General features: G+C 70.5%; 76 protein-coding genes and 13 pseudogenes. 42 read left to right on the top strand and 47 right to left on the bottom strand.

Going from position 1 to position 100,268, the window contains the following annotated elements:
* Positions 1 to 141: 141 nt before the first annotated feature.
* Positions 142 to 3,426 carry a GH92 family glycosyl hydrolase gene (locus AB0L29_RS25895; RefSeq protein WP_365830140.1) on the bottom strand — a complete coding sequence of 1,095 codons (3,285 nt, stop codon included), beginning with the start codon at positions 3,424 to 3,426 and terminating at the stop codon, positions 142 to 144.
* Positions 3,427 to 4,588: 1,162 nt separating this feature from the next.
* Complete coding sequence (locus AB0L29_RS25890) at positions 4,589 to 5,536, bottom strand: SDR family NAD(P)-dependent oxidoreductase (RefSeq protein ID WP_365830139.1); 948 nt, start codon at positions 5,534 to 5,536, stop codon at positions 4,589 to 4,591.
* 109 nt (positions 5,537 to 5,645) lie between these two features.
* On the opposite strand from AB0L29_RS25890, the gene AB0L29_RS25885 reads away from it, so the two are divergent.
* The 4 genes from AB0L29_RS25885 (at position 5,646) to AB0L29_RS25870 (ending at position 9,658) form a co-directional block, all read left to right on the top strand.
* A complete protein-coding gene (locus AB0L29_RS25885; RefSeq protein ID WP_365830138.1) occupies positions 5,646 to 6,311 on the top strand; it encodes a TetR/AcrR family transcriptional regulator in 666 nt (221 codons plus the stop codon).
* A 136-nt stretch (positions 6,312 to 6,447) separates the two neighbouring features.
* Entirely contained in the window at positions 6,448 to 6,942 is a 495-nt protein-coding gene (locus tag AB0L29_RS25880; RefSeq protein WP_365830145.1) for an NAD(P)-dependent oxidoreductase, read from the top strand.
* 662 nt (positions 6,943 to 7,604) lie between these two features.
* Complete coding sequence (locus AB0L29_RS25875) at positions 7,605 to 8,549, top strand: EamA family transporter (RefSeq protein WP_365830137.1); 945 nt, start codon at positions 7,605 to 7,607, stop codon at positions 8,547 to 8,549.
* Between the two features lie 239 nt (positions 8,550 to 8,788).
* Complete coding sequence (locus AB0L29_RS25870) at positions 8,789 to 9,658, top strand: AraC family transcriptional regulator (protein ID WP_365830136.1); 870 nt, start codon at positions 8,789 to 8,791, stop codon at positions 9,656 to 9,658.
* 506 nt (positions 9,659 to 10,164) lie between these two features.
* Here the strand turns inward: AB0L29_RS25870 and AB0L29_RS25865 are convergent.
* The 4 genes from AB0L29_RS25865 to AB0L29_RS25850 form a co-directional block, all read right to left on the bottom strand.
* Positions 10,165 to 11,076: a carbohydrate ABC transporter permease gene (locus AB0L29_RS25865; protein ID WP_365830135.1), complete on the bottom strand. Its 912-nt coding sequence runs from the start codon at positions 11,074 to 11,076 to the stop codon at positions 10,165 to 10,167.
* A complete protein-coding gene (locus AB0L29_RS25860; protein WP_365830134.1) occupies positions 11,073 to 11,933 on the bottom strand; it encodes a sugar ABC transporter permease in 861 nt (286 codons plus the stop codon). The genes AB0L29_RS25865 and AB0L29_RS25860 overlap by 4 nt, the downstream gene beginning before the upstream one ends.
* Positions 11,934 to 12,048: 115 nt before the next feature.
* Positions 12,049 to 13,404 carry an ABC transporter substrate-binding protein gene (locus tag AB0L29_RS25855; protein ID WP_365830133.1) on the bottom strand — a complete coding sequence of 452 codons (1,356 nt, stop codon included), beginning with the start codon at positions 13,402 to 13,404 and terminating at the stop codon, positions 12,049 to 12,051.
* Positions 13,405 to 13,460: 56 nt separating this feature from the next.
* Entirely contained in the window at positions 13,461 to 14,966 is a 1,506-nt protein-coding gene (locus AB0L29_RS25850; protein WP_365830132.1) for an alpha-N-arabinofuranosidase, read from the bottom strand.
* A gap of 306 nt (positions 14,967 to 15,272) precedes the next feature.
* On the opposite strand from AB0L29_RS25850, the gene AB0L29_RS25845 reads away from it, so the two are divergent.
* The 3 genes and pseudogenes from AB0L29_RS25845 (at position 15,273) to AB0L29_RS25835 (ending at position 18,149) form a co-directional block, all read left to right on the top strand.
* Positions 15,273 to 16,292, top strand: a complete 1,020-nt coding sequence (locus AB0L29_RS25845) for a LacI family DNA-binding transcriptional regulator (RefSeq protein ID WP_365830131.1) — start codon at positions 15,273 to 15,275, stop codon at positions 16,290 to 16,292.
* 90 nt (positions 16,293 to 16,382) lie between these two features.
* Positions 16,383 to 16,798, top strand: a pseudogene (locus AB0L29_RS25840) (transposase); the annotation flags it as partial.
* Positions 16,799 to 17,159: 361 nt separating this feature from the next.
* A complete protein-coding gene (locus AB0L29_RS25835; RefSeq protein WP_365830130.1) occupies positions 17,160 to 18,149 on the top strand; it encodes an aldo/keto reductase in 990 nt (329 codons plus the stop codon).
* Positions 18,150 to 18,156: 7 nt separating this feature from the next.
* Here AB0L29_RS25835 and AB0L29_RS25830 read toward each other — a convergent pair.
* Positions 18,157 to 18,357 (bottom strand): annotated as a pseudogene (locus AB0L29_RS25830) (IS5/IS1182 family transposase); the annotation flags it as partial.
* A 43-nt stretch (positions 18,358 to 18,400) separates the two neighbouring features.
* Positions 18,401 to 19,264, bottom strand: a complete 864-nt coding sequence (locus AB0L29_RS25825) for an APC family permease (protein ID WP_365830129.1) — start codon at positions 19,262 to 19,264, stop codon at positions 18,401 to 18,403.
* Positions 19,265 to 19,283: 19 nt separating this feature from the next.
* Here AB0L29_RS25825 and AB0L29_RS25820 point away from each other — a divergent pair, with 19 nt between their 5' ends.
* The 6 genes from AB0L29_RS25820 (at position 19,284) to AB0L29_RS25795 (ending at position 23,925) form a co-directional block, all read left to right on the top strand.
* Positions 19,284 to 19,559 (top strand): hypothetical protein, encoded by a 276-nt coding sequence (locus AB0L29_RS25820; RefSeq protein WP_365830128.1) that lies wholly within the window; start codon positions 19,284 to 19,286, stop codon positions 19,557 to 19,559.
* 167 nt (positions 19,560 to 19,726) lie between these two features.
* Positions 19,727 to 20,563 carry an alpha/beta hydrolase gene (locus AB0L29_RS25815; RefSeq protein WP_365830127.1) on the top strand — a complete coding sequence of 279 codons (837 nt, stop codon included), beginning with the start codon at positions 19,727 to 19,729 and terminating at the stop codon, positions 20,561 to 20,563.
* A 260-nt stretch (positions 20,564 to 20,823) separates the two neighbouring features.
* A complete protein-coding gene (locus AB0L29_RS25810; protein WP_365830126.1) occupies positions 20,824 to 21,531 on the top strand; it encodes a type 1 glutamine amidotransferase domain-containing protein in 708 nt (235 codons plus the stop codon).
* Positions 21,528 to 21,860, top strand: a complete 333-nt coding sequence (locus AB0L29_RS25805) for a DUF1330 domain-containing protein (protein ID WP_365830125.1) — start codon at positions 21,528 to 21,530, stop codon at positions 21,858 to 21,860. The genes AB0L29_RS25810 and AB0L29_RS25805 overlap by 4 nt, the downstream gene beginning before the upstream one ends.
* Before the next feature lie 4 nt (positions 21,861 to 21,864).
* Positions 21,865 to 22,521 (top strand): NAD(P)-binding oxidoreductase, encoded by a 657-nt coding sequence (locus tag AB0L29_RS25800; protein WP_365830124.1) that lies wholly within the window; start codon positions 21,865 to 21,867, stop codon positions 22,519 to 22,521.
* Between the two features lie 108 nt (positions 22,522 to 22,629).
* A complete protein-coding gene (locus AB0L29_RS25795; RefSeq protein WP_365830123.1) occupies positions 22,630 to 23,925 on the top strand; it encodes an MFS transporter in 1,296 nt (431 codons plus the stop codon).
* Between the two features lie 32 nt (positions 23,926 to 23,957).
* On the opposite strand, the gene AB0L29_RS25790 is transcribed toward AB0L29_RS25795, so the two are convergent.
* Positions 23,958 to 25,181, bottom strand: coding sequence for a hypothetical protein (locus tag AB0L29_RS25790; protein ID WP_365830144.1), 1,224 nt, complete (start codon positions 25,179 to 25,181; stop codon positions 23,958 to 23,960).
* Positions 25,182 to 25,886: 705 nt separating this feature from the next.
* Between AB0L29_RS25790 and AB0L29_RS25785 the strand changes: the two genes are divergently transcribed.
* The 3 genes from AB0L29_RS25785 to AB0L29_RS25775 all read left to right on the top strand — a co-directional run bounded on the left by AB0L29_RS25785 (position 25,887) and on the right by AB0L29_RS25775 (position 29,143).
* A complete protein-coding gene (locus AB0L29_RS25785; protein ID WP_365830122.1) occupies positions 25,887 to 26,273 on the top strand; it encodes a hypothetical protein in 387 nt (128 codons plus the stop codon).
* 112 nt (positions 26,274 to 26,385) lie between these two features.
* Positions 26,386 to 27,585: an ABC transporter substrate-binding protein gene (locus AB0L29_RS25780; protein WP_365830121.1), complete on the top strand. Its 1,200-nt coding sequence runs from the start codon at positions 26,386 to 26,388 to the stop codon at positions 27,583 to 27,585.
* Positions 27,586 to 28,513: 928 nt separating this feature from the next.
* Positions 28,514 to 29,143, top strand: coding sequence for a TetR family transcriptional regulator (locus AB0L29_RS25775; RefSeq protein ID WP_365830120.1), 630 nt, complete (start codon positions 28,514 to 28,516; stop codon positions 29,141 to 29,143).
* Between the two features lie 262 nt (positions 29,144 to 29,405).
* Here the strand turns inward: AB0L29_RS25775 and AB0L29_RS25770 are convergent, their stop codons facing one another.
* The 5 genes and pseudogenes from AB0L29_RS25770 to AB0L29_RS25750 form a co-directional block, all read right to left on the bottom strand.
* Complete coding sequence (locus tag AB0L29_RS25770) at positions 29,406 to 29,678, bottom strand: hypothetical protein (RefSeq protein ID WP_365830119.1); 273 nt, start codon at positions 29,676 to 29,678, stop codon at positions 29,406 to 29,408.
* A 415-nt stretch (positions 29,679 to 30,093) separates the two neighbouring features.
* A pseudogene (locus tag AB0L29_RS25765) lies at positions 30,094 to 30,363 on the bottom strand (alpha/beta hydrolase); the annotation flags it as partial.
* 275 nt (positions 30,364 to 30,638) lie between these two features.
* Complete coding sequence (locus AB0L29_RS25760; protein ID WP_365830118.1) at positions 30,639 to 32,078, bottom strand: NAD(P)/FAD-dependent oxidoreductase; 1,440 nt, start codon at positions 32,076 to 32,078, stop codon at positions 30,639 to 30,641.
* 1 nt (position 32,079) lies between these two features.
* The gene (locus tag AB0L29_RS25755) at positions 32,080 to 32,643 is read right to left on the bottom strand and encodes a hypothetical protein (protein WP_365830117.1); all 564 of its coding nucleotides are present in this window, start codon (positions 32,641 to 32,643) and stop codon (positions 32,080 to 32,082) included.
* Between the two features lie 346 nt (positions 32,644 to 32,989).
* Positions 32,990 to 33,325 (bottom strand): hypothetical protein, encoded by a 336-nt coding sequence (locus tag AB0L29_RS25750; RefSeq protein ID WP_365830116.1) that lies wholly within the window; start codon positions 33,323 to 33,325, stop codon positions 32,990 to 32,992.
* A gap of 7 nt (positions 33,326 to 33,332) precedes the next feature.
* Here AB0L29_RS25750 and AB0L29_RS25745 point away from each other — a divergent pair, with 7 nt between their 5' ends.
* Both AB0L29_RS25745 and AB0L29_RS25740 read left to right on the top strand, forming a co-directional pair.
* Entirely contained in the window at positions 33,333 to 33,770 is a 438-nt protein-coding gene (locus AB0L29_RS25745; RefSeq protein WP_365830115.1) for a hypothetical protein, read from the top strand.
* A gap of 296 nt (positions 33,771 to 34,066) precedes the next feature.
* A pseudogene (locus AB0L29_RS25740) lies at positions 34,067 to 34,207 on the top strand (alpha/beta hydrolase); the annotation flags it as partial.
* Between the two features lie 139 nt (positions 34,208 to 34,346).
* Here AB0L29_RS25740 and AB0L29_RS25735 read toward each other — a convergent pair.
* The 6 genes from AB0L29_RS25735 to AB0L29_RS25710 form a co-directional block, all read right to left on the bottom strand.
* On the bottom strand, positions 34,347 to 34,862 hold the full coding sequence (locus AB0L29_RS25735; protein ID WP_365830114.1) for a GNAT family N-acetyltransferase: 516 nt from the start codon (positions 34,860 to 34,862) through the stop codon (positions 34,347 to 34,349).
* 616 nt (positions 34,863 to 35,478) lie between these two features.
* A complete protein-coding gene (locus AB0L29_RS25730) occupies positions 35,479 to 36,456 on the bottom strand; it encodes a ferric reductase-like transmembrane domain-containing protein (protein ID WP_365830113.1) in 978 nt (325 codons plus the stop codon).
* Between the two features lie 156 nt (positions 36,457 to 36,612).
* Positions 36,613 to 37,848 carry an MFS transporter gene (locus AB0L29_RS25725; RefSeq protein ID WP_365830112.1) on the bottom strand — a complete coding sequence of 412 codons (1,236 nt, stop codon included), beginning with the start codon at positions 37,846 to 37,848 and terminating at the stop codon, positions 36,613 to 36,615.
* Positions 37,848 to 39,065 carry an ATP-grasp domain-containing protein gene (locus tag AB0L29_RS25720; protein ID WP_365830111.1) on the bottom strand — a complete coding sequence of 406 codons (1,218 nt, stop codon included), beginning with the start codon at positions 39,063 to 39,065 and terminating at the stop codon, positions 37,848 to 37,850. The genes AB0L29_RS25725 and AB0L29_RS25720 overlap by 1 nt, the downstream gene beginning before the upstream one ends.
* Positions 39,062 to 40,147: a pyridoxal-phosphate dependent enzyme gene (locus AB0L29_RS25715; RefSeq protein ID WP_365830143.1), complete on the bottom strand. Its 1,086-nt coding sequence runs from the start codon at positions 40,145 to 40,147 to the stop codon at positions 39,062 to 39,064. Before AB0L29_RS25715 ends, AB0L29_RS25720 begins: the two co-directional genes overlap by 4 nt.
* Positions 40,148 to 40,433: 286 nt before the next feature.
* A complete protein-coding gene (locus tag AB0L29_RS25710) occupies positions 40,434 to 41,174 on the bottom strand; it encodes a class I SAM-dependent methyltransferase (protein ID WP_365830109.1) in 741 nt (246 codons plus the stop codon).
* Between the two features lie 284 nt (positions 41,175 to 41,458).
* Between AB0L29_RS25710 and AB0L29_RS25705 the strand changes: the two genes are divergently transcribed.
* Together AB0L29_RS25705 and AB0L29_RS25700 are read left to right on the top strand one after the other, a co-directional pair.
* On the top strand, positions 41,459 to 42,103 hold the full coding sequence (locus AB0L29_RS25705; RefSeq protein WP_365830108.1) for a hypothetical protein: 645 nt from the start codon (positions 41,459 to 41,461) through the stop codon (positions 42,101 to 42,103).
* Positions 42,104 to 42,266: 163 nt separating this feature from the next.
* Positions 42,267 to 42,809 (top strand): sigma-70 family RNA polymerase sigma factor, encoded by a 543-nt coding sequence (locus AB0L29_RS25700; RefSeq protein ID WP_365830107.1) that lies wholly within the window; start codon positions 42,267 to 42,269, stop codon positions 42,807 to 42,809.
* Between the two features lie 494 nt (positions 42,810 to 43,303).
* Here the strand turns inward: AB0L29_RS25700 and AB0L29_RS25695 are convergent, their stop codons facing one another.
* Positions 43,304 to 44,098 (bottom strand): APH(3'') family aminoglycoside O-phosphotransferase, encoded by a 795-nt coding sequence (locus AB0L29_RS25695; RefSeq protein ID WP_365830106.1) that lies wholly within the window; start codon positions 44,096 to 44,098, stop codon positions 43,304 to 43,306.
* A gap of 137 nt (positions 44,099 to 44,235) precedes the next feature.
* A pseudogene (locus tag AB0L29_RS25690) lies at positions 44,236 to 44,619 on the bottom strand (helix-turn-helix domain-containing protein); the annotation flags it as partial.
* Between the two features lie 158 nt (positions 44,620 to 44,777).
* Between AB0L29_RS25690 and AB0L29_RS25685 the strand changes: the two are divergent.
* Positions 44,778 to 45,506 (top strand): alpha/beta fold hydrolase, encoded by a 729-nt coding sequence (locus AB0L29_RS25685; protein ID WP_365830105.1) that lies wholly within the window; start codon positions 44,778 to 44,780, stop codon positions 45,504 to 45,506.
* A gap of 307 nt (positions 45,507 to 45,813) precedes the next feature.
* On the opposite strand, the gene AB0L29_RS25680 is transcribed toward AB0L29_RS25685, so the two are convergent.
* From AB0L29_RS25680 to AB0L29_RS25660, 5 genes and pseudogenes are all read right to left on the bottom strand, one after another.
* Positions 45,814 to 46,095, bottom strand: coding sequence for a hypothetical protein (locus AB0L29_RS25680; protein WP_365830104.1), 282 nt, complete (start codon positions 46,093 to 46,095; stop codon positions 45,814 to 45,816).
* Positions 46,096 to 46,434: 339 nt separating this feature from the next.
* Positions 46,435 to 54,882: a type I polyketide synthase gene (locus AB0L29_RS25675; RefSeq protein ID WP_365830103.1), complete on the bottom strand. Its 8,448-nt coding sequence runs from the start codon at positions 54,880 to 54,882 to the stop codon at positions 46,435 to 46,437.
* Between the two features lie 257 nt (positions 54,883 to 55,139).
* A pseudogene (locus AB0L29_RS25670) lies at positions 55,140 to 56,338 on the bottom strand (IS110 family transposase).
* Between the two features lie 716 nt (positions 56,339 to 57,054).
* On the bottom strand, positions 57,055 to 57,510 hold the full coding sequence (locus AB0L29_RS25665) for a hypothetical protein (RefSeq protein ID WP_365830102.1): 456 nt from the start codon (positions 57,508 to 57,510) through the stop codon (positions 57,055 to 57,057).
* Between the two features lie 197 nt (positions 57,511 to 57,707).
* Positions 57,708 to 57,914: pseudogene (locus AB0L29_RS25660) on the bottom strand (DddA-like double-stranded DNA deaminase toxin); the annotation flags it as partial.
* A gap of 326 nt (positions 57,915 to 58,240) precedes the next feature.
* On the opposite strand from AB0L29_RS25660, the gene AB0L29_RS25655 reads away from it, so the two are divergent.
* Positions 58,241 to 58,750, top strand: a complete 510-nt coding sequence (locus AB0L29_RS25655; protein WP_365830101.1) for an SUKH-4 family immunity protein — start codon at positions 58,241 to 58,243, stop codon at positions 58,748 to 58,750.
* 397 nt (positions 58,751 to 59,147) lie between these two features.
* On the opposite strand, the gene AB0L29_RS25650 is transcribed toward AB0L29_RS25655, so the two are convergent.
* Positions 59,148 to 59,549 carry a hypothetical protein gene (locus AB0L29_RS25650; protein WP_365830100.1) on the bottom strand — a complete coding sequence of 134 codons (402 nt, stop codon included), beginning with the start codon at positions 59,547 to 59,549 and terminating at the stop codon, positions 59,148 to 59,150.
* A 232-nt stretch (positions 59,550 to 59,781) separates the two neighbouring features.
* Here AB0L29_RS25650 and AB0L29_RS25645 point away from each other — a divergent pair.
* The 5 genes and pseudogenes from AB0L29_RS25645 (at position 59,782) to AB0L29_RS25625 (ending at position 64,015) form a co-directional block, all read left to right on the top strand.
* Positions 59,782 to 61,255: pseudogene (locus AB0L29_RS25645) on the top strand (NF041680 family putative transposase).
* A gap of 172 nt (positions 61,256 to 61,427) precedes the next feature.
* The gene (locus AB0L29_RS25640) at positions 61,428 to 61,589 is read left to right on the top strand and encodes a hypothetical protein (RefSeq protein WP_365830147.1); all 162 of its coding nucleotides are present in this window, start codon (positions 61,428 to 61,430) and stop codon (positions 61,587 to 61,589) included.
* A 247-nt stretch (positions 61,590 to 61,836) separates the two neighbouring features.
* The gene (locus AB0L29_RS25635; RefSeq protein WP_365830099.1) at positions 61,837 to 62,400 is read left to right on the top strand and encodes a hypothetical protein; all 564 of its coding nucleotides are present in this window, start codon (positions 61,837 to 61,839) and stop codon (positions 62,398 to 62,400) included.
* Positions 62,400 to 63,107 carry a hypothetical protein gene (locus AB0L29_RS25630; protein ID WP_365830098.1) on the top strand — a complete coding sequence of 236 codons (708 nt, stop codon included), beginning with the start codon at positions 62,400 to 62,402 and terminating at the stop codon, positions 63,105 to 63,107. Before AB0L29_RS25635 ends, AB0L29_RS25630 begins: the two co-directional genes overlap by 1 nt.
* Positions 63,108 to 63,466: 359 nt before the next feature.
* A complete protein-coding gene (locus AB0L29_RS25625; protein ID WP_365830097.1) occupies positions 63,467 to 64,015 on the top strand; it encodes an NUDIX hydrolase in 549 nt (182 codons plus the stop codon).
* Positions 64,016 to 64,076: 61 nt separating this feature from the next.
* Here the strand turns inward: AB0L29_RS25625 and AB0L29_RS25620 are convergent, their stop codons facing one another.
* Complete coding sequence (locus AB0L29_RS25620) at positions 64,077 to 64,994, bottom strand: transposase family protein (protein ID WP_365830096.1); 918 nt, start codon at positions 64,992 to 64,994, stop codon at positions 64,077 to 64,079.
* A 130-nt stretch (positions 64,995 to 65,124) separates the two neighbouring features.
* Positions 65,125 to 65,799, bottom strand: coding sequence for a histone-like nucleoid-structuring protein Lsr2 (locus tag AB0L29_RS25615; RefSeq protein WP_365830095.1), 675 nt, complete (start codon positions 65,797 to 65,799; stop codon positions 65,125 to 65,127).
* A gap of 54 nt (positions 65,800 to 65,853) precedes the next feature.
* Between AB0L29_RS25615 and AB0L29_RS25610 the strand changes: the two are divergent.
* Positions 65,854 to 66,614, top strand: a pseudogene (locus AB0L29_RS25610) (transposase).
* A 144-nt stretch (positions 66,615 to 66,758) separates the two neighbouring features.
* Positions 66,759 to 67,762 (top strand): annotated as a pseudogene (locus AB0L29_RS25605) (IS5 family transposase).
* A 155-nt stretch (positions 67,763 to 67,917) separates the two neighbouring features.
* Here AB0L29_RS25605 and AB0L29_RS25600 read toward each other — a convergent pair.
* Positions 67,918 to 68,577, bottom strand: coding sequence for a helix-turn-helix domain-containing protein (locus tag AB0L29_RS25600; RefSeq protein ID WP_365830094.1), 660 nt, complete (start codon positions 68,575 to 68,577; stop codon positions 67,918 to 67,920).
* A gap of 131 nt (positions 68,578 to 68,708) precedes the next feature.
* On the opposite strand from AB0L29_RS25600, the gene AB0L29_RS25595 reads away from it, so the two are divergent.
* A complete protein-coding gene (locus AB0L29_RS25595; protein ID WP_365830142.1) occupies positions 68,709 to 69,719 on the top strand; it encodes a hypothetical protein in 1,011 nt (336 codons plus the stop codon).
* Positions 69,720 to 69,781: 62 nt separating this feature from the next.
* On the opposite strand, the gene AB0L29_RS25590 is transcribed toward AB0L29_RS25595, so the two are convergent.
* Positions 69,782 to 70,315, bottom strand: a complete 534-nt coding sequence (locus tag AB0L29_RS25590; protein WP_365830141.1) for a TetR/AcrR family transcriptional regulator — start codon at positions 70,313 to 70,315, stop codon at positions 69,782 to 69,784.
* Positions 70,316 to 70,337: 22 nt separating this feature from the next.
* Positions 70,338 to 71,174 carry an alpha/beta hydrolase gene (locus tag AB0L29_RS25585; protein ID WP_365830093.1) on the bottom strand — a complete coding sequence of 279 codons (837 nt, stop codon included), beginning with the start codon at positions 71,172 to 71,174 and terminating at the stop codon, positions 70,338 to 70,340.
* Between the two features lie 266 nt (positions 71,175 to 71,440).
* Between AB0L29_RS25585 and AB0L29_RS25580 the strand changes: the two genes are divergently transcribed.
* Positions 71,441 to 71,683 (top strand): hypothetical protein, encoded by a 243-nt coding sequence (locus tag AB0L29_RS25580; protein WP_365830092.1) that lies wholly within the window; start codon positions 71,441 to 71,443, stop codon positions 71,681 to 71,683.
* On the top strand, positions 71,680 to 71,874 hold the full coding sequence (locus tag AB0L29_RS25575; protein WP_365830091.1) for a hypothetical protein: 195 nt from the start codon (positions 71,680 to 71,682) through the stop codon (positions 71,872 to 71,874). Before AB0L29_RS25580 ends, AB0L29_RS25575 begins: the two co-directional genes overlap by 4 nt.
* Before the next feature lie 206 nt (positions 71,875 to 72,080).
* On the opposite strand, the gene AB0L29_RS25570 is transcribed toward AB0L29_RS25575, so the two are convergent.
* Positions 72,081 to 72,221 (bottom strand): hypothetical protein, encoded by a 141-nt coding sequence (locus AB0L29_RS25570; RefSeq protein ID WP_365830146.1) that lies wholly within the window; start codon positions 72,219 to 72,221, stop codon positions 72,081 to 72,083.
* On the opposite strand from AB0L29_RS25570, the gene AB0L29_RS25565 reads away from it, so the two are divergent.
* On the top strand, positions 72,205 to 72,861 hold the full coding sequence (locus tag AB0L29_RS25565; protein ID WP_365830090.1) for an IS6 family transposase: 657 nt from the start codon (positions 72,205 to 72,207) through the stop codon (positions 72,859 to 72,861). The two genes, AB0L29_RS25570 and AB0L29_RS25565, sit on opposite strands and share 17 nt — an antisense overlap.
* 517 nt (positions 72,862 to 73,378) lie before the next feature.
* On the opposite strand, the gene AB0L29_RS25560 is transcribed toward AB0L29_RS25565, so the two are convergent.
* Both AB0L29_RS25560 and AB0L29_RS25555 read right to left on the bottom strand, forming a co-directional pair.
* Entirely contained in the window at positions 73,379 to 73,825 is a 447-nt protein-coding gene (locus AB0L29_RS25560; RefSeq protein WP_365830089.1) for a hypothetical protein, read from the bottom strand.
* A 30-nt stretch (positions 73,826 to 73,855) separates the two neighbouring features.
* Positions 73,856 to 77,764 carry a WD40 repeat domain-containing protein gene (locus AB0L29_RS25555; RefSeq protein ID WP_365830088.1) on the bottom strand — a complete coding sequence of 1,303 codons (3,909 nt, stop codon included), beginning with the start codon at positions 77,762 to 77,764 and terminating at the stop codon, positions 73,856 to 73,858.
* A gap of 275 nt (positions 77,765 to 78,039) precedes the next feature.
* Here AB0L29_RS25555 and AB0L29_RS25550 point away from each other — a divergent pair, with 275 nt between their 5' ends.
* The 3 genes from AB0L29_RS25550 (at position 78,040) to AB0L29_RS25540 (ending at position 81,054) form a co-directional block, all read left to right on the top strand.
* A complete protein-coding gene (locus AB0L29_RS25550; RefSeq protein WP_365830087.1) occupies positions 78,040 to 78,879 on the top strand; it encodes a glycoside hydrolase family 16 protein in 840 nt (279 codons plus the stop codon).
* Positions 78,880 to 78,908: 29 nt separating this feature from the next.
* A complete protein-coding gene (locus tag AB0L29_RS25545) occupies positions 78,909 to 79,325 on the top strand; it encodes a hypothetical protein (protein WP_365830086.1) in 417 nt (138 codons plus the stop codon).
* Between the two features lie 664 nt (positions 79,326 to 79,989).
* The gene (locus tag AB0L29_RS25540; protein ID WP_365830085.1) at positions 79,990 to 81,054 is read left to right on the top strand and encodes an acyl-CoA desaturase; all 1,065 of its coding nucleotides are present in this window, start codon (positions 79,990 to 79,992) and stop codon (positions 81,052 to 81,054) included.
* On the opposite strand, the gene AB0L29_RS25535 is transcribed toward AB0L29_RS25540, so the two are convergent.
* From AB0L29_RS25535 to AB0L29_RS25525, 3 genes are all read right to left on the bottom strand, one after another.
* On the bottom strand, positions 81,040 to 81,261 hold the full coding sequence (locus AB0L29_RS25535; RefSeq protein WP_365830084.1) for a DUF6207 family protein: 222 nt from the start codon (positions 81,259 to 81,261) through the stop codon (positions 81,040 to 81,042). The two genes, AB0L29_RS25540 and AB0L29_RS25535, sit on opposite strands and share 15 nt — an antisense overlap.
* A gap of 651 nt (positions 81,262 to 81,912) precedes the next feature.
* A complete protein-coding gene (locus tag AB0L29_RS25530; protein ID WP_365830083.1) occupies positions 81,913 to 82,374 on the bottom strand; it encodes an HIT family protein in 462 nt (153 codons plus the stop codon).
* A 412-nt stretch (positions 82,375 to 82,786) separates the two neighbouring features.
* On the bottom strand, positions 82,787 to 82,963 hold the full coding sequence (locus AB0L29_RS25525; protein ID WP_365830082.1) for a hypothetical protein: 177 nt from the start codon (positions 82,961 to 82,963) through the stop codon (positions 82,787 to 82,789).
* 572 nt (positions 82,964 to 83,535) lie between these two features.
* Between AB0L29_RS25525 and AB0L29_RS25520 the strand changes: the two genes are divergently transcribed.
* The gene (locus AB0L29_RS25520; RefSeq protein WP_365830081.1) at positions 83,536 to 84,036 is read left to right on the top strand and encodes a cold shock domain-containing protein; all 501 of its coding nucleotides are present in this window, start codon (positions 83,536 to 83,538) and stop codon (positions 84,034 to 84,036) included.
* Between the two features lie 493 nt (positions 84,037 to 84,529).
* On the opposite strand, the gene AB0L29_RS25515 is transcribed toward AB0L29_RS25520, so the two are convergent.
* Together AB0L29_RS25515 and AB0L29_RS25510 are read right to left on the bottom strand one after the other, a co-directional pair.
* Positions 84,530 to 85,885, bottom strand: coding sequence for an acyltransferase (locus tag AB0L29_RS25515; RefSeq protein WP_365830080.1), 1,356 nt, complete (start codon positions 85,883 to 85,885; stop codon positions 84,530 to 84,532).
* A gap of 378 nt (positions 85,886 to 86,263) precedes the next feature.
* Positions 86,264 to 87,103, bottom strand: a complete 840-nt coding sequence (locus AB0L29_RS25510; RefSeq protein ID WP_365830079.1) for a class I SAM-dependent methyltransferase — start codon at positions 87,101 to 87,103, stop codon at positions 86,264 to 86,266.
* A gap of 2,064 nt (positions 87,104 to 89,167) precedes the next feature.
* Between AB0L29_RS25510 and AB0L29_RS25505 the strand changes: the two genes are divergently transcribed.
* Positions 89,168 to 89,467, top strand: coding sequence for a hypothetical protein (locus AB0L29_RS25505; protein ID WP_365830078.1), 300 nt, complete (start codon positions 89,168 to 89,170; stop codon positions 89,465 to 89,467).
* 370 nt (positions 89,468 to 89,837) lie between these two features.
* Here the strand turns inward: AB0L29_RS25505 and AB0L29_RS25500 are convergent.
* Both AB0L29_RS25500 and AB0L29_RS25495 read right to left on the bottom strand, forming a co-directional pair.
* Positions 89,838 to 90,362, bottom strand: a pseudogene (locus tag AB0L29_RS25500) (transposase).
* 9 nt (positions 90,363 to 90,371) lie between these two features.
* A pseudogene (locus AB0L29_RS25495) lies at positions 90,372 to 90,836 on the bottom strand (winged helix-turn-helix domain-containing protein); the annotation flags it as partial.
* Between the two features lie 154 nt (positions 90,837 to 90,990).
* Between AB0L29_RS25495 and AB0L29_RS25490 the strand changes: the two are divergent.
* On the top strand, positions 90,991 to 92,523 hold the full coding sequence (locus AB0L29_RS25490; protein ID WP_365830077.1) for an MFS transporter: 1,533 nt from the start codon (positions 90,991 to 90,993) through the stop codon (positions 92,521 to 92,523).
* A 207-nt stretch (positions 92,524 to 92,730) separates the two neighbouring features.
* Here the strand turns inward: AB0L29_RS25490 and AB0L29_RS25485 are convergent.
* Positions 92,731 to 93,008 (bottom strand): annotated as a pseudogene (locus tag AB0L29_RS25485) (DDE-type integrase/transposase/recombinase); the annotation flags it as partial.
* A 163-nt stretch (positions 93,009 to 93,171) separates the two neighbouring features.
* Positions 93,172 to 94,128 (bottom strand): helix-turn-helix domain-containing protein, encoded by a 957-nt coding sequence (locus tag AB0L29_RS25480; RefSeq protein WP_365830076.1) that lies wholly within the window; start codon positions 94,126 to 94,128, stop codon positions 93,172 to 93,174.
* 263 nt (positions 94,129 to 94,391) lie between these two features.
* On the opposite strand from AB0L29_RS25480, the gene AB0L29_RS25475 reads away from it, so the two are divergent.
* Complete coding sequence (locus tag AB0L29_RS25475) at positions 94,392 to 94,772, top strand: hypothetical protein (protein ID WP_365830075.1); 381 nt, start codon at positions 94,392 to 94,394, stop codon at positions 94,770 to 94,772.
* Here the strand turns inward: AB0L29_RS25475 and AB0L29_RS25470 are convergent.
* Entirely contained in the window at positions 94,753 to 95,109 is a 357-nt protein-coding gene (locus AB0L29_RS25470; protein WP_365830074.1) for a hypothetical protein, read from the bottom strand. The genes AB0L29_RS25475 and AB0L29_RS25470 overlap by 20 nt on opposite strands.
* A 101-nt stretch (positions 95,110 to 95,210) precedes the next feature.
* Positions 95,211 to 97,766, bottom strand: a complete 2,556-nt coding sequence (locus AB0L29_RS25465; protein WP_365830073.1) for a Helicase associated domain protein — start codon at positions 97,764 to 97,766, stop codon at positions 95,211 to 95,213.
* 293 nt (positions 97,767 to 98,059) lie between these two features.
* On the opposite strand from AB0L29_RS25465, the gene AB0L29_RS25460 reads away from it, so the two are divergent.
* Positions 98,060 to 98,242: a hypothetical protein gene (locus AB0L29_RS25460; RefSeq protein WP_365830072.1), complete on the top strand. Its 183-nt coding sequence runs from the start codon at positions 98,060 to 98,062 to the stop codon at positions 98,240 to 98,242.
* Between the two features lie 76 nt (positions 98,243 to 98,318).
* Entirely contained in the window at positions 98,319 to 98,612 is a 294-nt protein-coding gene (locus AB0L29_RS25455) for a hypothetical protein (RefSeq protein WP_365830071.1), read from the top strand.
* Positions 98,613 to 100,268 lie beyond the last annotated feature (1,656 nt).

Here is a 100,268-nt window from a genome sequence, read left to right as displayed (position 1 = left end):
CCTGCCGGTCGGTGAGCTGGGGCAGGTCGGCCAGCAGGACGCGGGCGGCGCGGTGCAGCGCGCGCAGCGCGTCGGCGTCGATCAGCGCCGCCACCGGGTGGCCCCCGACCGGAAGGCGAGGGCCGGCGTATGTACGGGGTCCTACCTGAGGGTGATCGCGTAGATCTGCACCCGAGGATCGTTCCGCAGGCCGACGGAACGCACCGTCTTCGACGCGTCGAGGTCCGCGGAGGCACCGAACAGCCGCACCGGCGGGCCGTCCACGCCCTGTCCGCGCTTGATCCGGTGCGGCATCTCCAGTGCCACGGAGCCGCCCTGCGGCACCGCTCCCGCCCAGTCGCCCACGGTGACCGGCACTTCGGCGGTGGTTCCGTCGGTGTAGCGGACGGTGAGCGTGGTCGTCACCGGGCCGTGGTGGGCCGCGGCGACCAAGCGCAGCGCGCTGTACGACCCGGCCGGGAGCAGCACGGCCTGACCGCGGGTCTCGACGAAGTTCGCAGCCGTCCCGGACGGATCGGGAGCGTCGTAGGTCACGCCGTCCCAGACGACCGGACCCGCCGCGGGCAGCAGGTCGCCGTCGTAGCTCCATCCCGATCCGTCGAAGTCGCCCTCGCCGGAAGCTGCGACAGTCGCGGTTCCGTCGTGGTTCACCTCCTTGCCGAGGTCGACGGCACACTGCTCGTCGACGTCCGCCGCGCAGCGGGCCGCGGCGCGCACCTCGATGGTCGCGGCCCGTTCCACGGTCCTCACACCCTTCGCGGCCGCCGTGATGCGCACGGTGTACGAACCCGGCGCGGTTCCGGCCGGCACGCTCACGTCCACCGCCGCGGTCCGCTGGACCGGAAGCCGATGGGACGTGAGCGAGAAGGGCCCGGAGGTCTTCACGGTCCAGCCGCTGGGAGCCTTCGCGCCGACGTCCACCCGCAGCGTGCCGGGGAACTGGCCCAGCACGTCCAGTTCCAGGCGGACGCTCTGTGCGCTGTCAGCCGTCGGCAGGACGTCGGAGCCGGTGCGGAGCGAGGCGTCGAGGTGCCGGCGGGAATCGGCTGCCGCGCGGTTCACGGACGGCGGCTCGTCGCCCTTGCCCGTACCCCATGCCGATGGCTCGCCGGCCATCTCGAAGGCGAGGTTTCCCCCCTTGGCGACCGCGTCCCAGTCCAGCCAGGTGGCGCGCAGGCTCTTCCCGCCGAATCTCGCCTGCTTCACGTAGCGCCGGGTGTCGCTCGCACCCGGTGCCTCGACGGTCAGGGTGCCGCCTTGCTCGTTCCCGTAGGCGCCGATGCGGACGACCGCCGACGGGAACTGCGGGCTGGAGACGGCGAGGAAGTCGCCGCCGTTGGTCGTCGGGTACAGGCCCAGGGAGGAGAAGACGTACCACGCCGACATGGTGCCCAGGTCGTCGTTGCCGGTCATGCCGTCGGGCCCGTCGGTGAAGAGCGTCATCGCGGCGCGGACCACGGTGGCGGTCTTGGCAGGTGCGCCGGCCCACAGGTACATGTACGGGGAGTGCAGATCGGGCTCGTTGTTCGGGTTGTAGGTCGGCTTCCCGTAGTAGTCGTACGGCGCCGAGATCCAGTCCTTGCGAGCGGTTCCGGCAGGGTCCGCGAGGAGTTTGCCGTAGGCGAAGAAGGCGTCGAGCCGCTTCTCGGTCTGCCGCTTGCCGCCCATCAGGGAGACGAGCCCGGCCGGGTCCTGGGGCACCAGCCACTGGTACTGGTGGGCGCCGCCCTCATGGAACTGGTGGCCCGCTTCGACGGGGTCGTAGGGCGTCAGCCAGGTGCCGTCGGTCGTGCGCGGCCGGAACTGCTCGATGGAGGAGTCCCACAGGTTCCGGTACCACTGGCCGCGTGCCGCGAACACGCGGGCGTCCGCGGTGTGTCCCAGCCCTTCGGCCATCAGGGCCAGCGACGCGTCCGCCGCCGCGTACTCCAGGGTCGCCGAAGCGGGATGCCGGCAGTCGTTGTCGCCGCCCTTGTCCGGACAGTCCTTCCCCGGTTCCAGCCCGCTGGGTATGTAGCCACGCTCCTGGTACGCGGCGACTCCCGCACGGCCGTTGTAGGGGGAGTCGTCCGGCGGCGTGCCGAGGGCGTTCTTCCTGAGAAGCGCGTACGCCTCCTTCTCGTAGCCCTTGAGCAGGCCCTTGGACCACGCCTCGACCAGGAAGGGGGTCACCGGGTCGCCGGTCATGATGTTGGTCTCGCTGTTGGCGAGCGACCAGCGCGGCAGCCAGCCGCCGTCCCGTCCGATCGCGACGACCGACAGCGCGACATCGCGGGCGACCTTGGGCTGCAGCATCTGGAGCAGTTGGTTGTGCGGCCGGTGGGTGTCCCACAGCGACAGGTTCTGGTAGGGCGTGAACTCCGACGCGACATGGGTCTTGCCGTCGAAGCCCGCATACCGGCCGTCGACGTCTCCGGCGAGGTTCGGGTGCAGTTGCGCGTGGTAGAGGGCCGTGTAGAACGCGCGTTGCCGCTCGGCCGGCCCCCCGTCGATCCTGACAGCGGCGAGCTGGCGCTCCCAGGTCGCACGCAGCGCCGCGCGAGTGGCGTCGAAGTCGTACGAGTCCTCCGTCTCCGCCTTCAGGTTCTTCCGGGCGCCCTCGACACCCGTGTAGGAGAGCCCCACCTTGACGACGACGTCGCGGTCGGTGCCGGCGTCGAAGGTCACCCAGGCGCCGTTCCCGCCCTCGCCGGCCGCGTCCCGCTCACCGGGGGCGGGAGTGGTGCCGCGCCAGGTGCCGTGCGAGGCGAACGGCCTGTCGAAGGTCGCTGTGAAGTAGACGGTGTGCCGGTCCTTGCCCGCGCAGAAGTTGCCCGCCTCGACACGGCCCTCGACCGTCCGGTCACCGACGACATGCACCTCCGAGCCGTACACCTTCTGGTTGGCCTTGCCCGTGTTGAACAGGACGTTGGCGCGGTCGGTCGAGGGGAAGGTGTAGCGCTGCCATCCCGTGCGGGGTGTGGCGGTCAGCTCGGCGTCGATGTCGTACTTCTTCAACCCGACCCGGTAGTAACCGGGTTCGGCGTCCTCGTCGTCGTGAGAGTAGGCCGAGCGGTAGGCATCGGGGTCGACGCTGTCGACCGCTCCGGTCGTCGGCATGAGCGGCAGCTCGCCCATGACGGAGCAGCCGACGCCGGAGAGGTGGGTCTGGCTGAATCCGTGGATCTTGTCCTGCTGGTAGTCGTAGCCGCCCTGGCCGCCGGTGTCCGGGCTGACCTGGACCATGCCGAAGGGGGCACTCGCGCCGGGAAAGGTGTTGCCGAAGTTCTGTGTGCCGATGAACGGGTTGACCAGGGACGTGAGTCGAGGAGCGGCCGCGGGGGCCTGGGCGGCGGCCGGCGTCGGACCCAGGGCACCGCCGGCAACGAGCAGTGCGACGAGGACTGTTGACGCGCGGTTACGCAATCGGTGGAGGGGTCTGTGCATGGAAGCGGTCTCCTGTTCCTCACCCGTCATGTGCTGCGCGACATGAGAGGTGATCCCGGAGCGACGGACGGAGCGGCCGCATTCGACCGGCCACATGCGCGGCGCTCGGGCATGGGGTGCTGGGGTAGGGGATGATCGGTCTGTGTGCAGGCGTTCGCCGTGGACACGGCTGCTGCACGGTCCAGGCGCGCGAGACGCGCCCGCGGGCGCCGGACGCGTACGCCTCCGCATCGCAGGTGACAGCCCGCCGACGAAGGCTCCGTCCGTGGGCGAACGGGCGAGGCGCACGGGCGGGACGCACGGGATGGAGCGCCGGCCCGAGGGGCCCGGCGCTCGCGAATTCACTCGGTCTCATGCACGGGAGGGAAGCGGTGTGCAGGTCATCGCGGTGAGCCCTCCTTCGCAGCGCAATCAGCGGCACTCGGCTGGATGGAAGCGGACTAGATCACGCCTCTGACATCGTTGTCAAGGCTTCCGGTACCAGTTGGTGCCGGCACATCAACCCGGCCGTACTCGCTTATCCCTTCCTCGCCACGAGGGCCGCCGTGTCGATCGAGGGAAGGGCCGAAGAGCGGTTCCCGCCCTCTCGCGGCTCCCCTCCACGGCAGGAGTCCGAGGGCGCGTGGCAGCTTGCCGGCCCGGCTCGAAACCCGATCGGGTGCGGCTGGCTCATGCGTCGAACCGCTCCGGGCAGCACGCCGCACCAAGCCGGCGCCCGGCCCGGGAGGCGCCGGAGCGGACCAGGATCGACTGCGGCGAGCGAACCCACCCGAGCCGGACCATGTGGTCGAGATCGGCCCGGCGCCAAGCCGACGGGTCCGTGGATTCTTGGGGGGCCCGGGGAACCGGAGGGTGGTGCAGCTCGGGATGCCGTTGACGAGCGACGAACCAGGTGGCAAGTGACCTGCGAGTAACTTCCGGATCGAAGATTGGCCCCTCCAGGGACATGGCGAGGGGGCAAGTGATGTGCGCTTGTGCTCAGGTCGTCCGTTCCAGTTCGGGGTCGGTGGAGGCAGGGACCGCGAGCTGGAGGGGGCTGCCCATGTTCAGGCGCACCTCCCCGTGGGGCTGGATGCGCTGTTCCGGTATCGGCTCTTCTCGATCGCGCCGACCGTCGGGCGGCGGAGCGCCGCGACGAGCCGGCGCCTCCTGCCGGCGCGGGCTACATCGTGATGGCCGGTCCGGAGGGAAACGAGTTCTGCTGGGACTGAACGACGGGGAACTTCACGCCGGTGAGGTCTTCGGAGACGGCCCACAGCCGCTGCTGGACGGCTACTTCGTACGACTCCGGGCTGGAGGTGACCAGCCGGGGGTGGCCCTTGATCTCGTTGCGCCCGCCGGGACCGTAGTACTGGCCGCCGAGCGCGGCGGGGTCGGTGGCGGCGCGCAGGGTGGGCAGGGCGCCCATGGCCGGCGTCTGGGTGATCAGCGGCGCGAGCCAGGTGACGGGCAGGCGGAGCGCGGCGGGGGTGTTGCGGAGAAGGTCGGTGTTGGACACGCCGGGATGGGCGGCGACCGCGACGGTGGTGCCGTGCGAGGCGAGCCGGCGCTGCAGCTCGTATGTGAACATCAGGTTGGCCAGCTTGGACTGACCGTAGGCGGCGGTCCGGCTGTACGACCGCTCCCACTGCAGGTCGTCGAAGTGGATCGCGGCCCGGATGCGGTGGCCGGTGCTGCTGACCGTCACCACGCGCGAGCCGGGCACCGGCAGCATCAGGTCCAGCAGCAGCCCGGTGAGCGCGAAGTGGCCGAGGTGGTTGGTGCCGAACTGCATCTCGAAGCCGTCGGCGGTGGTCTGCTTCGGGGTGTACATCACGCCGGCGTTGTTGGTCAGCAGGTCGATCCGGTCGAGCCGGGACCGCAGCGCCGCCGCCGCGGTCCGGATGGAGTCGAGCGAGGTCAGGTCCAGCGCCTGCACGGTCACGTCGCCGGTCATGCGGGCCGCGGCCTGCTCGCCCTTCTCTACGTTGCGCACGGCGAGCACCACGGACGCCCCGTGCTCGGCGAGCGCCTTGGCGGTCTCGTAGCCCAGTCCGGTGTTGGCCCCGGTCACCACGGCCACCCGCCCGCGCTGGTCCGGAATGTTTGCTGTTGTCCACTTCTTGCCCATGTCAGGCTCCCAGCCATCTAAAGTACCGAAGGTATCTTGTGTTCTCGACGTTAAAGTACCTTCGGTACGTTGTCAACGTACCGAAGGTATCTAATTTAGACTGGGGAGCGTGACTTTCCAGCGGGCGCGAACCGAAGAGCAGCGGGAGATCCGCCGACGGGCGATCCTCGACACGGCGTCGGCGATGCTCGACGAGATGCCTGTGGCCGCGGTCACCCTGAACGAGCTCAGTCGCCGGGTAGGCCTGGCGAAGCCGAACGTGCTGCGCTACTTCGAGTCTCGCGAGGCGGTGTTGCTGGAGCTGCTCGACCGCTATCTGCGGGAGTGGCTGACGGAACTGGCAGGGGAGCTGGCCGCCGGCGTCGACGAAGACCTCCCCATGCCCGAGCGGGCGGCAGCGGTGGCCGAGATCCTCGGCCGCTCACTGTCCGGCCGAAAGGCGCTGTGCGAGCTCTTCGGCGCACAGGGCAGCGTCCTGGAGCACAACGTCTCCGTCGAGGTCGTGGCACGCTACAAGCGCGCCTCCCTGGACCGCCTGACAACCATGACCGCCCTGCTCCGGAAGTACCTGCCGGAGCTGGGCGAGAACGCGACACTGTTCAGCCTGCAGACCATGGTCATGGCCGGCGCGCTGTCGGCGTACAGCACGCCCCCGCCCAGCCTGCAGGCGGCCTACGAGGCCGAGCCCGACCTGGCCCGCTTCCACTTGGACCTGGAGGACTACTTGAAGCAGGCCTTGACCGCAACCCTCCTGGGCGTGCTGCCCCGCCGCTGACCAGCGTTGCACCGAACAGGCCGAACCTCTGTACCTCTCGCGCTCGACCGGCTCTCCCGCTCCGTGCTGCACCTGGTGACCCTCGGCGGGACGAGAACACCCCGGGCGACCCCGAAAGCCCTCTCGGCTTCCGTTTCTGCTGGAAAGGGAACTCGCCGCCGGCCCACTCGCCCACACCATCGTGCGCCCCGGCTTCGTGTACGGCGGCCCGGCCACCACCTCCCTGAGCGGACAGTGGTTCGCCGCGGCCGAAGCCGGAAAACCCGTCTTCTACGGCGACACCTCCAAGCACTACAGCTGGGTCCATGTCGACGACCTCGCCGACGCCTACGTCCGCATCCTCGACAACCCGGCGGCGGTCGACGGCGAAGTGTTCGTCATAGCCGACGACCAGCGTCTGAGGGCCTTGGACGTGCAGCGTGTCGCGGTCCGTGCCGCCGGCTACACCGGTGAGATCACCTTGGAGCCCGCGGAGGCGGGCGGCATGATGCAGGTGGCCGCCGACCAGGACGAGCTCGTCTCCAGCGCCAAGGCCCACCGCCTCCTCGGCTGGCGCCCCCGCCACTTCTCCTTCACCGACAACCCCGTACAGCATTACCGGGCGTGGAAGGCCGACCGGACGAGCGCCTGACAAGGACCGGTGGCGAAGGCGGAGGGGGTGGGGCAGGGCCACGTCTCGCAGGAGACGAGCACGCCGCGCCGGAGCATCACCTCCTCGGCCCCGCGGAAACCGAGCGGGAAGCGGAAGTACAGCCACACGCAGCGGGACATCATCCCGGCCGGGTACCGTGCCCCCGGTACGACGCCGGCGAGCTCTCCACGGACCCCCTCCTCCGTCAAGACCGGCTCGAAGGCTCTCCCGTACCACTCGCCAACGTGACAGTGCCGAGGGGAGCGACGGGGTGCGGCCCGACAGGTCACAGTTCGTGCTCCTCGTACGGCCGGCCCGCTGCGGGCCGGCCGTCGTCGACCACGCAGCGGGCCAGGCGCAGGCGTCCGGTCCCGGACAGGGGGGCGATTACGGTGGGGCACGAAGGTCTTTCTGACGGTGTGGACGCCGCAATCCACACCGAACCGGAAGGCCCTCACCCGTTCAAGGGCGGGGAGCCCTCCGGTGGGGGCGTGGACGCGCGGTGTCACAGACGGCCGTCGGTGAAGAAGCAGGGGCCCGTTGTCCTGGCGGCCCGCCCGCTGACCGGAAAGCACGGGTCCACGCGACGCGCCTCCCTACGATGCCCCCGGGTGGCCGTGGGCTGACGGACCGTCATACGTCGGCGGTGAGCTGGAGGGCATGTGGACGCTCGGAACGCGCGAGCCGGCGCCGCGGCGCCGGGGGAGGAGCACGAGACCGCGACACATCCGGCCCTGCAGCTCAGGGCCACCGCGATCGGCGCCGGGGCCGTGCTGCTGTGGGCGTCGCTGGCCCTGTTCACCACGCTGACCGGGCGGATTCCACCGTTCCAGCTCACCGCCATGGCGTTCGCGGTGGGCGGCGTCCTCGGACTGCCCCGGGCGCTGCGCGGCGGCGGAGCGCCGGCCCGCGCGGTACCCCGCGGGGCCTGGGCACTCGGCGTCGGCGGCCTGTTCGGCTACCACTTCTTCTACTTCGTGGCCCTGCGGAACGCCCCCGCGGTCGACGCGGGCCTCATCGCCTATCTGTGGCCGCTGCTGATCGTCGTGTTCTCCGCACTGCTGCCGGGTGAACGGCTGCGCTGGTGGCACGCGGCGGGCGCGGTGCTCGGACTCGGCGGCACTTTCCTGCTGGTCACCGGCGGGCAGGGCGTCCAGTTCCGCGAGGAGTACCTGCTCGGGTACGCGGCAGCCGCCGTCTGCGCGGTGGTGTGGTCGGCGTACTCGGTGGCCAACCGGCGGCATCCGGCAGTCCCGACGGACATGGTGGCGTTCTTCTGCCTGGCCACCGCGGTGCTCGCGGCCGTCTGCCATCTGCTGTTCGAGGACACGGTCCGGCCCGGCGGCGGCCAGTGGCTCGCGGTACTCGCGCTGGGCCTCGGGCCGGTCGGCGGCGCGTTCTACCTCTGGGACCACGGCACCAAGCACGGCGACATCCGGCTCCTGGGCACCCTGTCGTACTTCGCCCCGCTGCTGTCCACGGCCCTGCTGATCGCGACGGGACGGGCCGACGCGAGCTGGCCCGTCGCCGCCGCCTGCGTGCTGATCACCGGCGGCGCCGTGCTCGCCTCGGCGGACGCGCTGCGTGCGGCGCGCCGCCAGGGCTGAGCCGGCCGCGACCACGTCGCGAACCCGTCAGGCGTCCACGGGCCAGATCCCGCGACGGACCCTTTCGGTCACTCGGCCGATCACCATGCCTCGGACCACGCCGGCCTTGAGCAAGCGCTTGCCCGGCGGTATGGGCGCGGCCGGCTCGGTGTCCGTCCAGCAGCATGATCGGACCGGATCGCAACGGTCGGGTCCGGCCGGGGTGCTGCCAGGCAGGGTTGACATCGAAAGGAGGCCTCATGATCTCGGCACTCAACCGGCTTGTCGATCTCGTCGAGGAGCACCTCGCCGAGGAGCTCGACGTCCACGGACTGGCCGGGGAGCTCGGCACGACCGAATACCACCTGCGCCGTATGTTCTCGTCGTTGGCCGGCATGCCGCTGTCGGAATACATGCGCCGGCGCCGCATGACCGTCGCCGCTGCCGACGTGGTCCGGGGTGAGGACGATCTGCTGAGCATCGCCGTCCGGCACGGATACAGCTCGACCGAGGCGTTCGGACGCGCGTTCCGTGCGGTCCACGGCGCCGGCCTCAGCGACGTGCGCCGCGACGGAGGCCCCTTGCGCACACAACCGCAGCTCAGGTTCCACCTGACCGTCGAAGGGAGCGTCCCCATGGACACCCGCCTCATCGATCGCCCCGCGTTCCGGCTGGTCGGACACGCAGCCCGGGTTCCGCTCATCCACCAGGGCGTCAACCCGCACATCCAGCAGCACATCGCCGCACTGCCGCAAGAGGAGCACCTCCGGCTGAAGGCCCTCGGCGACACCGAACCGGGGGGCCTGCTGCAAGTGTGCGACGATCTCGACCCCGACGGGACGGAGGGGAGCGAACTGACCTACCTGCACGGGGTCGCCGTCTCCCGGGACACGCCGGTCCCCGACGACCTCGACGCCATCGAGGTATCGGCCGGCAAGTGGGCGGTCTTTTACACCGCCGGACCGTATCCGCAGGCCCTGCAGACGACCTGGGCCGCGACCGCGACGGAGTGGTTCCCCTCCAACCCGTGGCGTCTTCGGCCAGGTCCCTCGATCGTCGCGGTCCTCGAGCGCGTGGACGACTTCAGTACCGCGACCTGCGAGCTGTGGCTCCCCGTCGAACCGGCGTGACGGATTGCGGTCACGGAAATCACCCCGGGCCGCCGGCTGGTCCGTTCCGCTGATGCTCTCTGAGTGCGGCGGCACAGTGGACAGGCCCGCAGCGCCTTCCCCATCGGCGTTGTGGGCCTGAACCATGTGAACGGTCAGCGGTGGCCGGTCCGGGCGGCGTAGGCGCGCATCGGATCCGGCGCCGCCGGTCCCGCCTCGTTCATGCGCGGGCCGGAGAGGGCCTGGAAGTCCCTCATCGTGTCTGCGCGGTCGTGCGGGCGGCGGAGTCCGCGTGGTCATGCACCACACCGGATGCGGCCACGACGCTCGGGCCGGCGTCGCCTGCTCCTCATGCGGCGAGCCGCTGCGCCACACCGCACTGCGAACTCACTTCATGGAGGTCCCGGACGTTCGACGGCCGGACGTCGCGGGTGGAAGCCCGCGGTGAGGGAATCCAGGCCTGGCCCGGCCGCCGTCCTTGAAGACGCCGTCAAGGACGCCGTGCAAGAGCTGGGCGTGGACCCGGCTCAGCCCTTGAGACCCGATCGGGACACTCCCTCGATGACCCACCGCTGGGCCACGACGTAGAGCAGCAGGACCGGCACGCTGGCGATCACCGCGCCCGCCATCAGCAGGTCGTAGTGAATGCTGTTGGCGTTCTGGAAGTTGGCCAGCCCCGCGGGCAGGGTCAGCGACTCGGGACTGAGCAGCACGTACAACGGCCAGAGGAAGTCGTTCCAGTTGGCCAGGAAGGAGAGCATGCCCAGCGTGGTGAGCGCCGGCTTGGACAGGGGCAGGACCACCTTGACGAAGATCTGCCACCGGTTGCAGCCGTCGAGTTCGGCGGCCTCCTCCAGTTCGGCCGGAACCGTCAGGAAGAACTGGCGCAGGAAGAACACCCCGAACGCGCTCGCCGCGCCCGGCACGATCACCGCGGGCAGACTGTCCACCCAGGCCAGCTCGTTGACGATCAGGAAGTTCGGGATGAGCAGCACCATGGGCGGCACGAACAGCGTCGCGACGATCGAGGTGAAGAAGATCCCCCGGCCCTTGAACCGCATCCGCGCCAGCGCGTAGGCCGCGGGAGTCGCTGTGACCAGGACCAGACCGGCGTGGGCCGCGGCGGCGAGGACGCTGTTGAACAGCCATCGCCCGACCGGGCTGTCCGTGGCGGTGAGGATGTGCTCGTAGGCCTGCAAGGTGGCGGGGGAGGGGATCCACCGCGGATCGGTGGCGCCGGCCGCCTCCCTGGTCTTGAACGAGGTGGCCAGCATGTACAGCAGCGGGCTGAGGTACAGCGCCGCCACGACGGCCAGGACGAGGTGCAGCAGGGAACGGCGCAGGCGCCGGGCGGTGGCGGCCGAGGCCGGCCGCGGGGAGTGCCGTTGCTCGCGCGGGCCGCCGGCCCTCGGCCGGCCGGTGATCTCCGTGTGGGTCATCGCCCCTCCTGACGCTCGCGGAAGACGCGGAAGACCACGGCGCTGGCCGCCATCAGGGCCAGGGCCAGGACGAAGCTCATGGCGGACGCCGAGCCCATCTCGAACCGCCGCAGACCGGTCTCCGCGATGAGGAAGATGGCCGTCTTGGTCTCGTCCGCCGGCGCGCCGCCGGTGATGATGTACGACTGGCCGAACATGTTGGCCGAGGCCAGCAGCGTGGAGTTCACCACGAACAGGGCCACCGGCCGCAGCCCGGGCAGCGTGACGTGCACGAAGCGCTGCCAGGCGTTCGCCCCGTCGACCTTGGCCGACTCGTACAGCTCCGCCGGGATGTCCTGCAGACCGGCGAGGTAGATCACGGAGTTGAACCCGAGCGTCCACCACACCGTGACCAGGACGAGCGCCCACCAGGCGGCCGGGGTGTCGGTGGTCCACTGGATGTCGCCGGGCAGGCCGACGAGGCCCAGGTAGTGGTTGACCAGGCCGATGTTGCCGTCGAGCAGAAAACGCCACAGCAGGCCCACCACGGCCACCCCGAGGACATACGGGGCGAAATACACGGCTCGGTAGAGGTTGCGGCCCCGGAACCTGCCGTTCATCAGCAACGCCGTGAACAACGGCACGACCAGCAGGAACGGTGTCGACAGCAGGGTGAAGACGCCGGTGGCGCGCATGGCCCGCCAGAAGCGGGGGGCCTCCACCCCGTCCGGGTCGAACAGCTCCCGGTAGTTGGCCAGGCCCACGAAAGGCTTGGCGGGCAGGTTGATGTCCCACGCGTGCAGACTGATCCACAGTCCGTAGCCGATGGGGATCACCACGAAGGTGAGGAAGAGCACCAGGTACGGTGCCATGAACATGTAGGGGGTCCACCACCGGTAGGACCGTGAGACGGCCCGGACCGCGCCGCGGTCCGGGACTCGCGGTGCACTGGTGGCGGACGGCGGTGTCTTCAGCCGTCGCACCGACGTCGCCTCACTTCGCGTACTTCTGCTTGTTCTCGGCCAGGATCTTGTCGGCGGTCTTCACCCCGTCGGACAGTGCCTCGGCCGGCGGCTGCTGTCCCAGCACCGCCTTCTGGACGGCCAGTTCCAGCGCCTTGCTCTGCACGTCGCCCAGGCCGGGCAGCGCCGGCAGGAAGCGGAAGACATCCACGTCCTTCGCCAGCTGCGTCTGCGGCAGCCGGGCCACCCCGGCCTCGGCGCGGACACTGTTGCGTGCGGGGATCATGCCGGCCCGGGCCCACTCCGTGGACCGCTCGCTCATGTAGTCGATGAAGAACTTCGCGGCCTGAACCTTGTTCTTGTCCCGCCCGGCCTGGGAGGTCAGCACGAAGTTGTGGCTGGCGCTCCACACCGCGGGTGTGGAGCCGATGGTGGGGATGGATGCCATGTCCCACTTGATCTTCCCGGCCGTCGACTTCAGGTCGTTGATCTGCCAGATGCCGTCCCAGGTGAAACTGACCTTGTCGTTCTTGAAGGCGTTGTACTGGGCGTCCTGCGCGACCTGGCCGGGGCTGTAGCCCTTGCGGATCTGCTCGGTCATCCAGGCCAGGGCCTCCTCGCCGGCGTCCGAGCCCCACAGGGCCTTGGTGCCCTCCTCGTCGTACAGCTCACCGCCGAACTGCCACAACAGGCTCATGAACATCAGGTGGGCCGGCCACTTGTTCGGCATCCAGAAGGGCTGGGAGACACCCGCGGACTTCAGCTCCTTCAGCGCGTTCTCGTAACCCTCGCGGTCGGTCGGGGCCTTCTCCAGGCCCGCACGGGTCAGGTGGCGGACGTTCCAGTAGTCGGCGAGGCAGTGCACGTCGAGCGGGACGCTGTAGCGCTTGCCCTCGTAGACGCCGGCCTGCCACACCGCCGGGATGAAGTCCGACTCGGTGAGCTTCAGGGCCGACACGACGTCGTCCAGCGGTATGAGCGTGCCGCGCACCGCGAAGGTGGCGATCTGGTCGTTGTGGATGACGGCGACGTCCGGGCCCTTGCCGGCGCTGATGGCGGTCGGCATCGCCGGGTACAGGTCCTCCCAGCGCCGGGTGGTGTTCTTCACGGTGATGCGGCCCGCGTACTTCTCGTTGAAGGCGGCCAGCATGGCCTTCATGTGCGGGCCGTCGCCGCCGGTGAACCCGTTCCAGTACTCGAGGGTGACCTCGGGGCCGTCGTACTCGCCGCCGCCGAAGGCCGGGGCGTCACCGGTGTCGTTCTCCCCGGCTCCCACCTTGGTACCGCCGCTGCACGCCGTGAGGAAGCCGGCGGCCGTCACGCCGGCGGCCGCGCCGAGGAACGCTCTGCGCCGGACCGGGGGGATGGACGAAGTAGTGCTGCGCATTTCCTGCTCCTTGGATTCGGGCTCGTCGTCGGGCCCGTTGGACAGCGAGGGGTGGGTCAGGGGGCGGTGAGGCGGATCATGGTCCAGCTGACGGGCGGCAGACGGGTGCTGAGAACACCGTCGTCGATCTTGGTGCCCGCCACGTCGCGCGGCCGGACCCGGTCGGGTGCGGCCTCGGTGTTCGCCGCTGTCAGGTCCTCGTCGTGCAGGACCACGTGCTCGACGACGCGGTGGCGGGGGAAGGCGCGCAGGCCGACGGAGAGGGCCAGTTGCTCCCGGGAGCCGCGGTTCACCGCGAAGAGCACCACGTCGCCGCTCTCCTCGTCGTGCGTGGCGGTCGCCCAAAGGGCGGGTACCGGACCGTACTTGGCTGTGTCGACGACCGGTGAGTCCGGTTCGACGCGGAGCACCGTGCCCCTGGCGTGGCGCGCGGTGCGGGCGAAGGGGTGGAAGATCGTCTGTCGCCAGGCCGGGCCCTGGGGCCGGGTCATGATCGGCGCGATGACGTTCGCGAGCTGCGCCTGACAGGCGGCGCCCAGGCGGTCGGCATGCCGCAGCAGGGTGATCAGCAGGCTGCCCACGACCACCGCGTCGGTGACGTCGTAGACGTCCTCGATCAGTTCCGGCGCCTCGCGCCACGCCAGGGAGGACTCGCCGCCGAACCGGCTCTGGTACCAGACGTTCCACTCGTCGAAGGACAGCTTGATCTTCTTGCCGCTGCGCACCCGGGCGCCCACGTGGTCGGCGGTGGCGGTGATCGCGGAGATCATGCGGTCCATCTCCTCCCCGCTGGCCAGGAAGGAGTCGAGATCGCCGTTCTCGGGCTGGTAGTAGGCGTGCAGCGATATGTAGTCGACGAACTCGTAGGTGTGCTCCAGCACCGTGGCCTCCCACGAGGCGAAGGTGTCGATGTAAGCGTTGGAGCTGCCGCAGGCGACCAGTTGGAGACCGGGATCGAAGCGCTTCATGGCGCGGGCCGTCTCGGCCGCCAGCCGCCCGTACTCGTGGGCGGTCTTGTGCCCCATCTGCCAGGGGCCGTCGAGTTCGTTGCCCAGACACCACATGCGCACGTCGTGCGGCCGGTCCGCTCCGTGGGAGCGGCGCAGCTCGGACAGGGCGGTGCCCTCCGGGTGGTTGGTGTACTCCAGCAGGTCGAGCGCCTCGGCGACCCCGCGGGTGCCCAGGTTGAGCGCCATCATCGGCTCGACGCCGGCCTTGCGGGCCCAGCGCATGAACTCGTTGAGGCCGAAGGCGTTGCTCTCCAGGCTGCGCCACGCCAGGTCGAGGCGCCGGGGCCGCTCGGAGACGGGGCCGACGCCGTCCTCCCAGCGGTAGTTGGAGACGAAGTTGCCGCCCGGGTAGCGCACCGTGGTGACGCCGAGTTCCCGTACGAGATCGAGCACATCGGTACGGAATCCGTCCTCGTCCGCGGCCGGGTGCCCGGGCTCGAAGACGCCGGTGTAGACGCACCGGCCCATGTGTTCCACGAAGGAGCCGAACAGCCGGCGGTCGACGGTGCCGACCGCGAAGGCCGGATCGAGGGTGAGTCGGGCTGTGACCATGCGGGAGTACTCCTGGAGGTCTGACGGATGACGGAGCCGGGCACCGCCGAGTGCCAGGTCCCGCCGCCGGGAACGGCGCGGAACGAGGCGGTGGCGCGACGCGGCCGAAAGATCTGCGCGGTCTGTGGGGAGTACGATTACATCGTTGAAACAGCGTCGTAAAGTGGTCGCACGCTACGTATTCGAATCGTGGTCCTGGCTCCGGCCGTGAACGGTGAGCGGCTGCCGGGACGAGCGGCCCCTGTGCCAGGGTGGTGCTCGCCGCGCGAGTGAAAGCGCCGTCATCGGCGCAGTGGAGGTGACTTGATGGCAGCCAGTCTCAAGGATGTCGCAGCCCTGGCCGGAGTCTCGGTGAAGACCGTGTCGAACGTCGTGAACGGCTACACGTACGTGGCGCCGCCGACACGGGAGAGGGTTGAACGCGCCCTGACGGAGCTGGACTACCGTCCCAATCTGTCCGCCCGCAACCTGCGCCAGGGACGCACCGGAGTGATCGCCCTGGCCCTGCCGGAACTCGACGCGCCGTACTTCGCGGAGCTGACCCGCTTCGTCATCGACGCCGCGGCCGACCGCGGCTGGACCGTCATCATCGAGCAGACGGACGGCCAGCCGGAACGCGAACGTCAGGTGCTCGAGGGGATCCGTGAGCAGCGCATCGACGGCCTCATCTTCAGCCCGATCACGGTGGGCCGGGACGAACTGGCCGAGCGCAGCGACACCACCGCGCTGGTCCTGCTGGGCGAGCGCGTCATCGACGGCCCGACCCACCATGTCGCCATCGACAACCAGCGCGCGGCGAGGGAGGTGACGGAGCACCTGCTGTCCCTCGGCCACACCCGGATCGGCGCCATCGGACGCCAGACGAGCCCGAGTGCCAACACCGCACATCTGCGGCTCGCCGGCTACAAGGAGGCGCTCGCCGCCTCCGGCCTGCCCTACGACGAGGCGCTGGCGCCGCCGACCGACTCCTACCACCGGCGGGACGGCGCCGAGGTGATGGCGCGGCTGCTGGCGCTGGACGAGCCCCCTCAGGCGGTCTTCTGCTTCAACGACCTCCTGGCGCTCGGTGCCCAGCGCACCGCGCTGGCTCAGGGCCTGCGGATCCCGCAGGACGTTGCGGTCGCCGGCTTCGACGACATCGAGGACGGCCGCTACAGCACGCCGACGCTCACCACCGTCTCCCCCGACAAGCACCAGATCGCCCAGGTCGCTGTGGAGATGCTGGAGCAGCAGATCCACGGCCCCCGCCGTGTCGGGGCCCGCGCCCGCCCCCGGGAAGTGGCCGCGGCCCACCGGCTGATCGTGCGCGAAAGCACGCGGGGTTGAAGCGGCGACACGGATCCTTGTCGGACGACCAGGGCATGGTGCGCTCGATGACCCGACGTCGACGAGCCGCTGCCCGACAGCGAACCGAAGCTGCTGGAGCAGTTCGCTTCCCCGGCCCTGATCCGCAAAGCCGGAAGGCGACGACTGGTCACCCTGATACGGCCGAAGGCGCCGCGGATGGCCGAGCGGCTGGTGGAGGACATCTTCAGCGCACTCGGCGAACAGACCGTCGTCGTCCCGGGCACCGCGCGGCCGCGCTGATCGTTCCCAGCCTCGCCGGTTCCCTCCGGTCCATCCTTGACCAGCGCAAAATCCTCGCTGCAGGGATCGAAGGGCTTCTGGAGGCCCACCCTCTTTCCCGGGTGCTGATCTCGATGCCCGGCATCGGGGCCAGGACCGCAGCCCGCATCCTCATCGACGTCGGTGCCGGCAGCGGCTTCGCCACCGCCGGCCACCTTGCCGCCTACGCCGGCCTGGCACCCGTGACCAGGGACTTTGGCTCCTCTCGACGTCCTCTTCGCGATGCTCCGAGACGGCACCTTCCACCAGCCGCCCCCCCGGTTGCAGCTTGACGAAGCCCGTGGAGGCACCTTCTCCGGCCCGGAGCCGGCGGTGCCCGTGTCGGAAGCTGCGCAACCGGCCGGCGGTTGCACAGAGCGACCTGTTCGAGCTGCCGACCCTCCTGAACGGTTGATTTGTGGCGGAAGGTGCCCCAGATCGTGGCTCGCACGCACCGCGGCGCACGAAGCCCGTGCCGTCCGGTGCCTCCCACGGGATGCCGGACGGCGGAATCCGTCGCTAGATGGATGAAGGGCTCCGTGCCGTCCGAACGGCAGACGAGTGTGCAGGGAAAGGCTGGGAAACGGCATGCAGAAGCGCAATCTGCGGGATCTCCGGGTATCGGCCATCGGCCTGGGGTGCATGGGCATGTCCGCCTTCTACGGATCCGCCGATCGGGAGGAGGGAATCGCGACCATCCGGCGTGCCCTCGACCTCGGGGTGAACTTCCTCGACACCGCGCAGATGTACGGGCCGCTCACCAACGAGTCGCTCGTCGGTGAGGCGATCCGGGGACATCGCGACGAGTACGTGATCGCAACGAAGTTCAACTACCGGATGGACAACGCCGTACCCGGCGACATCAGCACGGTCGGCCCGCAGGATGGCTCGGCCGAGCACGTCCGGAGCTCGGTCCACGGTTCCCTGGAGCGTCTGGGGACCGACCACATCGACCTGTACTACCAGCACCGGGTCGACCCGAACGTGCCCATCGAGGAGACGGTCGGCGCGCTGGGCGAGCTGGTCGCCGAGGGCAAGGTGCGGTACATCGGCCTGAGTGAGGCGAGCGCGCAGACCATCCGGCGTGCCCACGCCGTGCATCCGGTCGCTGCGGTGCAGAGCGAGTACTCGCTGTGGTCACGTGACGTGGAGGCCGAGGTGCTGCCCGCCTGCCGGGAGCTGGGCATCGGCTTCGTGCCGTACTCGCCGCTCGGTCGCGGTTTCCTCGCCGGGCGGTTCACCTCGCCGGACGAGCTGGACGCGAACGACTGGCGCCGCGAGAACCCGCGCTTCCAGGACGCCAACCTGGAGGCGAACCTCCGGCTGGCGGCAAAGGTGAAGGAGATCGCCGCCGAGAAGGACGTGACCCCGGCCCAGTTCGCCATCGCTTGGGTGCTGGCACAGGGCGAGGACCTGGTGCCGATCCCCGGCACCAAGCGCCGCACCTACCTGGAGCAGAACGCCGCCGCGGTCGACATCGCGCTGACCGGGGACGATCTGGCCCGCATCGATGCGGAGCTGCCCGAGCCGGCGGGTGAGCGGTATGACGAGACGGGGATGCGAGCCGTCGACCTCTAGTACTGCGCTCGCGTACGCGAGGGTTCGTGCGCCAGTACGCGGCGACCAGCGGGACCCGGCCCTGAAGCGGCAGGCTCCAGGACCGGATCCTGCGGACCGGGTCCTGGAGCCCCGCGCCGCAGTGCGGTGACCGACTTGCCGAACCGGCGCGGCCCGGCCCGGTGGACGGAGCATCGGAAGGCTCCGGCGCCGTGATCACACCAGCCACGCCAAGAGCGTCTCACCCGTGATCAACAGGTGCGGGACACCCTTCAGAGCGCGGTGCCGGCCGATTCCTTGTCGTCGAGCCGGAGTTCGGGTGCGGGACGGCGGAATCCCTTGGTGATGACGGCGAGGTAGACGACGCCGATGGCGATCCAGCCGAGTCCCAGCTTGGTCGCGGTGGCGCCGAGCTGGGTGATCAGGTAGATGTCGACGGCGGCGCCGGCCAGGGGCAGGATCACGAAGCCGAGCAGTGAGGGGCGGTTGTCGCAGCGCCCTTGCCTCACGGCGTAGGCGATGACGCAGAGGTTGACCACGGTGAAGCCCAGGAAGGCGCCGAAGTTGATGAACGAGGTGGCGTCGGCCAGGGTCAGGTTTGTCGCCAGGAGCGCAACCGCGGCCACGATGAGTACGTTCGGCACCGGGGTGAGCAGTTTGCTGTGCAGGCGTCCGAAGACAGGACGGGGAAGGACGTTGTCACGGCCCATGACGAACATCAGGCGGCTGGTGCTGGCCTGGATGGCCACGCAGGAGGCGAAACCGCCGAGCACGGTGATGATGTTCGCGACGTCGGCGAAGTCCTTGCCGCCGACGAGCGTGGAGACGGCGTAGCCGGCTGAGGACTCGTCGGCGAAGGAGCTCCCGGGGTGTGCCCACTGCATCACGAAGGAGAGCGCCACGAAGATCACGCCTCCCGCGAGCACGGTGAGGACGATGCCGTGCGGGATGGTGCGCTGCGGGTCCTGGGCTTCTTCGCTGAGGGTGCTGACGGCGTCGAAGCCGAGAAAGGCGTAGGCGGCGATGACGCCGAAGGTCGAGGTGACGACGGCCGGGGCCATGTAGGCGAGGCCGAACAGGACGATGGCCCTCGTCCGGCCTGCCAGGGCATCGAGCTGCCGCATCCGCCTGCTCACGGCTCCCCGGGCACCGCGGATGAACGCGATCGCCGAGCGGTTCGTGCGCACCGTCCGCGCCGGGTGCGCCGGCCGGATGCTCACCGGCGGCGAGTGCCACCTGCGCACGGCCCTCGACCACCATGACCACCATGTCGCTCACTGCGACGGCGGGCGCAGCCATCAAGGCGCCGGACTGAGCCTGCGCGCCCCCGCCGACGACCCGAACGCGATCCCGTTCCCGGCCCGCGCGGGGCGAACCCGCCGGGCACCCGTTCCCGGCGGGCCGATCAACGAGTGCGAAGCCGCAGCGTGAACCACCGGGTGAGACCTGGTGACTGGGTTTCGGAAGCGGTGCAGGCTGGTGGACTTCCGGCGATGCGGGCGCGCATTGACAGGCCGAGTAGACCGGTCGTATAGTCCTGGACATCGGAGCGCGGCACATGCCGGCGCCACCCGCCACTCCCCGAAGGGGCAAGCATCATGGGACGCATCAAGGTTGGTATGGAGAACAGCACCGACATCGAACTGCACTACGAGGACAGGGGGGCGGGCCGGCCGGTCGTGCTGATCCACGGCTATCCGCTGGACGGCAACTCCTGGGAGGGGCAGGTGCCGGCCCTGCTGGCGGCCGGCAACCGGGTCATCACCTACGACCGGCGCGGCTTCGGCAAGTCCAGTCAGCCCGCGGCCGGTTACGACTACGACACCTTCGCCTCCGACCTGAACACCCTCATGGAGGCCCTCGACCTTCGCGACGCGGTCCTGGTCGGGTTCTCCATGGGTACCGGTGAGGTCGCCCGCTACCTGTCCACCTATGGTTCCGCCCGCGTCGCCAAGGCTGTCTTCCTGGCCTCGCTGGAGCCGTTCCTGGCCGTCACCGAGGACAATCCCGACGGTGCCGCGCCGCTCTCCTTCTTCCAGGACGTCTCCGACGCGGTCGGCAAGGACCGTTACGCCTTCTTCGCCGACTTCTACCGCGACTTCTTCAATCTCGACGAGAACCTCGGCACTCGGGTGAGCGAGGAAGCGGTGCGCAACGCCTGGAACGTGGCGGCCGGCGCCGGTGCGATCGCCGCGGCGGCCGCGCCTCTGACCTGGCCCACCGACTTCCGCGCCGACATCCCCCGCATCGACGTCCCGACATTGATCGTGCACGGGACCGCCGACCGCACCCTGCCCGTCGACGCCACCGGACGGCGCTTCGCCAAGGCCCTGCCCACCGCGCGCTACATCGAGATCGACGGCGCCCCCCATGGGCTCCTCACCACCCACACCGCCGAGGTCAACGAGATCCTCCTCGACTTCCTCGACCGCTGACCGTCGCTAGACGACAGGTCTACTCTGTGGTGTGGTAGCACCGTGACAAACACCCGGGGCGACACTCGCCGCTGCATTCTCGACACGGCTCAGCGGATCATGTCCCGCAAGCGGCCGACGAACCACTGGCAGAACCGGCCCGAGACGCAGAGCGTCGACGGCGCCCCCCACACCACGCCCGCCCGGCGTGACGACATGCAGGTGCGACCGGTCCATCGCCTTAGAGACGACCGGTCTACTCAATCGAAGGAGCAGTGATCATGAAGGTTCTCATCGTCCTCACCTCGCACGACAAGCTCGGCGACACCGGCAGGAAGACCGGCTTCTGGCTGGAGGAGCTGGCCGCCCCCTACTACCGCTTCAGGGACGCCGGAATCGACCTCGTGCTCGCCTCTCCCAAGGGCGGCAAGCCGCCGCTGGACCCCAAGAGCAACGAGCCGGCCAACCGAACCGACGAGACTCGCCGCTTCGAAGCCGACCCCGAGGCCATGGACGCTCTCGCCCACACCGTCCGCCTCGACTCCGTCTCCGCCGACGACTTCGACACCGTCTTCTACCCCGGCGGTCACGGCCCCCTGTGGGACCTGGCCGAGGACGCCACCTCCATCCGCCTGATCGAGACCACCCTGCGAGCGGGCAAGCCGCTCGCTCTGGTCTGCCACGCCCCCGGTGTCCTGCGGCACGCGGTGAACGCGGACGGCACTCCGCTGGTGCAGGGCAAGAAGGTGACCGGGTTCACCAACAGCGAGGAAGAGGGAGTCCAGCTCACCGAGGTGGTGCCCTTCCTGGTCGAGGACGAACTCGTCCGGCTCGGCGGCGACTACTCCAAGGGCCAGGACTGGGCGCCGTACGTCCTGCGGGACGGCCTGCTGATCACGGGGCAGAATCCCGCCTCCTCCGGTCCGGCCGCCGACGTACTCATCGACCTCGTCACCAAGGTCGCCGAGACCGACAGGGCCGGCGCGTGAGCGTCCACGTCGTGACGCCGCGCGAGCGGCTCGACGACCCCGCCGGGCTGGAGGCCTGCACGGCCCTGGCCCGGCGGGCCCGCCCGGGCCACCCGGTCACCCCCGTCGTCGGATACGGCGCGGTCCAGACCCTGGAGGGCGAGCCGTTCGACGGCATCCCCACCCACCGGTTCCCCACCGCCAAGGCGGCACGTGCCTGGTACGACAGCCCGGCCTACCAGCAGGCAGCGCCCCACCGGCGAGCAGCCGCCGACCACCGCGTCCTCATCGTCGACGGCCTTCCCGGCACCCCACCTCCGTCGGCCCACCGGACTCCGGAAAGCAAGTGACGACATGAAGACCTTCATCCTGGGAATCGCCGGCGGCGTCGGACACCGCCTGGCGCGGCTGCTGACCGCCGCCGGCGACCCGGTCGACGGGCTCTACCGCCGTCCCGAGCAGGGCGGACGCCTTGCAGCCGACGGCATCCACGCCACCCACGGCGACCTGACCCGCATCGACGCACCCGCACTCGCCGCCCTGCTCCGCGGCACGGACGTCCTGGTCTTCGCCGCCGGGGCCGGCGGCGAAGGCGGCACGAGCGCCATCACGGCCATCGACGGCCGCGGCCTGTCCACCGCCATCGAGGCCGCCCGCCTCGCCGGCGTCCGACGCCTGCTGCTCGTCTCGGTCTTCCCCGAAGCCTGGCGTGGCCGGGACGTGTCCGACACCTTCGAGCACTACATCGAGACCAAGAAGAGGGCCGACGCCGAACTGGCCGCCACCGAACTGGACTGGGTGATCCTGCGCCCGGCCGCCCTGACCGATGAGCCCGGCACCGGCCGGATCAGCCTCGCCCCCGCCCTGGTCCACACCCGGATCACCCGCGACGACGTCGCCGCCACCCTCGCCGAGCTCGTCCACACCCCCCGGCTGCGCCGCGAGATCCTCGAACTCACCGAAGGCCCCACACCGATCACCGACGCCGTCCGGCAGCGGATCGAGGGCTGAGAACCGATGCTCGTTCCCCCCAGCACACGCACCCTCGACGTTTCGTCACGCCCGTCCGCCGTCCCGGCAGCGGGCGGCGGGCCGACGCCGCCGGCCGGAACAGGCAGCGTGAGACGCGTTCCACCGGTGATCGCGCGGTCCGCGTGGGTCCGGCCCGCCGTCGCGGTGTTCGTCGTGGGATGGGGGGCCAACATGTTCGCCTCCCTGCTGCACGCCTACGCCCACCTGAGTGGGCTCCGGGCCGACGGTCTGTTCGGGGCCTACGCAGTCGGGCTCATACCGACCCTGTTGATCGCGGCGCGGATCTCGGACCGTGTCGGCCGGCGCCGGGCGCTTCTCGCCGCGCTGCTGCTCTCCGCGCTCGGCTCGGCGGTGCTGTCGTTCTCGGACGGGGCGTTCGGGACGATCCTGGTCGGGCGGATACTCATCGGGATCAGTGCCGGCGCCGCGTTCGGGCCGGGAACGGCATGGATCAAGGAACTGTCCGACACCGCACAGACGCGGGGCACGGGAGCACGACGTGCGGCAGTCGCACTGACCGCCGGTTTCGCGGCCGGCCCCCTCCTGTCCGGGGCCGTCGTCCAGTGGCTCCCCTTGCCGCAGATCACCTCCTACCTCGTACACGTCGCGCTCGTGGCGTTGGCGCTGCCACTCGTGTTCCGAGCCCCTGAGACGGGCCGACGGCACATCGGAACGGGCACCCGCCGCATGGCGGCGGGCCGCCGGCCGGGGCCGCATCTGACCAACCGGGCGTTCCTGGCTGCCGTACTCCCCACGGCACCGTGGGTTTTCGGGTCCGCAACCGTGTCCTTCCCAGCGCTGCCCGCGCTGGTGCCCCTCGGAAACTTCGGCCCCGTCGGGAGCGGCATCGTCGCCGCGATCACCCTGGGCACCGGCATCGCGGTGCAGCCATGGGCGGGCCGACTCGCACGACGCTCCCCAGCCGCCCCCTTCCGAACGGGCATGGCGGCTGCGATCGCCGGCATGCTTCTCGCGGCGCTCACCGCGGGCACCGGCTCCCCGGTCCTGCTGCTGACCACCGCCGTCGTCCTGGGCTCGGCCTACGGCATCCTCCTGGTGAGCGGATTGCGGCTGGTGGAATCGCTGGCCCCGCCGCAGCACGCCGCCACCGCGATCGCCGTCTTCTACAGCCTCGCCTACACCGGGTTCGCCTTCCCGGTGCTCGTGCAGGCACTGAGCAGCCTGTGGAATCCGGTACCCGTGCTCCTCGCCGGGTCCGGACTCGCCCTGGCCGCCATGGCGACGGCCTCCATCGCCCGGCCCCGAGAAGTCCGTTCACCGCGCAGCGCACCTCCCGACGTCCCGCCGTCTCCGGCACCCGCGGGGCCCCCGCACCCTCAATTCCACATCCGGCCCGAAGCACGGCATTCCCCGCCGAGCTGACCGACATGGCCCACGGGTGAGCGAGCGTGCCGTCACGGACTGCCGGTCGTCCGGCCGGGCCGGTCGTCCGCACCCCGGTCCAGCAGCTCGCCCACCTCTTCGTTCCCACGCGGGGTGTCCGCTCCCGGACGCCAGCGCTGTACCGACTGTCGGGCCCACGCGCGCAGCTTGTCATCCGGATCGTCCAGCAGGGCGACCGCGGCCCGCAGCCCCACGATCCCGCCGCGCGCGTTGAGCAACCGGAACGCGGCGACCCGGACGGACCGGGACCGTTCGGCGCCGAGGCGCGCCATCAGCAGCCCGTCGGGCAGTGTCCCGGCGAACGGGAGCAGCGCGGTGGCCGTCTCCCGCACGACACCGGGCGCCGGGTCGTCGAGCAGCGGCAGCAGCCGCGCCGCGTCGGTCACATCCAGCGTGCGCAGCCCGGCCACCGCTCGTGCCCGCACCGTCGGTGCCGGATGGGCGAGCAGTGGCCACAGCAACTTCGCGTCCCTGCGCTCCCCGCATTCCGCCAGCCCGATCACCGCACCGGGTGGCATTGCCGGGTCGGCCGGGTTCGCGCACCGTTCCCGGTACCAGGGCAACGGGTTCGTTCCGTGTTGCCGTACGACATACCGTGCACAGGCTCGGACCACCGCGGACCGGTCGATGAGGTACTCCATCGCTCGCCCGGGTCGTCCCGCCCGCCGCAGGGCGGTGACCCCGGCCGATCGCGCCCGGGAAGTGCGCGCGCCCAGCAGCGGTGCCAGTACCTCGTCCCAGTCGTCGTCCTCCCCTACGGCGGCCAGGGCGGCATCGGCGCACAGGCCTTGGACGACCGCGTCGTCGTCCAGGGCGGCGCGGCGGGCCAGCTCGCCGGCGGCAAGGAGCCCTTCCTCGACGGCCAGTCGGAGGACGAAGCGACGTACGGTGCGGTCGGTGTGGGTGTGCAGGGCCAGCAACCGCTCGCGCGGTGCCCGGCGGAGCACGCCCTCGAGCAGTTCGAGCCCGAAGGCGCCCCGGTCGCGTCGGCCGACCCGCAGGATCAGCGGCGCGAGGGCAACTGCGGTCCGCGCGTCGAGCCTCTCGCCCAGCAACCGCCGGGCCCGCTCGCGCACGGGCGTGACCCAGTCACCGGCGCGTATGGCCAGCAGCGGCAGCAGCACGGGGTGCTCCGCGGCCTCGTTCAGGGCGGCCTCGCGCACTCGCCCGTCCGGATGACACAGCGCGAGAGCGAGCCGGGCCTGCGCGTCCTGCTCCGCGCTCCCGTCCCGGATCTCGCCCGCCCCGGGCCGGCCGTGCGGAAGACGCCCGAGTACGGCGGCCGCTTTCGAGCCCCCGGCCGGGCGGTGGAGGCGGTTGGTGACCCGGCGGCGGAAGCGGGAAGACCGGCCGGACGCCGGGTGCCGCAGCGGCGTCTCCGTACGCGGCGCGGCGTCATCGACCGTGCCGAAGTGAAGCACTGCGCTCCGGTCTTCGTCCGGCAGCAGCGCATGCCCGTGCCGGAGAATGTGCCGGACGCCCACGTCGAACGCGGTCCAGGCGCGAGGATCGGCGGTGTCCAAAACCTCGGCCAGGGGCGTTCCCCGGATCAGGCGGACCGCCGCCGTCCCACCGCTTCCCACGTCATCGCCCACGCTCGTCCCACCCCTGCCGACCTGCCGTTCCGAGTGATCGTAGAGGCGGGGAGACGGAGCGTCGCGGGAATTGGGGCCCGCCTTCGAAAAACGGCCAGGTCATCGCCCGCTTGCCGGCCTGCGTACGATCTGCGGGCGGCTTCTCGTCCTCGGCCGCGGGATCGATTCCGAGGACCTGCGCATATCCCGCTGTCAACGCCTGGGCGGGGAGACTCCCTTTGAGGGAACTGATCAACTGCCTTGCTGATGATTCACCGTGCCTGCGCCCATGCCGTTCCGGCGCAGGGTCGTTAGAGCTGGTGGACCGGCCGGGGTGGCCGGCAGCAGTCGATGGGGAGGAATGTGATGCAGATGTTCGGTGCCCGGCGTGTCGCGGTGGTGACCTCGGTGGTGGGGATGGTGCTGGCGGCGCCCGTAGGAGTGGCCACGGCGCATGCCGCTGACAGTGACGCGGGGCCGGGGGGTGTGCTGTCCAACCTGTCCGGTAGGAACTCCTCCGGCCACGCCAACCTCTGCGGCACGGGCAAGGTGGCGCTGTTCAAGGACCGCACCTGCGTGGCCGAGGACACCGGTCAGAGCAGTGGCGGTGACCAGGCCGGCCCCAGTGGGGGGATCCTGTCCAACCTGCTGTTCGCCCGCAACGCCTCGGGCCACAGCAACAACTGCGGCAACGAGACGGTCGCGGTGATGAGCCGCACCACGTGCGTCACCGTGGACCGCTCCGGCCGCTGACAAGGCGGTCGGGCGGAGAGAACCACCGGTGGGGCCGGTGAGCCGTGGCGCCGTCCACCGCCATGGTTCACCGGCCCCTTCCCGAAGAGCGACGAGAAGGCAAGCAGTACAGGTGAACGTAACCTCCGCTCGGTTGACAATTGGTGTGGTGGCGCCGTTGACGGGGCGTCTGGCTCCGCTGGGCAAGCCACTGACGTACGTCCTGAAGGCGTTGGCACCGCGGCTGGAACACATCCGGAACGGCAGCCGCCGTTATGGCCTGTCGATCGCCGTTCGCGACAGCTGCTCCGATCCGGCAGCGGCCCGGCAGGCCGTCCACGACCTGGTCACCACCGATCAGGCCCATATCGTCTTGACCATGGCCGGAACCCAGGTGCTGCCCGCTGTCGCGGACGCCTGCGAGGAACTGCGGGTTCCCTGCCTGTCGACCACCTTCCCGTGGCAGGCCTATGTGCACTCCCGCGGCGTCGACCTCCGGCACTGCTTCCGGTGGACCTACCACTTCGCCTGGGGGCTGGACGACATCGCCACCGTCTTCGCCCACATGTGGGAGCAGATCGACGGCCCCCGCACCGTCGGCTGCTTGTGGAACGACGACCTGCAGGGCAGCCTGCTGCGCCACGAGGAGTACGGCTTCGCCCCGGTGACATCCGCGCGCGGACACAACCTGGTCGACCTCGGCCCCTACCGCGAACCCGCGACCGACTTCCAGACACAGATCCGCCGGATGCGGGAACACGGCGCCGGCATCGTGACCAGTGCCGCCACCGCTGCGGACCTGGCCCTCTTCCACCACCAGGCCCGCCAGGCCGGACTACGCCCCCGGCTGATCACCTGCTCGCGGTGGCTGACCTACCCCCACACCCACACCACCACAGTGCCGGGCATCCACGCCGAACTCGCCGACGCCCGCGTCGCCACCCTGGTCTACTGGAGTCCCAACCATCCCTACCGTTCCAGTCTCGACGGCACCACCTGTGCCGATCTCGCCCACGCCTACCGACGCGACACCGGCGAATCCTGGCTGCAGCCACTCGGCCTGGCCCACGCCCTCATGGAAACCGCCCACCACGCCCTCGGCACCGCCGACGACCCCACCGACCACGCCGCCGTCGCCCAGGCTCTCGCCGGCACCGCCCTCCCAACGATCGCGGGCACCCTCGACTGGAAGCGGGGGCCCACTCCCAACATCGCGCTCCTCCGTCTGGCCGGCGGTCAGTGGCATTCCGGTCCGAAAGGCCCCAGTCTCGCCATCGTCACCAACGCAGGCGCCCCCGACATCCCCGTCACCGGCGAGCTCAAGCCGACCTGACAGACCGCCGCGCTCCAGTGCCACAACGGTGTTTGCCGTGATTGCCGGGCAGGTTCACGGCCTGTGTCCGCTTTCCGTGCAGTGGCTGGGGCGGGCTTGGTGTTGACGTCGTCTGCGCCAGCGTGGGCGGTGCAGGATGTGGTCGGCCGGGGCGGGTCCGTTGGCACTGGCGTTTCGCTGTCTGGCCTGGTCAGAGGGACCGTCCGGAGCGTAATGGGCTGGTGGTGCGCCAGGGGCGGTCCTGTTCGGCCGCCCCTCCGTCAAGTGGCGCGACTGCGCAGGGTCCAGGCGGGGCTTCCGCTTCCGTGCGCGGCGGAGGCACTACCGGTTCCGGCAGCCGGCTGTACCCGGATGCCGACACCAGTCAGGACCGGCCGTCCTGCCGTGACTGTGGTCGGGGCAGGGGACCGGCCCGGGTGAATCCCGGTCGGTCCCGCTTCTTCAGGACCGCCCGACCGGCCGGCGCGCCGGAATCCGGCATCACGGATCCCGGCCGTCGGCTCCTCCAGCGCGCGCGGCGGCACACCGCCCTGCCTCGCCCCCTACTTCGCCGCAAAGGCCGGCGGCGAGGGCGGCGCGACGTGAGATGCGGATTCGCATGATGTGTCCTTTCGGTCAACGGAGCAGGGAGAGGTCGGCGAGTCCTGTCAGGGGCCGCCCGACCCGCCTGGTTCGAGCAGGGCTTCGAGGGAGGGAGGGTGGCGCCGGACGGCGCGGCGGCGGCCGGTGGCCGATCGCAACGGCCACTTGAGCCGCGGTCACCGGATGGTGCCGTCCCAGCTCGACAGGCCGGCGCGGGTGCCGGGCGCCAGCATCACGATCGGCACACCCAGAGGGGAGGGAGAACGTTCGGTCTCCTTGGTTGGACGCCCGCTGCACCCCTTGTCAATACCGAACGTTCTACCTCGCGATTGTGTACCCTGGGAGGATGAGTCCGAGCGCAGACACCGTCAGCACCTCCGAAGCGCGAGAGCGGCTGCTGAACACGGCAACCAGGATCTTCTACGCGGAGGGGATCCACTCCGTCGGCATCGACCGGATCACCGCGGAGGCCAAGGTGACCCGGGCGACGCTGTACCGGCACTTCGCGGGCAAGGAAGACCTCGTCCTCGCGTATCTCGACCGGGCCGACCAGGGGATCCGAGGACAGGTCGCCGCCGCCGAGGCGAGCAGCGCGTCACCCGCTGACAAGGTGCGCGCCGTCGCGAGGTCCATCACCGACGGCATCCTGTCATCCGGTTTCCGCGGCTGCGCCTTCCTCAACGCGGTGGCCGAGTACCCCGACCCCGCCCACCCGGTGCACCAGGCCGTCCTGGCCCACCGGGAGTGGTTCCTGAACACGGTCACGGACCTCCTGGCGCAGACCGGCTACGCACCCGCCGACCCGGCCGCCCGGCACTTCGTCATGCTCAGGGACGGCGCCATGGCAGCCGGCTGCCTCTTCGACCCCGAGCTGGTCTGCGAGACGTTTCTGCAAGGGGTCGACGGGATTCTCCAGGCGCGCACCGGCCCGGCGTCCGTGCCGCGCGCAGCGGCCTCCGCGGACAGCGCACTCTGAGCTCGCGCTCCGGCCCGCGTCCCCGGCTGTGAGCCGGGCAAGGCGGTGCTCCACAGCGTCCACGACCGTGCTCCGCCGTCCCCCCCCCCGCCGTGGATCGCACGGTGCCGGAGGCACCGCCTTTCCGGCGGCCGAGGGCCGTCGGCCGTCACGGGTGCACGAGTGCGCGGGTGCGACGGACCTCGCACCCGCGCGTGATGCCGTGACCGTACGGACGGGGGCCGTGCGGAACCTGCGTGCGGCACTCGCCGGATCGGTCCGGTCAGGACGTCCTCGACCAGAGCTGGTCGAGTTTGTCGCCCAGGCTTCCGGCACCGATCGAGATGTGTCCGTGGCCGTCCTCGACGTGTGCGCGTACGGTCGGCAGATGCCCGGCCAGCCATCGTCCGTGCGCGACCGGCACCATCCGGTCGAGGGAGCCGTGCCACAGCTCGACAGGGACGGCGATGCCGCCGGGGTCGAACCCCCACGGTGCCGTCAGCGCGCTCAGGTCCTCGAACCACCCTTCCTCCCCCGCCGCGAGCCCGTGGTTCATCTGCGCGATGTTGTCCGCCCCGTAGGGCCTGTCGTCGAATTCCCGTCGTCCGCCCGGAGGGCGGGCCCCGCGGCGAGAGTGCGCGCTCTCGGCGTGCCGGGCGCGGGCCCTCGTACTGGATGTACTCGGGTCCGCGCCCGGTGCGGCGAGAGCGCGTGCAGGGCGTCGCAGGGCAGGCGGGAGTTCGACGACAGGCCCTGGGCCCCGGTGAGTTCGGTGGCGTCCGCCTCGGGGAGCAGACTCGCCATCCCGGCGGCGAGTTCGGCGGGACCGCTGTCCCGGACGACCGCGGCCATCTGCGCCACGACCGCACGCCGTTCCCCGTCCCCCCGGCCGCGGCCCCGAACAGCACATGGTTCTGCACGCCCATGCCCTTGACGAAATCAAGGCCTTCGGCGTCGTGCGGTGCGAACGAGGCGATCAGCAGCACGCCCGCCACGCGCCTGGGGTCCGCCACAGCGGTGGCCAAGGCGTACGGCCCGCCCGCGGACCACCCCGCCACCAGGTACCGGTCGACCCCCAGACGATCCATCAGGACCCGGCATTCCTCGGCCGTGCCGGCGATTGTGCGCCCGGGCGACGGAGTCGACGCGCCGTAGCCGGCGCGGGAGCACGTGACCACGCGGTACCCCCGCTCCGTGACCGGGGTCAGGAGGGCGTCCACGGGGACCGCCGAACCCGGCATACCGTGGTGGAGGAGCACGACCCGTCCGTCGTCGGGCCCTCGTACGGCGAACTCGAGAACACGTCCGTGCCCCAGATCCAGCGACTGTGTCGCCCGCCCGCGAAGCCGCCGTCTCGGCCGCTCGATTCCATGACTTCACTCCTGTCGATCGCCGGGTTGGTCCTCGGCTCGCATCGCGCAGACCCGTCCGCCCGTTCACGGCCGTGTGCGCCCCGCCCTTGACGTGCCGATGTCTCGTCCCCTCGCGGTCGCGACGGGGTGACATGTGGCGGGGCTCAGCGGCCGTACGCCTCGAGCAGCCGCAGCCACACCTCGCTGACCGTGGGGAACGCCGGAACCGCGTGCCACAGCCGGTCCAGCGGAACCTCTCCGACGATCGCGATCGTCGCGGCGTGCAGGAGTTCCGCGACGTCCGGGCCGACCAGCGTGAAGCCGACGATCACCTTGCGGTCCTCGTCGACGACCATGCGGGCGTGCCCCTGGTATCCGTCGGCGTGGAGGGCCGCTCCCGCGACGGCGCCCAGGTCGTGGTCGACGACGCGGATGCGCAGCCCCGCGGCCTCGGCCGCCGCCGCGGTCAGCCCCACCGACGCGATCTCGGGCTCCGTGAAGACCACCTGGGGCACCGCACGCTCGTCGGCCGTGGCCACATGCCGGCCCCACGGGCCGTCCTCGACCGCCTCGCCCTTGGCGCGTGCCACGATGACATCGCCCACGGCACGGGCCTGGTACTTGCCCTGATGGGTCAGCAGCACACGCCGGTTGACGTCACCGGCGGCGTACAGCCACCCGTCGGCCGTCGGCGCGCCGGCGTCCCCGGCCACCCGCAGCGTGTCGTCCACCGTGAGCCAGGTACCCGGCGTCAGACCGACGGCGCCGAGGCCGATGTCCTGGGTGTTCGGCGTACGGCCGATCGCGACGAGAAGCTCGTCGGCTTCGACGTGCTCGCCGTCGGTGAGCGTGACGTGCACCGTTCCGTCGCTGTCGCGCTCCACGGACCCGGCCTCCGCGCCGAGGCGCACCGAGACACCGGCTTCCCGCAGCGACTTGGTGACCCGTTCACCGGCGAACGGCTCCGCGAGCGGCAGGACACCGTCGCGGGCCAGCATCGTCACCGACGATCCCAGAGCGGCGAACGCCGTCGCCATCTCCGACGCCACCACACCGCCGCCGATGACGGCCAGGCGGCCGGGAACCGCGCCCGCGGCAGCCGCCTCCCGGCTGCTCCACGGCACCGCCTCGGCCAGACCGGGGATGTCCGGCAGCAGCGCGGCGCTCCCCGTCGCGATCACGACCGCGTGGCGCGCGGTCAGCGACGTGGTGGCGCCGTCCTCGCCGGTCACCCCGACGACCCGGTCCGACGTGATCCGGCCCTGGCCCCGGTACAGCGCGATCCCGGCCGAGTCGAGCCAGGACGCCTGCCCGTCGTCCTTCCAGTGCGCGGCGAAGGAGTCACGGCGGCGCAGCACGGCTGCGACGTCCAGGTCGCCGGTGGCCGCCTCACGCGATCCCGGCACCTGCCGGGCCGCCCGGAGCGCGGCCGCGCTCCGCAGCAGTGCCTTGGTCGGCATGCAGGCCCAGTAGGAGCACTCACCGCCGACCAGTTCCCGCTCGACGATCGCGGCGCTCAGCCCGCCCTGTACCACCCGGTCGGCGACGTTCTCCCCGACCGGACCGGCACCGATCACAATGACGTCGTAGGTGTGCGTATCCATGTCAGTTGCCTTTGGCGGAGCGGCCCAGGCGCAGGGCCGAGATGAGGAAGAAGATGCCGCCCGGGACGGCGTAGCCTATGGCGCTCGCCAGCGAGGGGTCGTCCGCGCCGGCCGACGCGATGAACGACACACCCGCCAGGACCGAGATGCCGCCGCTGAGGATCATCGGCCACTGGCCGCCCATCGCGCGGCGGCGGACGGCGACGATCAGCTGGACGAGACCGGCCACGACGGCCCAGGCACCCCACACACGCAGCACGGCCGGGATGCCGGACGAAGCGGCGACGCCGACGGCGACGGCCGCGACAAGGCTGACGGCGACGTTCACGAACAGCAGGGCGGGTGATCCCGTGCTGCGCGACGACCTCGCGTCGACGATGGCCGCGCCCACATCGAACAGCGGGTACAGCACGAGCAACGTGGCGCCGACCGGATTCAGGTCCGAAGCCATCGTCAGCATCACGCCGGCCCAGACGATGGCGAACGCGAACCGGACGAAGTACAGCCGCCGCAGGGCGGACGCGGTCCCGGAGATGCCGGACGAAGCAGCAATGGTGGTGCTCACGATGAGCCTTTCGGAGGAGGGAACGAAGGGGAGGCGGCCCGGTGCGTCCTGAGGTCGGCCTTCTCGGCCAGGTGGGGACCACATCGATCCGACGTACCTGACGCGTGCGGGGCGTTCCCTGGACCAGGTGCCAGGGCGGGATGCCGCGCCGAATGGCCGGATACGACCGGCCGACCGACGTCGACTTTCGCGAGACTGAACGTTCTGTCGCATAAGACAGTGGCAACGATGCCGGGAATTGTCAAGACAGAACGTTCTCCCTCATGAGATGGTGGCGTGGAGCGCAGCGAATCCGAAGGTCGGCCGTCCGAGGCGCGGTCCCGGCTGCTCGACATGGCCGGCCGCGTCAGTGCTCGGCGAGGGCCAGCGCCGCGCCGCCGAGACCGGCGACCACACCGGTGGCGAGGGTCTGCGCGAGCTGCAGCGCCCCGCTCATCTCGCCCTGCCGCTCGGCCGGTGCCTGCTCCAGCGTGTCGGTGGTGGAGGCGTTGAACGCCACCCCCATGCCGATGCCGCCGATGGCCCAGCCCACGACCGCGAGCCACGCCGGGACCGCGTCGGTCAGGACCGACAGGGCGATCACGCCCACGCCCAGCGGAAGGACGACGAAGCCGAGGACCACGCTGCCGGTCCGCCCGCTCTCCGCGGCGTCCCGCTCGGCCTGCCAGGCCGAGCCCACCACCCAGGCGATGGCACCGGCGGCGATCCGCGCCGCCCGCACGGCACCCGTCACCGCACGAGACGAAGTCCCGGCCGCGACCGCGCCGGCCACCACGCACACCCAGGACCATCACGACCAGGACACGGCCGCACCGCACGCCGCCGGCCACCCAGGCCGACACGCCACCCTCACCCCGGCGCAGCAGGCCGCCGCCGTCCACGCCCACCGGCAGGCCGCGATGCCGGAACTGCTGGAGGGCCGCACGACCGATCCGGCGACATGGATGCGTGCCCCGGGGAACCTCGCCCGCCTCACCGCTTCCAAGCGCGAGGCCGATGCCCGCCGACGCGCCGTCGCCGGCCACCGGCAGCCGGAGCAGCCGGCCGAGTCCGTCGGCCCCGCTGACCAGCGGCAGCACCCCACGCCACGGACAGACCCGGGCAGGGGAGCAGGGCGCGACCGCTGAGGGGCCCCAACCGACCAACCCGTGGCCGGTTTCCGCCTTCGCCCTGTCCCGGCCTCGGGACGGACGGAGAATTCGGGCAGATGGGCACTCGGCACGGGAGGACCCGTTGACCGACCTGCACGAACCGCTGGAACCGCTCGACAGCTACCTCGATCAACTGCCCCGCCCCACCGGCGCGGCGACGTGCGGCGGTAGCGTTGTCCGTCCTCGGCGGTCGCAACGCCTCCTCATTCCGCCCCGACTCCCGGTGGGAAGAGCAGTTGCACGCGCTGTCCTCTCGCAGACAGGGTGCGGTGGTGACCGGAACAGAAATCGAACTACCCGTCGTGGACGGGGTCCTGTCCGGAGTGGACTTCGGCGGTCACGGTGAGGGCGTGCTGCTTGTCCACGGCAGCGGACACAACGCTGCGGCCTGGGTGGATGTGGCGTCCCAGATCCGTTCCAGCAGCTCGGGATCCAGCATGCACCGGATCGTAGAAGGCTACCGAACTGCTACGAGCGAGAATCAGCAAGCTGACCATTGAAACGAGAGGCAGCGGTCTTCCATCTGACCAGGATCACGCGTTGCCGCTGAACTCAGAGCACACGCTGGTAGCGAAGCTCAGTAAGCGTGATCTCGTCGTAGGGGTCGTCCTGAGCAGCACCGTCGGCTTGATAGCCAGACCGCTCGTAAAAACGCCGGCCTCGTTGGTTGGCAGAGAGAACCCACAAGGCCGACACTTCGAAGCCCTGACTCTTCATCTGCGCGTGGGCCTCCTTCAGGAGCCTCCGGCCGATGCCCTGGCCGATCAGATCCGGCGAGACGTACAGGGCGTAAATCTCACCGACCCGTCCCGGACCAGGCACTTCACCTCGCCACGGCCCGAAGCAGATCCACCCCACAAGGCCACGGTCACCGAGCGCCACAAGATCTCGTGACTGTCGTCCGGGTTGAGAAACCCACTGCCGCCGTTGACTGGCATCACCCTCCACCGTCATGGCATCCAAATACGTCTGGGGAACGATGCCGGCGTACGCCGCCTGCCATCCCCGGACTCGGATCGTCGAAACGGCCTCGACGTCGGCCGCATCCATCTCCCGCACGTGCACCATCGCGCCACCGTAGTCGCACAGGTGCCTCAGGACGAATTCCTTTACCCCACCGTCGGTGCCTCCCCCGACGAGAGCAACTCCTGACGAACGATCTACTGCGCAGACAGTCGCTCATGAGCTGCGTGAGTCCCCCGAGTACGAGGCACACCAGCCCTTTGAACTGCGACTTCAAGCTGGCGGAGGCTCAATGGTGCGCACCGGATGCAGGACGAGCACCGGATGGGTGCGCACCGACCGCACCCGATGCGTACCCATGGGCAGGCTGTGGGACCGCACGGAAGATTTCAGTGGGGTCCGGCCCGGCCGTTCACCGGGCCGGACCCACGTGCCGCGACGTGTCTTCTCAGGGCCGGCTCAGACCCTTGGCCTCCTTCCGTCTGTCAGCGGCTTCCCGCGCACAGCGCGCATGTCGACCCGAAAGCGTTCCGCTGGAGCGACGAGGACGGCCACCTCCACGTCCCACCGACATCCGCGGGAACCAGCCGCGTGTGCCGTCCCGGTGAGGCGCCCTGCTGCGGCGGAGTCCGACTTCCGAGTCTCCGGCCGCGCTGACGTCGCACGGCACCCGGGTGACGACGTTCGGTGGGGCGACATCCCGTGGGCGTGCGAGGGCAACTCAGCCGTGCTCGTTGTGGCTGGAAGAGGTGTCCTCGGGAGGCGCGGTGCGGCCGCCGTCGTTTCCGCTGATGACCACACCGATCAGGGCAGCGATCACGCCGATGACGGCGAGACGGCCGCTCAGGCGCAGGGCCCAGCCCGTCGGTGAGCCGGTGTGGGCTCGCGGGCCACGCAGTTTCTCCGAGCGCCGGGCGGGCTGCACCAGGCGCAGCAGGAGCAATGCGGCGATGGGGAGTTGGAGCAGCCATATCGCGGTGCGGAACCAGCCGTCGTACCAGACGTTCGTACCGTAGAGGAGGGTGTGCCAGACGCTCAGGACGTACACGGCGATCACGAAGCGGTGCAGGACGCGCCAGGTCCTGGGACCGATGCGGTGCCTGATGTAGAAGAGCAGGCCCAGAGGGATGGCCAAGTAGAGGGCCGCCTGCCCGAGGGGGATGGCGAGCTTGCCGGTGCCCGAGTCGTAGCCGCCGGGGACGAAGGTCTCCACGAAGGCCGTGGTGAGCGCGGAGTGCCAGCGTGCGGTGTCGGAGCGGACCAGTTGGGCGGCGAACAGCAGCGCGTGGGCGGCGATGAGGGCGATGGTGTTGAGGCTGGTGGTTCGGTGCAGGCGTTCCAGGCGCTGGCCGGACAGCGGTGGCCAAGAGGGGCGGGGGCCGGAGAGGAGGAGTCCGAGGACGACGGTGATCCACGCCCACAGCAGGGCGGACCAGCCGAATGCCTGGCTGAGGAAGTACATCCAGAACTCGCCCGTGTCGGCCATGAAGGGCATGACGGACACGGTCGAGGAGGTCTCGGCGCGGATGCGGGCGTACAGGAGAGCGAAGACGGCGCCGGTCACGACCAGCGCGACCAGGCCGTCGGGCAGGGACGCACGCAGATCGGACCGCAGGGTGGGGCGCCGCTGCCGGTCACCGGTGCCGACGACGGGGTCGTCGGCCGGCTCGGAGGCGGGTTGCGCTGGTAATGACGTCATCGTGCGGCCTTTTCAGTCGCTTCGGCTGGTGGGCGGGGGCGTCGGCTTTCCGGGCACGGGCGTGCCCAGTCGCGCTGTTGGATGAGTCGGATGGGGAGAAACGAAAGTTCCCACCATCGCCATGTGGCGTGGATCACACGGAGGGAGCGTCGTCTCTCACCTTCGCGATGGCCGCTGCCGCTCTGCCGAAGACCGCTTGCTGCCGGGCCCCGGGGCGAAGGCCCCGATGCGACGGCGGCGTACCACGGCCTTCAGCAGGAGGGGAAGAAGCAGAGCTTGGAGGCACACGGCGAGCCAGAACCCCCGCGCCGAGCCCATGGCTTCCGCGCCCGCGTACACCTGGCCGCCCACCACCCCGCTGCCGAACGCACCGAGCCCGGCCGCCAACCGCTGCCGGCCGAAGACCACGGCCGGCGCCGCGGACGAACGGGCGAGGGCCTCCAGATCGTTCTTCAGAAAGAGCACGACCTCGCCCACGCACATGAGCGCCGCTCCCGCGCCGATGCCCGCGTACCCGCCGTACGCGATGACGGCCGTCCCCGCAGCCATACTCCCGAAGCCCACCTTCATGGCGTCCCGGTAGGCGAGTTCGGCGATCCACCGGGACAGCAGCGGCTGGGCGACGACCAGGAGACAGGCATAGCCCATCAGCACCGCCCCGTAGTAGCCGGCCGAGGTGCGCGCAACGGCGTAGAGCGCCAAGTAGTGCTGGAAGAACATGAAGATGTACACACTCAGCACGGTCACGGCGAAGGGGGGCAGGTCGTTGTCGTGTTGCCGGGACTGACCGGCGGCGTCGGCCACCGGGCGCGCCGCGGCCGGCGGCAGCAGTGCGTGGCCGATGCCGACGAGCGCGAACAGCGTGGTGACGCAGGAGAAGAGCACGGTGGGCGAGCCCAGGACGAGGGGTGCCGCGGCCGGCGGGCCGAGGGCGATGCCCGCGTTGAAGGCCGACCCGCTCGCCGACAGCAGGCGGGGGCGGTCGGCCTCGTCGGCTCCCGCCACCAAGTACGCCTTGTTCGCCGGGAGGTACAGAGCAGCCCCGCAGGAGACCAGGAACAGGGCGCCGACCGCGAGCACGGGGCTGGTCATCCCCGGCACGAACGCCGCGAACCCGGCCGTCCGCACGGCCAGGGCCGTCAGCATGGTGGCCCGCAGGCCGACGCGGGCGGCCAGCGCGCCGGCGGCCACGCCGCCGGAGAACTGCACCAGCGAGGCGACGGCCAGCACGATGCCGACCGTGCCGAGCCCCAGCCCGAGCCGCTGGTGCAGCAGCACCGACATGTACGGCAGGACGGCGAAGCTGCCCAGGGTGATCAGGAACGAGGCGGTCAACAGGAACGCCTGCGGGCCCGTGAACCGCCGGCCGCCGAGGCGGGGCTTACGGACCACTAGACGGCGACGACGGGGCGCACGCGGGTGGCAGCGCTCCATGCCCGGTGCTGTGCCAGCTCCGCTGTGGGCGCCTCGGCCAGCACGATTCCGGTGCAACCACGCTGGTCCCCCACCTGCGGCATTGCGTCGCCCGGCGCTCTGGTCGGGTACCAGCGCACGTCTCCGGGAAAGGCCGCCAGCTCGTCGAGTCCGTGCCAGCCCTTGAGGACACCTGGACGGTCCGCGTAGATGAGGACGAAAGCGTGCGCGGGGCCGCTGTGGTCGAGCGGGGCGTCCATGAGGCGCGGTCTGTGGCCCAGTGCCTCCTCCATCATGGCGGTGTACACGTTGGTGCCGAGCGAGCGGCACATGACCTCTCCCACCAGGGCCCCGCCGATCCTGCGGTTGATCTCGACGAGTTCCGGTCCCTCGGTGGTGAGGACGAACTCCACGTGGGCGAAGCCGCTGTGATGCCCCGCCGCGTGCAGGACGTCCGCGACCCACTGCTCGATGCCGCTGAACTCGGCCTGCGGCAGCGCGACGGGGAAGGCCGCGGCCTCCTCCCGTACCGCGGGCTGCCGGGATGTCTGCCGGCTCAGGACGCCGAGCAGCCGTGTGGCGCCGTCCCAGCTGAGCGTTTCGGCGCTGTAGAGCGGCCCGGCCAGGAACGCCTCCGCGAACAACTTCCCCATGAGCTGCTGCCGGGCGGCTTCGTCGAGAGCGCGGCGCAGTGCTTCCTCGTCGTGGGCGATCCAGACATTGCGTGAGGAGGTGCCCGAGGAGTCCTTGAGGACCGCAGGCAGGCCGACCGCACGACGCACCTCTTGAGCGCTGTCCGGACCAGGGGTGACGCGCACGGCGCCGCTCCGGCTCAGCCCCCGGCGGTGCAGGAGCTCGCGCACCCGGTATTTGTCGCGGAGCAGCCGCACTGCGGCCGGGTCCGGGCCGGGGAGCCCGAATTCGGCCGCGAGGTCGGCGGCCGGCACGCTCCAGGTGTCGGTGGTGTTGAGCAGGCCGGCCAGGCCGGGCAGGGCGGCCAGGACGTCACGGGTCGCGGACGTGTCGAAGGTGTCGACGTCGACGACGGTGAGCGCACCGTCGGGCAGGGTGTCGAGTTCGTGCCGGTAGACGGACCGGTCCGCGGTGAGCAGGCACAGCTCGTGTCCGGTTTCCGCGGCCGCGGCGGCCATGTGGCCCAGGCCGAAGGACAGGGATTCGAGTGCCGCGATGGTCACGGCGTCACCTCCACGGGCAAGACGGGGCCGGCACTGCCGGTGCCGCGGTGCCGGCCGGGCCGGGGGCTCGCCGGATCGGGACGCCGGGCCCACTCCATCACCGACCAGGGCGGACGCAGCTCGTCGAGGGTATGGATGGGCCGGGGCCGGAGGGTTCGCATGTCCTGTGCCTCGGTGTGCCTTGCGAAGACCCGTTCGGCGTAGCGGTGGCCGGTGTCCGCGCCCAGGACGAGGTGGAGGCGCTCGGGATCGCGCTCCGCCTCCCAGGAGGAGACCAGGTGGGCGGCTCCGGTGGACAGCCCCGCGAAGGCCGCGTGTTTCCGCAGCAGGCCGATCGCGCCGGCCATGGCGTGCCGGAAGTCCAGCCAGTGGATGGTGTCGTACAGCTCGTGCCGGACGTTCTCGAAGGGGATGGAGCTCCCGATGCCCGCGATGATCGCCTCGGGATCGCTGAAGCGCTCACTGCCGAAGGTGACGCTGCCGAACGGCTGGATCCCCACCAGGCGCACCGTCCGCCCCGTCTCCCGCAGCGCCTGCACCAGCCCACCGGTGGACGCCCCCGTACCGACCGCGCCGACGACGGTCAGGGGCGCGTCGGGCAGTGCCCCGGTGACGAGGTCGGCGAACTCCCGGTATCCGGCGTAGTGGACGCAGTCGTGGTACTGCCGCATCCAGTGGAAGTCGGGGCGGTCGGCCAGCAGCTCGCGGACACGGCGTACGCGACGTTCCTGGTCGAGCCTGAGGTTCTGGGACGGAGGCATCTGGTCGACCGTCGCGCCCAGGACCTCCAACTGCGCGCGCATGACCGAGTCGACGGTCGTGGACGCCACGATGTGGCACCGCAAGCCGTAGCGGTGGCAGGCCATGGCGAGTGCCAGGGCGTAGATGCCGCTGGAACTGTCGACGAGGGTCTGTCCCGGGACGATGCGCCCGCGGTGCAGCAGCGTGCGGACGGCGCCCAGGGCCGCGTAGACCTTCATCGTCTCGAAGCGGGCGAGCACGACGTTGCTGCCGAGCCGGATCAGGTCCGGCGTCTTCAACGCGTCGGTGATGTGCTCATGGACGGGTGCGGCGGAGGCGATGGGCGGGGGTAAAGCGGCGGATTGCGTCCGCGTTCCCCCTGGCACGGCCCGCGGGGCGCGTTCCGGCGGGCGGGCCGCTGCCGCGACACCGAGCGTGGGATCGTGGTTCTCGTGGTGCGGTGACATGGTGTACCGGTCCTCCAGGGCTGCGGGCGCCGGGCGGTTGGCCACGAGCGGGCGGCAGGGCAGGCGTGCGCGCAGGGCTGCCGTCCTCGCCGGGGCGGGGGCGGGCCGCGCGCGGCGGCACCCGGGCGGGGAGCGAGGCGTGCGGACTTGACGGTTCGCCTCACTTCTTGCGTCCCCGGACGATCAACCGCCGGGAGTGGTTGTCGTACGCGCAACCGTCGAAGCCGCCGAAGCACTCCACGTCCGCGAAGCCGGCGGCCACGAACAGGTCGTGCAGTTCGGCGGCGCTGTAGAGGTAGGACGTCAGGGACGCCGTGCGCGCCGACGTACCGCGCACCAGCGTCCAGTCGGTCCGCAGCCTGCGCCAGCTGTCGAAGACGACGTCCCGCTGGACGACGTACGAGCCGTCCGGCAGGTCGACGGCCTGGGGCCGCCCGATCCAGCCGGCCAGAACCTCCTTGCCCATGACGTCCACGAGGAGCTGCCCGCCGGGGGCGAGGCTCTCCCGCGCGTTGCGCAGAACCTGGAGGTTGTCGTCCGGGTCGTCGAAGTACCCGAAGGACGTGAACACGTTCAGGACGACGTCGAATGCCTCGGGAGCCGTGTACGTGAGCATGTCCGCGTGTACCAGCCGCACCTCGGCACCGGCCTCCTCGCACGCGCTTCTCGCCCGCTCCAGCATCGGCTTGCTGAGGTCGACGCCGGTGACGTCGAATCCCCGGCCGGCCAGCGGCACCACGAACAGACCCGGACCACAGCACAGGTCGAGCACCCTGGACCCGGGCGGGAAGTCAAGGAGAGGTGACGTGGCCACCAGGTCGGCAACGGACTCCGCGCGCGCCGGGGAGAACATGGTGGGCGCGAAGTCGGACCATAAAGAGTCGTCCTCGTACCACTTCAAAATGCTCGGCCTCCCTCTGGGACCCCATGGGCTCCTGCTGGCAGCTCCTGTCGCTCCCGTCATTTCAGTAGTCGGCCGCTTCCGGCAGTTGGTTCCCGGCAGTTCACGACGGCGGCGACGCTTCGGCATCGCACGCGGTCGGCTTCAACACCCCTTCTGTTCCGGCTCGTTGCCATGAGATGGTGCACACGAGCCGACGGGAGCGGGAGGCCCGGTCGCCATCGGTACCGATCCGGCAGGAGTACCCGTGACGCGAGAGGCGCGGATGCGAGGATGAACCCGCCATGACTGTCGGGTGGGGCTGTCGTGCGATACGGGCCGCGGTGTTCGCAGCCGTCTGCGCCCTGCTCGCCGCCCTGGGACATCGCATGATGTCCGGCTCCGCTGTGCCCCGGTGGGCCATCGCCGCGGCACTCCTGGGGGCCGGCGGCGCGGCATGGTGCCTGACCGGGCGAGAGCGCGGCCTCCCCCTGGTCGCCTCCGTCGCGATGGCCGCCCAGACCGGCTTACACGTGTGGTACTCGCTGGCCCGGACGGCGACGCGATCCCACCAGCCGGCCCCGGCCACGCCCACCGTCCACCACCCCGCCCTGGCGGACGGCACGCCGCTGGACCACATGGCCCACCTGGGGCATACGGGCCGCGACATGGCAGGCATGTCGTCGACCGGCATGCTCGCGGCCCACATACTGGCCGCGCTGCTGTGCAGCCTGTGGCTCGCGTACGGCGAACGCGCCGCCTTCCGCATCCTGCGGACACTCGCCGGATGGCTCCTCGCACCGCTGTGGCTGCCCCTCCTGCTGTTCGCCCCACTGCACCGTCCGCGCATCCGCACCCGACGGAACCGATCCGCCCGTACGCCGCGGCAGTTCCTCCTCGTCCACACCCTCACTTCTCGGGGGCCGCCCGCCGGGACCGCCGCCGTCTGACAGCCGGTTCTCCGCTGCCGCCCCGGCTCCCCGCGTCCGGACGGCTCATGCACCGGCCGTACGCCTGCGCGCGGTCGTACATCGTTCGCCTCTACGTGGTCCCACGCCATCACAGGACCCGTTGCCTTTCGCCGCCGGGTCCGGATCCCGAGAAGGACGCCAGATGATCGCTCCTGCCCCGCCCGCCCCGCCCGACGAGTCGACAACGGCCTGGGCACTCGCCGCCCGCAGCGGTGACGCCGAAGCGGTCGAGCGCTTCGTGCGGTCCCTGCACCGCGACGTCCGCCGCTACGTGACCAGCCTGGGTGTCGACCCCCAGTCCGCCGATGACCTGACCCAGGACACGTTCCTGCGGGCCCTCACCAGCCTGCACCGCTTCGAAGGGCGCTCCTCGGCCCGTACCTGGCTGCTGACCATTGCCCGGCGCGCGGTGCTCGACAGTCTCCGGTACGCCGCTGCCCGGCCCCGTCTGTCGGGCACCGACGACTGGCAAGCCGCCGCCGAACGCGCCCAGCCGCACGGCCTGCCGGGTTTCGACGAGGGCATCGCCCTCGCCCAGTTACTTGGGCTGCCCTACGCGGAAGCGGCACTCGTCAGCAACTGCCCGGTGGGGACGGTGCGCTCCCGAGTGGCACGCGCCCGCACCTGCCTGATCGAGTTGCTGAACGACGCCGAGCACCCCACGCCGATGCGCTCCGCGGCCTGACCGCCGGCACCGTAGCCACCCGCGCAGCACTGAGCCAGGAGATCACGAAGGGCCCGGCCCCCTGAGCCGTCAGACCCTTCGCCCCCGCAGCGGCAAGCCCGAGCGGGGCTTTCCCGACAGAAGCGGTACTTCGAGCTGATCCGGGAGGGTGCAGGGGCGCGGCTGCCGCCCGCGCGGTGGAGTGTCCACCAGCCCTGTCGCGCCTCGGCAGTGCGGCCCACGCCCGCGCACAGACGTGGGCCGCGTGGAACCGGGCCGACGAGGACCCCGCCGGGAGGTCAGGGCCGCACGGCCGGGCGGCTGGTGCGCTTGCGGTGGATCAGCCCGAGCAGCGCGTCGAGGATGCCCCCACATGCGGTGGCCGAGCACGATCCCGACGGTCAGGCCGAGCGCGATGACCGCGAGGACGATCTGGTTCGCCAGGCCGGACAGGGTGCCCATCCCACATCGCAGGCATCTCCCTCCGGCCCGCCCGATGACCCCCACGAAATCGATCAGCCCCAGGTGAGCGGATCAAGATGAAGGTAAAAGCGCAGGCGGTCGTGGTCCAGGGCGATGCCGTACCTCTCGGCGAACGCCATGTCCGCGGCTCGCCCCCGCTCCTCGTCCGTCCACGTCTCTCGCGCGTTGGCGAGCAGCAGCGCCAAGTCGGCGTAGCGGTCGGCCAGTCCGAGGCGGCCCAGGTCGATGAAGCCCGACACCCCCAGGGTCCGCGGATCCAGGATGATGTTGGGCAGGCACAGGTCTCCGTGGCAGACGACCGTGTCGGCGGCTTCCTGCTCCCGCCGCCGTGGAACCTGCCGGGTGAGGCGGTCCAGCAGCTCCGCAGTGGGCGTGTGCTCCTGCTCGACGGGGAGGAACTCCGGGTCGACGGCGTCACGGGCCACGACGTCGCGCGCCACGGCGACCACAGCGTCCAGGTCCCGGTGGAACGGACACTGCGGCACAGGCACCTCGTGCAGTCGGCGGACCGCATCCGCGATGCGTTCCCAGGCGACCCACAGGTCCTCAGCGGGCACCTGATCAGCAGGTACGCCAGAAACGGCACTGGTCACCAAGCAGGCGCCCGCGTCACCGGAGTGCCAGTCGAGCACTCGAGGACCAGGTACACCCTGACCGCTCAGCCACACGACCCGGTCGCGCTCGGCTTCAAGGCCGGCTGCATCCGCAGCGGGCACGCACTTGGCATACCGAGTGGCGTCCGCGCTGCGAAAGACAGCAGCTCCCGACTCGCCCGCGGTGACAGGCAACCAGCCGCCGTCATCCACGCCGAGCAGCACCGGCGACATGGTCCGAGTTCCGCGGCGGTCGCTCATGGCGGCCACTTCGGCCGGCCCTGCTATTGGCCCGGTACTGCAGGACCTCTGCCGTCACCCTGTGCCTGGTGTCCGGCAAGGCGTGATCCGGAAGAAATGGCCTGGGCGGACGATGTGTCGGGGCGGGCGTCGTACGTGGCGCGGGCGGCGTCGATGTGTGCCAGGTGCATCGTGCTCCACTCCAGCAGGGGCGCGGTGGCTTGGCGGAGGGTGTTGCCCATCGGGGTGAGCTCATAGCTGACATGCGGCGGCATGACGTTGTGGACAGTCCGCGTGAGGATTCCGTCGCGCTCCAGGCTGCGCAGGGTGACGGTGAGCATGCGCTGGCTGATTCCGTCGATGGCTCGCTTGAGTTCGGTGAAGCGGCGAGGCCCCTGGCTGAGGTCGCGTACGACCAGCAATGACCATTTGTTCCCGACGATGCCGAGCACTTCGCGGGCCCGGCACGGGTTCTCCTGCCGTGCCGGCCGCGACTCGCTGTCAGCTGCGGTCATGGTTACCTCCAGGGAACCGGGGCACTGAAATGTGCCTTATTGCTCGACGCGTGACAGGTGCACCACGATGACATCGGTTCTCGAAGGGTACCGAGGCGCGAACGGGAACCGCTATGTCCCCACACCTCCGCGCCCCGAAGAGGAGGACCGTCCCGATCATGTCGACATTCCTGCTGGTCCACGGTGCTTGGCACAACGGGCGGTGCTGGGAGCGGGTGGTCCCGCTGCTGGAGTCGGCCGGACATCGCGTGTTCACGCCGTCGCTGACCGGCTACGGCGACAAGGCGCACCTGCTCGGTCCCGAGGTGGGGCTCGACACGCACGTCGAGGACGTCGTCAAGCTGATCCACGAAGAGGACCTGGCCGAGGTGGTAATCGTGGGTCACAGCTACGCCGGACTGGTCATCTCGTCCGTGGCCAACGAGGTTCCGGAACGGATCGCGCACCTGGTGTACCTGGATGCGATGGTCCCGGAGCACGGCGAGACCGCCGTCGACGTCCAGCCCATGACTCAGGACCTGATCGACCTGGCCGCGATGTCCGACAGTGCCTGGCGCGTTCCGCCACTGCCCGAGATGCCTCCGCCCCTCGGTCTGTTCGGGGTCACCGACCCGGCGGACGTCGCGTGGCTGCGCACGATGCTCTCCGACCAGCCGGTGCGCTGCCTGGAGCAACCGGTCCGGCTGGACAACCCGGCCGTGAACCTGATTCCGCGTACGCACATCCACTGCGTCGGCGTGGAGCCGGAAGGCATCACGCGGCGGCCCGTCGCCGCACTTCAGCCCAACGGTTCTCCGGCACGGGTGTGGGAACTGCCGACCGGGCACGATTGCATGATCACCATGCCGACAGAGCTGAGCGAACTGCTGCTCAAGCTCGACCTCTAGCATCGTCCGGCCGTCGAGCAGCAGGCAGGACGACTGCTTCTGCTCACGCCAGGGTCGTCCTCGTCCACTGGCTGGTGCGGGGCTCTTGCGGGTCAGGCGCCGGGTCATCATGGTGACGAGGACCCGGTCCACGAGGTCGCCGGCACAGCCGCCGTCGGCCCACGCCTGGGTGATCTGCGGCTGGGTGAGCCGCAGGCGCCACAGGCGCGCCTCGGCCGGCTCAGCGCCCACCTCGATCGAGACGGCCCGCGTCCAGCGCCGCCGTGAGACTGAAGCCACGCATGCGGCCGCCCACGGCGGGCCAGGCTCAGGATGCGTCAGCGACGTCGCCGGTGCCGGCCGCTTCGTCCTGCACCATGCCGAGGAAGCGCCGGATCGCTTCGACCGGCATGTCGAGCCCGTCGGACGCGGACTGCTCGTCACCGAACACCTGCACAGCTTCGGTGACGGCCGCAGCCAGTTCGACCTCCGCCTTGCGGACCTTCGCCTCGGCCTTGTCCACGGTATCGACCACCGCCAACTGGCGGCGCTGCTTCTCCTGAAGCCTCTGCTTGCGGGAAAGGGTCTTGTCAGAGTTCTGCACGGACATGACCAAGATCATAAGCAGTGTGCGCGCACACCCGACGCCCCTCTGCCGCCTCCGAAAACCCGGACAGTCGATTTGCCCGGACTCGCCCACGTACGCCATCCGAATCCGGCTGATCAGCGCGCGGATCGCCGGTGCGGCGAACCACGCGGTCCGCATCAACGCCGTGCGCACCGTGAGGATCCTGGCCGTCGGTGCCGCGCCCCGCGCCCTGGAGGATGAGCACAGCCACGCAGCCGGCCATGGGGTTGTGATCCTTGGTCACCCCGGAGGACGACCGCCGGCCGCGGGCGCGTCACCGGCCCGCCGACCCGCACCACCCGGCCCGCAGCAGTGACCTGATCACCTCGACTGTCCCCGGGATCCGCCATCTGGCGGGTCGCCGGGATCCTCCGACCGGTGCCGGGCGCCGGGGTGGAGTCGGTCAGGGCCGGCCAGCCAGTGGTGGACGGTGAGCGCGGTGGTACGGGCGTGCTCCTCCAGCACGGTGAAGTGGTCACCGGGCACGGTGACTTCGGCATGCGGCAGGCTCCAGACCGGGGCGGGCTCCGTGCCGGGCAGCGGGTCCCGGGCCCGTACGAAGAGGGTGGGGGAGTCGAGTGGCGAGGGCTCCCAGTCGGCGAACAGCTCGAAGTACCCGGCCATGGCGGTGAGCCGGTCCGGGGTGGCCGAGGGGAACTCCGCGGCCCGGTGCAGCATGTCCGACGTCATCGCGGAGAGCGCCTGCCCACGGTCGTCACCGTTCGGATAGGTGTCCACCAGGACGACGGCGAGCGGGGCGCAGCCTTCGGCCTCCAGCCGCCCGGCCACGGCCTGGGCCACCCAGCCGCCGGCCGAGCGGCCCAGCAGGACCACCGGTCCGCCACCCGCGACCGCGCGGACCGCGGCGGCCTGAGCGGTGACGAGGGCGTCCAGAGTGGCCGGCAGTGCCTCCCCGGCCGCGAACCCCGGGTGCCGCACCGCCGATACCGGCCGCAGACCCCGCAGCCCGGCGCCGAAGCGCGCGTATTCCCGGGGCCCCGAGAGCGCGCTGAGGGCGGGGAAGCAGACCAGCAGGGGCCCCGCGCCGCCCGGTGCGAGCGTGACGGGGCCGAGCGCCGCACGGGGCGCGTCGGCCGTGTCGAAGACCGGACGCAGGCGCGCGGCGATGGTGAGCAGCGCCATGCCGTCCCACGTCCGCCCGCGGTCGCAGGCGGTACGGAAGAGCGCCCCCAGGGAGGCATCCGAAGCAGCTGCGGCGTCCGGGCCGCCCGCCACCCGCACCGGGGCTTGCGGCCGGCCGGCCACCTCGGGACCGCCGGAAACACCGTCGTCCCCCGGACGGCCGGAGCCGTCCGGATGGCCGGCGGCAGCCGGCCCTCCTGGGGCGCCGGGAGGCATCGCCTCCCGGGCGTACCGCTCCGCCAGCTCGGCGGCGACCGCTCGCGGGGTCGGGAAGTCCAACAGCAGCGTGGCCGGCAGCGCCAGCCCCGTCGACGTCACGAGCAGGTTGCGCAGCTCGACCGCGGCCAGGGAGTCGAGCCCCAGGTCTGCCAGCAGATCGTCCCCGTCGATCGTGCCCGCCCCCTCCGGGTGACCCAGTACCGAGGCCGCCAGGGCCCGTACCTCCGTGAGCAGCAACCCGCCCCGCTCACCCGGGGAAGCGGCCGCCAGCCGTCGGCCGAGCGGAGCCCCGCCCCCGCCGCCCGCGCCCGCTGCGGCGGAGAAGGGCGCCCGGGACCGGTCCACCGCCGGATCGCCGCCGCTGGGGGCGCCCGGATCGAGGCGGGCCGCCACCACCACCGGGTCGTCACCCGCCACCGCGGAGTCGAAGAGGGCCAGGCCCTCGTCCTCCTCCAACGGGCCGAACCCCGAGCGGGCCATCCGCCGCAGGTCCGCGTCGCCGAGGTGCGCCGTCATGCCCCCGTGCTGCCGCCAGGGACCCCAGACGATCGACGTACCGGGCAGACCGAGCCGCCTGCGGTGCTGTGCCAGCGCGTCCAGCACGCAGTTGGCAGCCGCGTAGGTGGCCTGACCGGCGGAGCCGAAGACACCCGCCACCGAGGAGAACAGCGCGAACACGGACAGGTCGCACCCCCGGGTCAGCTCGTGCAGGGCGAGGGCGGCGTCCGCCTTGGGCCGCAGCACCCGCTCCAGACGACCGGCGGTGAGCGCCGGGACGATGCCGTCGTCCAGCACCCCCGCGGCGTGCACCACGCCGGTCAGCGGATGGGCCGCCGGCACCGAGTCGAGCAGGGCGGCGAGCGCCGTCCGGTCCGCGACGTCGCACGCCCGGACGGTCACCTCGGCGCCCGACCCGCCCAGTTCCGCGACGAGTTCCTTCACCCCCGGCGCGTCCCGTCCGCGTCGGCCGGCGAGCAGCAGATGCCGGACGCCATGGGCGGCGACCAGGTGCCGTGCCACGAGCATGCCCAGGGAACCGGTGCCGCCGGTGACCAGGACGGTGCCCTCCGGACCGAGCCGTCTTACGGGCCGTTGTTCCTCCCCCGTCCCGGTCACCCGTACCAGCCTCGGTACGTACGCCGTTCCCCGCCGTACGGCGATCTCCGGCGCCGCGGCGGCCAGCAGGGCGGGGAGCAGGCGCCAGGAGTCGGGATGACCGTCCATGTCGACCAGGGCGAAACGGCCCGGATTCTCCCGCAGGGCCGAGCGGACCAGCCCCCATATCGGCGCGTGGGCCGGCACGGACGTGCTTGCACCGGATGCGCCGGAGTCTCCTGAATCAGTGCCGCCGGCCACCGCACCGCTGGCGGCCGCACCGCCGGCCACCGCACCGCCGTCGGCTGGGCCTCCGGTGTGCGGGGCGACGGCGCCGGAGGTGACGAGGACGAGGCGGGAGTCCGCCGGACGCGGTTCGGCGAGCCACTCCTGTACCAGTTTCAGTGCCCAGCCCGCCGCCCATCGGGTCTTCGCCGCCGGGTCCCGCGTGCCACCGGTCGTCTCCGGTGGTGGCGGGCACGGTGCGACGAGGACGGCCGGGGCCGAGCCGCCCGCCTCCGGGCCTGCGTACACCGCAACGCCGGAGCCCGAGGGCGCGAGCACGTCCACCAGCGGTGTGCCGGCCGCTCCCAGAACGCCCCACGGGGGCAGCGCCGCGGGTACGGGAGGCTCGGGCAGCGGCACCCAGTCCATCCGGTGGAGCACCCCGGTGACCGCAGCAGCCGTTCCCGGTCCGGTGCGCGGAAGGGGCCGGAGCGCCAGCGAACGTACCGCCGCCACCGGCGCGCCCGACGCGTCGGTCAGCTCCACCCCGGCCCGCCCGTCCGGCCCGGGCGTGATTTTCACCCGCAGCCGCCGCGCGCCGGCCGTGTGCAGCCGCACCCCGCTGAAGGCGAACGGCAGGGACACCCCGCCGCCGCCCGTCCCGCCGGGCCCGAAGGCGCGGCCGTCGAGCGCCAGGGCGTGCAGCGCCGCGTCCAGCAGGGCGGGATGGAGCACGAATTCCGGGCCGCCGGCTTGCGGGAGCGCAGCCCCTGCGGCCTCGGGCAGCGCGACCTCGGCGTACAGCTCGGCCCCGACTCTCCAGGCCGCGCGCAGACCACGGAAGGCGGGGCCGTAGCTCAGCCCGTTCCCGGCCAGCCGCTCGTACGGATCGGCGTCCGGCCGGCCGGCGTGCAGCGGTACCGCGCCCGGCGGTGGCCAGGGCCCGCTGCCGGCCCCGGCGGCAGCCGCTTCGCGGTCCGCCGGCTGCGGCTCCGGCACGAGCGTCCCGGAGGCGTGCCGCTGCCAGGGCCGGTCACCGGCCGGCGTGTGCGGCCGGGCGTGGAAGACCACGGCCCGCCGTCCCGCGCCGTCCGGCCCGGACACCTTCACCTGCAGCTCGACCGTGCCGTCCGCAGGCAGCGACAGCGGCGCGGTCAGGGCGAGTTCGTCCAGGACGGGCGCGCCGGCCGACGCACCGGCGTGCAAGGCCATCTCCACGAACGCGGCCCCCGGCAGCAGCACCGATCCGGCCACCACATGGCCGGCCAGCCAGGGCTGGTCGTGCACCGAGAGCAGCCCGCTCAGCAGCAGCCCGTCGTCGTCGGCCGTCGGGGTGCGGGACGGCAGGAACGGATGGGCCGACGCGTCCGGTGGGGGAGCGGAGCGGTGCCGCGGGGTGGCGTCGAGCCAGTACCGGCGGCGCTGGAAGGCGTACGTGGGCAGGGTGACGCGCCGCCCGCCGCGCCCGGCGAAGACGGCCCGCCAGTCCACGGGCACGCCGTGGGTGTGCAGCGCGGCCACCGTGCCGAGCAGGGCGTCCGCCTCCGGCCGCGCCCCGCGCAGGGTCGGCAGGACCAGCGGCGCCGGGGTCCGCTCGCCGCCGGGCGCTCCGTCCCCGCCCGGGTCCGCCGGAGCCGGTCCGGGCGGGGTGAGGCAGCCGCGGACCAGACCGGTGAGCACCCCGTCCGGGCCCAGCTCGACGTAGTGCGCCGCGCCCCGGTTCCGGAGGTGTTCCACCGATTCGGCGAAGCGGACCGGGCGGCGGACGTGGTCCACCCAGAACTGCGGTGTGCTCAGCTCCTCGTAGCTGGCCGCCCGGCCCGATACGGCGGTGACCAGGGCAAGCCGCGGCGTGGCGAAGGACAGGCCCCGTACGACCTGCGCGAATTCGGCCAGCACGGGTTCCATCCGCGCGGAGTGGAAGGCGTGGCTCACCCGCAGCGGTGTCGTGGACCGGCCCCGCTCCCGGAAGTACGCGACGGTCTTCTCCACCGCTGCCTCGTCCCCGGAGACGACCACCGAGGCGGGCCCGTTGACGGCGGCGATCTCCACCGGGCTCCCCGTCTTCGCCAGCTGGGCGGCCACCTCGTCCGCCCCGGCGGCCACGGCGGCCATCGCACCGCCCGGGGGCAGCGCGTCCATCAGCCGGCCCCGGGCCGCCACCAGGGTGCAGGCGTCCGCGAGGGACAGCACTCCGGCGGCATGCGCCGCGGTCACCTCGCCCACCGAGTGTCCGGCCACCAGGTCCGGGCGTACGCCCCACTCCTCGAGCAGCCGGAACAGTGCCGTCTCCAGGGCGAAGAGCGCCGGTTGCGCGAACCGGGTCGTGTGCAGGAGCACGCCCGTCTCGGTGTCCGGGCCGGCGAACACCACGTCCCGCAGCGGCACCGGCAGCAGCGGGTCGAGCAGGGAGCAGCTCTCGTCGAACGACCGGGCGAAGCCTGGATGCACTCCCCGGGACTCGTACAACTCGCGCCCCATGCCGATGCGTTGGCTTCCCTGGCCGGTGAAGAGGAGGGCCAGCGGGCCCCGGCGGCGGGAGGTACCCGTCCGTACCCGGGGCAGGTGTGAGCCCTCCGCCACCGCCCGCAGGGAGGCGAGCAGCTCCGCGCGGTCCCGGGCCACGACCACGGCCCGGTGCTCGAAGGCCGCGCGGGTGGTGGCCAGCGAGTACCCGATGTCCACCGGGGCCGCGTCCGGGTCGGCGGCCACCTGGTCGTACAACCGCCGCGCCTGGGCTCGCAGTCCCGGCCCGCTCCTCGCCGACACCGGCACCGGCACAGATACCGGTGCCGCCCCGCCGTCGACGCGACCGTTGCCGGCCCCGTCGTCCGCTCCGGCGGCCGGCGGCGGGGTGTCCCGGTCCGCCGGTGCCTCTTCGAGCACCACATGGGCGTTGGTGCCGCTGATGCCGAAGGAGGACACCCCCGCCCGGCGCGGGCGGTCCGTCCGCGGCCACCGAACCGCCCGGTTCAGCAGCGCCAGCCGTCCCGACGACCAGTCGACCCGGCCGGTCGGTTCGTCGGCGTGCAGCGTACGCGGCAGCATGCCGTGTGCCATCGCCTGAACCGTCTTGATCACGCCCGCCACCCCGGCGGCGGCCTGCGTGTGACCGATGTTCGACTTCACCGAGCCCAGCCACAGCGGACGCTCCCGCTCCTGACGCCCGTACGTCGCCAGAAACGCCTCCGCCTCGATGACGTCGCCCAGCCGGGTACCGGTGCCGTGCGCCTCCACCGCGTCGATGTCCCCGGGCGCCAGCCCCGCGTCCGCGAGGGCCTGCAGGATCACCCGCTGCTGTGCCGGGCCGTGCGGTGCCGTCAGTCCGTTGCTCGCCCCGTCCTGGTTCACCGCCGAGCCGCGCACCACGGCCAGCACCGGAAGCCCGGCGCGGCGCGCTTCGGACAACCGGCTCAACAGCAGCATGCCGGCGCCCTCGGCCCACCCCGTGCCGTCGGCGGACGCGCCGAACGCCTTGCAGCGGCCGTCCGGGGACAGCGCCCGCTGCCGGCTGAACTCCACGAACGACAAGGGCCCCGACATCACCGTGACCCCGCCGGCCAGCGCGAAGGAGCACTCGCCGCGGCGCAGCGCCTGGGCTGCCAGGTGCAGGGCGACCAGGGACGAGGAGCAGGCCGTGTCCACCGTGATGGCCGGGCCCTCCAGGCCGAAGGTGTAGGCGATGCGGCCGGAGGCGACGCTTCCGGCGTTGCCGATGCCGAGGTAGCCCTCGACATGCCCGGGTGTCTCCGTGAGACGGCCGGCGTAGTCGCTGTACATCAGCCCGACGTACACCCCGGCCGACGAGCCGCGCAGCGTGCGGGGAACGAGCCCCGCGCGCTCGAACGCCTCCCACGCCACCTCGAGCAGCAGCCGGTGCTGCGGGTCCATGGCCAAAGCCTCGCGGGGGGAGATGCCGAAGAAGCCGGGGTCGAAGCGGTCCACACCGGCCAGGAAGCCGCCCTCGCGCACATACGTCCGTCCGGGCCGTCCGGGGTCCGGGTCGTACAGCGCCCCCGTGTCCCAGCCCCGGTCCGTGGGGAACGGACCGATGGCGTCCGTCCCGTCGGCCACCAGCTGCCACAGCTCCTCGGGGGAGCTCACACCACCGGGATAACGGCAGGCCATACCCACGATCACCACAGGGTCGTCGTCCGGCCGGGCCACGCCCCGGTGCGCGGTCCCGGCGCCGGACGGCGCGGTGGCGCTCCGCGAACGAAGGTGGGCGGCGAGCGCGGCGGCCGTGGGGAAATCGAAGGCGACGGCCTCGGAGAGCGGAAGGCCGGTCGCGGCCGACAACCGCTCCCGCAGCACCGTGGCCGTCAGCGAGTCCATGCCCAGATCGCGCAGCGCCGTTTCGGGTTCCACCGCCTGGGCCGTGCACCCGAGCACGGCCGCCGCCTCGCCGCGCACCAGGGCCAGCAGGTCCGCCGCCGGCTCCCCGGCCGCCCCGGTGCCCAGCGTCCGCGCGGGCCGGTCGGCGAGGGCGTGCCGCCGGATCTTCCCGGACGCGGTACGGGGAATGTCCTCCACCTCGTACAGTTCGGCGGGCACTTTGACAGCGGACAGTTCCGCACGGCAGGCGGCCAGGACCGCCCCCCGGTCCAGCACACCGCCGCCCGGCCGGGGGACCAGATAGCCGACCGGCACCTCGCCGAAGACGGGGTGCGGGCGTCCCGTCACGGCGGCGTCCGCCACACCGGGCAGCCGCCGCAGCACCGCCTCCACCTCCGACGGGTGGATGTTCGCCCCACCCCGGATGATCAGCTCACTCGTCCGGCCGGTGATCACGAGTTCGCCGGAGGCCTCGATCCTGGCCAGGTCCCCGGTGCGGAACCAGCCGTCGCGCAGTACCTCGGCGGTGGCCTCCGGCCTGCCGTGGTAGCCGGCCATGACCCCGGGGCCGCTCACCCACAGTTCGCCCTCTCCGGTGTCCTGTCCGTCCGCGCCTCCACCGACCCGGACCCGGGTGCCGGGCAGTACCCGGCCGCACGACCCGGGCGCCGAGGTGTCGCCCGGTGCCGCCATGGTGACCGGGCCCGCTTCGGTGCTGCCGTAGTGCTCGAGGTAGGGGGTGCGGCAGATCGCCTCGAAGGACCTGCGGAACTCCGGCCCCGCCGGGGCGCCTGCGCTGACGCAGCCCCGCAGCGCGGGCGTCCCGAGTCGGCGGTCGTCCGTCTCGCCCTCCTCGCCCTCCTCGCTCCGGACGGCGTCGAGCAGGGCCGAGTACGTCGTCGGTACCCCGCCGAGGAGGGTGTAGGGGGCGTCCGTGCGGCGCAGTTCACCCAGTACCTCCGCCACCGAGAACCGGGGCGGGAGCACGGCGCTCGCCCCGGTCGCGGTCACCGCGAGGACACAGACCACCTGACTCATGGCGTGGTGGAGGGGCAACGGCCACAGCACCCGGTCCCGTTGCGACAGGCCGAGGACGCCGACGAGGCCCGCCGCGACCGGCGCCAGGCGGTTGCGCTGCGTGGACAGGACCCCCTTGGGGGCGCCGGAGGACCCGGAGGTGTAGAGCAGCCAGGCCACCTCGTCCAGCCCGAGATCGTCCCGGGCGGGCGTCCCTCCGTCCGTACCCGCCAGCACCTCGTACCGCAGGACGCCGCTGGTCGCCCCGGCCCCGTCCGCGGGCGGGCCGGAGTCCCCGGACGACGGGAGGGCCGCGTCCTCCTCACCGCCCTCGGCCGCCACCACGATCAGCCCGGGGCGGGACAGTAGCCCTCGCCGGCGCCGCAGCCGGGCCTCATCGGTGATGAGCACGCGCGCACCGCAGTCGTCCAGCAGACGATCCAGCTCCGCCCACGTGCTCCCGGGATCCAGCGGTACGCCCACCCCGCTCGCCCGGGTGACGGCGAGCAGGCTCTCGACCGCCTCCACGCGGTTGCCGAGCAGGACGGCCACCCGCTCACCCCGCGCCAGACCGGCCCCCGCCAAGTGGCCGGCCAGCCGCTCGGTCCTGCGCTCCAGGTCCCGGTAGGTCAGCCGCGTACGGCGGTCCTCGAAGGCGACCTTCTCCCCGAGCCGCCGGGCATGCTCCCGAAGCGTCTGGGGAAGCGGCCTGATGACGTCCGCGTCTGTGCTCACTGGCCCGAACCCTCCCGTGGACTCGTAGGTGAGGATGGCGGCGCGCTCCGTCCGGTTCCCTCGGGGCACCGGCACGGGGGACATCGTGACCCGGGCCACCGGCTGCTCAACGACCGTGGGTTGTCCTGGCGTTGGGGCGACGTTGCGGGGGTGGTGGTCCTGGTCAGGCGCGATGCGGGGGGGCAAGGCTTGGGCTGATGGACGCGTGCCGTCGTGGACGCATGACGGCGCCGACCGGGGTGTCTCCATGTTCTTCGTCAAGCGGGGCGGGGGCTTCTTGGTTCGTAGAGGGTTCCGTCGCGGAGCATGGCGAACAGGACGCTGGTGCGGTGGCGGGCGAGGCGGAGGAGGGCCTGGGCGTGGGTTTTGCCTCGGGCTCGGCAGCGGTCGTAGTAGGTGCGGGAGGCGGGATCGTGCAGGGCCGCGAATGCGGAGAGGAACATTGCCCGCTTCAGTTGTCGGTCGCCGCCTCTTGGGGCGTGCTCGCCGTGGATTGATGTCCCGGACTGCCGGGTCGCCGGGGCGAGGCCGGCACAGGAGGCGAGGTGGGCGGCGGTGGGGAAGGAGCTGCCGTCGCCGACGGTGGTGAGGAGGACCGCGGCGGTCCTGACGCCGATGCCGGGCATCGAGGTCGGGACCTCGGCAAGAGGGTGGGCCTCCAGCAGTGCCTCGATCCGGGCTTTCAGGGCCCGGTGTTGTTCGTGGAGGGCGGCCAGCGACTTGGCCAGTGAGGGTACGAGCACATCCAGGGTGCCGGTGCCGGGAACGACGACGGTCTGCTCGTCGAGGGCGGTGAAGATGTCGTCGGCCAGCCGTTCGGCCATGCGTGGGGCCCGGGGGCTGAGGACCTCGATGAGCTTGCGGCGGCCGGCTTCGCGGAGTGCTTGCGGAGATCCGTAGCGCTCGAGGGGCCAGGTGACGGCGGGGTGGTCCAGGCGCGGGCCCAGGACGCGTTCGAGGCTGGGGCGGAACTGGGTGAGCAGGCCGCGGATGCGGTTGGAGGTGCGGTTGGCCTCGCCGGCCAGGTCCTGGTCGAAGCCGACGAGCATGGTCAGCTCGGCGGTGACCTCGTCGGTCAGGTCGAGGGTGCGCAGGGTGTGGGGCATGGTGCGGGCGGCGTCCGCGATGACGGCCGCGTCCTTCGCGTCGGTCTTGGCCTCGCCGGGGGAGAGGTCGGCAATCCTTCGCATCGCCAAACCGGGCAGGTAGGCGACCTCGCAGCCTGCGTCCCGGGCGACCGTGAGGGGGAGGGCGCCGACGGAGGCGTGCTGGTCCACGACCACCAGAACCTGCCCGAACTTGTCGCGGAGCTTGTCGAGGACCGCCCGCAGCTGGGGTTCGCTGTTGGGCAGCGGCTTGTCGAAGACCTTCTTCCCGGCCGGGGTCAGGCCGTGGCCGGGATGTGTGCTCCGACGTCCAGGCCGAGGAGGATGCCCACCCCATCGATGCTGATCACCGTGCCCCCACATGCGTCGATGCCGCGCTGGCCTCGCGTCGGGGCCGTTCTCGCGCATCCACGTTATGCAGACCCTGCCGCCCCGCAAGCAGCCGGGCGTTGCGCCGGGCCGGACGGTGGCCGGACCTCTGATCAGCGTCTGTGACGACACCCCTCGGGCCGCCACTGGTACAGCGCGACCGCGTCCGCCTTGAACTGCGGCGGACAGTTCCTCCCGATCTCCGCCAAGGACTTCTCCGACTTGCCTGCGCCATCATCTGCTCGAGGCAGCTACGCACCGCATTCTGAAACGAGCAGCAATGCTGCCATCATCGGCGCCGGTAAAACTACCCGCTGGACAGCTCCCACAGGTCATTCGACGCAAGAAGTCCGATGGTCTCCACAGTAGGGGAACATCGGACTTGTCAAATGAGATGGACTGTTGAGGTTACGCTGCTTCAAGCTGAGGTGAAGAACCAAGACCGTGGCAATCGTGCGATTTTCGTGCACCATCACGGCGCTCATCCGCCCAATTCCACAGTGATATTCTTACACCGAGCTGAACATGTGACTTCCTGTTCGGTCACGACCTCGGAAGACGGCCCATCTTGTCTCGTCAGCCGCTTTCAATAGACGCTCCACTCCCTCGAAGGGATAGGCCCTTCCCAGCTGTCGGTGCTCTGTTCAGCCCATTCAGGTGCCACAAACACAGGACGACTGCGAGCGTAGTCTCCATTCTACTGGCAGCGCATTACCAGCCCTAGCCCGGGAAGTCCTGCTTCGCCGTTCAGTCCGATGTGCAAACCTCTCAAACCAAGAGGCAAATGCTTGAGGGAGTCGGCGGTTTCTTCAATCCAAGGGATAAGTTCGGAAGGAAGGCGACCCACCAGGCGAACGCCATTGTAAGAAACTTGGGGACCCCGGCACGCATCGATAGTCACTGCCTTAAGGGTCTTCTCCTCCTTGCAGTAGTAGGTGTCAATGCCCAGCGAGGAGAAAGGAGCCCACTGGGCGTTTTGATCCCACCCGCTGATCGGCTCACCCAGAGTTGCGGCTACTTCATGCACGCTCTGGCCAAATTTTAGAGGGCCCACGCTCTTGAACGGATCCCAATCCCACTGCAAGCGCTCAGCATCCGGAATTATTTCCGTTTCCCACCACATGAAATCCTCAATCCTAAATAAGAGGCGCACGTCGGATTATGTCCGCGGTCGACTTGTCTACTGGTGATCTGGTTTAGTATGCCGGCCCATATCAGCGCATCGGAGCTTTCTGGCGCATGCGGCCCTGCTCGACGAACCGACGGGGCCACATACGGCAAAAAGACGGTGCTGCGTTTCGGAGGGCGGCCACTCGGCAGGCGAGCGTGACGCCTTCATGCTGTTCAGAATCATGGCACCACCCTCTTCCCCATAATCAGGTGTGGACTCCCGGCGCTCGGATAGTATACCTCCATGATCCAGCCTGAAGGGAGGATCGCCTCTACGGTAAGTGTGCAATTCGTCTTTTTGCTTCGCACGTCATTGTCGTTGATGACGGCCTTGGAATGCCTGATCTCCATTTCTTTCATTGCGGCGACATATTTTGTTTCCGTGCGGGAAGATGCAGGGAACCACCCCCTCGGTCTCCATGGGGGAAGTTAAAAGTCTTGGAGAGGCTTCTTCGCCTTTTCGTGCCGGGCGTCGTGCTCGCTGCTCATCGATTGTTTCAGGTCATCCCTACCGGGCTCGGAAATTACTTTCCCACCCGCGTCCCGCATTTCCCTGAATGTCTTATATCTCTTTTCTCTGTGCCGGGGAAGTCTATCGAAGATGTCCTTACTGAACTTGAATGCGTGGTGTCGGGGCCGGATGCCCAGCACGAGTCGCCCGTCCCGCCGGCCTGTGGGTGTTGCCGGGCAGTTCGTCGGGAGAGGATCTTCCCTTGAGCCAGCCCCTGCCGCAGTTGCCGAAGCTCGAGTTCGTCTTGATCCCCGTCGAGGCCCCACCCGAGGTGCCCACTCAGATCGCTGTCGAGCTCGAGAAGACTGGCATCCCAGGCGGGTTGATCGGATACGAGTACCGGCCGTTGAGCCAGCCGGTGTACTTCGGGTGGATCGGTGAGCGAGGGCTGGTCGCCATCGCGACGAGTGGCCTGTTCGGACGTATCGGCGTCGACGTGGCCAGTGGTCATGTGGTGCAGATTCCCACGATCGAGTCAGCGACGGCCAGTCACGTGAACAGGGACCTCGACTCCTTCAACCGATGTGTCGCGGCCGTGATCGCACGCTTCTCGTTCTATGCGGAGGGTGACGAGGAGAGGTGCGAGGCGGTGGCGGAAGAGCTGCGCGGTCTCGTCTCCGGCATGGACGAGGCCGCTCTCGTGCTCGGTGGGTTCTGGGAGACCTTCTGCGACGACGTGGCGATTGGGGACTGTGCGGACTGGGATGCGTGATCTGTCACTGTTCCGCCGGGTTCGGTCAGCCGCCAGGCTCAGACCGGTCGCAGCGATGCAGCCGTCGACGAGGCCGGGGCGGTACTGGATCCCCTTGAGGCGAGGTTTCACGCCCCTGGTGATCTCACCGAGGTCCGCGGCGGCCAGGTTGCCCAGGTCGCGCTTGACCAGCGCCCAGATGCCCTCGGTCGGATCGAGGTCAGGGGCGTAGGCCGGGAGTTGGAAAACGGTCAGCCACTCGGCATTCGCGTCGATGACTTCTTCATACCGGCGGTCAGGTGGAGGCGGACGTTGTCCCAGACCAGCACGATCGGGCCCCGAGCCGGATGCGGGCGCGGACGACCAGGTCGCGGAAATCCCGCCGGCCGAAGCCCTTCGCCTCGTCCTTGGCTTGTTTTTAACCTCGGGCGTGCTGATCGTTGAGCAACTGCGAGACGCGCTGGGGTGAGACACCCAAGACGTGCGCGATGTCCCTGCCGGTGAGGCCGTGCTCGTTGAGTGCTGCCGCTGTGCGCCGTAGCTCTGCTGCGGCCGCCACTTGAGCCTTGTGCGCATCGGCGGTGGCCTGCGTCGATGTCTTGACGCGTTGGTTGAGCTCGTCGCCGAGGTCGATCTTGAGTACGGCCCCATGTTCGACTCCAGGCACCTTGCCTGCCTCCATAAGGACGCGTCCGCGCTCAATCGCACCGTCCAGGCGTCGTACGTAGCTCGGCTCCACTCCGTCCATGTACAGCACCCAACCGTCGCCTGATCGACGTGCGAGGATCCGAGGTGGTTCTACAATCTGACCAGCATCCATGCGAACTCCTCGCGACAGAAGGGGAGTTAGTAGTCTAGACCCGCTAGCCGAAAACATCCAGGGGGGCTAGACGTCCGTTGGGTTGCAGAGTGCTGTCCGCTGCGCACTTGGTTCTGGGGAGCCAGTTCCGGACTCACCGTGGGATCCGAATGGTGCCTCGAACTGGATCGCTCGCCTGGGCATTCGCCGGACGCTGAGGCGGCCTTCGTCTGATCATGTGCTCCGGCCAAGGATGCACGTGACCACGAAGGCCACAAGGGTGAGTCTGCTGCCTGAAACTGATCGGGGGGAAGCGTTCGCGGTGGCGGCACGCTTCCGGGACGACTTATTCGACTGCCTGACCGTACGCGGGAACGAACTATTCGAACCCACGGACGCGTTGCTCTGCGCGGGCGGGCCAGTGACGGCACCGGTGGACCTGACACTGGTGGCCGAGCATCGGCGCGGGCACGGCGCCATGTACGGCGTGTTGAACCGCGGGAACGTCGATGTGCTCCGACTCCGGCAGATGCTGGCTGGCCTGCCTCAGCCGCAGGCCGCTGACGGCCGCCTGGTACTGGTCGTGGACATCAGCCAGTGGCTCCGCCCTGACGCGCCGACCAGCCCGGATCGCTTGTTCTGCCATCTCTACGGCCGCAGCGGCCGGTCCTCGGACCAGTTCATTTCAGGCTGGCCGTACTCCTTCGTCGCCGCGCTGGAAACGGGCCGGACCTCCTGGCGCCAGCTGCTGGACGCCGTGCGCCTGGGCCCGGCCGACGACGTCGCCGAAGCCACTGCCGCCCAGGTCCGCCGGGTGGTCGAGAACCTCATTGACATGGGCCGGTGGCACACGGGCGACCGTGACATCCTCGTCGTCTTCGACGCCGGATACGACGCCCCGCGCATGGCCCACCTCCTGGCCGGCCTGCCGGTCGAGGTCCTCGGGCGGATGCGCTCGGACCGGGTGGTGCGCAAGCCGGTCCCGGTACCGTGGATCTCGCCCCCGCAGGGCGGGCGGCCCCCGAAGCACGGCAAGGAATTCCGCTTCGCCAAGCCTGAGATCTGGGGCGCGCCGGACGCCGCGACGCCACAGGTCACCGACCGGTACGGCACCGCCTGCGTGATGGCCTGGGACCGCATCCACCCCCGGCTAACCACCCGATCGGCGTGGATCGACCACACCGGAGAACTCCCCGTCATCGAGGGCACGTTGCTCCGCCTTCAGGTCGACCGCCTGCCCCGCGGCCACGACCCACTGCCGCTCTGGCTGTGGTCCTCGAAGACCGGCATGACCGGCGAGGACGTCGACGTGCGCTGGCAAGCGTTCCTGCGTCGCTTCGATCTGGAACACACCTTCCGCATGATCAAGCAGACCCTGGGCTGGACCCGCCCCAGACTCCGCACCCCTGAGGCCGGCGATCGTTGGACCTGGCTCGTCATCGCCGCCCACACCCAGCTCCGGCTCCTCCGCCAGGCCGCCACCGACTTGCGGCACCCCGGGGAGAAACCGGCCGAGCCCGGCCGCCTCACCCCGGCCAGAGTCCGCCGCGGGTTCAGAAACCTCCGCCCCCACCTCGCCTGCCCGGCCCGTGCACCCAAACCCTCACGGCCAGGTCCCGGTGCGGCCGCCCGGCTCGAAGAATCAGCAACCCGCTATCCACTACGACGTGGGAAAAACCGCGAAACGCCCCGAGAGTATCACCGAACGAAACCTACCCAGACCATAAAAGACAAGCTTAGAAGCCGTTCTCTTTCCGAACCTCGTGTGACGTTTTTGCTGGTCAAGCGTGAAGCAGCTGCTGCCACGGGAGCCTTGGCTTGTTGCCGGGCGAGAGGTCGTGGAGGTGACGGATGCCGTCGATGCGGGCGGTTCTGGAAGCGCGGCAGAAAGCCGCAGCCGTGCAGGTGAAGCTACTCGAGGCCGAGTTGGAGCGGGTGCGGGCGGCTCTGGCTGAGGCGGAAGAGGTGCACCGACGCCGGGTGATCGGCCTCGAACAGTACTTGGAGGAGCTGGCCGAGGAGGAGGCACCGGCCGACCTGATCGACTCCACGAGCGGATAGAGAACGGCCAGTTACGCCGCCCGTCCAACAGCAGCCCGCGCACATACGCCTGCCCCCACCGCCGCTGATCCGCCCGGAAGAACCCGTCGAACGACTCCGCGGCGAACGCCTCCAGGTCCTCCCGGACTTCGGCCGTCTCCTCAGGTGCCACGCCACCTCAACGACACCCACCGGCAGGCAGACACGCCACTCACAAGTGAAGATGACCAAGCCCTGCTAGCGCTCCGCTGAGAAAGGCCAGCACCACATGTCCGTCGACCAGACCTCCTGGGAGGCCGCGGTACGCCACCTCTTCGAGGACGCGTACCCGTACGACGCCACGGGGCCGCGCCGTCACGAGGACTGGGTCCTCGACGTTCTCGCGCTGATGGCCCGGACCGTCCCGGATCCCCGGGGCTGGACCGGTCTTGACGACGCGGCGCAGCTCCCGGAGCGCGAGGGGCCCCCTACGTATCCGTTCGCCGTCCACCCTCCGGAGTACATTGCGCAGCGTCTCCACGAGATCGACCGGGCCAGCGCCGAGAACCTGCTGCTGGCCCTCACGGACGACGGCTGCACCCTGTCCAACCTGAAGCGCTTTACGGAGAGCGAGGAGGAACTGCGGGCGACGGCACGCACGATCCTCGCGCGGTACGGGGACGCGGCCACCTATCACACCAACGTCAGCAGGCCCGGTCCCGTGCCCGGCACACTCGACTTCACGACGTCGCACTGGGGGTACAGCCCGCTGAGCGACGTCTACTCGGAGGACTGCGGCCTGGTCGTCGTCTCCGACACCGAGGTGGGCATGTTCTGGAACTTCTCCGACTAATGACCCGTCGGAGCGCAGCCCTTGACCAGGAGCGCTGGGACCGCGTCGTGGACGTGGACGATCCCCGGATCCGTCCCCGGCTGCCCCGGCCGAGCCATGAGATGGTGCGCCAAGGCCGCATCTCCCGCATGCCGCGCGGAACGGTCCCGCACCCGGCCGTGGAGATCGCGCGTGCGACCACCCTGCGCGCAGGACGGTTGCTGTTCGGCGGTGCCTGGGACCCCGACTCCGCAGGCGGCCCTCCCCGCACCAGGCTGGCAGCGGACATCGTGGCCGATTCGGGAGGAGTTGCCGAACTGGCCCAGACCGTGTACCGCCTCACCGTCGCCGACTGGCGGATCGCGGTGGCCGCGCCCCGGGCCGTGACGGCCATCGAACACCGCCTGCTCACCGACGTCCCCGAACACCGCCCGGCCGGCCACCCCTACCGCTTCTACCGGCTGCATGACCATCAGCTCCAGCGCATCCGCACCCCGTTCCAGCAGGTCTGCGCCGCCCAGCAGGCCGCGGCGCACAGCCTGCTGGCCACCGCTCCCGACATCGGCATGGACACCAGCCGCGCCGTCCTGGACGCGGCGGCCCACCGGCACATCACCGACCGGACCTGGGCCCCGGCCCCCGCCCCGAGCCCCGCCGTGCGGGGCGCGCTCGCACGAGGGGCCGCCCTGCCTCCGTCGGCCACGTCCGGGAGAGGCGCCCGCCTATGAGCCGAAGCCCGCGCACGGCCGGAGGACCCCGCCCGGCGCCCGGCCCGGCCCGCCGGCGAAGGAACGAGGCGACGCGCTGCAGGCCCGCGCGCCGGCCCGGGCCGGGCCGCGCCGCGATCTTTGCCGTCCAGGTTTCGAGGTCCGTCAGGCCCGACAACGGCCAGGCGCCGTCGGAGCGGTGGCCCGACGGGGCGGACGCGCCCCCGGCTGCCGTACGGCGTCCGCGGTGGGACATCATTCAGGGGGCCCGGACGGAACGCTCACGCTGCTGTGCCCGGCCGCGGGATTTCTCACCGCGGCGGGGGAGTGCGTGACCGTCCGCCTCCCGGACGAGACTCCCGGATGAAAGCAGGCACGACATGCGGTGGACGGTGCACGGTGAACGCACGCTTCACGACACTCCCTGGGTGCGGCTGCGCTCGCTCGACGTGCAGCAGCCGGACGGCACCCGGACCGACTACCACATCGTGCGGCTGCGGGACCTCGCCGTCACGGCGGCCGTGGACGACCGGCGGCGCGTGCTGATGATGTGGCGCCACCGCTTCGTCACGGGCACCTGGGCCTGGGAGCTGCCCATGGGCCTGGTCGAGGACGGCGAGAGCCCGGCGACCGCCGCCGCCCGGGAACTGGAGGAGGAGACGGGCTGGCGCCCGGCCTCGATGCGGGAGCTGGTCTACGCCCAGCCGGCGGCGGGGATCACCGACTCCCGGCACTTCGTGTTCCGCGCGGACGGGGCGCGACGGGTCGCCGAACCCACGGAACGCAACGAGTCGGACCGCGTGGAGTGGATTCCCCTGGACGAGGTCCGCGGCATGATCGCCCGCCGGGAGATCGTCAGCAGCGCCACGCTCGTCGGCGTGATGGCGCTCCTGCTGGACCCGGGCACCGGCCCCACGGGACAGGACTAATGAGCTCGTGCACGGTAGGCAGTGGAGCGTCGAGGACGTCGGCGGGGCTCTATATTCATGTCTACCGTGCTGATGTCAGGTTCGTGGTCTGTTGATGGGACAGCAGGCCGGCGACGGCCTGGACGGTATCGGTGATGTGCTCGCGGCGGCCGAGGTGCCGGGACAGGGCCCGCGAGTTCTTCAGGTGGGTGATGCCGTGCTCGACCCGGATGCGTCGCGAGGAGTGCGCCTTGCGCTGGCGCTCGTGCATCTCCTCGTACCAGTCCGGGGCGTTCCCCTTTAACTTGCGGTGCGGTGAGGTGATCACATGCCCGCCGGTCTGGGCGCCCAGGCCCTGGTAGCCGGCGTCGGCGAGGATCTCCACTGCGGGTCCCTCGGCCAGGAGCGTGACCAGCCCTGACTGGCGGGCGTGGGGGATGTCCGCGCAGCTTCCCGGGCTGGTCGGGCTGCAGAAGAGCACGCGGCCGTCCCCGTCCGCGACGACCATGGTCTTGACGTCGTTCCGCTTGCTCTTGCCGGAGATGAACTTGTCCCGGTCCTTGCGTCCGGCGGCCGGCCTGCGGTCCCGGATCTCGGTGCCGTCGATGATGCCGGTCTTTCCGCCGGCGCCGAGGTGGTCGACTACCTCGGCAAGGGTCCGCAGCCGCACACCTGGGCTGATGGTGCAGCCGCGTTCGGCGAGCAGCGGTCGCACCTCAGCGATGGCGCGGGTGATGGTGGAGCGCTCCACGCCGAACCAGCAGGCGAGCACGTCGTGGGCGGCCCCGTGCCGGAGGTGCACGAGGGTGGCCAGGAGCCGGTCGACGAACACCAGCCGGTGCTTCGCGCCGGCGCCGATCGCCCGCTTCCGCGGCTTGGACGCGAGCCTGGCCTGGTGCCGTTCATGCCACAGCGGTCCCAGCTCGGCCACGAGTTCAGCGATCACGTCGGCCGACAGGCCCGTGCTCCTCCGATCGCTGATGATCGCCGCACGAGACACTTCCCCACCACACAACCATGATCGACGATCACAAGCTCGACGCTTCACCGCCTACCGTGCACGAGCTCATTAGGCTGGATCGGTCGTAAGGTTTGGTGAACTCTTCCGTTTCATAAGTTCTTTCGGGGTGTCAAGGGCGGTTGGCGCGTTCCCAGGCTTCGCGGATTGCGGGGGGGATGCGTCCGCGGGGTGGGACGTCGTAGCCGTGGGCGCGTGCCCAGGAGCGGATCGCTGCGGTGTCGACGGGCTGGGTGTCGGAGGGGGCTTCCGGTTTCCAGAGGGTGGGATGTGGGGGAGTGAAGCGGGCGGGGGAGTCCAGGATGCTGTGGGGGAACTGGGGGACGTGGATCTGTCCGCTGAGGACGGACACGAGGAAGGCGGTGAGGGTTCCGTCGTAGGTGAACCAGCGCGGGCCGCGGGCTTCGTTGATCGCGATGCGCCAGCGCTCGGGGTCGGCGGCGGGGTCGGTGATCCAGAAGAGGTACTCGCCGTTGTCGGTGGCGCCGCAGGCGAAAAGAGTGTCCGGGGCATAGGGGACGGGATGGGTGCCCTGGTTGTAGTCCTTGCGTAGCTGCGCGCGGATCCGGCCGGGCATGGGACCGGTGAGGTTGACGAACTCGGTCACACCGTGAGGGTGGAAGAGGTGGAGGTAGTCGTTGAAGGTTCCGGGTCCGTAGCGGTCGGCGAGCTGTTTGTAGTCCTGCGGCAGTGGCATGCCGAGGCCGGCTTCAATCGTGTCCCAGCGGATGCCTGTGGCCTGGCCGGGGGGTGGGCAGATCCGGGTGAGAGCGGTGAGGTCGGTCATTGGATTCCTAGAGGTTGTCCCGTAATTGCTGGTCAGAGGTGAGATGATCTTGCCGTGGCTGGTGTGATCACGGCGTCGGAGCCCTCGTGGACAGGTCCGTCCACCGGGCTGAGCCCGCGGCAGTTCAACAAGCTGATCACCGTGCTGCGCCGCGAGGGAGCCGATCCGGTCCGCGAGGGCCGGCCGTGGTCGCTGCCGCTCCAGGACCGGGTGCTGCTGGTGGCCGCGTACTGACGCACCAACCTCACCCCGTGCCGGCTCGCCCCGCTGTTCGGCGTCTCGAAGTCGGCGGCCGACCGGATCGTCGACCACCTCGGACCGGCTCTCGCCCTCCAGCCCCGGTGGCGGTTCCGCAAGAACACCGTGCTCCTCGTGGACGGCACGCCGGTGCCCACCCGCGACCGGACCGTGGCCGCCTCCAGCAAGAACTACCGCTGCTCCACCGACCACCAGGTCGTCATCGACGCCGACACCCGCCTGGTCGTCGCCGTCGGCAAGCCGCTGCCCGGCAACCGCAACGACTGCCGGGCCTGGGAAGACTCCGGCGTGAAGGCCGCCGTCGGCACAATCCCCGCGGTGATCGCCGACGGCGGCTACCGGGGCACCGGCCTGACCATCCCGCACTACCGGAGGAACAGCTCTCCTGGAAGGAGGACCACAACGCCTCCCACCGCAAGGTCTGTGCCCGCATCGAGCACACCTTCGCCCGCATGAAGAGCTGGAAGATCCTCCGCGACTGCCGCCTCAAAGGCGACGGAGTCCACCACGCCATGCTCGGCATCGCACGGATGCACAACCTCGCCCTCGCCGGATAGGCGGGCGGGCCGCCGCACGACTACCGAGCATGCCCGAGGCCACCCAGAGATCATTTACGGGACAGCCCTTAGAGCCTGTGTGATGTCGTGATTATCTTGCCGGTCCGGATCCGTCCGGATGGCGGATCCGGTAGGAAGACGGTCGTGACGCGCAGGCAACTCACCGACAGACAGTGGAAGTTGATCGAGCCGTATCTGCCGATAGGTGAGTACGGCCCGTACCCCGAGCGGCTGCGGGATCAGTTCGAGGGGGTGATCTGGCGGTTCAGGACCAGCGCGCAGTGGCGTGAGATGTCGGCCGAGTTCGGGCCGTGGCCGACCGTCTACGGACGCTTTCGGGTCTGGCGGAACGCCGGCGTCCTCACCGCCCTGCTGGAGGGCCTGATCGCTGAGGCCGCCCGCCGGGGCAGGACGGACTTGTCCCTGGTCAACGTGGACTCCACGACCGTCCGCGCCCATCACGACGCCGCCGGGATGCTCGTCGGCAGGGACGTCATGGAGGCTCTGGAGGAAGTCGCCGCCGAGCAGGAGCAGGCCCGGAAAAAAGGGGCGGCGAGGCGGAACACAACGGGCAGTGCGGCGGAAACACCCCGGAGCGGGAAGAACACCGACGCGTCCGTCGGCGACACCGGCTCCGCCTGAAGCAAGCCCTGCTCGGCCGGTCCCGTGGCGGGCTGACCAGCAAGATCCATCTCGCCGCCGACCGCGGGCGCCGGCCGCTGGCGTTCGTCCTGACCGCCGGGCAGGCCGCGGACAGCCCGCAGTTCATCCCCGTACTGAACAAGGTCCGCGTCCGCCTGCCGCCCGGCCGGCCCCGCACCCGGCCGGGCGCGGTCGCCGCGGACAAGGCCTGCTCATCCCGCGCCAACCGCGCCCACCTGCGAAAACGCCACATCAAGGCAGTCATCCCGGAGAAGAAGGACCAGGCCGCCAACCGCAAGAAGAAAGGCAGCCGGGGCGGGCGGCCCGTCAGCCACGACCCCGGCCTCTACAAGGAACGCAACACCGTCGAGCGCCTGATCAACCGGCTGAAGGACTGGCGCGGCATCGCCACCCGCTTCGACAAGACACCCGAGAGCTACCTCGCCGGCCTCGAACTCCGCGCCTCGATGATCTGGCTCGAGGACCTCCTGCGAGCAGCCGATTGATCACAACATCACACAGGCTCTAGTGCTCCAGTCGTAGATCGCTATCTGATACTGCGTCATCTACGTTTGATCGGCTGACGAGGATGATGGCGGCCGGGTGCATCGGCACGTTCCGGATCTACTGTTTGCCCAGCGATGCCCCAGTTGGGTCGACTTCACGGCCGGGTGCGTCGCTCGGCGGCGTCGAACGCGGGCGCGAGCGGGGCCAGTGCCGCGCGGAGTCGGTCGGGCAGTGAGCCGGAGGGCACGACCAGTCCTCCGGCGCCGAGACTCCCGGCGGCCCCCGCGTTTCCGGTCGGCTGGAGCCAGCCTTCCAGTGCGATGCGAACCGCCGCGGCCACGCTCGCCGCGAGAACGCGGGCTGTGTGCGCTCCGGCGTCACCCAGGCGTTCGGCGATCACCGCCGTGAGAGGGGGCTCGATGCCGGCGGTGGTGTCGAGGAACGCGTCGCGCAGCGCGGTCCGGGTGGTGATCAGCAGCAGTGCCTCGCGTTCGCGCTCACCGGTGTTCGTGTACTGCTCGACCACTGCTTCGGTGACGGCGTCAGCCAGGCGCACTCCTGCGGGCCGGGCCGCGACCGCCGCCGCGATCCGCGCCTCCCGGTCCGCGGTAACAGCGGAGACGATCGCCTGCTCGCGGCTGGCGAAGTAGTTGTTGTAGGTGCGCGGCGAGACCCCGGCCGCTTCGGCGATGTCCTCGACCCGCACCTGGTCGGGGCCGCGCTCCACGGCCAGGCGCAGGGCTGCCTTGCGTAGCGCCTCGCGCGTGGCCCGCTTCTTCCGCTCCCGCAGCCCTGGTGGTGGTGGTGTCGTCACGGTGTCAGCGTTCCACACAAGCTGCACGCACGCAAAGATGCGTGCACGCAAACTTGCGTGCACGCACTTTTCCTGTCAGTCTCAATCCGACCGAGACCGGCAGAGAGGACGTCACCATGCGAGCAAGAGGAATGACCTACGACACCGGATTCGTCGTGCACGGCCGGGTGTCCCGCGAGCACTTCGACCCTGCGGTGGTCCGGCGCGAGCTCGCCATCATCCGCGACGACCTGCACTGCAACGCGGTCCAGATCATCGGCGGCGACCCGGACCGACTGGAGCTGGCCGCCGGTGCCGCCGCCGAGCTCGGCCTGGAGGTCTGGTTCTCGCCCTATCCGCTAGAGCTGGATCCGGAGCAGATCCTCACGCTCTTCCGCGACTGCGCCGAGCGAGCGGAACGGCTCCGGCGGCAGGGGGCCACAGTCGTGTTCGTCGCAGGGGTCGAGCTGAGCGTGATGAACCGCGGGTTCCTGCCCGGAGAGAGCCCCGAGGAGCGGGTCGAGCAGCTGATGAGCCAACCCGAGCGGCGCGCCGAAGTGATACGCGGACTCGGCGTGCGCGTCAACGCGTTTCTCCGCGACGCCGCGGCCACGGTCCGCGAGCGCTTCCAGGGCAAGCTCACCTACGCATCCATCCAGCTCGAGCAGGTCGACTGGACTCCCTTCGACATCGTGACGTTCGAGCTGATCCGCTCCGCCGAGGTCGCCGACCGGTTCCGGGACGCGGTGCGCACCCTGGCCCAAGGCCCCAAGCCGCTCGCTATCACCGGGTTCGGCACCGCGGCCTACCGCGGCGCGGGAGACCGCGGTGGGCGGGTGCTGGAAGTGGTCGAGTACGACCCACAGACCAGGGCCCCTGTACGACTGAACGGCACATACGAGCGTGACGAGGCCGGCCAGGCCGCATATCTGAGCGAACTGCTGGAGATCTTCGAGACCGAGGGCGTGGACAGCGCGTTTGTGTTCTTGTTCGCCTTGCCTGGCTACCCGCACCGCCCGGACGGCGACCCCAGGGACGATCTGGACCGGGCCGGCCTGGGCATCGTCAAACTCCTCGAAGGGCGCCGGGGGCAGACCTACCCCGACATGGAATGGGAACCCAAGGCCGCCTTCGCGGCAGTGGCGCAGCGGTATCGGAGGTAACAGGCCCCAACAGACACCGACCCACTCAACAACGCGACAGCACCACGATGGCGGCAACGCTGTCACATGGCCCGCAGGCCCCGGTCGGTGAAGGCGATCAGCCATTCGAAGCTCTTGTCGATGTCGGTGCTCCACTTGAAGCCGCTTGCCGCTTCCAGTGTGGCGAAGCCGTGGCACAGGCTGCGGAACATGCGCAGGGCGTGGTCCGTGTCGGACTCTTCGAGCCCGTAGCCGCGCAGAACGGCCCGGAACACATCGAACAGTCGCTGGGTGGCAAGGGCCATCGGGTCGTCCGGGCCGGTGGGCTCCATGCCGGTCGTGGCGGCGTAGCGGCCAGGGTGGTCGATCACGAAGGTGCGGAAGGCGTGCAGCGCGGCGGCCAGGGCGTCGCGGCCCGCCAAGCCCTGGACGGCGGTGCCGACAGCGTCGGCGGCCTGGACCGCGGCCAGCGCCGCGATGCGCCGCAAAAGGTCCTCCTGGCCGCTCACGTGTTTGTACAGGGACGGGGTGCGCACGCCCAGGCGCTCGGCCAGCAGCCCCATCGTCAGGCGGGCCAGACCCACCTCGTCGGCGAGGTCGGCGCCGGCCGCGACCACGGCAGCGGAATCCAGGCCGGCCCTAGGCACGGGCGGCGTCCGTTCGGAGGAAGGAGAGCATCAGCGAAACCACCTGGTCAGGGTACTGGTCGTGCGGATAGTGCCCGGCGCCCTCGATCATCTCGAGGCGGCCCAGCCCGGCCGGCAGGTCTTCGATGATCGCCGAACCCTCGGCGTGCGGGTCGGCCCAGTCGGGGTCGTCGGTGCCCATCACGACCAGGACCGGGCAGTGCACATGGCCGAGCTGGGCGCCGGCGTCGACGGGGGTGGTGCGCCCCATGCCCTGCAGTGCCTTCATCCGGCCCGGCTCGCGCAGCATCGCCTCGACGCGGCCGAGCCGCTCGGTGAAGCCGGCCGGCTTCACCCCGGGGTAGGCCACCTCCAGGTAGGAGCGCCACGCCGGCACACTGCCCAGCATGGTCGCACCCATCAGCCGCAGCATGCCCTGCCGCAGACGCCTGCTGCGCAGATCGCCCAGGCCCATCGCCTGCTTACGGGTGAAGGGCCCCAGCTCGACCACCGCGGTGACCAGCTCCGGCTCCCGCGCCGCGGCGATGGTGGCGGCACCGCCGGAGATCGAGTGGCCGACGAGCACCGCCGGACCGCCCAGGTGACGGATCACCGCGAGCAGGTCGCCGGCGATGGCCGTGCGGCTCCAGTCCGGCCAGTCGGTGCTGGACTCGCCGCAGCCCCGCAGGTCGACCGCGGCGACCCGGTAGCCCGCCGCGACCAGCTGCGGGATCACGGCACGGTAGGCGGCGCGGTGATCGCCCATGCCGTGCGCGAGGACGACAAGCGGGCCGGCCCCCGCCACCTCATAGGCGATCGTGCCACCGTCGACAGCGAGGTACTCGGTCATGACATCTCCCCTGCGGGTAATCGACCCAGCCATAAGGCTAAGTTCGTTAGCTAAAAGCTAGTGTAATTAGCTAACGGTGTCAACAGCGGAGCCGGCGATCGGCCGGTGACGGGATGCCCGCGCTCATTCGGCAGGGAAAGATCACCCGGTTGTGCTCTGAGGGGTGAAGCGCCACCGTCGCCGCGCAGTTCCTGGCGACGCACCAACACCACGACGCCCTCGCCTACTGCGCCTTCGCCGCGTATGCCGTCACCCTGCTCACGGGCGTGCAGACGATCCGTGTGGCGGAGCACAAGGACCTGGAGCCCCGTCCGATGCTCGCTGCCCATGTTCGCTCCGCCAACAGCCAGGTGCTGGCCCAGCTTGCGGCGACCCGGGCGTCGATCTTCGAGAAGAACAAGCGGCGCCACGAGCTGAAGGCCCGGTACTGGGCGGTCGGCCTCTGGTCGCTGGTCGTGGGGCTTGGCCTGTCGACTGTGGCACTGCTGCTGCGCACTCGAGCACCATGAGCAACGGACAGAACCAGGGGAGCGGCCGGCCCGACCCCGCGCCGGCCTCTCCCGCTCCGGCTCCGGCGCCCCAGCCGGACTTCGTCGACGCCTTCACCAACACGACGATGATCGGTACCGACAAGAAGAGCGACACCAACCCCACGCTGAACAAGGCGGTGCGGCCGCAGGGGAACACCGAGACCCGCTGAGACGTCGCCTGCAACATCGTCGGGCCCGGCCCTCCCCCTGGAGGGCCGGGCCCGAGCTGTCGGGCCGCACGAAGGATTCCAGCGGGCGGGGCTGTGACCTGGGCATTGAAATCTTCCGTGCGGCGCCTTGGAGTGGTGCGAGGCACCGATCATTTCAGTGCCCGGTGGGGCGCCGCGTTGTCTCCTCTGCCGTGTGTGGGTGGTGGTCAGCGTTTGACGCGGCTGCGGACGGCGAGGACGGCCAGGCCGAGGAGGACGGGTTCGGCCAGCCGGGAGGCCATCTCGGTGTAGGTGCCCGTGGTGGTGAGGTCTTGTCCGGAGGACCGGAAGATGACTGAGTTGATCACCACCCGCAGACTCTTCTCCAGCCTGGAGGAGTTGATGCTGCATCGCGGCGTGCTCGTCTCCCGTGAGACGGTCCGCCGCTGGTGCGCCAAGTTCGGCCGGGCCTGTGCGAACGGACTGCGCCGGCGTCGGCCGCGGCCCGGGGATAAATGGCATCTGGACGAGGTGTTCGTCAGGATCAACGGGCAGCTGAGGTACCTGTGGCGGGCCGTCGACGCCGGCGGCAACGTCTTGGACGTCCTCGTGCAGAGCCGCCGGGACAAGGCCGCGGCCAGGCGTTTCCTCCGCCGCCTGATGAAGAAGACGCGTGCGGTCCCGCGAGTGGTCGTCACCGACAAACTCCGTTCATACGGCGCCGCCCACCGCGAGGTCATGCCTTCCGTCGAGCACCGGCAGTCGAAATACCTCGACAACCGGGCGGAGAACAGCCACCAGCCCACCCGCCGGCGCGAACGCGCGATGAAGGGCTTCCGCTCGGTCGGCGCCGCGCAGCGGTTCCTGTCCGCGTTCAGCGGCACCTCACCCCACTTCCGGCCCTGCCGCCACCTGATGACCGCCACCGGCCACCGCGCCGAAATGACCGTCCGCTTCGCCGTCTGGGACCAGATCACCGGCGCCGCTGACCTGCCTGCCGAGGCCTGAACACCGGCCCGGAACCCGACCCGCACCACGTTCCGAAGCGCCGTCAGAGACCCAGGCACCCAACAACGTGACAGCACACCCGTACCGCAGAAGGCGGAGGGGCGGGCAGGGCTTGGCGTGTACGGGCGGTCCGGGGACAAGGAGAGAAGGAGAGAAGGAGAGAATGAGGCCATGGCGATGTGTAGGAAGTGCGGTGCGCAGAAGCGCCGTTGGCCTCGTGCCTGTTCTCGGTGTCCTTCCCGGTCGGACCGGGGGGATACGGCCGCGGACGCTGCCGAGCTGGCCGTGGAGACAGGACTGCTCGGGTGGGTCGGACGGGGAATCATGAGCGTTGTACGGCTGGTACTGCGCGCGGTCGACTGACCACCTCACGCAGACGTGCCCCGCCACCGAGCGCCTTGCCGCTGTTCATCCGCGTCGCCCGGCTGGCTGTCCGTGTGTCACTGCCGGGAAAGACCGCCCTGGTGGAGGCATGAAGCCTGGCTGTGACAGGTGACGCGGGCCGTTCACGGCGGGTTCAGGAGACCGCGCTGCTCGGCCACTGGGCGACAACCCTGGAAGTGTGCTCGGAGAAGCCGATGGGGTTGAGTTCTCCGGCTCGGGGGATGAGGCCGGTCTCGGGGCAGCCGTAGGCTTGCAGGAGCTCGTCGGTGAGGGAGGCTGCGGCCTGCAGGAGTCCGCGCTTGCGGTCGGCAAGGTCGTCCAGGAGGACGTCGGCACTTGCCGCGGCGTGCGGGTGGGACCCGCGTGTCAGCGGCCGTGGCCGACCTGTCGCCGGATCGATTCGGTCGACGCGGAAAGGTACGATGCCCGGCCGGTCGGGCTCGAAAACCCGCTCCTGGGATGGGTGCGCGGCCATGTCGGCAACCAGGGTGACGCTGGCCTGCTGTGCGAGACCGCTGGCGGCTGCCCGGTCGCGTGCATGGGCAGCCAGGAAGGGCAGCGCGCACAGCAGCGGGTACACGACATTGCCAGAGGGCGCCGTACGGGCTCTCTACAGCCCCGCATCCGTGAGCACGCCAGGCGCCAAGCTGCCACCAGCACCAGCACCAGCACCAGCACCAGCACCGGCATCGTGATCGACACCCGCGCCCGCTTTGGTACGCCCTTCGCACACCTCCCGGTAGCCGAGCCGCGGCAGATGCTCTTCCCAGACGGCCGGGGTGAGGACCCCGCCGGTGTGGTCGCAGACGTAGTCCGCGGCGCGGTCCGGGGCGAGCGTCCACACCCGGGCCGTCAAGTCGTAGCCGGCGGAGGCGATCGTGTCGCCCCGGGGGCCGAACGCGACGGTGGTGACGGTGTCGAGGTGGCCGGTGAGCTCCTGGCCGAAAGGTTCGGTGCGGGCCGGGTCGGACACGTCCCACAGGCGGACCGTGCGGTCGCCGCCGCCGGTCGCCAGTGTCTTCCCGTCCGGGGCGAAGGCCAGGGCTCTGACCGCCGCCCGGTGTCCGGTCAGCTCCTTGCCCGCCGGACGTGTGGAACCGCTCGGTTCCACGTCCCACAGCCGGACCGTACGGTCGTCGCTGCCCGTGGCCAGCGTCCTGCCGTCCGGGGCGAAGGCCACTGCGTGCACCGCCTGGTCGTGTCCGGTGAGTGCGGCGCCCGCGGGACGGGCCGAGGTCCCTCCGGGCACGTGCCACAGGCGGGCCGTGGCGTCCTCGGCGCCGGTGGCCAGCAGACGGCCGTCGCGCGAGAAGGCGACGGAGGTGACGGCGCCCGTGTGGCCGCGCAGCGGTGCGCCGAGCGTCGGGCGTGCGCGGTCCCGGCGCTGGACGTCCCACAGCCGCGCCGTGCCGTCCTCGCCTCCAGTGGCAAGCGTGCGGCTGCCCGGCGCGAACGCGACGGCGTTGACTGCGCCGTCGTGCGCGCGCACGGGTTCGCCGAGCGGGGCGGGACGGTCCGGCGTGGTGACGTCCCACAGACGTACGGTGCCGTCCGCGCTGCCGCTGACCACCGTACGGCTGTCCGGTGCGAACGCGACGGACAGCACCCGGTCCTCGTGGTCAAGCGTCCGCAGCAGCCGGCGGGGGCGGTCCGGGCGGCGTACGTCCCACAGGCGGACCAGTCCGTCATCGGTGCTGGCGGCGGCGAGCAGGCGGCCGTCGCGGCTGAAGGCGAGGGCGGTCACCGGGTTGGTGAAGTCGGTGAGGACGGTGGGGGGCCGGTGCCACAGCAGGACGCTACCCTCGGCGCCGGTGCTGGCGAGGGTGCGGCCGTCGGGGCTGAAGGCGAGCTCCCACACGGCCTCCGTGTGGCCGGTCAGCGGCTCCCCGAGCTGCTGCGGATAGGCGGGGTTGGCCACGTTCCACAGCAGCGGCGCGTCGTCCTCGCCCGCGCTCGCCAGGGTTTCGCCGTCGGGGCTGAACGCGACCGACATGACGGGGGCGGTGTGCCCGGTGAGCGGTTCGCCCAGGGACGTGACGTGGTCCGGGTCGGAGGCGTCCCACAGGCGTACGGTCTCGTCGAAGCCGGCGGTGGCCAGGGTGCGGCCGTCGGGGGAGAAGGCCAGGGTCCAGGCCGGGGCGGCGTGGGCGCGCAGGGGCCTGCCCAGCGGTGCGATGCCGTCGTCCGTGCCGTACCGCCACATCCGTACGGTGCCGTCGTAGCCCGCCGTCGCCAGCGTCCTGCCGTGCGGGGCGAACGCGACGGCTCGGACGCTGCGGTTGCGCGACTCGTCGGCCACGGCGGGCTTGCCGAGCGGCTCCGGGCGCGCCGGATCGGACACGTCCCACAGCCGCACGGTGCCGTCGTCACCGGCCGTGGCGAGGGTGCGGCCGTCGGGCGCGAAGGCGACGGTGACGACGTGCTGCTCGTCGTGGCTCGCCGGCGGCCTGCCCACGGCGCGCGGGCGCTTCCGGTCACGCAGGTCCCACAGGCGGACGGCGCCGCCCTCGCCGACGGCGGCCAGCAGGTCCCGGATTCCCGGTGCGAAGGCGACCGCGCCGACCCGGCTCGTGCCGAGGCGTAGGGGTTCGCCCAGGGTCCGGCCGTCGGTGCCCCACAGCCGGACGGTGCCGTCGTGGCCGCCGCTGGCAAGAGTGCGGCCGTCGGGTGCGAACGCCACGGAGCTGACGACACCGTCGTGACCGGGCAGCCGCGTGGCCAGCACCCGGCCCGCGTCCGAGGCCAGCCGAGTGAGCAGGTCCGGCGTGGAACGCATGCCGTACGCGGCGACGTCGAACCGCGCGGCCAGCCCGGCGTTCGTTTCGCGGACCCGGTCGGCCTCGGCGGTGAGCTGCCCGAAGACGGCCTGGTCCCGTTCGGCCTGCGCCGTGGCACGCGCCTGGAGGGCGACGACGGCGGTGCCGGTGGCGAGCAGGGCGAGCACGGCGAGTACGGCCACGACCGTGCGGCGTAAAAGCGCGGCACGGTGCCGACGGCGGAGGGAGGAGGTGAGGAAATGCCTCTCCAGGGGGGTGAGTTCGTCGTCGCCCGGGTCCGGCCGTGCCGTGTTGCGCGGGAAGGCGTCGAGGGCGGCACTCAGCCGCGAACCGGCGTACAGCGCGGCGTTCTCCTGCCCGAGGTCCCGCCAGGTGCGGGCGGCCTCGGAGAGCGCGCGGTGGACGCGCAGCCGGTCGCGTTCGGCGTCGATCCAGGCGCGCAGCCGGGGCCAGGCGGTGATGAGGGCCTCGTGGGCGAGGTCGGCGGTTCCGTCGTCGAAGGTGATGAGGCGGGCCCGGGCCAGACGCTCCAGCACCAGCCGAGTGTCGGCAGGGTCGCCGAAGTCGAGTTCCGCGTGATCGGTGGGGCGGCGGGTGTCGGGGGTCCCGTCCCCGGGCGCCACCAGGCGGAGCAAAATGCGCCGAGCCAACTCCGCTTGATCAGCGGTCAGTTTTTCGTAGACCTGTTCGGCGGTTCGTACGACGGCGCCGTGCAGTCCGCCAGCGGACTCGTACGCGGCCTCCGTCAGGGCGCGGCCGCTGCGGTGGCGCCAGGTCTCCAGCAGGGCGTGCGACATCAGCGGCAGTCCGCCGGGAGCGTCCTCGACCTCGTCCAGGAGCCGGTCGGTCAGGGAGCGTTCCACGATCAGGCCGGCCGCGGCGGCCGGGCGGACGATGGCCTCCCGCAGCTCGGCGCGGCTCATCGGCCCGACGAGCAGCGTGGCGTCCTGCAACGCAACGGTCAAAGAGGGGTGTTCGGCACAGCGGCCGAGGAAGTCGGCCCGCACCGCGATGACGACGCGCAGCCTGCTGCCGGCGTCGGTGGCGGCGACGAGACGGTCGATGAAGGCGTCCCGGACGGCGGGGTCGGCGCCGAGGGTGTACAGCTCCTCGAACTGGTCGACGATCAGCCAGGTGTCGGCGTCGGTGTCCGCTACTGGCTCCAGCCGGTCGGCGTGGGTGCGCAGCGGGTCCGCGCCGGGCGTGAGGATCCGCACGGCCGCCGGCGGCACGTCCTCGTCGGAGGCCGCCCGCAGCCGGGGGATCAGGCCGGCCCGCAGCAGTGAGGACTTACCGCTGCCGGAGGGGCCGAAGACGGCGGTGAAGCGGTGCTTGCGGTTCAGCTCGGTGAGCCGCTCCACGAGCTGGTCGCGGCCGAAGAAGAGTTCGGCGTCGCCCGGCTCGAAGCGGGTCAGGCCGCGGTAGGGCGGCCGGGCGGTCTCGGCGGCGGCGGTCCCGGCGGCCAGTTCGTCCCACGCCTCGCGCCAGCGCCGCTCCCACTCGACGATGTCACCGCCGCATGCCTTCACATAGGCGAGCGTCACCGCGCGGGTGGGCAGCTGCTTCCCGGCCGCCGCCTGAGACAGGGCGGTCACGCCGTAGCGCGACCGCCGGGCCATCTCCCGGTAGGTGGGTCTGCCGGCCGACTCGCGCAGCGCCCGCAGCCCGGCGGCGAACCGCTGCACCGGTCCGGCCCCCGGCAGCTTGCCCTCGGACCGACCCGGCCCCGCTTGTCCCGGCATGCTCCCACCCCCTCGTATGCCCCCTGACCACCGACGGTATCCCCGGATAGGACACGGGCGTTCACCCGATCCTCACACTTCCTCCGGGTCACCCGGTTCGGTTCGCGCCCCGGAATTGTTCGGTGCTGGTGAGGGGCCAGCCGAACAATCGCGGACGGCGGTCGAATGGCTCAAGGACGCGGCCCGGACGGGCCATGGCGGCGGTCCGAACCCTGCGAGGGGAGGGCTCGGGCCGCCCCCATCCGCACGCACCCGAGACAAGTTGAAGGAGAGCCATGGACGGACGACATCGCACCTGGCACCTCGCCGTGGGGCTGGGCGCGGCGGTACTCACGCTGACGCTCACGGCGACGACAGCGCCCGGCTCCGCGAGCACCGCGGCGCAGCGGCACGGCTGGGGCGATCCGCTTGCCGCCTGGTCGGACGAGTTCGACTACGGCTCCGGAGCCGATCCGGCCGTACCGGACCGCGCCAAGTGGCTCCTGGCGGGCGGCGGCCCGGCCGCGTGCTGGCCCGGCCACGCCGGCAACGGCCGCCGCTGCGACGCCAACACCCGCGTCGTCGGCGGAGTCCTGCGCATGACCGGCGAGGCGGACGGCGACACCGGCTGGCTCGCCTCGCGGTACGGCCAGAAGTACGGCAGGTGGGAGGCGCGCGTCCGCTCGCGGGCGACCGCGCCCGACAACGGCCGGACATACCACCCGCTGCTCGTGCTGTGGCCGGACTCGAACGTGCACCCCGAGGGCGGTGAGTACGACTACCTAGAGAACGGCGCGCCCGGTGAGAGTTGCGCCGAGGCGTTTTTGCACCACCCCCACCCCGAGGACGTCCCTGTGCAGCAGGAGCATGCCCGCAAGTGTGGCGTGGACCTGGCGCAGTGGCACAACATCGCCGTCGAGTGGACCTCTGACCACCTGCGCGGCTTCATCGACGGCGAGGAGTGGTTCCGCTTCTCCGGCGGCGCGGACGAGGACCGGGACTGCATCCAGTGCGCACCGTCCATGCACCAGACCATCCAACTCGACAACTTCCACGGGGACGGCCTGCAGAGCGCCGTCCACGAAGTGGACTGGGCGCGGGTCTACGACCTGCCGAACGACGAAAGCGCGAGGTGACGGCGGTGCCGGACTCCACGACGACCCGCATGCCGAAGTCCTTGGTCTTCGTCCTCCTCCTGGTCTGCGTGCACGCGATCGGAGCCGTCTTCGGCGGCTGGGCGATCCTCGACGAGGTTCAGAGCAAGCTGGAACACGGCCAGGACCCCTCGATGCCGATGGCCACGGCCCGGTTGCTGGCGCTGTTCTGCTGCGGGCTGGCGGCGCTCCACATCACCTGTGTCGCGATGGCGCGCGGGCGGCGCTCCTGGGTGCGTGTCGCGCTCATCGTGTGCCTGTCCATCGCGGTCTTCGGGACGGTCTTCGCCTTCCTCGGTTCGCTGACCGCCGGAGCACCGAGCCTTCCGGCGTTCCTGTTCGCGTTCGCGGACCTGGCGGCCCTGTGGACGGTGAGCGGCGAGACGGGCCGCCGGTACTTCTCGGCACACACGGAGGTGCGGATCTGATGAGGCATCCGGCGTACGAACCCCCGAGGCGCGTGCGGAGTCAGTGGTTCGGCGAAGGCGCGGATCTGGTCGGCCAGCACGGTCATCTCGGGACAGGCTCCGGTGAGCTGGTCGCGCGGGGCTCGACCGTGCTCGTCGAGGTGGTCGGGGCGGCAGGTGAGCGGGATGAGAGCGGATCACCGGCTTTACCATCCGGGGCCAGGAGCGTCGAAAGACCGATCTCGACGGGTAATTCAAATTTCGACGGTTGATTCGGGGCGACGTGCACAGCGGATGGGCCCCGGCACGGACGCGGATCGAGCGCTGGTGTAGCCGAGTTCGGGCCACACCTGGCCTTTACACCGCCTTGTGTACTCTGACATCAGGATGCCCCGGCTCATGGCTGCTCTTCCCGGACCTTCTGGAGAAGTACTGGTATCCGGGCCAAGTTTGTGCGTGCGCTGAATCCAAGCGCTGCGCCAGCACCGTGTGGAACCGATCTGCTGGATACGTCGCCACGGCGGCGTGCCAGATTCAATCCCCCTACCGCCCCGACCCGATTCCGTGTGCGACGTGACGTCGTCCGCGTGCGGGCCGGCACCGGGAAATGAGACATCATGCCGATCACTCGTCGTCTTTCGACGACGGCCTGTCCCCGCTCCGTTCGCGAACGACAGGACCGACGATGACCCCAGACACGACGCAACGCACCGGCGACACCGTCGCGCCGACTCGGGAACGCCGCGCAGGCAGTGACTTCTCGCGTCTGTCCAAGCAGATCAAGGACGCCGGACTGATGCGGCGTCGTCCCTTCTACTACGGCGTGCGCATGGCGCTGGTGACCGCGGCCTACGCGGTGGGCTGGCTGGCCTTCGTGACGATCGGCGACAGTTGGTGGACGCTGCTCGCCGCGGTGTTCCTCGCTGCGGTCTTCGGACAGGTCGCGCTCGTCGCCCACGATGTCGGTCACCGTCAGGTATTCCGGCGCAGCCGTTCGAGCGCGCTGATCGGGCGGCTCGCCGCCAACGTGGGGATCGGCATGGGGTACGGCTGGTGGCAGGACAAGCACTCCCGCCACCACGCGAACCCCAACCACGAAGAGCTCGACCCCGACGTGGCCCCTGACATCCTGGTCTGGAGTCAGGCCCAGGCCCGCAAGGCCACCGGCCTGCCCCGCCTGCTCGGCAGGGTGCAGGCGTACCTGTTCTTCCCGCTGCTGACGCTGGAGGGCTTCAACCTGCATGTCGCGGGGATGCGGGCGCTGGCGGACCGCTCCCTCAAGCAGCGCCGGATCGAAGGAACCCTTCTCGTCGCTCACTTCGTCCTGTACCTCGGCGCGCTGTTCCTCGTGGTGTCTCCGGGGAAGGCCGTGGTGTTCCTCCTCGTGCACCAGTGCCTGTTCGGGGTCTATCTGGGAGCCATCTTCGCCCCGAATCACAAGGGAATGCCGACGCTCACCGGCGGCGACCGGCCCGACTTCCTGCGCCGCCAGGTCCTCACTTCTCGCAACGTGCGCGGAAACTGGTTCACGGACGTGGTGCTGGGCGGACTGAACTACCAGATCGAGCACCACCTGTTCCCGAGCATGCCCTCGCCGAATCTGCGCAAGGCACAGCTCCTCGTGCAGCGATACTGCGACGAACTGGGCGTGGCCTACCTCCAGACCTCGCTCATCGCCTCCTACGGGCAGGCACTCAGGAGCCTGCACCGGGCAAGCAGTCCGCTACGGCAGCAGTCACGGCTCGTCTGACGGCCTGGGCACGCGTGGCGCGGCCGGCGATAGCGGTGGCCCACCGAGAGGCCAGCGCCTGCTCAAAGCGAAGGCGGTACGGTCATCGACGGCCGCGACATCGATGACGACCAGCCCGGGTTCCTCCAGGTGCATTTCGTTGATCGGCTCCATGTCCGGCACGAGGCGCTGAACGCTGTCAGGGTTCTCCGTCACACGGAACTTCACCCGGCCAGGGTGTCTCCCCATGCAGGGGCATCGGTGGTACGGCACCGACCGCGCCACCGCCAGCACAACGCCCCAGGTTATGGAGCCCTCCTCGCGACTGCTGTCCGTCGAACGCATAGCCCTGGGCCCGGGCTGTGTCGACGTTCAGCTGCCAGGCGGTGGCCGGCCGTGTCGGCAGGCGGCCGCTGGAAGGGCGCAGCGCGCGCTACGGAGGGCCCGGCGGATTACAGCAGCGCCGACTCCTGACACCGGCGACTGCCGGGGGCGGTTCCTACAAGTACGGCTGTGGTGGTATCCGTACGGGGCCCCCGCGCGGTGCCCGCGGCGCGCACCGACCTGCGTCAGCGGGCCTGAGCCCGCGGCATGGCCCGGGCAGCGTGAAACCGCCCGAAGCCGGGTTGCGACAGAGGTTGCACCTACTGTTGCGCCATCTGGTTGCGCTAGGGGTTACGCGACCCGGCGAGCCCTCCCCGTGTCTGTCCAGGTCATCATGTGGTTTCGGCGTGGTCGGGCCGCTGACATCCCCGTTGCGGACGCGGCCGCCGCGACCGTCGCCGCCGTCAGCGTGGCGGCGACGCCAGGCGGGGGCATCGGCGGGGGAGCGGGGACCACAAGGTGCTGTGAGCAGCTCGCCCCGCTGCCTTGCACATTTCAGGGATTTCCATGGCGGTCTTTGCCGCGGTTCAGGCGCGCCCTGATCAGCGCGGCGTCGTGGTCGAGGGCGGCACGGGATCGCTCCTGCCACCTGACCTCCAAGCGGAACCGGTCGTCCGCGGTGCGGGGGAAGACGTGCACGTGGAGGTGGAAGACCGTCTGATCGGCGGCTTCACCGTCGGCGAGGAATACGTTTACTCCCTCGCACGGCAGCCCCGAGCGCCGCAAAGCCTGCGCCAGCAGGTGGACGACGCGGAACAGATGGGCCATCAGGGCCTCATCGATGTCTTCCAGGCCTGCCGCGTGCTTCTTGGGGATGACGAGGAGGTCTCCAGGCGCAGCCGGGTGGATGTCCATGAAGGACAGGACCAGCTCGTCCTCGTACACGCGGCTGGCCGGCACCCGGCCGGAGACGATGCCGCAGAAGACACAGGCCGGATCCTCGGCGAATAGCTCCATGGACACAGCATGCGACAGCGGTCCGGGAGCCGCTCCCGGCCGGCCTGACCACGCGCCGCGCAGGCTTCTCGCCTCGGACCGCGCGCGAACTCGCCGCACGCATCTGGGACCGCACGCCCGGCACCGCACCCGCGCTCCGCATGGCCAACCAGATGGGCATGGTGTTTTCAGGGCTCGACTGCGAACCCCGCCGGCGGGAGCGGCTGCCGGGATCGAGGTCCCCACGCTCGTCGTCCACGGCGGCCGCGACCGGTTCCTCCCCGTCGGCAACGGTGGGGTGATCGCGCGCGAGATCTCCGGGGCGCGGCTGCTCGTCCTTGAGACGGCCGCCACGGCGATCCCCGATGCGGCGGTCGGCGAGGTCGCCGAGGCGATGCTCACGCTCGGGTAGGGGTCCGACGGCGCCGCCGGGTCAGCGCCTGCGGTCGAAGGGCGACCACCCCGCGCCCAGGCCCGCGAGGTGAAGGGCCAGCAGGGTGAGCCCCAGCAGCATGAGGTTGGTCGCGCTGAAGAAATCGTTGGTCCCGATGTCCGCCGCACTGATGATGAAGGCGATGAAGAAGAGGACCGCGGAGATGATCGCCAGCATGGTCGTCCCTCCCCGGGGAGGAGAAATATATTCTGCTGTCCGAATGCCCAGGATGCGCCGTTCCATACGACGGCAGGACGCCTCACCGCTGACGGAGGCGCTCAGGCCGCGGACGTGACCTCCGGACGGTGAGCGACCCGTGTTTTGGCTACGGCTGCTCGGGCTTCAGCGTCTGTTCCGCTCCCGGCGGCGCTCCCGGGAGCGGGAGGTGGGGGACGGGTTGGCCAGCCAGGGGCCGAGTGCCGACTGCGCGAGCCTGTGCTAGCCGGCCTCGATCAGGCGGGCACGCCCAGCGGCGTATAGGGGACGCCTGAGGAAGGCGGGGGGACGGACCAGCAGGGGGCCGGCTGCCGGGCCGGTCTCGTCCACGGGTTTGGGGTGTCTTGGGGTCCCGGCGGTGACGGATGCTCATGAGAGGTGACGTCGCCGCGAGCAGGTGGGAGTTGTGCTGGGGGTCCAGGCGCCGGGTGTCTGCCTCGCGCGCCGGGCGTGCGCCGGTTGCCGACGTGGGTGCTCGGGCGGAAGCTGAGTGAGCCCCCCCGTACTGAGTCGCTCTAGCGTGGGGGTCGTCTGTGCCCAGTGGTGTGGTGAAGTGGTTCGATCCTGGGCGGGGTTTGGGTGTCATCGTTCAGGACGGTGGTGGCTTCGATGTCGTCGTCTACCGTTCGGCGGTTCACGGTGACGCGGAGCGCGAGCTGGTTGCGGGCAAGCGGGTGTGTTTCGACGTCATTCAGGATGCCGCCGGTGTCCGGGCCGACAACGTCCGCCGTATGACTCCGGGGTGCTGTGTGCCGCCTGAGGGGCCGGGAGGTGACATGGCTGCGCAGAGACGAGCTGGGTGGCTTGCTGGGGCGGTCTTTGGGATCGATGGGGTTGATGCCTGTCCGTGCGGCATGCCGTTACGGGGGGCCGGCGCCGGGGACCGGCAGTTGCTGGTGGGGGAAAACGCTTGTCCGGGGCCTGCCGCCGTGTCGTGCGGGAGTGAGCTGGTGAGGGCGCTGTGGGCGGGGGTGGTCGTTGTGGCTGTTGTCACGATCGCTGCTTTTGCCCTGTCGGCCGTCGTGGCACCGTGAGTCGCCTGCAGGAGCCGGGCGGGGCCGTCCTGCCCGGTCGCGGTGGCTCCTTCCAGGGCCGCGGTAGCGCGTGCCACGGGCTTTGAGCCGGTCGGGCGGATTGGTTGAGGAGCCTGTCCGCCAGGCGGACCGAGCGGTGCCCTGGGCAGCTTCCTGAGCCATGGCGGCGGGCAGGCCGGCACCGGCGTCGCGTTGGCCAGCGAGCTGGGGCGGTTCGGCGCCGGAGGCCGGGCCATGTACGACCGTCCACTGCGAGCGGGTGGTCGGTGTGATCCGGCGCGAAGCCCTCGATCACGTCCTGGTGGGGAACGAATCCCACGCCCGCCAGGTCCTGCTCGGTCGGTCCATCGCGCTGAGGGTTGCGAACAGGCCTACGGTGCGCGGGCGGGCTGCTGCGGGCGGCTCCTGTGCAACCATCGCCTTCTCTGACGTGCGCGGGCGGCCGGGTGTCTGCGAGGCCTGAAGGCGCCGAGGGTTTGCTTTGTACCGGGTGTCAGTCGGCCTGCCGACCGGTTGCCGCGCGGGCCGCGCGGAGCAGGGCCGCGCCGGCCAGGAAAACGGCCAGGGCCGTGGTGGGCAGTCCGAGCGGGCCGTGGTCGGCCGGACCGGCGACGGCCACACCGAGCAGACCGAGCACGCAGGCGGCGTAGCCGACGGTGATCGCGGTGGCGCGCAATCGGGGCCGGCCGAGTGTTCTCGGTGTCCACCGCCTGCAGGAGGTCTCGGTAGCGCGCCGTGGACGGCGCCTCTCGACCCGGCCGAAGATCGCCACCAGCATGCCGAGCACGGTGAAGAGTAGGACCAGCCACGGCAGCTTCCACAGCAGCCACGCTCCTGTGTCTCCCGGGGGCTGGGGCAGTGGGAACAGGCCGGAGGCGTGCACGGCCACGGCGACGAGCACGAAGGCGCTCATGTGCCACAGCAGCACGGTCAGGATCACCGAGTTCACGGCGATCACGGCCATCCACGGCCCGAGCCGTTGCAGCCACCGCCGCGCCGCGTCGCGCAGCAGCAGCAGCAGCCCGAGCTGAGCCGTGGCCAACGCGAGCAGCGCGAGCGTCGGCGGCGAAAGGTTGCGGAACGACGTGCCGGGAATGTCGACCATGCTGACCGGGTACGGGCCGGCCGCCGTGAGCAGCACCGCCACCGCGGCACCGCCCACCAGCAACGGCACGGCCACCCCAGGCCGGACCGGTAGCGTCCCGTCCTGCCAGGCGAATCCGATCTGGTGCACCGCCAGCCAGGCGAACAGGTAGTTGCCCAACTGCAGCGTCGACGCGTCGAACGCCAGCCGTGCCACGTCCCCCGCGGCGAGCAGCCCCACCAGGACCAGCGGCACGGCCAGGCCCGCCCGCCGGTGCAGGCGGTACATCAACGGCGTCAGGAAGACCACCACGAGGTAGACGAGCAGGAACCACAGCGGGATCGAGGTCAGCCACACCGCCCGACCCACCTGAGCCGGATCGGCACCTGCCAGCCGGGCCATCAGTGCGGCGGCGGCGAGCGTCACCAGCAGCACGGTCGTCGGCCGTACCAGCCGGGTGCTGCGGTCGAGCAGCCAGTCCCCGAGGTCGCCGCCCCCGTGGGTGTGTGATGTCAGCGAGGCGGCGTTGGCGAACCCGCCCACCAGGAAGAACACCGGCATCACCTGGGCCAGCCAGGTGATCGGGCGGCCCCAGGGCAGCACTTCCAGGGCGCTGAAGCCGTCCAGGCCGCGTGCCCCGCCCGTGACTACGATGACCATCCAGTGACCGAGCACCACGATGAGGATGGCGAGCGCCCGCAGCAGGTCGACATAGCGTTCACGCCGTGCCGGTGTGCGTTCCGCGAGCTCCCGCAGGCCGGGCATGTGGCCATCCTACGGACGGAGCCCGGCGAAGACCGGCAACCACGCACCGGGCGGCCCGTCCCCTGCGCCCCCAAAAACGGACCCGCCGCCGGCGGAGCCAGCCGCTCTCCGTGTCCGCTGGTCGTCCACCGCCAAGGCGATCCGGTTCCTTCTCGGCGGGCACACAGCAGCCGACGTGAGGGCCTACGGGCCAAGTGGTTCTGGCGGACAGTGACAGCTGTCCGGTCCGGTGGCCGTCATGTCGATGTGCCTCATCTGGAACGCTGGCGCTCCCTTGCCGTCGCTGATGTCCGGGGTCAGGACGGCACCCGGGCCATGGCGCGTGGCCCGGCACCATGCCGGAAGGCGGTGTGGGCCTGGTGGGCCGGGGCGATGCCGTCAACTTCCTGCTTGATGCGCCGCAGCGGCTTCATCGGTTGGTGCGCAGGTCCGGACGTCGGCGTGCGTGATGCGGATCTTGGACTGCCCGTGCGGCAGCTTCTCCCAGTCCTGCATGAACCGCGCCCGCAGCCCGTACCTCTCGGCGAGGGTCACCAGGGTCTCCGTCCGGTAGTAGAAGTCCTCTCGCAGTACATGGTGTTCGCGCCCGGCGGTCCGGTCGAAGGTGAAGTCGAAGAACCCGCCCGGGGCCAGCACCCGCCCGACATGGGCCAGGCACTCCTCGATGACCGGCAGCGGCGAGTGGGAGAAGACGCTGTGGGCGTGCACGACGTCGAAGGAGGCGTCGGGGAGGAAGTCCAAGGTCAGGTCCCGCACCAGGGTCAGATGCGGCAGCTTGTCCTGGAGTCCTTCCTGCACAAGGGTCCGCTGCGCGGCGAGCAGGATGTCCGGCGAGATGTCGATGCCGTAGTAGTTCCCGGGCTCGAGGTGGCGGATGAACAGCCGTCCGGCGCGCAGGGCGCCGCAGCCGATGTCCAGCATCCGCTGGTCGGGCCGCAGCCCGTGCTCGTCCACCAGATAGGCGAACTGCATCCGCCCGATCCGCTCCCAGCTCTCCTTGGAGGGCGCGCCGCCGACCGCCGCCTCCACGCTGCGCGCCGCGTCGGAGGCCATCACCGCCCGGTAGTAGGCGACGTGGTCCCCCCGGTACCGGGCTCGCAGCCAGCTGTCGCGCGCCAGCCGTCGCACATGGCCCGGCACCCGGCCCGGGTGCCGGACCGCATAGCGCACCTGATGCAGCACAGACCCGCGATTCCTGGAAAGTTTTCCTGGTTTCATGGCCGCAGAGGATCGCATCGGATGCGCGCAGACACAGCTCCCACACGCCGACAGCCACACGGATGAGCCCTCCAAGAGGTGGCCCGTTGACGTCGAGGTCATCGGCCGCCGTCCGCTGACCGGCCTGGACGGGGTCCACCGCCTGCCGTTCACGCACAAACGACGCCAGCGAGGCGAGTCAGCACCTGGTTCACCCGGGCACTGCGACAGGCCACCATCGAGTAAGAAGGCGGGATGGGCGGCACGGACGCAGCCGGGGATCGGGGCGCACTCGCTTTCCACCAGCGTGACGGCCAGCCCTTCCCTGCTGCCCCATCGCGGGGCCAGCTGCCGGCGCCGTGGCCAGGAGCGGGACGCCGGAGCGGCCGCTGGCCTCACAACTGGGTGACGAACCAGGTAGCGGCTGTCAGCACGACGGCCACGGCCACCAGCAGCGCCACCGCGTACACAGCACGACGAGCCCAGGGATTCATGAGGGCCACCCTTCACGTGGCGAGACGCCCGGAGCGGCGCCTCTCCCGCCTCGTACACCCCCGCTCTTCCCCGTCCTCGAACCGGGGAAGCGGATAGTCACCGAACTGGACCGCGAGGCCAACGGGCCGATGTCCCAGCCCTTCACCCCGCCCGGCAGCAGTGCAGCATGACGCGGCTCATGGCCGGCCTCAAGGCCACGTGGAGGGCCGGGATGTTTCACCGACCGGCACGAGGCCCTCGAAGCCTGCGACGGCCTGCCCCTCCACCCCACCAACACCGAGCAGGAAGCCGTCGCGGCCAGGACCTGCGCCCGCAACGCCACCAGCAAGGAGGACCTGGTCCTCCCACCGCCGGGAACGCTTCGCCGTCCGCGTGTCGCCATCGGCGCCCACGTGGCCGGGGACAAAAGCGCTGGCTACGGGGCCAGGTGATCGGTGGCGCAGCATCGACGCCGTCACGTGGGCTGCGGCGGCGCACCGCCTCCCGTTCTCGTTGACATCGACATCCCCGAGCGGCGGGTGCCTTCCGCCGTCGTGAACAACTGCTGTCACGAGTCGTCGATAAAGCCAGTTTGGTGCTGTGGGTCATGGACCGTGTGGAGAACCGGCTGTCCGGGCCGTCCTCGGTCCCCCGCCACGCGCGTGGGCGGCGTCATCTGTGACTGGTTCCCGGCGGGGCGCCGGAAGTCAGGTTCCCGGCCGATGGCCGTATCGATCGAGCGGCGAAGGAAGCTGCCTGAAGCTGGGGCGGGGCCGGATCCGCTGGCTTTGGCCCCACCCTCAGGTCTCCCTGCGGTTCATTCGACCTGTAGCCGCGCTGGGCCGGCTGAGCTGCGGCTGTGCGGACTGCGCGCGAAGCGCTGAACTGCGCGGTGGTCGGGGTGCTGGCGGTGGTGGGCGGCCCAGCTTCGCGCAGTCCCGTGGGAGGTGCCTGCGGGCGCGCAGGATGTGTCCAGGCGAGGCGTTGGTCAGGCTGCCGGACGGGTGCCGACGGGCGGTCGCGGAGCAGGTCGGCCAGTGGTGCCGCGAGGACGGGGGAGGGCTCGTAGGAGGCGGATGAGTGCCGAGGGCCGGAGCAGTGGCGGCCGCGTTCAGGGCTTGGACGCGGATTACGAGTTGTAGGGTCGCGCATCATTGCCCCGGCCCATCACCCCATAAGACGTGTCAGGTAATGCAGTGTTGAGTGATCTGTGTGTTATCTTCTGTAACTGTCCGAGCGTTTCCGTGATTGGTTCCGGGCGTGGTGATTGATGTCCGCTGCTCCTTTCCCGGTTGCGGTGACCGGATTACGCCGAACGGGCTTCTGAGCTTCTCCGAGTTCTTCGTACGGCGTTGCGGAGGCCGGGTCCCACACCTTTGGTGCGGGACCCGGCCTCCGCTCTTTCCGCCCTGGCTGCCCTGATCAGGGCAGCCAGGGCCTGGTTTTTCTGTCTTCCGGCCTCAAATTCCTCCGTCACCCCGGATCTGTACTGGCTGTAATCCCCGTATGGCGTGTCGGGGAATGTGGCGTGATTGGCCTGCGTGTTATCTTCTGTAACTGTCCGGGCACGTTCCGTAACGGACGCGAGTGTGCGAAGAAATCGGAGAAGTGATGAGCAAGCTCAAGAAGGCCGTGGCTGTCGCGGTCATGGTCGGCGGCATGGCTCTCGGTGGCGGGATTGCCCACGCCGATGACGGCCACGACTACAAGTACGAGTACAAGTACGAGTACAAGTACAAGTACAAGTACGACAACAAGGACTACTTCTACCTCGGCAACCTGCAGGCCGTGGAGTGCGACCAGGACTTCAACGGCGGCGTGGCCTTTGCACCCGTTCAGGTCACGGGCACCGGCGACAACACCCAGGTGATCGGGAACTTCTGCGCGGTGGTCGGGCCTGACGGCGACTGATTCCGCGGCATTGTGATGAGGAGCCGGGCTTGCGCCTTCTGCGCAAGCCCGGCTCCTCACGTAGTCGCAGGGAAATCCGGCCGGCGCGGTGACGTGTAAGGGCTGTCCCGCAACTCTGAAGACCGCTTGCCGGTGTCCGGTTCAACCCGCTTGGCCGGGATCCCGGTGAGATCGCGAGACGGGGCGGAACCGGACAAGTCGATCCGGCTGTGGTGACCTACCAGCCTCTGCCCCGAGTTACGGGACAACGCTTAGGGGGAGCACGCCTGATCGAAAAGCGTTGTCGCTGATGATAGGCGTTGTTTTCCAGTGGCTGGTGTTTGGTTTTCAGTGCTGGAGCGCGCCTACTGACCTTCAAAGCGTGATGTCGTCATGCTGGTTTGGGCAGGCCGGTGCCGGTGAGGCAGCCGTCGAGGACGTCGTGTCGGTACTGGAGCTGGCGCAGGCCGCGCCGGACGGCGGTGAGCAGGTCGTCGGGGTCGGCGAAGGCTCGGTTGGCCGTGGTGGTGCGCCGCAGCACGGACCAGATGCCCTCGACCGGGATGAGGCCGGTGGCCTAGGGCGGCAGTTGGAAGACGGTGAGCCAGTCGCGGTCGGCGATGTAGCGGCGCATCCCGGCCGTCAGGTGGGTGTTCAAGTTGTCCCAGACCAATACGATCGGTCCGCCGAGTTGCCGGTGGGCGGCCTGGATCAGGTCGCGGTAGTCCTGCCAGGAGAAGCTTTTGCGTCCGTCGGGCCGGGCATCGGGGCAGGTCCGGTAGATCAGTCTCGAGGGTTCGCCGGCCTTGTGGCAGGCCAGGGCGGCAACCGATAAGCGGCGGCGGGAGCGGCCTCTGACACCGATCACGGGGGTGTGGCCGCGGCGGGACCAGGTGCGGGTGGTCGGCGGCGTCATCGAGAAACCGGGCTTCGTCCTCGAAGACGAGCCAGGCGTCGAGCGCCGCCACGGTTCTTCCACGCTCGGCCAGGTCTCCTTCACCCAGCCGGCCACCACGTTCTCGTCCCGCTCGATCGCGCGGCGGGCGGGGACCTGGCAGCTCCAGCCATGCCGCTTGAGCAGGGCTGCCACCTCTTGCACGGTGTAGCTCTTGTGGAACCGGCGCCCGATCAGCGTCTTGATCCGCGACAGGGTCCAGGCCTGGTCCGGCCAGCCGTGCGCCACCGGGCCCTTGAGCAGCTCACGCTCCAGCACGGCGAACAGGTCCTCGCTCAGCAGCGCCAGTGATGCCGGCCCCTTCGGGGCCAGGCTCCTCGGCCCACCGCGGGACCAGGCCTTGCCCCGGCGCTGCACCGACCGGACGCTGACACGCAGGTCGTGCGCGATCACCGTGTTCTCGTCGCCGTGCCGGAACCGCTCGGCCGCCTCCAACCGCAACTTCCCACGCAAGACCCGACGTTCCTCGGCCAAGCCACCGCCCTGGGCATACCTTACGTACTCGGGATACCGCAGGGATCATGAGCCCTCAGCCCTCCGCCACCACACTTTGAAGGTCAGTATGCCGAACAGGGAAGTGTCCGCACCCGTGCGCGCGTCAGCGGAGACAAAGCGGCCGACCGGCTCGTCGCGGCAGCGGTGGCTGGTCCTGGCCGTCGTGTCGGGCAGCTTATTGCTGTGCGGTATCGACCTCACCGTGCTGCACGTCGCCGTACCGAGCATGAGCCGGGACCTCCAGCCCAGCGCCGCACAGTTGCTGTGGATCGTCGACGTGTACTCGCTGGCGCTCGCCGCCCTGCTCGTGACCTGCGGAACACTGGGGGACCGCATCGGCCGGCGCCGTATGGTGCTGAGTGGCTTCCTCACCTTCGGCCTCGCCTCGGCGGCGTGCGCCTTCTCGACATCGACCGCCCAGCTCATCGCCGCACGCGCGGCACTCGGCGTCGCCGCGGCGATGATCATGGCCTCGACGGTGGCGATCATCAGAGTCGTGTTCACCGACGACCGCGAGCGGGCTCTCGCCATCGGGGTGTGGACCTCGGCCCACAGCGCGGGAGCGACGATCGGACCGCTGATCGGCGGACTGGTCGCCGAGCGGTGGGGCTGGAGCGCCGTCTTCCTGGTGAACGTCCCCGTCATCGTCGTCATCCTGACCGTCGGCGCCCGCGTCATCCCCGAGTCGAAGAACCCCGTCCCCCGCCGCTGGGACCTGACCAGCGTGGTGCTGTCCGTCACCGGCCTGGCGGGCGTGGTCTACGCCCTCAAGCAGGCCGGCGAACACGCAGGGGTCAACACCACGATCCTCGTCACGGCGGTCGGCGGGGCCCTACTGCTGTACGTCTTCGTACGCCGTCAGCGGCGCCTCGCGGAGCCGTTGCTGGACTTCTCGCTCTTCGGCGAACGCCGTTTCACCACCGCCACCCTCTGCGTCATCGGCTGCTTCGGCAGCTATGTCGCCCTGCTGTTCTTCCTCACCCAATGGCTGCAGCAGGTGGGCGGGTACTCTCCGCTCCTCGCCGGGCTCTCGCTGATGCCCCCGGCCGGCGCCAATGCCGTCGGTGCCATCACCGCGCCCCGGGCGGCGCGCCGGTGGGGCAACCGCCGCACGCTCACCGGAGCGCTGTCCCTCTTCGCCGCCGCGTACGCGGCCATCGCCGCCGTCGGCGACACCGCCCACTACGGCATGCTCCTGCCGCCGCTGCTCGCCGCGGGATACGGCGCCGGCATCGTCATGACGCTGGGCGCCGACTCCATCATGAGCGCCGCGCAGCCCGAGCGCTCCGGAGAGGCGGCCGCCATCCAGGAGACCTCCTTCGAACTGGGCGCGGGCCTCGGCGTGGCCATCCTCGGCACCGTCCTGGCCGTCGTCTACCGCACGAGCCTGCCCTCGGTGCCGGGCCTCGGGCCGGAGGAACGGGCGGCCGCCGGGGAGTCGTTCGCCGCGGCCGAGGACCTCCTGGCCCACCTGCCCTCCCCGACCGCGGACGCCGTGCTGGACGCGGCCCGCCAGGCGTACGACCGCGGCTTCACCGCCGTGGCGGTGATCGCGGCGGCCGGCCTGGTCGTCACCGCCCACCTGGCGGCCGTCCTGCTCCGCCCGCGCAAGGCGGGCAACGACTGACGGCTGGGCGTTGTCACGTTGCCTGGATGCCTGAATGCCTGACGACGCGTCGGGGCAGGCCGGGCTTGAAAGCCGGGCCTGTGGTCAGGCTGCGGTGGACCGGCCGGCAGCACCGGTGATCTCGTCCCAGACCGCGAAGCGGATGCTCATCTCGGCTCGGTACTGGTATGCGGGCATCAGATGACGGCAGGGCCGGAAACGGGGTGAGATGCCGCTGAACGCGGACAGGAACCGCTGTGCTCCGCCCACGGAGCGAAAAGCCTTCCATCGCCCGTTCGCACCGCCGCGTGGGCCGGTGGCGGTTCTCCGCCCGGTTGCTGAGGTACTTCGACTGCCGGTGCTCGACGCAGAGCCATGACCTCACGGCGGGCCGCGGCGTAGGAGCGGAACTTGTCGGTGACGACCAGCCGCGGCACCATGCGGGTCTTCTTCATCAACATGCGGAAGAAACGCCTGGCCGCCGCCTTGTCCCGGCGGTTCTGCACGGTCGACGAGACCGCCCGCGCCCTCGCCCCCGCCCAGCCGCTCCAGGGCACGGCACCGACCCGCTGGGCACCGGCGTTCACCGCGCCAGACGGGCAAGGGGGTACGGCGTCAGGTGGTCGCGGAGTTCACCTAGGGTCTTGCTCCAGCGGACCGCGGCCGGGGCTACCCGGCCGGACGCGTGAGCAGCTCCACCAGCGCGGCCCCGCGGCCGGTCAGCCGCTGGCGCACCTCACGGCCGTAGCGCTCCCGCTGGAGCAGACCGGCCGCCTTCAGATACTCGCAGTGGTAGGTGATGGTGCTGACCCCCGTGTTCAGCGCGCGGGCCAGCTCACTGACCGTCGCGGGGGGCTGCACCGAGCGGAGCACGCCCGCCTTGACCGGTCCCAGCAGCCGAGCGAGAGCGTCCTCACGCGCGGGCTGCCCTTCCGGTGGACCAAGACGCCTCAGCCCGGGCAGCGGATAGCTGAACCAGACCACGTCGTCGCGGTCGAGACTGTGCATCGAGGCGGCCGCACCGGAGACCACGGGAACCAGCACCAGCCGGCGGCCCGCGAGTTCGAAGACCTCCCTCGCGCACTGCGGCAGCTCAAGCGCCCCGTCCACATAACGCACTCGGGGACTCAGACCGGTCAGCACCGCGCCGAGGTTCCGGCTGACCACAGCGGAACCCACCCGCTCGGTCTCCTTGCCCAGCAGGGCGTCCGCCCGCGCCCACAACGGCTCCAGGCGCCGCCAGGCGGCGTCGGCCACCTCGTGGTACGCGGCGAGGAAACGCGCGGGGTCGTCCAGCACCCGCTGCCAGCTGTGGGGCACCGCGTCACCGAACTGCCCGCTCACCTCGGCCGCGAGGCCGTCCGGATCGGCCTCCCGCAGCTGGGACAGCACGGTCTCCATACGGGTGGCGCGCACGTCGCCGGCCAGCGCCAGTACGTCGGGCAGCCAGCCGTGTCCGGACCCGAACAGGGGGCGGATCACGTCGGCCGAGGCGGACAGGGCGGATTCGACGGTGCTCCGCCACCGCACCGGCACCCCGTGCCGCACACCTCCCAGCACCTCGTGCAGCACGGGGAACAGGGTGACGCCGGGGGTCCGGGCCACCTCCACGTGCACCTCGTCCAACGGACCCAGTAAGAGACGACTGCCGGTCAACAGAAACCCCCCTCGTGAAGATAAAGCGTCGTTCGTGCTCGGACCAGCACAACACCGTCCGGCCGGATACCGTTCCCCGGACGTCGGCTTCCGGCCACCGCGGCGGACGGCCGCGGCAACGTTTCGAGGATTCCCGAAAAGCTTGCACGGCGCCCCACCGCGGACGACGCTGGCCGCACGAGGGACACCGCCCGGCCCAGGGCCTCCCGGAACCCATCAGGGGGAATCAAAAAATGCACAGGACGAGTCCACGCCCGCCGACCAAGATCATGATCACGGCAGCGGTGGGCGTGATGGCCGCCGCCGGTATGGCGGCTCCGGCCTCCGCAGCAGAAGCCCCGCAGGCCGACCGGACGAACGTGAGCGCCGAGTTCGAGACGGTCACCACCTGGGTCCAGGGCAATGTGCGGATCGGGCCGTCGACGGGCTACCGCATCGCCTACACCGTCGCGGCGAACCAGAACCTCACCGCCGTGTGCTGGCTCGAGGGCGGCACGGTCTCCGCCAATGGCTACACCCACAACAAGTGGGTGTACCTCTCGGACGACAACTACATCTGGGGCGGCCTGCTCAAGGGCAACGAAGTGGGCAACGTCAGCTCCCGCTGCTGGTGACCCACCGGCCGCTCCCGCACCCACCGCGGGAGCGGCCGTCCCCGCTCCGCTGGCCGCTACCCCGCCGCCCGCAGCACCGCCTCCGCCACCCGCGCCACCGCCCGGTGCGCAGCGACAGGAACAGATTCGACTCGACCAGCTCCAGCCCCATCAACCGCGCCTCCCCGTCCTCCCCGCCCAGGAGGCCGACACGCGCGTACAGCGGCTCGCCGAGCCCGTCCGGCACGGCGTCCAAGACCGCCTGCGCGACCCGGAGTTCGGCATCGACGGGCTCCCAGACCTCCAGTCCCGGACGCGCGAGCTTGCACACGTCGTACGGCGTCCCGGACGCGAGCACAACACCCCTCCGGCTGGCGTGCAGCAGCCGCCCCCAGAAGAACTACAACGCCCCCCGAGGCATCGATGCCCGCCATGTACGGCTGCACCATCGCGGTGAACCTATGCCCAGCGCATGCCGATGGCGGACAGCTGTTCGATCCGCTCCGGCGACAGCATTGCGGCTCTGGATCTTTGATTCCCGACCCATGCCCCGAGCTTGATCTCTCGTTCCTCCTGGTCCCCGCCGCTCTTACCCTCGCCACTGCCGTCCCCGACATCGACGGCGATCCGTTCGACGTGCTTCCTCGGTACGCGAAGATGTCCTTCGCGCTCGTAGAACTGCTCAGCGGCGGCCAGGTTGAGGGCCCATTTGTCGGCTTGGCTGCGGCGCGGCTCCGGTTTCTCGTCCTCGGCCGCAGGCCTGATCCCGAGAATGTTTTCGCACATCCACTGCTGCACACCGGTGAGCTTGCCCCAGCCGAGCCGAACCGAGCGCACCCACCGACCGAGGTCTTCGCCCTGGCACACGACAGTGCCCGGCTCCACCGGCAGCACGCCGCCGGTCTCCAGGTGCAACCGGACCAGATGAAAGCACCGCTGCCACCCCACTGGCCAGACCGGACACCACGACGGGTCGATCTCCTCGAGCTGCTCGCGCCGTTCCTCCGGCAGCGCCCCCGCCGCCGACGTGACGGGCAGGCCCTCGGCCCGCCGCTGCTCGATCTCCTGCGCTTTCCGGGCGGCGGCCCGCTGGTTCTTCAGCCAGATACCCACCCGGCAGCCCTGGAACGTGGCGCCGGTCGGTGCCAGCAGGTGCCCGTGCTTGGCTGCCCACCCGCGGGCGGCGGCCAGTCCTTCTTCCCAGGCGACATCGTAGTGCGACCAGATCATGCCGAGCTTCTCCAGCTGCTCAACACGGCCGACGTCCATCTCCCCGCGGACGTAGAAGCGGCGAACGTCGGCGATCCATCGCCCAAGGGGAAACCAGGCGAGCGAGACCGGCCACCCCTCAGCTTTAGCCTCCTGGCCGTCGCGGCCTGGCACACGGTACGTGAACGGCACGCGCAGGTCGCCGTGCTCGCGGGCGTAGATGACGGCGGCCTCGATGCCACGCCGCCAGTGTTCGTGCTCGGGGTTGATCACGCGAAGGTTGATGAACGCGGCCAGTTGCGTCGGGTCACGCGGTGTGGAGAACTTCAGCAGGGCCCGGGCTGGCACTGACAGCCGACAGTCACTCCGATCGCTCCCCACCCCCTCACCTTCCTCGCTACCGCTACGACTCTGCACGCCTCGGACGCTGCTTCGCGCCTGCTGCTCGGCGAGTACTTCCACGACACGCGCATCGTGGGCACGGAGGGCCTCCAGCAGCCTGGCCAGTCCGCCGAACGCCCGTGAGGTGAGCATGCTGTCGGCTGTCTCGCCGGGACCGAGCAGAACGGGCACCACGAGGGAGGCGATCTTGCCCTCGCCGGGCTGCATCCGCAGCGCCCGGCCCACGGCCTGGACAAGATCGGGCATGGAGCCGCGTACGTCCGCAAAGTACACGGAGTCACAGTGGGATGTATCGACGCCTTCGCCGAGCACGCGAACGGACCCGAGGAACGTCTTCTCCACGACCGTGCCGTCAGCAGCGATTCCCCTGGAGAACTCGCCCAGGACACGCCGCCGGTGACCCGGCTTGTGCTCCCCGCACAACCAGTCGGCCCAGATCGTCATGGGATACAGCTCCGGCTCGGCGGCATGCAGCCGGCCGGCGACCTGGGGAAGGCCGGCAGCGAACGCCTCGGCCTCCTTCACCTGGTGGTGGAAGACCAGCGTCCTACGCAAACCCTCCTCCGCCGAGGCCTTCACCAGCGCCGCCTGCAGGGCCGCCAGGCGCGCCCCACGCACCTCATCCGAACGACCCTCCACACCCAGCAACTGTGCCGCCTGGAGCTGGGTGTCGGTGATGTCCAGGCACACCACCTGATACGGCGCGCAGATCCCCCGGTCGATCGCCTCGGACAACGTCAACGTATAGCAGCGCGCCCCGAACGGCCCCTCCGAATCGTCCTCCATCGAGGCCACCAACTCACCCTGCACGCCTGACACAGCCGCGGAATCGTCGTCGAGCTGCCACAACCGGGGCGTGGCGGTCATGTACAGACGCCGCAGTGCAGGAATGCGGGTGTTGTCGTGGACGACCGCCCACGGTCTGCCGATCCGGCCCGAAACCCGGTGCGCCTCGTCCACGACGATCAGCGACCACCCCGGAAGACCGGCGGCGTGCGCGCGTTCCAGAGTGCCGAGCCCGAGGGAGGCGTACGTGGCGAACACCGTGACATTGTCGAGCGGCCGCACCCAGTCGACCAGCTCGCCCACGTCCGTAGTGTTCGAAAAGGACGCCTCCCCACCCCGCAGGGACGACACCCCGATCATCGGGCCTGTACGACCTCCCGCGCGCCACGCGGCTTCCGTCTGGACGAGCAGATCCAAGGAGGGCACGAGGACCAGCACGCGGCCCGCGCGAAGCTCCTCAGCGCACCGGGTGGCCACCAAAGTCTTGCCCGAGCCGGTCGCCATGACCACCTGAGTACGCAGCCCCTGCCCCGGCACAGTAGATCTTGCAGGAAATTCGAACACCCGAAGTACCGCATCCACAGCTTCTCGCTGATGAGGACGGAGTTCCTTCACCATCACTTCAGTTCACCCTTTCCTGCAAGCCGGACGACAGCTCTCACACCAAGACACAACCAACTGACCACCTGAAAAAAGACTCTGGCCCAACAGCGTCTACACCGCGGCACCGGTCCCATACTCCGACGCTGGACACGGATGACCACCCTCAACCGAGTCACAGAACTCACGATGATGGAACTCCCTAACTCCAGAACCTATCGCAAGCACAAAATGAAGCAGACGTGCAGAGAATCAGCACAGACACCAGGGGTACTCCCCGCCCATCACTGTCCACCCTGCAGGAGAGAGACATGACACAGAAGACCGGAAACAACAAGGGCAACCGATTCTGCAAGGCGTGCGGCACGCCGGCCGAGGACGGCAAACTGTGCAACCACTGCAGCTCCGTCCTGGACCTCCCCGACAACGCAGGACTGATCGAGGACCAAGGCGCAGCAGTACGACGCGACTTCGAAGGGCGCACCCGGCAGTAAAAATGAGAGGCGACCGGAGGACGAACCCGATCAACCCGCTCCGTTGAATAGCCTGCACTGGGGTACACGGGCCGGCATGGCATCCAAGACTGATCGCGTCATGTCCTTGCGGGCCGTGCGGCAGCTGCGCCGGGTCCGCGCCTTCTACATCGGAGGCGTCCTGCTGTGGGCGGCATTGACCGCCTGGACGGGCTGGCAGTTGCCCGGCAGTCGGCAGATGTGGGTGTCCGCCCTCCTCCTGGCCGTCTTCAGCGGCCTCCTACTCGCGGCCTCCCTGTGGCTGCAGCGCCTCCAGGCCGCAGGCCCGCGACGTCCTGCGCACCACGCCGCATCACGGAGGGCGACTACACCACGTCGCGCGCATGCCTGACCCACCGCCGGCAAGGCAGCACCACCCGCCGACCCGGGTCTCGTCGTGTTTCTACGCCTCGACATCTGGCTGCAAGCCAGCCCTCCCTAGACCACCTCTGTGCATCTCTAAAGCCGGTGAGGCCGTCCGTTTTCGGCCCTCTCTCAAAGGCCGAGAGACAAGGGACGGACAGGGGGTAGCCGGATAGGTATGGATGGCACACGAATACGGCAGGGCCAGCGAAGCCCACAGGAAGCGCGCGCCCGGGGAACCATGGGAATCTGGCGGTGGGCCAGGTGGGTGGCGCTTGTCCTTGCGGTCAGCTGGTCGGTGAACTGGGTCAGCAGTCTCATCCAGGGCGAGCAGGGGCGGGATCTGTGGTGGCCTCTGGCCAGTACCGTCATCTGGGCAGGACTGACCGCGTACGGCTTTAGGACCCACCGCCGGATCAGGACAACGACCCTGCCGGCCCTCACCGGTCGCCCGTCTGCCTGACCACCCCGGCCGGCCCGTTCCCTGTCTCCTGCCGCCTTTCGGCACCCGGACCAAAACCCCCTCGTGGGCCAGGAGCCCGCACAAGCGGACGGGATCCGAGAAGGGAGCCTCGATGCAACGGCGTTCAAGTTCACGCACCCCGCCGTCATGGCCATGCCGGGCGCACGATGGAGGACCCGGCTCTATTGGCCGATGCTGTGTATAGCCCTCGGATTCCTGGCTTGGCGGGTGAACGAAGGCTCCAGCGGAGCGAGCATCGCCTTGTCCTTGTGCCATGCCCTGGTGTGGGTGTGTCTTCTACTGGCTAACCGGTCTGCTCGGCATGAACACTCACAGGCCTGACAGGAGCAGCACCAGGAACTGGTCCTGCTCCACGGTCGCGTCATGAGTCTTGGTACTCATACGTGACGGTCTTCCCGTACGTCACGCTGCCCCTGCCGTGACAGACCATCAGAAGGGCAGGCGTGATGAGTATGCGCAGGACTGTGGCAATGGCGATACTGGCGGTTTTCGGGTCGGCGGGAGCAGGGGCTGTACCGGCCGCGGCAGCTGGAAGCCTTCTCCCTCACCCCGGGCCTGAAGGTTTGGTGTGGGTGCAGGAGTGGAGGGGGGATGGCGGGGTCGCGTCTGGTGGGGCCTGGGAAGGACTGCCGACCGTGCTCACGGTGGCCTGTGATGGCGTAGGCAGTGTGGCGGTGACGATGGAATCGCGGCAGGCGCGGGTGGCCGAGTTCACGGTGGACTGTCCTGCCGACAGGGCAGGCGCGGGCTCGGTGACCATGGATTCGGGTGGCGTGCAGTCGGGTTCCTTCACCGTGGGCATTGATGCCTCGGACGAGAGCATCCGGTGGGCTCTGACAGTGACGAGCCCGAGTAGCCCCAACGCCTCGCTGCTGCTCGGGCCGAAGGCCCGTTGGCCGCCCCGCACAGCGGGGCCGGCCTTTGTGGCGCGCAGCGCCACCGGGTGGCTGAAGCGCAGCGGAAGCTACCCCGCGGGGGCCGCAGGGCCCCGCAGTCCCGGAAGCGCAGCGGACGGGACGTCACCTGCCTTGCGCAGCAAGGCAGGTGAGCGGGACGCGTAGCGTCCCGCAGGCGCTCACGCGGAGCGGGTCCCTCCGGGCTGCGCCCGGAGCAAGCGAACCCCCTTGCTGCGCGCGGGGGTTCGCTCACGCTCCGCGTGAG

This window comes from Streptomyces sp. NPDC052701, assembly GCF_040678355.1.
In the GTDB taxonomy this organism is placed as follows: Bacteria; Actinomycetota; Actinomycetes; order Streptomycetales; family Streptomycetaceae; genus Streptomyces.
Note: the sequence above shows the minus strand (reverse complement) of the source record. Positions and strands in the feature narration are given on the sequence as shown.

Excerpts from the sequence above, each read along its gene's own strand:
- AB0L29_RS25895 (WP_365830140.1), bottom strand. The coding sequence starts at position 3,426 with ATGCACAGACCCCTCCACCGATTGCGTAACCGCGCGTCAACAGTCCTC.
- AB0L29_RS25890 (WP_365830139.1), bottom strand. The coding sequence starts at position 5,536 with ATGGGCAAGAAGTGGACAACAGCAAACATTCCGGACCAGCGCGGGCGG.
- AB0L29_RS25870 (WP_365830136.1), top strand. The coding sequence starts at position 8,789 with ATGATCTCGGCACTCAACCGGCTTGTCGATCTCGTCGAGGAGCACCTC.
- AB0L29_RS25865 (WP_365830135.1), bottom strand. The coding sequence starts at position 11,076 with ATGACCCACACGGAGATCACCGGCCGGCCGAGGGCCGGCGGCCCGCGC.
- AB0L29_RS25860 (WP_365830134.1), bottom strand. The coding sequence starts at position 11,933 with ATGTTCATGGCACCGTACCTGGTGCTCTTCCTCACCTTCGTGGTGATC.
- AB0L29_RS25855 (WP_365830133.1), bottom strand. The coding sequence starts at position 13,404 with ATGCGCAGCACTACTTCGTCCATCCCCCCGGTCCGGCGCAGAGCGTTC.
- AB0L29_RS25850 (WP_365830132.1), bottom strand. The coding sequence starts at position 14,966 with ATGGTCACAGCCCGACTCACCCTCGATCCGGCCTTCGCGGTCGGCACC.
- AB0L29_RS25845 (WP_365830131.1), top strand. The coding sequence starts at position 15,273 with ATGGCAGCCAGTCTCAAGGATGTCGCAGCCCTGGCCGGAGTCTCGGTG.
- AB0L29_RS25835 (WP_365830130.1), top strand. The coding sequence starts at position 17,160 with ATGCAGAAGCGCAATCTGCGGGATCTCCGGGTATCGGCCATCGGCCTG.
- AB0L29_RS25820 (WP_365830128.1), top strand. The coding sequence starts at position 19,284 with ATGAACGCGATCGCCGAGCGGTTCGTGCGCACCGTCCGCGCCGGGTGC.
- AB0L29_RS25815 (WP_365830127.1), top strand. The coding sequence starts at position 19,727 with ATGGGACGCATCAAGGTTGGTATGGAGAACAGCACCGACATCGAACTG.
- AB0L29_RS25810 (WP_365830126.1), top strand. The coding sequence starts at position 20,824 with ATGAAGGTTCTCATCGTCCTCACCTCGCACGACAAGCTCGGCGACACC.
- AB0L29_RS25800 (WP_365830124.1), top strand. The coding sequence starts at position 21,865 with ATGAAGACCTTCATCCTGGGAATCGCCGGCGGCGTCGGACACCGCCTG.
- AB0L29_RS25785 (WP_365830122.1), top strand. The coding sequence starts at position 25,887 with ATGCAGATGTTCGGTGCCCGGCGTGTCGCGGTGGTGACCTCGGTGGTG.
- AB0L29_RS25775 (WP_365830120.1), top strand. The coding sequence starts at position 28,514 with ATGAGTCCGAGCGCAGACACCGTCAGCACCTCCGAAGCGCGAGAGCGG.
- AB0L29_RS25770 (WP_365830119.1), bottom strand. The coding sequence starts at position 29,678 with ATGAACCACGGGCTCGCGGCGGGGGAGGAAGGGTGGTTCGAGGACCTG.
- AB0L29_RS25760 (WP_365830118.1), bottom strand. The coding sequence starts at position 32,078 with ATGGATACGCACACCTACGACGTCATTGTGATCGGTGCCGGTCCGGTC.
- AB0L29_RS25745 (WP_365830115.1), top strand. The coding sequence starts at position 33,333 with ATGGCACCGGCGGCGATCCGCGCCGCCCGCACGGCACCCGTCACCGCA.
- AB0L29_RS25735 (WP_365830114.1), bottom strand. The coding sequence starts at position 34,862 with ATGGTGCACGTGCGGGAGATGGATGCGGCCGACGTCGAGGCCGTTTCG.
- AB0L29_RS25730 (WP_365830113.1), bottom strand. The coding sequence starts at position 36,456 with ATGACGTCATTACCAGCGCAACCCGCCTCCGAGCCGGCCGACGACCCC.
- AB0L29_RS25705 (WP_365830108.1), top strand. The coding sequence starts at position 41,459 with ATGACTGTCGGGTGGGGCTGTCGTGCGATACGGGCCGCGGTGTTCGCA.
- AB0L29_RS25700 (WP_365830107.1), top strand. The coding sequence starts at position 42,267 with ATGATCGCTCCTGCCCCGCCCGCCCCGCCCGACGAGTCGACAACGGCC.
- AB0L29_RS25695 (WP_365830106.1), bottom strand. The coding sequence starts at position 44,098 with ATGTCGCCGGTGCTGCTCGGCGTGGATGACGGCGGCTGGTTGCCTGTC.
- AB0L29_RS25685 (WP_365830105.1), top strand. The coding sequence starts at position 44,778 with ATGTCGACATTCCTGCTGGTCCACGGTGCTTGGCACAACGGGCGGTGC.
- AB0L29_RS25680 (WP_365830104.1), bottom strand. The coding sequence starts at position 46,095 with ATGTCCGTGCAGAACTCTGACAAGACCCTTTCCCGCAAGCAGAGGCTT.
- AB0L29_RS25650 (WP_365830100.1), bottom strand. The coding sequence starts at position 59,549 with ATGGATGCTGGTCAGATTGTAGAACCACCTCGGATCCTCGCACGTCGA.
- AB0L29_RS25635 (WP_365830099.1), top strand. The coding sequence starts at position 61,837 with ATGTCCGTCGACCAGACCTCCTGGGAGGCCGCGGTACGCCACCTCTTC.
- AB0L29_RS25630 (WP_365830098.1), top strand. The coding sequence starts at position 62,400 with ATGACCCGTCGGAGCGCAGCCCTTGACCAGGAGCGCTGGGACCGCGTC.
- AB0L29_RS25625 (WP_365830097.1), top strand. The coding sequence starts at position 63,467 with ATGCGGTGGACGGTGCACGGTGAACGCACGCTTCACGACACTCCCTGG.
- AB0L29_RS25615 (WP_365830095.1), bottom strand. The coding sequence starts at position 65,799 with ATGACCGACCTCACCGCTCTCACCCGGATCTGCCCACCCCCCGGCCAG.
- AB0L29_RS25595 (WP_365830142.1), top strand. The coding sequence starts at position 68,709 with ATGACCTACGACACCGGATTCGTCGTGCACGGCCGGGTGTCCCGCGAG.
- AB0L29_RS25585 (WP_365830093.1), bottom strand. The coding sequence starts at position 71,174 with ATGACCGAGTACCTCGCTGTCGACGGTGGCACGATCGCCTATGAGGTG.
- AB0L29_RS25575 (WP_365830091.1), top strand. The coding sequence starts at position 71,680 with ATGAGCAACGGACAGAACCAGGGGAGCGGCCGGCCCGACCCCGCGCCG.
- AB0L29_RS25565 (WP_365830090.1), top strand. The coding sequence starts at position 72,205 with ATGACTGAGTTGATCACCACCCGCAGACTCTTCTCCAGCCTGGAGGAG.
- AB0L29_RS25555 (WP_365830088.1), bottom strand. The coding sequence starts at position 77,764 with ATGCCGGGACAAGCGGGGCCGGGTCGGTCCGAGGGCAAGCTGCCGGGG.
- AB0L29_RS25550 (WP_365830087.1), top strand. The coding sequence starts at position 78,040 with ATGGACGGACGACATCGCACCTGGCACCTCGCCGTGGGGCTGGGCGCG.
- AB0L29_RS25545 (WP_365830086.1), top strand. The coding sequence starts at position 78,909 with ATGCCGAAGTCCTTGGTCTTCGTCCTCCTCCTGGTCTGCGTGCACGCG.
- AB0L29_RS25540 (WP_365830085.1), top strand. The coding sequence starts at position 79,990 with ATGACCCCAGACACGACGCAACGCACCGGCGACACCGTCGCGCCGACT.
- AB0L29_RS25530 (WP_365830083.1), bottom strand. The coding sequence starts at position 82,374 with ATGGAGCTATTCGCCGAGGATCCGGCCTGTGTCTTCTGCGGCATCGTC.
- AB0L29_RS25525 (WP_365830082.1), bottom strand. The coding sequence starts at position 82,963 with ATGCTGGCGATCATCTCCGCGGTCCTCTTCTTCATCGCCTTCATCATC.
- AB0L29_RS25515 (WP_365830080.1), bottom strand. The coding sequence starts at position 85,885 with ATGCCCGGCCTGCGGGAGCTCGCGGAACGCACACCGGCACGGCGTGAA.
- AB0L29_RS25510 (WP_365830079.1), bottom strand. The coding sequence starts at position 87,103 with ATGAAACCAGGAAAACTTTCCAGGAATCGCGGGTCTGTGCTGCATCAG.
- AB0L29_RS25505 (WP_365830078.1), top strand. The coding sequence starts at position 89,168 with ATGAGCAAGCTCAAGAAGGCCGTGGCTGTCGCGGTCATGGTCGGCGGC.
- AB0L29_RS25475 (WP_365830075.1), top strand. The coding sequence starts at position 94,392 with ATGCACAGGACGAGTCCACGCCCGCCGACCAAGATCATGATCACGGCA.
- AB0L29_RS25465 (WP_365830073.1), bottom strand. The coding sequence starts at position 97,766 with ATGGTGAAGGAACTCCGTCCTCATCAGCGAGAAGCTGTGGATGCGGTA.
- AB0L29_RS25460 (WP_365830072.1), top strand. The coding sequence starts at position 98,060 with ATGACACAGAAGACCGGAAACAACAAGGGCAACCGATTCTGCAAGGCG.
- AB0L29_RS25455 (WP_365830071.1), top strand. The coding sequence starts at position 98,319 with ATGGCATCCAAGACTGATCGCGTCATGTCCTTGCGGGCCGTGCGGCAG.